Origin of the sequence: Pseudomonas sp. MM227, assembly GCF_947090715.1 — a bacterium.
Classification (GTDB): Bacteria; Pseudomonadota; Gammaproteobacteria; order Pseudomonadales; family Pseudomonadaceae; genus Aquipseudomonas; species Aquipseudomonas baltica.
Window position 1 is genome coordinate 1,153,597 of record NZ_OX352319.1, and the last position, 113,249, is coordinate 1,266,845.

The following is a 113,249-nucleotide window of genomic DNA, read 5'->3' on the forward strand; positions in this document are numbered from 1 at the left end:
TGGCTCCGTTGTGGGGTGTGCTGCGAGAAGCGTTGCGACAAGGTCATCACGGCCCGATCCGATTGTTGCACATGGCCAACGAGCACTACCTGGATGAACCGTTGCGCGCGCTTGCCCAGCTTCATCCCAACCTTGCGGTAGAGCAGTTCCCGGCAGGCGAGCCACCGCCGTTGCGCCTGCTGTCGCGCCAGACTATCGCCCTGGTGTGTGGCTCGCCGATCAGCGTGGAAGAGTTTTCCCGAAGGCTGTTCCTGGCCGGCCTGCCCAGAAGTCAGCTGTATAGCGATGTCTTCGTCGGCCGCGGCTGAGTCGTAACACGCATTCGCGGGCAGAGCCCGCTCCCACAGGGGCGACGGATGACCGCTGTGGAATCACCCCTGTGGGAGCGGGCTCTGCCCGCGAAAGGGTTTAGACGATGCATCTGACCCACCGCAGTGCACCCTTCGCGGCCACAGACCGCTCCTATAGAAATGCAAAAGGCCCCGAGGTGTTCACCCCGGGGCCTTTGGTCTTTCGACGATTACTCATCAATCGACCAGCGGATCACCCACGTGCAGGATTTTCATCCCGTTGGTGCCACCCGTTTGCGCGTAGCTATCACCCTTGGTCAGGATGACCCAATCGCCCTGTTGCACGATGCCCATCTCGAGCAGCTTGTCGATGGCAGCCTTGCTCACTTCGCTCGGCGGCAGAACGGCCGGGTCGAAGTCCACCGGGTAGACCCCGCGGAACATCGCGGCACGGGCCTGGGTGGCCCGCTGTGGCGAGAAGGCGAAGATCGGCACCGATGAGCGCAGGCGCGACATGATCAGCGAGGTATAGCCGGTTTCCGTGAGCGCGATGATTGCCTTAACGCCCGGGAAGTGGTTCGCCGTGTACATGGCAGCCAGCGCGATACTTTCGTCGCAACGCTGGAACTGCGTATACAGGCGATGGCTGGACTTCTTGCTGGTCGGATGCTTCTCCGCGCCGACGATGATCCGCGCCATGGCCTGCACGGCTTCGATCGGGTAGGAGCCGGCAGCGCTTTCGGCCGAAAGCATCACGGCGTCGGTGTAGTCGAGCACGGCGTTGGCCACGTCGGACACTTCAGCGCGGGTCGGCATGGGGTTCTGGATCATCGACTCCATCATCTGGGTCGCCACGATCACCGCCTTGTTGTTGCGGCGAGCGTGCTGGATGATCTTTTTCTGGATGCCGATCAGCTCGGCGTCGCCGATTTCCACTCCCAGGTCGCCGCGGGCCACCATGACCGCGTCACTGGCGCGGATCAGGCCGTCGAGGGTTTCGTCGTCGGCGACTGCTTCGGCGCGTTCGATCTTGGCCACCAGCCAGGCGGTACCGCCCGACTCGTCGCGCAACTGACGCGCGTATTCCATGTCCGACGCATCACGCGGGAAAGACACGGCCAGGTAGTCCAGGTCCATCTCGGCGGCAAGCTTGATGTCCGCCTTGTCTTTCTCGGTCAGGGCCGGTGCGGTCAGGCCACCACCGCGGCGGTTGATGCCCTTGTGGTCGGACAGCGGACCACCGATCAGTACCGAGCAGTGCAGCGAGTCGGCGGTGGCGGTTTCCACGCGCATGACCACGCGGCCATCGTCGAGCAACAGTTCGTCGCCCACGCCGCAATCCTTGACCAGGTCCGGGTAGTCGATACCCACGACCTCCTGGTTGCCGTCGGTGAGCGGATGGCTGGTGGAGAAGGTGAAGCGGTCGCCGACCTTCAGTTCGATGCGTTTGTTGGTGAACTTGGCGATGCGGATCTTCGGACCTTGCAGGTCGCCGAGCAGGGCGACGTGACGCCCCAGGCGCGCGGCGATCTCGCGGATCAGACGGGCGCGAGCCTTGTGCTCATCCGGTGTACCGTGGGAAAAGTTCAGGCGAGCGACATCCAGACCAGCCTTGATCAGTTGTTCGATCACTTCCGGCGAGTTGGAGGCGGGGCCCAGGGTGGCAACGATTTTGGTACGGCGAACGGTCATGCACTGACTCCTTTATTGAAGCGCTGCCAAAGGCTACTCCTCAATTGCGCTGTAGTCATCGTTCCTCTGCACAACATGTCCAGGAATTGGCCGGGAGGATTTGCACGCACCGGCATCCAATGCCTGGGTATTGAAGATTCCCGGCAATGGGTCGATAAACCCTGATAACCCCCTGCGGCAGGAGAATCCCATGCGCGCGCTTGTATTGATTGCCCTGGCCATCGCCGTGTCAGGCTGCACCCGCTGGTCGATGGACCAGCACTTGAACAGCGCCTATCGCGCCTACGACGACGGCAACTGCGAGAAAGTCGTGCTGGAACTGTCCCAGGTCGACCGCAAAAGCCGGTCGCGGCCCTATGTGCAACCGGAGGTCTCGATGCTGCGTGGCCAGTGCCTGGAGCGCCAGAAGTTGTACGTCGACGCCGCCCAGACCTACCAGTACATCATCAACCGCTATCCCTCCAGCGAGTACGCCTACCGCGCCCAGGCGCGTCTGCAGACACTCGATCAACTGGGCCACGTGCGTCCGGGTGTGCCCGCGCAGCCACGGCCGGCGGCATTCTGAGGTAAATTTCCTGTACTCTGAAACGGCCTTGAACAAGGCCTGGGCTACGCTGGACGAGTGGAGCTACGAAACGACAGAGGATGAACACGACACATATGCCGGATATCTACAGCAGGCCCATCATGTACACCGAACGTCGGATCGAGCGGCATCAACTGCCGTACTACCTCAAGGTCTACAACCGTCACACCGGTCGTGCCATGGGCTACATGGGCAACGTGTCGGATGTCGGGCTGATGCTGATCAGCGAGCTGCCGTTGCTGGTCGGGCCGGTGTTCGAACTGCAGGTGAAAATCCCTTCGGTCGAAGGCGAGCCCAAGCTCATCGACCTCTCGGCGCAGTGCCTGTGGTGCCATGAAGACGCCACGCCGGGGCACTACGATTCGGGCTTCGAGCTGCAGGGCCAGGTGCCCACCGAGTTCCTCAAGCTGGTCGACGCGCTGCGTCAGTACTTCACGTTCCATCCCCATGGCACGTCGGCCTGACGGGTCATCCAGGGTTCAGGTACGCGGCTGCCGCAGGCTTCGATAGCGCATCAGCGATTCTGCGGCGATCTCGCCAGGCCATGCGTCCACGACATTCACGCCGCCTGCGGCCAGCCGATCATGCAGGCGCTGGCGCAGCAGCAGGCGCTGCATCACTCCGCAGTAGAGCAGTGCTTCGCGGCGGGTTCGGACCGGCTGTTGACGCAGGCGCTCGAGTGCTTCATCGCGCAGGCTGGCCAGCAATACCGGCCAGCGCTGCGCGGCCCTGCTCAACGCCAGGGGCCAGGTCGATTCGATGCCGGCATGAAAGCCGGTCACCATCACCAGCAATGCGTAGTCGTGTTCGTCGCGGTGCAGGGCATCCAGGACCGTGGCGGGATCGCCGTCTATCGGGCAGGGCTCGAGCTGCGCGAGCGCTTCAACCAGGCGCTGCAACTGTTCGGCGCCGGGTTGCGGTTTCAAGTGTACGGGCGACGTGCTGGAAGACACGTGCAGGCCGACGGCGAATCCGTCAGCCAGTACCGTTTCGCCCAGTTGCAGGCAAGCGTGTACGGCGTGTTTCAGGTCGCTTGAGTGGGCACCCGGGTGACTGGACCAGGCGCCACACTCGAGCAGGATCATCACCGCCCGCTCGGCCGGAACGGCGGACGGCTCGACCGTTCCCACTGCAGCAGCGACGGGGTGGCCGATCCGGGCAGCGGCCGACATCGGCCCCAGGCTGTCCCGCAAGCATTGCAATTGCGCCACGGTGCGGGTGAACACTCGAGCGGGCATCCGCCGACCGCGCACGGGCATCAGTGCGGCACCGATGCTGCGGGTCGATTGCTGCGAGAGTTGGGCCAGCACCTGCCATTGCTCGGCCACTGCAAGCGCGTCGAAACCCGGATGGTGCAGGCAGGCACGCTGCAGCAGGTCTCGCTGCAGGGCGGCCAACACTTCTCCCGGCCCCAGCTCGCGCAGGGATCGACGTCCTTGCTCACGAATGCCCCGCAACCGACCTCGGTCCAGCAGGTTCGGCGCACGCTGTGGCCGCTGTCGCGTCCTCATCCACCACAGGCCCGGCACGGCTGCCAGAAGCAGCGCGGCAAACACCCACAGCGCGTATCGCCCAGGCGGCTCAGGCACCGGCTCGAACACCCAGGTCACTTCGCTGCCCTGATTCAGGTACCACAGCAGCCAGGCATTGTCGTAGCGCTGGATCTGCTCGTCGGTCCACAGGCGGGCATCGCTGACCAGGGTGATGAGGCCCTCGCCGTAGGCCATCTGCATCAGATGCGTGGCGCCGTTGCTGTTGGCCCAGGACTGGACCTTGCCGGTCGGGTCATCCAGATGGCGTTGCGTGTCGAAACCCATGTAGGCCGGCGCCGATTCGTCTTCCAGATAGAGCTTGGTCAGCGAAGGGTAGTCGTCGCCCGCCGCAGGCGGCAGTTGCGGCAACTGCGAGCTCGACTGCACGCGAATCTGCAGGCGATCGAGCAAAGCATCCCCACTGCTGGCGCGGGCCTCGTCCCACAAGGCGTCGGCGACCGCCAGCAGGCGTCCGCCACGCTGCACCCAGCCCAGCAGACGGTCGACTTGCTGGGCCGACAGCGGCGTTTGCCGGTGCAGCAGCATCAGGCTGTGGCCGCGTGCAGGCAGCGTGTCCAGTTCGTCCCAAGTGGTGGTCGCATGGTTGCCCAGCCCTTGTGCCTGGAGAAAGTCCCGGGCACCTCGATAGGGCGTACTCACCGACGGCTGTGAAGCGAGGATTCGCGCGATGGATTGCCGTGCAGCCTGGCTGTTCAGCGTCTGATCGAGCAGGCGCGGGCTGTCGAGATCGGCGGCGCCGGTGAGGCCGCCCCACAGCGCCAGTGCAACCAGCAAGGCCGCTGCACGCCGAGCACGCTGCCGTCGGGGTGGTCTCAACGGACCGCCACCAGGCTCAACAGCTGCCCATCGAGCCAGGCGAACTGCCCGTCGATTTCGAATCCGCTGGCGAACTGCGGTGACAGGTCGAGCAGCAGGCGCAGGCGTGCCTGCCCTTGGGCAGACCAATGCAGCACTTCGGCATGTTCGAAATAGAAGCGCTTGCCGACCAGCGGATACAGCGCCTTGAACAGGCTTTCCTTGAGGGAGAACGTCAAGGTCACCACCATGGCCACCTGGTTCGGGTCCATCCGGGCCTGCTCGTCCAGGGTCAGTATTTCCGCGCGCAGCCGTTCGGCGCGCGCCAGCGGCAGCAGGTTCTCGATATCCAGGCCCAGTCCCTGGCAGTCATCGCGGCTGGCGACCACGGCTGCGGCCCGACCGCTGCCATGGGTAATCGACCCTACGGTCTGTTCAGGCCAGATCGGCGCGCGGTCGGTGCCGATGACCGGCACCTGCGCTTCGCCGGTGAGGGCCAGCAGTGCCCCGCGTGCGCAGACACGTCCAGCCAGGTACTCGGCCTGGCGCTTGGCCACCGAGCGCTGGATCGATGCAGGCGCGACGATGCCGCACCGCGCGAAATCCTCGGTCGTGAACGCGCTGTGCTCGAAACGGTTGCTGAACAACCGTGCGCCGGGCACCGATTCAGGCAGTGGCCAGTGCTGGCGCAGATCGCTCAGGCAAGCGGGGAGGGCTGTATTCATGTGCGCATTCTGCCCAGCCTCGTCGTGCAAGGGAATGACGATCATTGCACGCGCGTTTCACCGCTGAATACCAGGGTCTGGCGGCACCGCCGGCACAGGTAGCGGCGGCCTTTGCCAACCATGCCGTGGCGCTGGGCGGAAAAGGCGAAGTCGCCGTCGGCGCAGGGGCATTTGTAGAGGTAACGGATAACCTGGCGACGTTTCACCGCATAGCTGTGGCAACGGTGGGGTGTCAGCTCGTAGACACCGCGCATGATCAGTTGCCATTCCTCGCCATGGGGCGCAATGCGGTCGCCGAACAACTGATGGGCGACCAGGTGCGCGACTTCGTGGGGCACGGTCTGCCTGAGGAAGTCCTCGGTGTTCTCGCGGTAGAGCTGTGGATTGAAGCGCAGCAGGTTTTCATGCAGGTGCGCGACACCGGCTTTCTGCCCGCGCAGCTTGGTGCTGACCACCGGGCGCCGGAAAGGCCGCTTGAAAAACAGTTCGGCCTGGCAGAAACAGGCTTCGACGCGTTGATTGAGTTGCTCGGGCATTCTTTGACACACTCCAGATGCGCCGATTATGCCGCAACGTCCAGGCATTGCCGAGCCACCCGTCGGTACCACGCGCAGGTATCGCTTGCTGCGGCGCTACACCCAATACATCAAAGCGCGTAAAATGCCCGGCTTTTGTCACACACCTCGCGGATCCTGTCGCCATGGGCACTCTTTCGGTCAACCAGAACAAATTGCAGAAACGCCTTCGCCGGCTGGCCGGTGAAGCCGTCGCCGACTACAACATGATCGAAGACGGCGATAAGGTCATGGTCTGTCTTTCGGGTGGCAAGGACAGCTACACGATGCTCGATGTGCTCCTGCACCTGCAGAAGGTGGCGCCCATCGCTTTCAGCATCGTCGCCGTGAACATGGACCAAAAGCAGCCGGGCTTCCCCGAGCAGGTGCTGCCGGCCTACCTGGAACAGCTGGGCGTGGAGTACCACATCGTCGAGAAGGACACCTATTCGGTGGTCAAGGAGCTGATCCCCGAAGGCAAGACCACCTGCTCGCTGTGCTCGCGCCTGCGTCGCGGCACCCTGTACAACTTCGCCGACCAGATCGGTGCGACCAAGATGGCCCTGGGGCACCACCGCGACGACATCGTCGAGACGTTCTTCCTCAACATGTTCTTCAATGGCTCGCTCAAGGCCATGCCGCCCAAGCTGCTTGCCGACGACGGGCGCAACGTGGTGATCCGGCCGTTGGCTTACTGCCACGAGAAGGATATCCAGGCCTACTCCAACTTCAAGCAGTTCCCGATCATTCCCTGCAACCTGTGCGGTTCCCAGGAAAACCTGCAACGCCAGGTGGTCAAGGACATGCTGGTTGACTGGGAGCGCAAGATGCCCGGCCGCACCGACAGCATCTTCCGCAGCCTGCAGAACGTGATGCCATCGCAGTTGGCCGACCGCAATCTGTTCGACTTTCACAACCTGCGCATCGACGACAGCGCCCCGGTGCGGATCGCCAATGTGGTGAACCTGTAACACCGCGGCGCCCCGTTCGCGGCCGATGGCCGCTCCTACGGGAGATCTGGATCGCCGTAGGAGCGGCCATTGGCCGCGAAAGCCTAGACCCCCTGTAGGAGCGGTCAGTGGCCGCGAAGGGCGCCCCGCTATTTCTCGCCAACCGCCCCTGCCGTGACCACCTGCACACTCAGGCGCGGCGTCGCCAGGTCCAGCCCGGCCTCGTCCATCTGCCGCTTGAGTGCCAGGTTGAAGGCGCGCGACACCTCCCACTGCTTGATCGGGCCGGTCTTGAACCGCGCCCGCAGGATCGCCGTACCCGACTCGAAGCTCTCCACGCCCTGAAACTCCAGCGGCGACCAGATATCGCGCCGATGCAACGGATCGCTGCGCATCTTCTGGCCCACTTCGCGCATCATCTTGATGGCGTCGTCGATGCCCATGCTGTAGGGCACCGCCACGCGGAAGATGGCATAGCCGAATTCCCGCGAGTAGTTCTTGATGCTCTTGATTTCGCTGAACGGAATGGTGTGCACGATGCCGTCGATATCGCGCAGGCGCACGGTACGGATGGTCAGGCCTTCCACAGTGCCCAGGTGCCCACCTACATCCACGTAGTCATCGATGGCCAGGGAATCCTCGATGATGATGAACAGCCCGGTGATCAGATCCGCCACCAGCGACTGCGCGCCAAAACCGATGGCCAGGCCGATCACACCCGCACCCGCCAGCAGTGGCGTGACGTTCATGCCCATGTTGGCCAGGGCAATGATCGCCGCAATGATGAAAATGGTCACGAACAGCACGTTGCGAATCAGCGGCATCATGGTCTGCGCGCGCGCATTGGCCATGCCCTTGCGCGAGCGCGTGAGGGCATGGTGGATACCGGTGTCAGCCAGGATCCACACCAGCCAGGCGAAGATCAGCGTGCCCACCAGGCTGGCCAGGCGCACCGAGATCTCGTGGCCATCGCCTTCGGTGAAGCCGATCAGCGACATGCCCCACACGCGCAGACCCAGATCGATGAAAACCACCCAGATCAGCAGGTGCATCAAGGTGTAGGCAAAGTGACTCAAGCGCTCTGAATACAAGGCATGACGCCGCGGGCCCTTGGGCGGGCGCAGGGCGTGACGCCGGATCAGGCCATTGATGACCATGCACAGGATCAACAGCACCGCACACATCAGCGACTGGCGCAGGGCCGTGCTGGTGTCGCCGGCCGAGAAGAACGTGGCGAACAGCGAGATGCCGACCAGCACCAGCGCCGGCAGGTACCAGAAGCTGCCGAGGATCTCGATGGTGTCGCTCAAGGCTCGCCGGGTCAGGCGTCGCGACAGCGGCTGGTTGCGGATCAGGTGGGCGATGGGCCGGCGAAAGCGCAGGATGAACAGCCCGGTCGACAGTGCCGCCAGCACATTGGCAAGGGTCGCGGCGCTGTGTGCCAGGTGCTGGCCGAGCGCAGCGACCATCCGTGGGTCGCTCAACGCCTCGCCGAAGGCGGCGAAACTGCCGATCAGCCACAGGGGGCGAAACGCACGGTGACGCAGGATGTTCAGCGCGCGGTGTCGATGGGGTCCGTCGAGCAGGGAAAACGCGATCACGCAAATCGCGGAAAACAGTGTGCCGACCACCAGCGCGTAGGCCATCACCATCGCCAGGCTCTTGCCCAATGAAGAGGGCAGGGCGTAGCCCACATAAACGGTAATGACCAGCGCCACCAGCCAGGGCCCGAGCTTGCGCAAGGCAAAGCGCAGCAGGTCGAGGGTACGCGGATGCTGCGGCAACTCTTCCGACAGGCCAAAGCGCACGCGCACGCGATGCCCGATCCAGATCAAACTGTAGGCAAGCAGGCTCCACACCAGAATGATCAACAGAAATGCGCCGATGATCGGTGGCCATTCGGCCATCGGCAGGGCCAGCGCCTCTAGCTCTTCATGGGCCAGGGCGACTTCCGCGCCCCAGCGCTGGAACGGACTGTTATCGCCGGAAAACTGCTGGTCGACGTGCGCCAGGGCACTGCCGATCATGCCCAGCACGCCCTGCTCGGCCGCGGGTTGGGCTTGCCGGGTGCTGTCCCGCAGTTTTTTCAGGTCGCTCAGCAGGCGCGTGCGCTGCTGTTCGTTTTCCAGGGTCTGGATCACCTGATCCAGGGACTGACCCAGGGGTTGGGCAGGTTGCTCGGCGGGTTTCTCCGAGCTTCCCCCCAGCAATCCAGGCAAGGCAACGGCCTGAGCGGTGATCGGCAGTAGCAACAAGACTGCAAGCGCCAGGCGCAGGAAAAGGGCCATCAGTGGAATCACCTGTAGATCGGTGTTTGCGTGGTCCGCCCTGTGCCCGCCGAGGGCCGACCACGAAGAGTGTAAGCGTGAGCGTCACCTGCGTGCCGGCCGCTCACGTGCGTGCTGCTAGGGCAGCTCGTTGCTGGCATAGAACGCGCCCAGTACCTTCACCAGATGCGCCAGGTCATGGCTGCCGGCAAGCTCGCGAATCGAATGCATGGCAAACGTCGGCAAGCCGATGTCGACGGTCCTGATGCCCAGGTGGCTGGCGGTGATCGGGCCGATGGTCGAACCGCAACCCATGTCGCTGCGTACCACGAAGCTTTGCACCGGTACTTCCACGGCCATGCACAGGTGGCGGAAGAACCCCGCCGTCTCGCTGTTGGTGGCGTAGCGCTGGTTGCTGTTGACCTTGATCACCGGCCCGGCATTGAGTTTGGGCCCGTGGTTGGCGTCGTGCTTGTCGGCGTAGTTGGGGTGAACACCGTGGGCATTGTCGGCCGACACCAGCAGCGAACGCTGGATGCTGCGTACATACTCGTCGCCCTCGGGCAGCAGGCGCTGCAGGACCTGTTCGAGCATCGGCCCGTCGGCGCCACAGGCCGAACTGGAACCGATCTCTTCATGGTCGGTACACACCAGCACGCAGCTTTCATCGCCCTGGGCATCGAGCAGGGCCTGCAGGCCGGCGTAACAGGACAGCAGATTGTCGAGCCGCGCGCCGGCGATGAAATCACCGTGCAGGCCAATCACCGCAGCACTTTGCGTGTCGTAGAAGCTGAGCTCGTAATCCAGCACCACGTCGGCATTGAGCCCGTGTTCGCGTGCCAATTGCTCGGTCAGCAGCGCACGGAAATCGACCCGCTCGTCACCGGCCACCTGAGCCAGCACGGGTGGCAGTTCGTTCTGTGCGTTGATCGCCCAGCCCAGGTTGGCCTCGCGGTTGAGATGAATGGCCAGGTTGGGCACCACGGCAATCGGCAGGCGGAAATCGATCAGCTGGCTTTCGACCTTGCCGTCACGGCGAAAGGTGACCCGCCCGGCCAGCGACAGATCGCGGTCGAACCAGGGCGCCAGCAACGCACCGCCATAGACTTCGACGCCCAGCTGGAAGAAGCCCTGGCGCTGCAACTCGGGTTGCGGCTTCACCCGCAGGCAGGGGCTGTCGGTGTGAGCGCCAACCAGGCGCAGGCCGCTCAGCAGCGGTGAATGCTTGCCCAGCCTGACGGCAATGATCGAGGAATCGTTGCGCGTTACGTAGTAGCGCCCACCGGGCACCGTGTTCCAGCTCTCGCGCTCGTCCAGCCGCTGGTAACCGGCTGCCTCGAGGCGGCGAGCCAGCGTCGCGGTGGCGTGGAATGGGGTAGGGGAGGCCTTGAGAAAATCGATCAGGCCTTGGTTCAAAGCTTCACGCATAGAAAACTCCAGACAGCAATGCCACCGAGTTTACCCGATTGCCCACCCGTGTGGCTGCTGCTCCCACACAGGACCTGGCATACCGGCAGGAGCGGTCATCGCCCGCGAAAGCCTCACCGCTGTTCAGAAGGGTGCGGCGCACTCGAATTTCATCCGCTCACCCGTCACCGGATGGGTAAACGCCAGCATGCTGGCATGCAGGCACAACCGTTCGTGTGCCTGCAACGCCTCGGGGTGGGCATACAGCCGGTCACCCAGCAGCGGATGACCGATCGACAACAGGTGCACGCGCAATTGGTGGGAACGCCCGGTGATCGGCGTCAGCTCCACGCGACACCACTCGCCGCAGCGCTCCAGCACCTTCCAGAAGGTCAGCGCATTCTTGCCGTGCTCGTGATCCACCACGTGCCGTGGCTTGGTCGGCGGATCGTAGCGCAGCGGCAGGTCGACACTGCCACTGTCCAGCGCAGGCTGGCCCCAGGCCAGGGCGGTATAGGCTTTTTCCGTCTCGCGGTCGTGGAACTGACGGGACAGCTCGCGGTGGCTGTCGGCATCGCGCGCCAGCAGAATGATGCCGCTGGTTTCCCAGTCCAGGCGATGCACGATGCGCGCCTCGGGGAAGCCGTTTTCCTGCAGGCGGGTGATCAGGCAGTCCTTGTTGTCGTCGGCGCGCCCGGGCACCGACAACAACAGGGTCGGCTTGTCGATGACCAGCACGGCGGCGTCCTGGTGGATGATGCGAATGTTCGACAACGGCATGAAAGGTCTATCTCTCAGAAACGCCAACGGCGGCGCGTCGACCCTTTTCAGCAAAGGGCCGGCGGGCCGCCGTGGAGCCGAGCGCGGGGCTCAGCGGTCGGGCAGGGTAATGTTCAATTCCAGAATCGAGCAGCTACCCTGATTCTCGAGCGCAACCTGTACCTGGTCGCTCTCGATGTTCACATACTTGCGAATCACTTCCACCAGCTCTTTCTGCAGAGCCGGCAGGTAGTCAGGGGTAGTGCGTTGGCCGCGTTCATGCGCCACGATGATCTGTAGACGCTCTTTCGCGACCGACGCGGTATTGCCTTTCTTGCGGTCACGAAAGAAGTCGAAAATATTCATTAGCGACCTCCAAACAGGCGCTCGACCCAGTTCTTCTTCTTGAAATCAAGGAAGCGGTGGGGCTTTTCCTTGCCCAGCAAACGGTCGACGGCATCGCTGTACGCCTGGCCGGCGTCGCTCTGGTCGTCGAAAATCACCGGCGTACCCGAGTTGGACGCCTTGAGCACTGCTTCGGATTCCGGAATTACGCCCAGCAGGCGGATGGCCAGGATTTCCTCGACGTCTTCCACGCCCAGCATCTCGCCGCGGCTGACGCGCTCGGGGCTGTAGCGGGTGATCAGCAGGTGTTCCTTGATCGGATCCTCGCCGTTCTCGGCGCGTCGCGACTTGCTCGCCAACAGGCCAAGCATGCGGTCCGAATCGCGTACCGAGGACACCTCGGGGTTGGTCACCACGATTGCTTCGTCGGCGAAATACATGGCCAGGTGAGCACCTTTCTCGATGCCTGCCGGGGAGTCGCACAGAATGTAGTCGTGGGTCTTGGACAGCTCGGTGATGATCTTCTCGACGCCTTCCTTGGTCAGGGCGTCCTTGTCGCGCGTCTGGCTGGCAGCCAGGATGAAGAGGTTCTCGACGCGCTTGTCCTTGATCAGGGCCTGCTGCAGGGTCGCTTCACCGTTCACCACGTTGACGAAGTCATACACTACGCGGCGTTCGCAGCCCATGATGAGGTCAAGGTTACGCAGGCCGACGTCGAAGTCGATGATGACGGTTTTGTGGCCGCGCAGTGCGAGGCCGGTGCCGATGGCGGCGCTGGTGGTGGTCTTGCCCACACCACCCTTGCCGGATGTAACCACTAGAATCTTGGCCAAGGTGTATCACCCCTACTTAAAAAGGGACTGTTAATCCCCGAGAAAACATGACTTCAAAACATCGGCGGACTGCATGTGTCTGCGGTACCGGAAGCGTACCGCTCGACAACCGCGCTATTTGAAAGTTGCGCTGAAAATGGCGGCAGTATCCGTTAAAGACGGGTGATGTTCAACACATCCCCCGATAAGCTCACCTGAACGGGCGCACCCCACAGCGGGTCGCGACGCAGGTCTTCGGAGACCTTGTACTGCCCGGCGATGGAAAGCAGTTCGGCGCCCAGTTGCTGACAGAAGATGCGGGCCTTGCGGTCGCCCTTGATGCCCGCCAGGGCGCGGCCACGCATCGGGCCGTACACATGAATGTTGCCATCGGCCAGCAGTTCGGCACCCGAGCTCACCGAGCTGATCACCACCAGGTCGCAGCCCTGAGCGTAGATCTGCTGGCCGCCACGGATCGGCGTGGTGATCACGCGAGTCGGCTGGATCAAGGGCTCTGGAGGCTTTTCCGGAGGCGTCTCGGGCTTGCGCTCTTCGACTTCCAGCGGTCGTTCGCGGGCACCCGAGGGTGGCAGCACCGGCAAGTCGATGGCGATTGCCGCCGCGATGTCTTCGATGCGGCTGGCACGCAGCGCCAGGGTCCGCAGGCCATGATGACGGCAGATGCGCATCAGGCCCGGCAGGTCGATGCTGCCCTGGTTGGCGGGGAGTTTGTCCAGCGCCAGCACCAGCGGCGTGTTGCTGAAGAAGTTCGGGGCCTGCGCGACCTTGGCCGCCAACTGGCGGTCGAGGCCGGCAAGATCGTTCTTCGCCAACTCAAGCACGGTGATGGCGAGCATGCTGCCCTTGAGTTGGAACACAGGTTCCTGGTCTAGCTGATCGGTCTGGCTCATGGTCGGCAAAACGCGCCTTGTAACTAAAAAAAGTGCCGAGACTTATAGCGAGAACCACCTTCCCCTGCAAGCCGCGACGCAGCGATGGGTGGTCAACCCATGTAGAATGCCCCGCCTTGTTGCCTGTTCGGAATCGTCAATGGACCGCCCGCGTTTTCGCCGATCTTTTCTTCATCCGCGCTTCTGGCCCCTGTGGCTGGGGCTCGGCGCGTTGTGGCTGGTCGTGCAATTGCCGTATCGCGCCTTGCTCAGGCTGGGCCGCTGGCTGGGGATGGGCATGTACCGCGTGGCCAGTGAACGTCGCCGCGTGGCGGCGCGCAACCTCGAGTTGTGCTTCCCGCAGATGCCGCCCGTCGAAAGAAAACGCCTGCTCAAGGAAAACTTCGCATCCACCGGCATCGCATTCTTCGAAATGGCCATGAGCTGGTGGTGGCCACAGGCGCGCCTGGCAAGGCTGGCGCACATCGAAGGGCTCGAACACCTGCAGGCGGCGCAACGTGAGGGCGAAGGCGCAATTCTGATGGCGCTGCATTTCACTACCCTGGAAATCGGTGCAGCGTTGCTGGGCCAGCGCCACACCATCGACGGCATGTACCGCGAGCATCGCAATGCACTGTTCGATTTCGTCCAGCGCCAGGGCCGCGAACGGCACAATCCCGATTCGCTGGCGGTAGAACGCGAGGACGTGCGCGGGATGATCAAGCTGCTGCGCAAGGGCCGCGCTATCTGGTACGCACCCGATCAGGACTATGGCGCCAAGCAGAGCATCTTCGTGCCGCTGTTCGGTATCGAGGCGGCCACGGTGACGGCTACCACGCATTTCGCCCGGCTGGGCAAGGCACGGGTCATCCCGTTCACGCAACGGCGACTGGAAGACGGCTCTGGCTATCGGCTGGTTTTGCATCCACCGCTGCAGGGGTTCCCCGGCGAGAGCGAAGCGGCCGATGCCTTGCGCATCAACCAGTGGGTGGAACAAGCCGTGACCGAATGCCCCGAGCAGTACCTGTGGGCCCATCGCCGCTTCAAGTCGCGGCCAGTCGGCGCACCGAAACTGTACGAGAAGCGCTGAGCGGGGTGGGGTGGACGAACCAGCGTCGACCCCGCTCTCACAATCGCCTGAAGCTCAGCTCTCGTAGGAGCGGTTGATACCCGCGAAGAGGCCCGTGCGCGATGCGCTTACTCGGCGATCTGCAGCTTGCGCGACTCGGTGTACACGTAACGCACCTTCTCGTACTCGAACGGCGAGTTCAGCTGACCGTAGCGGAAGCTGTTGCTGTAGCGCCGATCCACGGCACGCAACGCCCACAACTCTGGATGATTGCTGCTGACCTCGGACACATTGAGGAAATTGATCTGGTTCTCGACGGCGAAGTCGAACACCAGGCCGGTGGTGTCGCGCAGGTTGGACGGCCCCAGGATCGGCAAGACCAGGTAGGCGCCGTTCGGCACACCGTAGAAGCCCAGGGTCTGGCCGAAGTCTTCGGCCTGCTTCTGCAGGCCGAACCAGGTGGCCGGGTCCCACAGGCCCGCCACGCCCAGCGTGGTGTTCACCAACAACCGTCCAGATGTATCCAGGGCACGCTTGCCCTTGAACTGCAGCAGGCTGTTGACCAGGCTCGGCACTTCGCCCAGGTTGCTGAAGAAGTTGCTCACCCCGGTGCGCAGGAACGACGGCGTGATGTACGTATAGCCGTTGACCACCGGCAGGAATACCCACTCGTCGAAACGATAGTTGAAGTGATACAGGCGCCGGTTCAGGTTTTCCAACGGGTCGTAGACGTTCAACGCCGTGAGCGTGGAGCGCTCGAACTCGCGCTGGTCCAGGCCAGGGTTGAACTTGAGTACCTGCAACGGTTGCTTGAAGCCGTCGCTGTCGACCTTCTGGACGGTGCTGTCGTCGGCCTGGGCAACGCCTGCGCACAGCAGCGTTGCCATCAACAGGAATGTTCTAGCCACGGAAGAACTCCAGCATAGCGTCGCTGTTGACGCGGTAATTGAGGTTGCCGCAATGGCCGCCATAAGGGTAAACGGTCAGGCGATCGCCAAAGGTCTTGCGCAAAAAGCCCAGGTCGCCAGGGCCCAGGATCACATCGTCGGCGTTGTGCATGACGCTGATCTTGGTGCTGTTCTGCAGGTAGTCCTTGATGCCATACAGGCTCACCTGATCCACCAGCTGCAGCAGGCTGCCACCGTCGGTGCGGGCGCGCCACATCGGAATCACCTGCTCGGTCAGGTAGCAGTCGAAGTCGCACTGCAGCGCCCGGCGCAGGAACGGCGTGAGGCTGGTGCCTTCGCTGATCGGATACTTGGGCGGCGTGATCAGCCCACGGCGGTTGATCAGGTCGGAGGTGAAGGCAATGTCGGCAGCCGAAAACCGGAACGAGGTGCCGATCAGCATGGCCATCTGCTCGTTGGAAAGGTGCTGCTTGGACTGCTGGAAATCGTAGAGCAGCGCATCGTTGAGGTCGATATAGCCCTTCTGCTGGAAGTAGCGCGTCAGCTTGTTGAGGACCAGCTCATAGAACGTCGTGCTGTTGTTGATGCCCTTGACCTGGGTCTGCACCAACTTGTCGAGGTTGGTGATCGAGGTGTAGAGGTTGACCGGCGGGTTGAGCAGCAGCACTTTCTTGAAGTTGAAACTGCGCCGGGTCTCATCCAGCTGGCTGACGAACGCTGCGTCCAGCGCGCCCAGGCTGTACCCGGTCAGGTAGAAATCGGTGATCGGCAACTTCGGATGCTGGGCACGCACGCCCTGCATGACCCGGTACAGGTCTTCGGCATCTTCGCGGGTCACGCCCGGAGTGGCGAAGCGCGACGCGGCGCTGATGAAGTCGAAGCTGGTGGGTGAGGACAACTGCACCACGTGGTAGCCGGCCTGGTAATACAGCTTTTTCAGGTATTCGTTGAGCGAACTGCTGTAGGGCGCACCGGTGCCGGCAATGAGGAAGATCAGTGGCGCGGCATGGTCCTGCTGGGCCAGGCGATAGCGCAGCTTCTTCACGGCCCAGAAATTGTCCGGCAGGATGAACTCTCGCTCCGGGCGCACGTTGAGGCTGTAGTCGGCCTGATCGATGTCTTCGTCCAGGGGCAGCTTGGGCCGTAGCTCCGGCGGTGTCGAAGCGATCGTGGCCTCGAACGGGTTGGTGAGCGGATAGCCATAGGTGGCGGGGTCGATATCCTTCGCCAACGCGGACGCACTCATGATGAGGCCGCCAAGCAGGGCAGCGAAGCGCAATGATCGGAGCATGACGGAGTCCCTAGAGGAGAATGCTGTGTTGACGTTCGAGGCTAGGACAAGCGCACTGGTGGCAAGTTGCCAAGCCGCTGGGTTTTTAACACAACAACTCGTCCTGACCGGCGGCAAGATACACTGAATTCACCACTCGATGCGCGTGCTCCGACCTGCTGCACGCCACAGTGAGCAGTGCTACCGCCGCTGCTTGCGTCGCCGCCATTGGCGACTGACCCACCAGCGCCAGTAAAACATTGTCAGGAAGTATGCCAACGCTCCCAGTACCACGCCAGTCACCACCGAGCCGAGCAGGAACGGCTGCCACAGCGTGGACATCTGGCTCATCACCCAGTCCCAGCTGTACGAGTCGGGTAGCTGCCGCGGTGGCTGACCCAGCAGCCAGGACCCTACCTTGTACGTGCAATAGAACACCGGCGGCATGGTGATCGGGTTGGTCAGCCACACCAGGCTGACCGCGATGGGCATGTTGCCGCGCACCACGATGGCCAGGGCCGCCGCCAGGAGCATCTGCAGCGGGATGGGCATGAACGCGGCGAACAGGCCGACCGCCATCGCCCGGGCCACGGAATGACGGTTCAGGTGCCAGAGGTTGGCGTCATGCAGGAGGCGACCCAGGAATCGCAGCGACTTGTGTTCACGAATCGTCTCTGGGTCCGGCATGTAGCGCTTGAACAGGCGACGCGGCATAGCGGTCTCGCACGTATCTGTCTGGATGTGTCCGGCAGTATGCACAAGTTGCCTGAAGTCCGAGCTCAGACTTTGTGACATTTGATAAGGCGCGACGCGGCCCGTTTGCCCTTAGCCTTGCCCGGCGGTTTTTCCAGGGAGGAAGGTATGCGCACAGCGATGTTGGCGTTGGCGACCGGGATGGTGTGTCTGCGTTGGCTGCCGACGCTTCCATCATTGAGCTGGCTGGTAGGCATGGGTGCAGGTGCGATGTTGTTGCTGGCAGCGCGCCGCTGGCATTGCGCGCTCGTTCTGCTGGGCCTGTGTTGGGCCTGTCTGCACGCCCACTGGGCGACGAACGGCCAGTTGGTGGCGGCGCTGGACGGACAAACCCTGTGGCTCGAAGGAGAGGTGGTGGGCCTGCCGGCAACCAACGGCAGCACGGTGCGCTTCGAACTGGCCGAGGCCTGGTCGCGCCGTGCGCAGCTACCGTCGCGCCTGCGCCTGGCCTGGTATGGCGGCCCGCGGGTCGTCAGCGGCGAGCGTTGGCGGCTGGCCGTGAACCTCAAGCGGCCGCGGGCATTGGTCAACCCCGGAGGTTTCGACGCCCAGGCCTGGGCCCTGGCCAAGGGCATCGGCGCCACCGGCAGCGTCAAGGCCGGCCAGCGGGTGCGGGCGGCCCGTCTGGCCTGGCGCGATGGCGTGCGCCAGCGGCTGCTGGCTGTGGACAGCCAGCAGCAGGGCGGCACGCTCGCCGCCTTGCTGCTGGGCGACGGTTCGGGCGTGTCCCGCCAGCAGTGGGACGTTCTCCAGGCCACGGGGACCGTGCATCTGTTGGTCATCTCAGGCCAGCACGTCGGCCTGCTTGCGGGGTTGCTGTATGGCCTGGTTGCCCTGTTGGCAAAACTCGGTGTCTGGCCGGCGCGTTGGCCCTGGTTGCCCTGTGCCTGCGCATTGGCGTTCACCGGCGCGTTGGCGTATGGGCTGTTGGCCGGCTTCCAGGTGCCGGTACGCCGAGCCTGCATCATGATCGGCCTGGTGCTGTTGTGGCGGCTGCGCTTTCGCCACCTGGGCGTGTGGTCGCCGCTGCTGCTGGCATTCACCACGGTCTTGCTGGTCGACCCACTGGTCAGCCTGCAGCCGGGATTCTGGCTGTCGTTTTGCGCGGTGGGAGTGCTGCTGCTGACGTTTTCCGGACGTCTGGGCGGTTGGCGCTGGTGGCAGGCCTGGACGCGCGCGCAGTGCTGCGTGGCGGTCGGTTTGCTGCCGGTGATGGTGGCCCTGGCGTTGCCGGTGAGTATCAGCGGGCCGCTGGTGAATCTGCTGGCCGTGCCCTGGATCAGTCTGCTGGTGCTGCCGGTGGCCATGGCCGGTGCCGTGCTGCTGCCTGTGCCCTGGGTGGGCGAAACCCTGCTGTGGCTGGCCGGCGGCGCACTGCGCGGCCTGTTTCAATGGCTGACCTGGGCCGCCGAGTGGGGGCCTTCCTGGCTGCCGCCGGGGCTGTCGCCCGGGGTATGGCTGGTGCTGGTCATCGGCGTGCTGTTGCTGTTGCTGCCGGCCGGTACTCCATTGCGCTGGTTGGGCGTGCCGATGGTCGGGCTGCTGTTGTTCAGCCCGCGTCAGGCACCGCCCGTGGGCCAGGCCGATATCTGGGTGCTGGATGTCGGCCAGGGGCTGGGTGTGCTCGTGCGCACCGCCCACCACCAGTTGCTCTACGACACCGGTCCCGGCCTGGGCGAAATCGACGCCGGCGCCAGTGTGGTGGTGCCCAGCCTGGTAGCCCTGGGCGTGCGGCGCCTGGATGCGATGATCATCAGTCATGCGCACCTCGATCATTCCGGTGGTGCCGGCACCGTTATGCGACGCCTGCCGGTCGACCAGACGCTGGCCGGTGAGCCCGACCTTTTGCCCGCCGCGTGGCAGGCGCAGCCTTGCGAGCCTGGGCGCAGTTGGGAGTGGGACGAGGTGAAGTTCGTCTTGTGGCGCTGGCCGTCGGCCGTGCCCGGCAATCCTGCCTCGTGCGTACTCTGGGTCGAAGCCAATGGCGAGCGCCTGCTGCTCAGCGGCGACATCGACGCGGCGGCCGAAAAAGCCCTGGTCGCGAGCGGTTTGCCGGTTCAGGCACACTGGTTGCAGGTGCCGCACCACGGCAGCCGGACGTCATCGAGCAAGCCATTGCTGGATGCAGTGCGTCCACAGGCAGCGTTGATCTCCAGGGGCCATGGCAATACCTTCGGCCATCCCCATGCCTCCGTACTGGCGCGTTTTCGGGCATTGGGCATCGCCACCCACGACACCGCCGAGGACGGCGCGTTGCGTGTCCGCCTGGGTACCTTTGGCCCGGTGCAGCGGCAGCGCTCCCAGCGACGTTTCTGGCGCGAGGCACCCGACCACCCCTGAGCTTTCCAACGGTCATCGCACGCTTCGACGCGCCTCACCCCTATGGTAGAGTGGCGAACTTTTTCGAGGGGATCGTACCTGTGTGGGAATTGGTTAAGTCTGGCGGCTGGATGATGTTGCCAATCATAGTGAGCTCCATCGTCGCCCTGGCTATCATCGCCGAGCGCTTGTGGACCTTGCGTGCCAGCCGTGTTGCGCCTGCCCATCTGGTCGGCCAGGTCTGGCGCTGGAAGAAAGACAAGCAACTGAGCAAGGAAAAGCTCAAGGAGTTGCGTGCCCACTCGCCGCTTGGCGAGATCCTCGCGGCTGGCCTGGCGAATTCTCGCCATGGCCGCGAAATCATGAAGGAAAGCATCGAGGAGGCGGCCAGCCGGGTCATCCACGAGCTGGAACGCTACATCAGTACCCTGGGCACCATTGCCGCCATGGCGCCGCTGCTGGGTCTGCTCGGCACGGTGATCGGCATGATCGAGATCTTCGGCTCGTTCACCGGAGGCGCCGTCAGCGGTAACCCCGGTGTCATGGCGGGCGGTATCTCCAAAGCGCTGGTCACCACGGCTTCCGGCCTCATCGTCGCGATCCCGGCGCTGTTCTTCCATCGCCTGCTGCAACGGCGCATCGACGAGCTGGTGGTGGGCATGGAGCAGGAAGCCATCAAACTGGTGGAAGTCGTGCAGGGGGATCGCGAGGTCGACCTGGCCGAGGAAAAAGCGTGAAGTTTCGTCGTCGCAGTCGGGAAAACATCGAGCTCAACCTGATCTCGCTGATAGACGTCGTGTTCGTGCTGTTGCTGTTTTTCGTCATCACCACCACGTTCACCCGCGAAACCCAGCTGCGTGTCGAGCTGCCGGAAGCGGTGAACGGCGCGCCGGAACAGGCCAGCAACCTCAAACGCATCGACATCGCCATCAGCGCCGAAGGCGTCTATGCGGTGAACAACCAGTTGCTACCGAAAAGCGACCTGCCGACCCTGCTCGACGCCCTGCGTACCGCATCGGCCGGTGACAGCTCGCTGCCACTGTCGATCAGCGCCGACGGCAAGACGCCGCATCAAGCGGTCATCAGCGCCATGGACGCGGCCGGCAAGCTGGGTTTCAGCCAGATCAGCATGATCACCGTCGAGGCGCAGGCGAATCCCTGATGAGCTTCGCCGACCGATTGTCCGCCGCCTGGTATGCCGGCCATCGCGCGCTATGGCTGTTGCGTCCGCTGGAATGTCTGTACCGCAGTGTCGTGGCGCGCAAGCGTCGGCGATTCGAGGCCGGGCAGGGCGCAATCTACCGCGCCCCGGTGCCGGTGCTGGTGGTCGGCAACATCACCGTCGGTGGCACCGGCAAGACCCCGATGATCCTCTGGCTGATCGAGCACTGCCAGGCGCGCGGCCTGCGCGTTGGCGTGGTCAGTCGCGGCTACGGCGCCAGGCCACCGAGCCTGCCATGGCGGGTCCGCGCCGATCAGGACGCTGCCCAGGCGGGCGACGAGCCGTTGCTGATCGTGCGGCGCAGCGGGGTGCCGCTGGTGATCGACCCCGACCGTGGCCGCGCCGTACGTGCGCTGCTCGAAGCCGAGCCCGTGGACCTGGTGCTCAGCGACGATGGCTTGCAACACTACCGCCTGGCGCGCGACATCGAACTGGTGCTGATCGACGCCGCGCGCGGACTGGGCAACGGTCGCTGCCTGCCCGCCGGCCCGTTACGCGAGCCAGTCGAGCGCCTGCAGTCGGTCGACGCCGTGCTGTGCAACGGTGCCGCCGGCGATTCGGCGCAAGGCTACGGCCTGACCTTGCAAGCCCGGGCGTTGATCAACGTGCGCAGCGGCGAGCGCCGGCCATTGAGCCATTTCCCGCCAGGGCAGGCAGTGCACGCCGTGGCCGGGATCGGCAACCCACAACGTTTCTTCGACACCTTGCAGGCGCTACACTGGCAGCCTGTCGCTCACGCTTTCGCCGATCATGCCACGTTCACGCCGCAGGCCCTGTGTTTCGAGCCACCGTTGCCCGTGGTCATGACCGAGAAAGATGCCGTGAAGTGCCGCGAGTTCGCCGCTGCGGATTGGTGGTACCTGGCCGTCGACGCCCAGCCTTCGCCCCATTTCATCGGTTGGCTCGACCAGCGCCTGACCAGCCTTTTGCCCTGATCCCCTTGCCTTGAAGGATTTTTCCATGGACACCAAACTGCTCGATATCCTCGCTTGCCCGATCACCAAGGGCCCGCTCAAGCTCAGCGCCGACAAGCGCGAGCTGATCAGCAAGGGCGCCGGCCTGGCCTATCCCATTCGCGACGGCATTCCGGTGATGCTGGAAACCGAAGCGCGGACCCTGACCGACGACGAGCGCCTGGATAAATGAGCACGGCCTTCACCGTGGTGATACCTGCGCGGTACCAGTCGACTCGCCTGCCGGGCAAGCCACTGCAGATGATCGCCGGCAAACCGATGATCCAGCATGTCTGGGAACAGGCCTGCAAGAGCACGGCAGCGCGAGTCGTGGTTGCCACCGACGACGTACGCATCGAGTCCGCCTGCCGGGCGTTCGGCGCCGAGGTGGTGATGACCCGGGCTGATCATGAATCCGGTACCGACCGTTTGGCCGAGGTATGCCAGGCATTGGGTCTGGATGCCGAATCCATAGTAGTCAACGTGCAAGGCGACGAGCCGTTGATTCCGCCCGTAGTCATCGACCAGGTGGCGGCCAATCTCGCTGCCAGCCACGAGGCCGCCATGGCAACCCTGGCCGAGCCGATCACGGACGTGGAAGCGTTGTTCAACCCCAACGTGGTCAAGGTGGTCACCGACCTGAACGGCCTGGCGCTGACCTTCAGCCGAGCACCGTTGCCGTGGGCGCGTGACGATTTCGCCAATAATCGCGATGCCCTCCCGGCCCAGGTCCCCTACCGTCGTCATATCGGTATCTATGCCTACCGTGCCGGCTTCCTCCAGGATTTCGTGCAGTGGGGCCCTTGCTGGCTGGAAAACACCGAGCGCCTCGAGCAGCTGCGTGCGCTCTGGCACGGGGTACGCATCCATGTGGCCGATGCCGTGCAGGCGCCGCCCGCCGGTGTCGACACCGCGCAAGATCTGGAGCGCGTGCGGCGCCTGCTGGAGGCTTGATGGCAGCCCATGGCAATGTTCCGCCAGCTGAGTCCATGAGTCTGGACATTCGCGCCAACCAGTCGCTCAAGCCCTACAACACCTTCGGTATCGAGGTGAAGGCAGCGTTTCTGGTCGCGGTGCATGACGATGTCGAGTTGATCCAGGCGTTGGCCTGGGCCACCACGAACGGTCTGCGTGCGCTGGTGATCGGTGGTGGCAGCAACCTGTTGCTGACCGCTGACCTCTCCGACGTGTTGGTAGTGCGCATGGCCAGCCGCGGCGTGCGCGTGCTCGCAGAGGCCGGTGATCAGGTGGTGCTGGAAGCCGAAGCCGGCGAGCCGTGGCACCCTTTCGTATTGCAGACGCTTGAACAAGGTCTGGCAGGTCTGGAAAACCTCAGCCTGATTCCTGGAACCGTGGGTGCAGCGCCCATGCAGAACATCGGTGCCTACGGCGTCGAGATCAAAGACGTGTTCGCCGGCCTCACTGCGCTTGACCGGGATACGTTGCAGATACGCGACTTCAGCGCCGCCGAGTGCGCATTCGGCTATCGCGACAGCCTGTTCAAGCGCCAGCCCGGCCGTTGGGTGATCCTGCGCGTGCGCTTCACGCTTTCACGTTCCGCGCCGGTGCATCTGGACTACGGCCCGGTGCGTCAGCGGCTGGCCGAACAGGGAATCCAGCACCCGACGCCCACCGACGTCAGCGCCGCCATCTGCAGCATCCGTCGAGAAAAGCTTCCCGACCCTGCCGAGCTGGGCAATGCCGGCAGCTTCTTCAAGAACCCGGTCGTGACCGCCTCGGTGCTGGACGCCATTCGCAGCGAGCATCCCGATGTGGTTGCCTATCCCCAGGCCGATGGCCTGTACAAACTGGCGGCGGGTTGGCTGATCGAGCGCGCCGGCTGGAAGGGCCATCGCGAGGGCGACGCCGGCGTGCACCGCTTGCAGTCATTGGTGCTGGTCAATCACGGCAATGCATCGGGCAAGCAGCTGCATGCCCTGGCCCAGCGCATCCAGGACGATATCCAGTCACGCTTCGGTGTGGTGCTGGAGATGGAACCCAATCTGTATTGAGCGTCCGTACGGCGCATCGTGACTATCGGAGCTTACCCCCATGTCAGCCATCACCGCCCCCTGCGCCTTGATTCTCGCTGCAGGGCAAGGGCGCCGTTTCCAGGACGCCGCAGGGCAGGGTAGCGACAAACTGCTTGCCCGGTGCAGCGGGTTGGACGGCATCGAGCGCAGCGTCATCGAACAGGTGATGCGCAACCTCGGTGATACGCTCGAGCGGCGTGTGCTGGTCACCCGTGCGCACAAGACGCAGGTGATACAGCTGGGCGAAGCCTACGGCTGCGAGGTGGTATTGCTCGACTCCGCAGGCATGGGCGACAGCCTGCGCACGGGTGTCGAAGCCAGTCTGGATGCCGATGGCTGGCTGGTGTGCCTGGGCGACATGCCGTTCGTGACTCCCGGAACGTTCGCCAGGGTACGCCAGTGCATGGCGCCGGAGCGTATCTGCGTTGCCCATGGCGCTCAGGGTCACGGGCACCCGGTAGGCTTTGGCCGTATCTTTCGTGAGCAGTTGCTGTCGCTGCAGGGTGATCAGGGGGCTCGACGATTGTTCGCCGAGGCGCACATGAACCTGGTGGTCTGCGACGACCCAGGGATCTACCGCGATGTGGATCGGCCAGGCGACCTGGTCGGGTAACAGGTCGGCGAACAAATTGCAGGCAACAAAAAAGGCCACTTTTTCAAGTGGCCTTCTTCGTTGTTTGGTTGCGGGAGCCGGATTTGAACCGACGACCTTCGGGTTATGAGCCCGACGAGCTACCAGACTGCTCCATCCCGCGTCTGTGTGGGCTATTCTACAGCGCAGCGCCTGCTTGTCAAACCCTGATTTCAAGAAAACTCTTTTCCATCAATCGCTTAGCTTTGCCGATAGTGCTACGAGTCAGGCGGGGCGGGGCTTCCAGCGGTATTGGGGGGATTTGTCGATGGGCAAAAGAATGCGCGCCGGGCTTTGGCCATGGCGCTTATCGCTGCGAGTGAGATAATACCGTTGTTTTTGTACGATCTTTTACCAGCTTGGTACCCCGCCCAGACCATGACGCAGCGCAAGATCATCCATGTCGACTGTGACTGCTTCTATGCCGCCATCGAAATGCGTGACGACCCCCGGCTGGCCGGCAAGCCACTGGCCGTCGGCGGCTCGGCGGAGCGTCGCGGGGTGATCGCCACCTGCAACTATGAAGCCCGCGCCTATGGCGTGCGTTCAGCCATGAGCTCGCGGCACGCGCTCAAACTGTGCCCCGACCTGACCATCGTCAAACCGCGCATGGATGCCTATAAAGAAGCGTCGCGGGAGATTCAGGGGATTTTTCGCGAGTACACCGACCTGATCGAGCCGCTGTCTCTGGACGAGGCCTACCTCGACGTTTCCGACTGCCCGCATTTTTCCGGCAGCGCCACGCGAATTGCCCAGGACATCCGGCGCAAGGTATCCAAGCGCCTGCACATCACCGTTTCGGCGGGGGTGGCGCCAAACAAATTTCTGGCCAAGATCGCCAGCGACTGGCGCAAGCCGGACGGCCTGTTCGTCATCACCCCGGCACAGATCGAAGACTTCGTCGCCGCCTTGCCGGTCACCAAGCTGCATGGCGTAGGCAAGGTCACCGCCGACAAGCTGGCCCGCCTGGGGATCGACAGCTGCCTGGAACTGCGTGAATGGACCAAGCTGGCGCTGGTGCGCGAATTCGGCAGCTTTGGCGAGCGTCTCTACAGCCTGGCACGCGGCATCGACGAGCGCGTGGTGCAGAACGACAGTCGGCGCCAGTCCATCAGCGTGGAAAACACCTACGAGACGGACCTGCCGGATCTGGCCAGTTGCCTGGACAAGCTTCCAGAGCTGATGCAGACCCTGGCCGAGCGGATCGACCGGATCGACAGCAGCTATCGTCCTGGCAAGCCTTTCGTCAAAGTGAAGTTTCACGACTTTACCCAGACCACCCTGGAACAGGCAGGGGCGGGCAGGGACCTGGAAAGCTACCGGCAGCTACTGGGTCAGGCCTTCGCCCGTGGCGGCAAGCCGGTGCGCCTGTTGGGCATCGGTGTGCGCCTGCTGGACCTGCGTGGGGCCCACGAGCAGCTGGAACTGTTCAGCGACGGCTGACCGGCTGGCTCAGGTCCCGGGATCGGCGACCAGTCGGCCGGTGTCCCTGCGCAGCGACTTGAGGAAATCCTGCTGCAATTCGGGGTCGTTGCGGGTCAGCTCGATCAGGCTCTGTTCCAGTTCGCTGGCTTCGTCTTCCAGGCCCAGTTCGGCCAGGCGCTTGACCCGATACACCCACTGACCGACCTCGTCACCTTCCAGGTCGTCGAAGATCAGCGTGTGCGCTTCGGCCAGTTTGCCGCGCAGGTCCGGGCTCACCGGCAGCAGGGCGCTGGCCCGGGTCTGGCTTTCCTCGTCCACCACACTCAGTTGCAGGCGTGTGACGTGGGTCAGATCCTGTTCCGCAAACGGGTTGTCGAGCAGGTTGATGCGCAACACACCGTTGGCGTCGGTTTCCAGGTCATAGGTCTTGCGGCCGGTGCCCACTTGTACCGGCCGCTCGCTCCATGGCGTGCTGTCGTGCTCCACGCGCCTGTCGGTCTGCACCTCGTCGATACCGGCAAGGTTCTGCTCGGCACGGCCGTTGGACTGCACGTTCATGAACGGATTGAGCCCGGCGAAACCGTAGCTGACCCAGTCCTTGGTCACGCTGTCGGGCAGGCTGCCGAAGGTCGCCACGTTCACCACGTTGGCGCCGACGCCGGCTACTACGGCCACCACCCCTAGCGGAATCTCGTAGACTTCACGCCAGGGTTGATAGGGGGTGTAGCGGTCGTAGTGACGTGTGGTCTCGAACGCCGTGACCTCGAAATCCTTGAGTTCACGAATGCGCACGCGGCGTTGCGGCGTCTGCAGCACCTCGGGCTTGCCCAGGTCGATCTGCACGCTGTGTTCGAGCAGCTTGCGCTCGATGCGCTCTTCGTGTTCGTTGCGCTGCGACATCTGGTTGGCACAGCCACTGACCAGCAGGGTGCTGCACAGGGCAGCACCACCGAAGGCCAAGGTAGTTCGCTTGAACATGGTTTCTCGAATCTGTCAGCGGCGCACGCGAGCCTGGATGAAAGACAGGACGTCGTCGACAGGCAAGGCCTGTGCGGCTTCCTCGGTACGGCTCTTGTATTCCAGGTTGCCTTCGGCCAGGCCACGGTCGCTGATGACGATCCGATGGGGAATGCCGATCAGCTCCATGTCGGCGAACTTGATCCCGGGGCTGGTTTTCTTGTCGCGGTCGTCCAGCAGCACTTCGAAGCCCGCCTCGGTCAATTCCGCGTACAGCCGGTCGGTGGCTTCGCGCACTTGCTCGGTTTCGTAGCGCAACGGCACCAGGGCGACCTGGAAGGGCGCCAGGGTATCGCTCCAGATGATGCCGCCAGTATCGTTGTTCTGCTCGATGGCAGCAGCCACCACGCGCGACACACCGATGCCGTAGCAGCCCATGGCCAAGGTCACCGGCTTGCCGTTCTCACCCAGTACCTGGCACTTCATGGCTTCGCTGTACTTGGTGCCCAGCTGGAAGATGTGACCCACCTCGATACCGCGCTTGATGGTCAGGGTGCCCTGGCCATCCGGGCTGGTGTCGCCGTCGACCACGTTGCGCAGATCGGCAATCTCCGGGAGGGGCAGATCGCGCTCCCAGTTGACGCCGAAGTAATGCTTGTCGTCGATGTTGGCGCCCACGGCGAAGTCGCTCATGAAAGCTACCGAGCGATCGATGATGCAGGTCAGGGGCAGGTTCATTGGGCCCAGGGAACCTGCGCCCGCGCCGATGGCATCACGCAGTTCCGCTTCGCTGGCCATGACCAGCGGATTGGCAACCAGCGGTTGGTTGGCGGCCTTGATCTCGTTCAGCTCGTGATCGCCACGGATGATCAAGGCAATCAATTTGCCTTCTTCGGCGGCGTGGACCACCAGCGTCTTCACGGTCTTCTCGATCGGCAGGCCGAAGTTTTCCACCAGTTGGGCGATGGTCTTGGCGTTGGGCGTGTCGACCAGGCGCAGTTCCTCGAGTGCGGCGCCACGCTCGGTTTCGCGGGGGATCGCCTCGGCCTTCTCGATGTTGGCTGCGTAGTCGGACGTATCGCTGAAGACGATGTCGTCTTCGCCGGACTCTGCCAGCACATGGAATTCGTGGGAGCCGGCGCCGCCGATGGAGCCGTTGTCGGCTTCCACCGCGCGAAATTTCAGGCCCAGGCGGGTGAAGATGTTGCTGTAGGCCAGGTGCATGCGGTCATAGGTGGCCTGCAGCGAGGGCTGGTCGGCGTGGAAGGAGTACGCATCCTTCATGATGAACTCGCGACCGCGCATCAGGCCGAAGCGCGGACGGATCTCGTCACGGAACTTGGTCTGGATCTGGTAGAGATTGATGGGCAACTGCTTGTAGCTGTTGAGCTCGTTGCGCATCAGGTCGGTGATGACTTCTTCGTGGGTGGGGCCGGCGCAGAAGTCACGGTCGTGGCGGTCCTTGAGGCGCAGCAACTCGGGACCGTACTGCTCCCAGCGTCCCGACTCCTGCCACAGTTCGGCCGGCTGGATGCCGGGCATCAGCACTTCGAGAGCGCCGGCGGCGTCCATTTCCTCGCGCACGATCCGCTCAACCTTGCGCATCACTCGAAGCCCCATCGGCAGCCATGTGTACAGGCCCGAAGCGAGCTTGCGGATCATGCCGGCACGCAGCATCAGCTGATGGCTGATCACGACCGCATCGGAAGGGGTTTCTTTCTGTGTGGCGAGCAGATATTGACTGGTGCGCATGGTTGACCGTTGTCTTCGCGAAATTTTATCGAGGTCTGGCATTGTACGGGGGTGATTGGGCGACGTACAGGCGTAGGGCCGGGCTTTGCCGGGCGCCGCGATCCAGACGCAGAAAAGCCCGGCAGGGCCGGGCTTTTCGAGGTGAAGCGACCTGCTGGGCTGTTACATGATGCTCAGAGGGTACTCGACGATGAAACGCAGGTCGTTGTTCGACGGACCGTAGTCGGCATCGTAGGCGTTGTTGGCGCGGTAGATGGCGCTACGCAGGCGGAAGGACATGTCCTTGATCGGGCCTTGCTGAACCACGTACTTGGTTTCGAAGTCCCACTCGTGCTCTTTGCCTTCTTCGCCGTTGCTGGCTTCGATGTTGTCGCCAGTGATGTAGCGAGTCATGAAGCTCAGGCCGGGTACGCCGTAGGTTGCCATGTTGATGTCGTAGCGAACCTGCCACGATTTCTCTTCGGCGCCGACGAAGTCGGAGTACTGAACGGAGTTGTTCAGGAACACGGTGCCGCCGCCGTCCACGCCGTAGGCGTAGCCGGTGTCGCCGGAACTGCGCTGGTAGCCCAGGGTGAACTTGTGCGCGCCCAGGCTATAGGCAACCGCGGTGCTCCAGATCTTGTTGTCGACGTCGCCGCCCAGATCTTCGCCCTGGCTCTTGGTGCGATAGGCGTTGAAGTCGAAGTTCAGCGACTGCAGGTCGTCGATCGGCAGGGTGTAGTTCAGGTTGACGTACTGACGCTTCCAGTAATCTTCCACGTCGGACGCAGCGACCGTACCGGTGAAGTTCTTGGTGAAGGCGTAGGTGGCGCCGGCGATGTCGGCGGACTTCAGGCCCAGGGAGTCGTGACCCATGCCGGTCTGCGCGCTCATCGAGGTGAAGCGACCGATGTTCAGGGTCAGGTTGTCGATTTCGTTGCTGGTGATCGAAGTGCCGGTGGCGACTTCAGGCAACAGACGGCCGTCATCGGTCGCGAAGACCGGGCTGGCAACGATTTGCTGGCCGTATTTGAGTACGGTGTTGGAGAAGCGGAACTTGACGGCCGCGCCGCCCTTGGTCTGGCTGTGTTCCAGGTTGCCTTCGTCGTCGGCTGCGAACAGGCCGTTGCTGCGGCGACCGGTACCGCCGTCCAGGCGCACCGAACCGAAGCCCATTGCATCGACACCGGCACCGATGGTGCCTTGGGTGAAGCCCGACTCGTAGAACATCTGGGCGCCAAGGCCAGTGTCTTCACGATAGCCCTTGTCGCTGCCTGCGGTAGGGTTGCCTGCGCCGTGCTTGTAGTCACGGTTCATGTACAAGGCACGCAGCTTGAGGTTCAGGGTGCTGTCTTCCACGAAACCCTTGGACTCGTCCTGGGCGGAGGCCAAAGCCAACTGCGAGGTGCCGGCTGTTACAGCCAGTGCGATCATGCTCCACTTCATCACGCGCATCGTGATTTGCTCCTTTGGTTTTTAAGAAGAGTAACCACTGCCTCACCTGTTTTTTTATCTGAGGCAGTTCTTTCTTTTTATGACGGCGCGGAACGTATACCACGCCGGTCATGTTGGCGATACTTCAAGTCCGCTGTTGCATGTTCAGGCTTACAACCACACTTGGGTTGCGTGCCTGCACTAACGTGCGTCATTGATTCACTGTTTCCGTTTGTTCCGGTTTCGTCTTCCCACGTCCCCGGTGACCGTGCTGGGATGAATGCAACAAGCGTGCACAAACGTGCCAGCAGTTCACATATTTTTCACTTTTCTTCCAGTGGTTCGGCCAAGCCCGCGTAAAACCGGCGCATCGGGACATTCCTGCTTTCCTCGGTAACGAATACCGCTGTGCGAGTGAATCCTGTTTCGCGGCGCAAACGTTACCGCAGGGTGACAAGAGTGGGTAGATTGCGAGGCCTTCATGCACCGAGACCTTCCCTGGTGGACCTTTTTGGTGCGAAAGGTGACGTCCTGAATGGCAAGGCTAGACCACCGACAGGAATTGGCAACGCTGTGCCTGCGTAAAGAAGGACCACTTGTCAGACAGTTACAAGCGGTATCGCATAAAGCGGGTGAACTGCTGCGAAAAAGTGGTCTGTACGGTTCGGTGCTGCGGGCGATCCTGGGGCGGGCGGCACCAAAACCGTGCCTCGCCTCGGGCACGGCTCCAGGTGCGCCGCCTTCCGGCGTGTCGAGCAAATAGTGGCTCACCCGGAAAAAACCGATCAGGCACGCTATCCTTGCCGCTCGATGATTCGCGGCCATGCCTCGATCCCCCATTCCTTCCTGTGGAGAACGCCCGTGTTCAGCCTGGATGCCCGACTTGCCGGAGACGCTCATGTCATCGGTGACTTCGCACTTTGTCGCCTGCTGCTCAGTAATGACGCCAGGTATCCCTGGTTCATTCTGGTGCCGCGACGCCCGGATATCACCGAGGTCTTCGAACTCGATGACGCAGACCGTGAAGTGCTGTGGAGCGAAACCAATGCATTGGCGAAGTTGCTTCACCAGCACTATGGCGCCGACAAGATCAACATCGCGACCCTGGGCAATGTCGTGAGTCAGTTGCATATGCACGTGATCGTTCGCTACCGGGCCGACGCGGCCTGGCCTGCGCCCGTGTGGGGCAAGCTGCCGTCCATGCCTTACACCGCCGAGCAATTGGTGGCGGTTCGCCAAAGGCTGGCAGGCGTGCTGGGCACCGATTTCATTTTTACGGAGGGCAGGGCATGAGTCTGGAAGATCGCGTGATGGAACTGGAGACGCGCCTGGCTTTTCAGGATGACACCCTGTCTTCGCTCAGCGACGAACTGATCCTGCAACAGCGGGCGATCGAGCGCCTGCAGATGCAGCTGGCCGCGCTGCTCAAGCGTCAGGAAGAAATGGTCGGCGAGTTCGAAACGGCTACCCAGGAGGCGCCGCCGCCGCATTACTGAAATCTTTTTTCGGCAATGAAAAACGCGGGCAATGCCCGCGTTTTTTTATTGCTGCATTGGAGTCAGCGACGTGGCGATGCCGCAATCACGTCTTCGGCCTGCAGACCCTTGTCACGGTTCATGACCGAGAACTCGACCCGTTGGCCTTCGACCAGCACGCGATGGCCTTCGCCACGAATGGCACGAAAATGCACGAAGATGTCGTCGCCGGAATCGCGGGAAATGAAGCCGAAGCCCTTCGACGTGTTGAACCACTTCACCGTACCGGTATCGCGGTTGGTCATGTCGTACTGCACGGCGCTGGGTGCCGGTGACGCGCGGTAGAAGCTGATCGACAGGTGCGCCAGGCACGCGAGCAGTGCGCACAACAGGCCCGGCAGGATGCCGATGGCCGGCAGCGGCACCAGCAACGTCAGGGTCTGGGTGATCACCGAGGCAACCAGCAGCACACTGACCAGATTTTGCAACAGATGACGTGGGCCTTTGTTCCAGCGCGGTATCACTGGAGCCAAAAGCAGGTTGAGCAGACCGAACAGCGCCAGGTAGATTGCGTCGGGTTGTTGCAGGTAAGGCGCTACATCGGCCCGCAGGCTTGGTATGAACGACAGCAGCACGGCCGCTGCGCCCGTCAGGAGGTGGACGATTTTCAACATTTGATTGGCTCACTCTAAGATCAGGCATCAGGAAGAGCTGATACCGCAACAAGCGCAGCGTTGGGGTGACAATAATTGCCGAGCATCTGCAGGGATCAGCCTATGCGCCACGGCTTGATGAATCGCCCCGGCGGCACGCGGTCTATTTAACAGCAAAGCCCGATCCTTCTCAAATCGGCCAGAGCGCCGCCCGACGCCGTCGGGCGGATAGCCTGCGCAACTTGCCCGAGGCCGGAGCTGCGTGGGTCGATGGGTCTTGGTAAAGTGGGCATCCACCCGTGGTGGTATACATTCATCGTCATCAAGGACATCACATGGCAATCGATATCGGCATCAGCGAAGAAGATCGCAAATCGATCGTGGACGGCCTGTCCCGTCTGCTTTCCGACACCTACGTCCTGTACCTCAAGACGCACAACTTCCACTGGAACGTGACCGGCCCGGCTTTCCGTACCCTGCACCTGATGTTCGAAGAGCAATACACCGAACTGGCGCTGGCCGTGGACTCCATCGCCGAGCGTATCCGTGCCCTCGGTTTTCCCGCGCCTGGCGCCTATTCGGTCTATGCCCGCCTGTCTTCGATCAAGGAAGAGGAAGGGGTGCCCTCGGCCCAGGACATGATCAAGCAACTGGTCGAAGGCCAGGAAGCCGTTACCCGCACGGCCCGCGGTATCTTCCCGCTGCTGGACAAGGTCAGCGACGAGCCGACGGCCGACCTGCTGACCCAGCGCATGCAGGTGCACGAGAAGACTGCCTGGATGCTGCGTTCGCTGCTCGAAGGCTGATCCCTGGCGACACGGCGGCGTCTTTTGCACTGCTGCGCCCGCCGTGTCGATCCAGCTTTTCCCGCTTGCCACCGGCCTGGGTACGGGGGGTTCGCTCCTACCCAACGACGCCGCTCTTCGTACGTATGCACTTCCGTATTCCCCTGTCGTCATCGTTCGCCGATACGCTTCCATAGATCCGTCAGCACACCTCCAGGGTTGGAGGGGCGATCATCTAGGAAGCACTGATCCATGGAACGGAACATCATCGTCACCCGGGCGCGCCAGCTCGATCGATCGAGCAAGCTTGCCGTCGATCCCTACTCGGACAACTTCGACATGGGCCTGGCCAGGCCCGTCTCGCGTTCGGTTCGCTTGAACGGTTTCGCCACCTGCCTGCGCCTGGAACGGATCTACTGGGAGATTCTCGAGCGCATCGCCCTGGCCAATGAATGCACGGTGAACGCGCTGCTTTCCTACGTCGACCGCGAAGTCCACCTGCGCCATGGCGGCGTCAAGAATTTCAGCGGACTGGTGCGGGTAGTCTGTGTCACCTACTTGATGGGGCGTGATCGAACGTCGTCTGTTACCTTGGACGGCTGCGCAGCGTCGATTAACCGGATATAATCCCGCGTTTCGCCCTGGCGCCGCTTGCGCCGCGGTCATTTGGTTGCCGAGACACTACCCATGCCGATGTACGACTATCAATGTGCTTCCTGCGGTCATCAGATGGAAGTCATTCAAAAGATCAGCGCCGAGCCTTTGACCGATTGCCCTGCCTGCCAGGCGCCACAACTGAAAAAGGTGCTTTCCATGCCGGGCTTCCGCCTCAGCGGCACCGGCTGGTACGAGACCGATTTCAAGACCGGCAACAAGAAGAATCTGGCAGGCGGCGACAAGGCCGAGTGAATTGCCCGGCCCCGGCCTGCTCCTGCACTATGTCCAGGGTGCCGCGTGTCCAGCTACACGCCGTCATCGAATCATGAATTACGAGAAGTGAAACCACTACTATGATGCGCAGCCACTATTGCGGCCAACTGAACGAGACCCTGGAAGGTCAGGAAATCACCCTGTGCGGCTGGGTCCATCGCCGTCGCGACCATGGCGGGGTGATCTTCCTCGACATTCGGGATCGTGAAGGCATGGCCCAGGTGGTCTTCGACCCCGATCGCGCCGACAGCTTCGCCGCCGCCGATCGCGTGCGCAGCGAGTACGTGGTCAAGGTCACCGGCAAGGTCCGTGCGCGGCCCGCCGGCGCAGTCAATCCGAACATGGCGTCTGGCGCCATCGAAGTGCTGGGCTACGAGCTCGAAGTGCTGAACGAAGCGGAAACCCCGCCGTTTCCGCTCAACGAGTACTCCGACGTGGGTGAGGAAACGCGCCTGCGCTATCGCTTCATCGACCTGCGTCGTCCCGAAATGGCCGAGAAGCTGCGCCTGCGCTCGCGCATCACCACCAGCATTCGCCGCTACCTCGACGAAAACGGTTTCCTCGACGTCGAAACGCCGATCCTGACCCGTGCCACCCCCGAAGGCGCACGTGACTACCTGGTGCCCAGCCGTACCCACCCCGGCAGCTTCTTCGCCCTGCCGCAGTCGCCCCAGCTGTTCAAGCAGCTGCTGATGGTGGCCGGTTTCGATCGTTACTACCAGATCGCCAAGTGCTTCCGCGATGAAGACCTGCGTGCCGATCGTCAGCCCGAGTTCACTCAGATCGACATCGAGACCAGCTTCCTCGACGAGAGCGAAATCATCGGCATCACCGAAACCATGGTGCGCAAGCTGTTCAAGGAAGTGCTCGACGTCGAGTTCGGCGATTTCCCGCACATGACCTTCGAAGAAGCCATGCGCCGCTACGGCTCGGACAAGCCCGACCTGCGCAATCCGATGGAACTGGTCGACGTCGCCGATCAGCTCAAGGATGTCGAGTTCAAGGTCTTCAGCGGTCCGGCCAACGACGCCAAGTGCCGCGTTGCCGCACTGCGCGTTCCAGGCGGGGCGAGCATGCCGCGCAAGCAGATCGACGATTACACCAAGTTCGTCGGCATCTACGGCGCCAAGGGCCTGGCCTACATCAAGGTCAACGAGCGCGCCAAGGGCGTCGAGGGCCTGCAGTCGCCGATCGTCAAGAACATCCCGGAAGCCAACCTCAATGTGATCCTCGATCGCGTTGGCGCGGTCGATGGCGACATCGTGTTCTTCGGTGCCGACAAGGCCAAGATCGTCAGCGAGGCATTGGGTGCGCTGCGCATCAAGCTGGGCAACGATCTCGACCTGCTGACCTGCGAGTGGGCGCCGATGTGGGTCGTCGACTTCCCGATGTTCGAAGAGAACGACGACGGCAGCTTCAGTGCGCTGCACCATCCGTTCACCGCACCCAAGTGCACGCCTGCAGAGCTGGAGGCCAACCCGGCCACTGCCCTGTCGCGCGCCTATGACATGGTACTCAACGGCACCGAGCTGGGCGGCGGTTCCATCCGTATCCACCGCAAGGACATGCAGCAGGCCGTGTTCCGCCTGCTCGGTATCGAGGCGGCGGAACAGGAAGAGAAGTTCGGCTTCCTGCTCGACGCGCTGAAATACGGTGCACCACCCCATGGTGGCCTGGCCTTCGGCCTGGACCGTCTGGTCATGCTGATGACCGGTGCGCAGTCGATCCGTGAAGTCATCGCCTTCCCGAAAACCCAGAGCGCCGCCGACGTCATGACCCAGGCGCCTGGCGTGGTCGATGCCAAGGCGCTGCGCGAATTGCACATTCGCCTGCGCGAACAGCCCAAGGCCGAGTAACTGCTGACAGGGCGCATCTTCGGATGCGCCCTTGCGTTGGGCGGTGGAAAAACCTTGCCAGGGGCAGGGTTCGTATGGGTAACACACAGAAACTGGAGTTGCGTTATGGCTGGTCATTCCAAGTGGGCGAACATCAAGCACCGCAAAGAGCGCCAGGATGCCAAGAGGGGCAAGATCTTCACCAAGTGGATTCGTGAGCTGACCGTCGCTGCCCGCCAGGGCGGCGGCGAGCCAGGTTCCAATCCGCGTCTGCGCCTGGCGCTGGACAAAGCCCTGAGCGCCAACATGAGTCGCGACATCATCGATCGCGCGATTGCACGGGGCACCGGGGCAGCCGGCAGCGACGACGTGGTCGAGCTGAGCTACGAGGGCTACGGTCCCGGTGGCGTCGCCGTACTGGTCGAATGCATGACCGACAACCGCAATCGCACCGCTGCCGCCGTGCGTCATGCGTTCAGCAAATGCGGGGGCAATCTGGGTACCGATGGTTCGGTGGCGTATCTGTTCGAGCGCAAGGGGCAGTTGTCCTTCGCCCCGGGCGTGGACGAGGATGCGTTGATGGAGGCGGCCATGGAGGCCGATGCCGACGACATCGTGACCCATGGCGACGGCTCGATGGACGTGTTCACCTCGTTCGCCAGCTTCTACTCGGTGGGCAATGCGCTGCAGGCGGCCGGTTTCAATGCCGATGAAGCCGAGATCGTCATGGCGCCGACGACCAGTGCCGAACTTGATGCGGAAGGTGCCGAGAAGGTGCTGAAGCTGATCGACATGCTCGAAGATCTGGATGATGTGCAAAACGTCTATTCCAACGCCGAGATATCCGACGCCGTGATGGAGCAGCTTGGCTGATCGGCCCGTGTGTTTCATCTAAGCCATGCTTTACCAGTGCCGGCTTCTTGGCCGGTAGATGGCTCGCCGCCCGCGGCGCTCCCACATGCTATGCACACCCATGTGGGAGCGGGTTCTACCCGCGAAGGCATCAGCCGTGTTCCTCACTACTGCAGGCTTTATGACTTTAATTCTTGGAATCGACCCAGGCTCGCGCATCACCGGGTTTGGCGTCGTGCGTGAAACCGGACGCGGTTGCGAATACGTGGCTTCGGGCTGTATTCGTACCGGCGGCGGACTGCTGCATGATCGTCTGCAGATCGTTTTTCGTGGGGTGCGTGAGGTGATCCAGACCTACGGTCCGGTGACCATGGGCATCGAGCGGGTGTTCATGGCCCGCAACGCCGATTCGGCCCTGAAGCTGGGCCAGGCGCGCGGCGCTGCCATCGTCGCAGCGGTGGAGGAGGGGCTGGAGATCGCCGAGTACAGTGCCACCCAGGTCAAGCAGGCCATCGTCGGCACCGGTGCCGCCAACAAGGAGCAGGTACAGATGATGGTCATGCACCTGCTCAAACTGACCCAGAAACCCCAGATCGATGCCTCCGATGCCCTGGCCATCGCACTCACCCACGCGCACACCCGGTCCAGCCTCATGCCCCACGGCCTGAGCGCGGCCCGCAGTCGCGGTGGGCGCCTGCGCCTGTAGCGGCTTACATCGTTTCAAACTTTTTTGCTTGCAGCTCACCTCAGTCCTGTAATGATGGCCCTTGAACTGGCCCGCATGAACAGGGCGTGACTGCGCCTTCCGACAAAGGATTCATACGTGATTGGACGCCTGCGCGGTACCTTGGCTGAAAAGCAGCCGCCGCACCTGATTCTCGACGTCAACGGGCTGGGCTATGAGCTCGAAGTGCCGATGACCACGCTCTATCGGCTGCCGCCGGTCGGCGAAAGCGTGACCCTGCACACCCACCTGGTTGTGCGTGAAGACGCTCAGTTACTCTATGGCTTCTATGAAAAGCGCGAGCGCGAGCTGTTCCGTGAGCTGATCCGCCTCAACGGCGTCGGCCCCAAGCTGGCACTGGCGCTGATGTCGGGGTTGGACGTCGACGAACTCGTGCGCTGCGTGCAGGCTCAGGACACCTCGGCGCTGGTGAAGATACCCGGCGTGGGCAAGAAGACCGCCGAGCGGCTTCTGGTCGAACTCAAGGATCGCTTCAAGGCCTGGCAGACCACGCCGAGCATGTTCGAGCTGGTGCCCAGCGGGCCGCAGGGGCCGGCGCCGGTCAACAGCGCCGAAGCCGATGCCGTCAGTGCGCTCATCTCCCTGGGCTACAAGCCCCAGGAGGCCAGTCGCGCCGTGGCGGCCATCGACGCCAAGGGGTTGAGCAGCGAAGAATTGATCCGCCGCTCGTTGAAGGGAATGATCTAAGTGATCGAAGCCGACCGTCTGATCGCCGCCACCGGCCGCGATCGGGAAGAAGTACAGGATCGGGCCATCCGCCCGCTCAGCCTGGCCGACTACATTGGCCAGCCCACCGTGCGCGAGCAGATGGAGCTGTTCATCCAGGCTGCGCGCGGGCGCAGTGAATCCCTGGATCACACCTTGATCTTCGGCCCGCCCGGGTTGGGCAAGACGACCTTGGCCAATATCATCGCCCAGGAAATGGGCGTGTCGATCAAGAGCACGTCGGGGCCGGTACTGGAACGGCCGGGCGACCTGGCTGCCCTGCTCACCAACCTGGAACCCCACGATGTGCTGTTCATCGACGAGATCCACCGGCTGTCGCCCATCGTCGAGGAAGTCCTGTATCCGGCCATGGAGGACTTCCAGCTCGACATCATGATTGGTGAGGGTCCCGCGGCACGTTCCATCAAGCTCGATCTGCCGCCGTTCACCCTGGTCGGGGCCACCACCAGGGCGGGCATGCTGACCAATCCGCTGCGTGACCGCTTCGGTATCGTCCAGCGCCTGGAGTTCTACAGCACTGCGGACCTTGCAACCATCGTCAGTCGATCGGGCAATATCCTCAACCTGGAGATCGAGGACGAAGGTGCCTTCGAGATCGCCCGCCGCGCCCGCGGTACGCCGCGAATCGCCAATCGCCTGCTACGCCGCGTGCGCGACTTCGCCCAGGTGCGTGGCAAGGGGCACATCACCAAGCCCATCGCCGACCTGGCGCTGAACATGCTCGACGTCGACGAGCGCGGCTTCGACCACCAGGATCGCCGGCTGCTGCTGACCATGATCGAGAAGTTCGACGGTGGGCCGGTGGGTGTCGACAGTCTCGCCGCAGCCATCAGCGAAGAGCGCCACACCATCGAGGACGTCCTGGAGCCTTACCTCATTCAGCAGGGCTACATCATGCGCACCCCGCGCGGCCGGGTCGTGACGCGCCACGCCTACCTGCATTTCGGTCTGAACATTCCCAACCGGCTGGGCGACATGCCGGGCAGCGATGCCATGTCCGAAGAAATCGACGCATGAAAGGCCCCTCGCACAGCGACCTAATTCGGCTTTCCGTGGTCCTAGGGGCTGACACGGCTTTTGCATGGCCCTTGCCTGCACACGCGACGAAAAAACAGTTGCCCGGGCGGATTGGCAACCTGAGGAGTAAGCACTAGAGTATGCGCGCGCAAAACGGGGTTCAGGCGTTCGCCCATCAGTGTCGGGTCTATTACGAAGACACCGACGCCGGCGGCGTCGTCTATTACGTCAACTACCTCAAATTCATGGAGCGGGCTCGTACCGAGCGCTTGCGTGCGCTGGGTTTCGTCCAGTCGCAGCTGGCAGGTGAGAACCTGCTGTTCGTCGTGCATTCGGCAGAGGCGCGCTACCATGCGCCGGCGCGGTTGGACGACGAGCTCGCGGTGACCGCCGAAATAACCGAATTGAATCGCGCCAGCCTGCGTTTCAAACAGCAGGTATGGCGGGTGAAAGATACAACGCTGCTCTGCGAAGGGCAGTTCATGGTGGCCTGTGTGCGCGCCGATAACTTCAGACCCCGGGCCATTCCCCCAGCCTTGCGTACGGCCTTTGCCGACGCAGGCGGCCTGGGCAAACAATCCAGTGCAGGAGATTAAGCGTGGAAGCTAACGTCGTCGACCATACCTCCATGTGGAGTTTGGTCAGCAATGCCAGTGTCGTGGTGCAGTTGGTAATGCTTATTCTGGTGGCCGCCTCGGTCACCTCGTGGGTCATGATCTTTCAGCGCAGTTCGATGCTGCGCGCCGGTCGTCGTGCCCTGGACAGCTTCGAGGAACGCTTCTGGTCGGGCATCGACCTGTCCAAGCTGTACCGTCAGGCTGGCAGCAATCCCGACCCTGATTCGGGTGTCGAGCAGATTTTCCGTGCTGGCTTCAAGGAGTTTTCCCGCCTGCGCCAGCAGCAGGGCGTCGATCCCGATGCCGTGATGGAAGGCGTGGGCCGTGCCATGCGCGTGGCGATTTCCCGTGAGGAAGAGAAGCTCGAACAGGGTCTGCCATTCCTGGCAACCGTCGGTTCCACCAGCCCCTACGTGGGTCTGTTCGGTACCGTATGGGGCATCATGAACTCGTTCCGCGGCCTGGCCTCGGCGCAGCAGGCGACTCTGGCCACCGTTGCGCCAGGTATTGCCGAAGCACTGATTGCCACGGCCATCGGTCTGTTCGCAGCGATTCCGGCCGTCATCGCCTACAACCGTTTCGCTGCTCGCAGCGAAACCCTGATCAACCGCTACTACACGTTCGCTGACGAGTTCCAGGCCATCCTGCACCGTAAAGTGCACACCAGCGAAGAGTGAGCAGGGATAACCCAATGACTCGAGGTCGTCGCCCAAAACGCAAGCCGGTCGCCGAGATGAACGTGGTGCCCTACATCGACGTGATGTTGGTACTGCTGGTCATCTTCATGGTCACCGCTCCGATGATCAACCAAGGTGTGAAGGTCGATCTGCCCAAGGTTTCCAGCGAAGCGTTGCCGCAGGACAACAACACTCAGGTGCTCACCATTTCCATCAAGGCCGACAAGACCTACTACTGGAACGTCGGCAAGGAAGTAGACACTGAAAAGCAGCAGGACAAGGCCATGACGCTGGCGCAGATGACCCAGGCCGCCACCGCGATCATCAACCAGGGCAATGCCAGCGGCAAGAAGACCCAGGTCTTCATTCGCGGTGACAAGACCGTGGATTACGGGGCTGTCATGGGCGCCATGGGTGGTTTGCAGCAGGCAGGTGTCGGTAACGTTGGCTTGATTACCGAGGCCCCCTGATGCGAAAGCGAGAGCATTCAGCCTCGGAAAGCTTCTTCTGGCCCACGGTCTGGGCGGTAGCCCTGCACGTGCTGATCTTCGGGATGCTGTTCGTCAGTTTCGCCATGACGCCCGAACTGCCTGAAGCGCGACCCATCGTGCAGGCTACGCTCTATCAGCTCAAGTCCAAGAGCCAGGCCACCACCCAGACCAACCAGAAACTGGCGGGCGAGGCGAAGAAGTCTGCTGCGCGGCAGACCGAAGTCGAGCAGATGGAGACCAAGAAGCTGGAGCAGGAAGCCATCAAGGCCGCGGAACAAAAGAAAGAGGAAACCGCTCAAAAGGCCGAAGCGGCGAAGAAGGCCGACGAAGCCAAGAAGTCCGATGCTGCCGCCAAGGCGGAAGCCGCCTCTGCAGCAGCGGCCAAGGCTGAGGCGGCCAAGGCCGAAGCCGCTGAAAAAGCGGCCGAAGCCAAGAAGAGCGAGCTGGCCGATATCGCCAAGAAGAAGGCCGAGCAGGAAGAGGCGAAGAAGGAGGCAGCCGAGGACGCGAAGAAGAAGGCTGCCGAGGACGCCAAGAAAAAGGCCGCCGAAGACGCGAAGAAGAAAGCCGAAGACGACGCCAAGAAGGCCACCGCGGCCGAGGAAGCGAAGAAGAAGGCCGCCGAGGACGCGAAGAAGAAGGCTGCGGCCGATGCCGCGAAGAAGAAGGCTCAGGACGCAGCTCGCAAGGCAGCGGAGGACAAGAAGGCGCAGGCATTGGCCGATCTGCTTTCCGACAAGCCTGAACGCCAGCAGGCGCTCGCCGACGAGCAGGGTGATGAGGTCGCGGGCAACTTCGACGATCTGATCCGCTCGCGAGCAGCCGAAGGGTGGGCGCGTCCGCCTTCGGCACGCAAGAACATGACCGTGGTATTGCAGATCAACATGTTGCCCGATGGTACCGTCACCAATGTCAGCGTCTCACGCTCCAGTGGCGATGGTCCCTTCGACAGTTCGGCGGTTGCTGCGGTCAAGAACATTGGCCGTTTAACGGAAATGCAGGGTTTGAAACCAGCTGACTTCAACCCCTATCGTTCCTTCAAGATGACATTTACACCTGAGGATCTTGCCTTGTGATTACCCTTCTTCGAGGACTGCTCGTCGTCCTTTGCTGCGCAGCCGGCATGGCCTCTGCGGACGAAAAGAACATTCTGGTCACCAGCGGTGCCGACCGTGCCACGCCGATTGCCGTCGTGCCGTTCGGTTTCCAGGGCGGCAGCGTGTTGCCTGACAACATTGCCGAGATCGTCGGCAACGACCTGCGCAACTCGGGCTACTACGCACCCATTCCACCGCAGAACATGATCAGCCAGCCTTCCCAGGCCAGCGAAGTCATCTACCGCGACTGGCAGGCGCTGGGTGCCCAGTACGTCATGGTCGGCAGCATCACGCCGGCCGGCGGCCGCTTGCAGGTGCAATACGCGCTGCTTAACGTCAATACCCAGCAACAGGTGTTGACCGGCAGCGTCTCGGGCACCACCGACCAGCTGCGTGACATGGCCCACTTCATCTCCGATCAGTCGTTCGAGAAGCTGACCGGGATCAAGGGTGCGTTCTCCACGCGCATGCTCTACGTGACCGCCGAACGGGCCGGCACCAATGCCACCCGTTACACCCTGCAGCGTTCGGACTACGACGGCGCCCGTGCGGTGACCCTGTTGCAGTCGCGCGAGCCGATCCTGTCGCCACGCTACTCGCCCAACGGCCGCAACATTGCCTATGTATCGTTCGAACAGCGCCGTCCGCGGATCTTCCTGCAGAACGTCGACACCGGCCGCCGCGAGCAGTTGACCAACTTCGAAGGCCTCAACGGTGCACCGGCGTTCTCGCCGGACGGCAATCGCCTGGCGCTGGTGCTGTCCAAGGACGGCAACCCGGAGATCTACGTGATGAACCTGGCGTCGCGCGCGCTGACCCGCGTGACCAACAGCCCGGCCATCGACACCGAACCCTTCTGGGGCAAGGATGGTTCGACCCTGTACTTCACGTCGGACCGTGGCGGCAAGCCACAGATCTACAAGACCAGCACATCCGGTGGCGCCAATGCCGAGCGTGTGACGTTCGTGGGCAACTACAATGCCAACCCGAAACTTTCGGCTGACGAAAAGACCCTTGTAATGATCCATCGGCAAGATGGTTTCACCAATTTCAAGGTGGCGGCGCAGGACCTGGAGCGCGGAAGCGTAAAGATCCTCACAGATTCAACTCTTGATGAGTCACCTACTGTTGCGCCCAACGGCACCATGGTAATCTACGCCACCCGCCAGCAGGGCCGGGGAGTCTTGATGCTCGTGTCGCTAAACGGCCGCGTGAGGCTCCCGCTTCCTACCGCTCAAGGCGAAGTCAGAGAACCGTCCTGGTCCCCTTACCTGAACTGACGCGGCGTAATACGTTGTACTTAACACATTGGGGTTCATTAGGAGTTTCACGATGGAAATGCTGAAGTTTGGTAAGTTCGCTGCGCTGGCCCTGGCCTTGTCCGTAGCTGTAGGTTGCTCGTCCAAAGGCGGCGAAGATGCCGGTCAAGGCGGCGCTGCTGTCGACCCTAACGCTGGTTACGGCGCAAACACCGGTGCCGTTGACGGTTCCCTGAGCGAAGAAGCTGCTCTGCGCGCTATCACCACGTTCTACTTCGAATACGACAGCTCGGACCTGAAGCCAGAAGCCATGCGCGCTCTGGACGTTCACGCCAAGGACTTGAAAGCCAACGGCGCTCGCGTCGTCCTGGAAGGTAACACCGACGAGCGCGGTACTCGCGAGTACAACCTGGCACTGGGCGAGCGTCGTGCCAAGGCCGTTCAGCGTTACCTGGTACTGCAAGGCGTTTCGCCAGCCCAGCTGGAACTGGTTTCCTACGGTGAAGAGCGTCCAGTGGCTACTGGCAACGACGAGCAGTCGTGGGCTCAGAACCGTCGCGTCGAACTGCGTAAGTAATTCGTCATGCGAACGTGCCGTCGTGCTGTAACTGTTCTGGCTTTCGCCCTGCCTGTGATGGCTTGGGGCGCGGTGCCTGTGGTCGATAGCAACAACAATGGAGGCTACGGTAACAGTGGCGCCGTTGGTGGCAGCTATCCGCCCTCAGGTTACGGTACGAACGGCGCCTCGGCCGGGACAGTCGCGCAAGCGCCTGTCTCGGCTCAGGGCGAGCTGTTCATGCAACTGCAGCAAATGCAGGAAGACATCGCACGTCTGCGAGGTCAGGTCGAAGTCCAGCAGAACGATATCCAGCGCCTGAAACAGGAAGGGCTCGAGCGGTATCAGGAACTCGATCGTCGGATTGGCTCGGGGGTTGCACCTGCACCCAGTGCCCAACCGGATAATTCTTCAGCCAGCGGCGCGTCCAGCGGCGCTGGTGCTTCATCGGCTGCCGGCCAGTCGTCCGCAGGCGCAGAGCCTGGCGATCCGGCCAAGGAGAAGCTGTATTACGATGCAGCCTTCGACCTGATCAAGGCCAAGGATTTCGACAAGGCCAGCCAGGCCTTCGCCGCGTTCCTGCGCAAATACCCGAACAGCCAGTATGCGGGCAATGCCCAATACTGGCTGGGCGAGGTCAACCTTGCCAAGGGTGACCTGCAGGGCGCAGGCCAGGCTTTCGCCAAGGTCAGCCAGCTCTATCCCAAGCACAACAAGGTGCCGGATTCGCTCTACAAGCTGGCCGACGTCGAGCGCCGCTTGGGCCATACCGACCGAGTCAAAGGCATTCTGCAGCAGGTTGTGACCCAATATCCGGGCACGTCCGCTGCGCAGTTGGCGCAGAAAGACCTGCAAAGATTGTGAAGCCTGCCATGTGATTCGAAGAAACCCGCGCCTGTCGCGGGTTTTTTCGTTAGAATTTGCCGCCATTTTATGAACACGCTTCCTTAGGCCGCGCGATCGCGGGCCGCCTGAAGTGCCCAACGGAGGCGGTCAGCCTGTTTCGCTGTCACGCCCGTGGACCCTATGCAAGACACACTACGTATTACCGAAGTCTTCTACTCGTTGCAGGGTGAGACGCGGACCGCCGGCTTGCCCACGGTTTTCGTACGCCTGACCGGTTGCCCTTTGCGCTGCCAATATTGCGACAGCGCCTACGCGTTCAGTGGGGGAACCCAGCGCACGCTCGACTCGCTCATGGAGCAGGTGGCCAGCTACAAGCCCCGTTATGTGTGCGTCACCGGAGGCGAGCCGTTGGCTCAGCCCAATGCCATCCCGTTGATGCAGCGGCTTTGCGATGCCGGCTATGAAGTTTCCGTGGAAACCAGCGGCGCACTCGACATCAGCGCGGTCGACACCCGCGTCAGTCGCGTGCTCGACTTGAAGACACCGGGTTCTCTCGAAGTCCATCGCAACCGTTACGAGAACATCGAGCTGCTGACCCGCAACGACCAGGTCAAGTTCGTCCTGTGCTCGCGCGAAGACTATGACTGGGCCGTGTCCAAGCTGATTCAGTACGGGCTGGACGGTCGTGCCGGCGAAGTGCTGTTCTCGCCGAGCAAGGATCAACTGCGCGCTACCGATCTGGCTGACTGGATCGTGGCCGACAACCTGCCGGTGCGCCTGCAGATGCAGCTGCACAAACTTCTTTGGAACGACGAGCCGGGGCGCTGAGATGAACCATACCCAACACGAGAAAAAGGCAGTCATTCTGCTTTCCGGCGGCCTGGATTCCGCCACTGTCGTGGCGATGGCCAAGGCCCAGGGCTATGCCTGCTATACCATGAGCTTCGACTATGGCCAGCGCCATCGGGCCGAGCTCGATGCCGCGGCACGTGTGGCGCGGGACCTGGGCGTGATACAGCACAAGGTCATCGGGCTCGACCTGGATGGCATGGGCGGCTCGGCACTGACCGACACCTCGATCGACGTCCCGGAAACCTTGGGTGAGGGCATTCCGGTCACCTACGTTCCAGCTCGCAACACGGTGTTTCTGTCATTGGCCCTGGGTTGGGCCGAAGTGCTCGAAGCGCGCGACATCTTCATCGGCGTCAATGCGGTGGACTATTCGGGCTATCCGGATTGTCGACCCGAGTTCATCGAGGCTTTCGAGCGTCTGGCCAACCTGGCCACCAAGGCGGGAGTGGAAGGCAATGGCTTCACCATACAGGCACCGCTGCAGAACATGAGCAAGGCTGACATCGTCAAGGCAGGCGTGGCGCTGGGTGTGGACTATGGCCTGACAGTGTCGTGCTACCAGGCCGATGATCAGGGCCAGGCCTGTGGCAAGTGCGACAGCTGCCGCCTGCGTGCCGAGGGCTTCGCTGCGGCAGGTGTGAGCGATCCGACACGCTATTTTTGATTTATTTTCTGTAGGGTGTTGAATTACCGAAAGAATTCGGTATTATACGCCCCACGAAACGGGTCGTTAGCTCAGTTGGTAGAGCAGTTGGCTTTTAACCAATTGGTCGTAGGTTCGAATCCCACACGACCCACCATTTCGAAACCCGCAGCTTGCAAAGGCTGCGGGTTTTTTTATGCCCGTGATTCGGCGCTGGTGCCTGCCACGTCTATAAGGCTTTGCTAACGGCTGGTTTCTCTGTAGCCTGCGCCAGCCCTCAAAAGCCTCACGAAAGCCAGGGCATATACTCCCAGGCCTTGTCGGCCCGGCCTATACTCGACTCTCGCGCATCAGCGCCCGCAGGTCTTGCCCCATGACGCAGATATCCGAACGCCTTCTGGTCCAGGCTCACCTGGATGCCAAGCAGCCCCGGCCTCTGACACCGGAACAGGAAGCCGACTATCGTGCTGCCATCGCCGCCGAGCTCAAGGCTCAGGATGCGGTTCTGGTTGCCCACTACTACTGCGATCCCGTGATCCAGGCATTGGCCGAGGAAACCGGTGGCTGCGTCTCCGACTCGCTGGAGATGGCGCGCTTTGGCAATCAGCATCCGGCCCGAACGGTGCTGGTGGCAGGTGTCAGGTTCATGGGCGAAACGGCGAAGATTCTCAATCCGGAAAAGCGTGTGCTGATGCCTACCCTGGAGGCGACCTGTTCGCTGGACCTGGGTTGCCCAGTGGACGCGTTCTCGGCCTTCTGCGACCAGCATCCCGAACGCACCGTGGTGGTTTACGCCAATACTTCGGCTGCGGTGAAAGCCCGTGCCGATTGGGTCGTGACGTCGAGTTGCGCGCTGGAGATTGTCGAGAGCCTGATGGACAACGGCGAGAAGATCATCTGGGCGCCCGACAAGCACTTGGGCAACTATATCCAGACCCACACCGGCGCGGACATGTTGATGTGGGACGGTGCCTGCATCGTCCACGAGGAGTTCAAGGCGCGGCAGTTGGCCGACATGCGGGCGCTGTACCCCGACGCCGCGATTCTGGTGCATCCCGAGTCGCCGGCCGAAGTGATCGCTCTGGCGGACGCCGTGGGTTCGACCAGCCAATTGATTGCCGCGGCCCGCACACTGCCGCAGCAGACCCTGATCGTGGCCACCGACCGCGGTATCTTCTACAAGATGCAGCAGGCAGTTCCCGGCAAGACCTTGATCGAGGCCCCTACGGCCGGCAACGGTGCCGCCTGTCGCAGTTGTGCGCATTGCCCGTGGATGGCCATGAACACCCTGCAGCGCACGCTGGAATGCCTGCGCGCGGGCAGCAACGAAATCACCGTGGACGCGGCGCTGATTCCCCAGGCCATTCGGCCGCTCAAGCGCATGCTGGACTTTACCCAGGCCGCGCGCCTGAAGCTGGCCGGTAACGCCTGATCAGAGGCTTTTGCCCAGCGCGACCACAGGCCGTTCGGACTTCGCCAGATCTAGCTTCGGCAACTCTGGCCGCGGACGGCCCAGTCGTTTGTTCAGTTCCAGCCATTCGGCCAGGGCCAGCATCAGGCCCGCGCCCACCAGCGCACTTGCGATCTGCATCGTTAGCTGGTCGTCGGCCAGGGCATTGGCCATGTCGGCCAACGGTGCCAGCACCACGCTGAGGCAGAAGACCTCGAGCGAATAACGTCCCATCAGCGCAACCTTGCGTGCCAGCAGATGATTCACCCACTCGCCCTGGGGTATCAGCTTGGCCACGCAGTAGGCAAGGGCCACGAAGTGCAAAAGCCGTGACGGCGAGAGGTTGGTCTTGTCGATGGGGTAGAGCAGTTCGCCAAACCAGCCGGGCACCAGCGCCTCGTGCAGCACCGGCCAGCGCCAGCCCAGGGCGACCAGCGCGCTGAATGTCACCAGTGTGGCGCACGCGAGAAACAGCGGCTGGCGGCCCAACGGGCGTGCCACCGCGACTGACGCGCGTGCCGCATGCAGCGCCGTGGCGCCACCCAGTACGAACAGCACTTGCCAGGCCAAGGGGTTGAAATACCACAGGCCGTTGTCGTGCGCCGGGATGTTCCAGCCCAGCCATTGCACTGCCAGGTACAACACCAGCGACAAGCCGATGGCCTGCGCTGGCCGCTTGATCAGCAGTGGCAGGACGATCGGCAGGCCGAGCAGCAACACGATGTACAGCGGCAAAGGGTCCATCAGGTTGGGTTTGAAGCGCAGCAGCAGTTCGTCGACCATGGCCTGTTGCGGGTTGGAGACGAAATAGGTGAGGTTCATTTCCTGGATCATGTCGCGCGTTTCGACGTGATTGTTGGCAACGAAAATGATGCCCATCAGCACCGCCAGGAGGAAGATGTGCACCACGTACAACACCCAGGCGCGGCGCAGTATGCGCACCGTGGCGACCAGGTAGCCGTCGCGCAGGGCGATCTTGCCGTAGGCCAGCACGGCTGCGTAGCCGGCGAGAAACACGAACACCTCCGCCGCATCGCTGAAGCCGAAGTTGCGCAGCGTGAAGCTGGCCAGTGGGTTTTGCGGTATGTGATCCCAGAAAATGAAGATCAACGCCAAACCTCGATAGAAATCGATCCGATGGTCTCGATCGTTAGTCATGGCGACAGGCTCTTGCGAATAGGAAGGATGTAGTAGGGATTGGGCACCGGGCATTACGGTTCCGTATCGGCGGCCATTATCGATCAGCGGCGCGGAGGTTGGCCGGTTTCGCAACGAATTGCAAAAGTTTGGCTATTACGGAATGTCACAAGGCTGAGTTGACGCAGCCCTTGTGGTCGCGGCGCAAGCTGTGTCCGGCCTCACCGCTTTCAGGCTCACCGTGCGCACCCATGACGCGGCTTGCGCCGCTGCTACAGGGATGGCTGGATCAGTTGTCGGCGCACTTCCGTGGTCTCTTCGCTCCAGTACACCGGTTTGCCTGCAATCAACGCCGCCACGGGCAGCCCGTCGCGGTACAGCACGCGGTTGCCCGGCAGCGCCGGCACACTTTTCTGGATCTGCAGGGGGTCGGCTCCGGGCAGTGGCAGCAGGGTACCGACCAGGTTCAACGGGTCGCTGGCCGTGATCGATACCAGGGTGCCATCGACCGGTCGCTTGCGCACCTCGCGCAGGGCTGGGATGGCCTCGGGCAGTGCGAACTGCTCACCGGACAAACCATCGATGAAACGCCCCCCGCGGATCTGCCCGCGTGCCTCCAGGCGCTGCAGCGCGCGCAACAGGTCGCGCCAGCTGGGCAGCCAGTCGGCTTCGCGTTGCAGCAGACGCCAGAACACCACGCCGTAGCGGCGCAGCAGCACCAGCGCGACCTGTTCCACGGCTTCATCGGGCGCGCAACCGGGCGCCTGCAGCAGAGCCCAGCGGCCGGCATCGTCCATGCCACCGATGAACGCGCCACGACCGCGGCGACTGCTGCGCGCCTGGCGTTTGCCGGCCGGGGTGATCAGCGCGCGCAGGCCGGCGAAGCTGTCGGCGTTCACGCGACCTGCAGCGACCAGCTCCTGCAAGGCGTTCTCGGCTTCGGTGCGCAGCAGGCGTGTCTGGTGGACCAAGTCGTCGAAAAACATGGCGCCTTGCGCGGCCAGGGTCTGCTCGAGCTTCTGCGCACGCATGGACAGTTCCTGCGGCTGGACTGCCGCAGCCAGGCTGCGCCACAAAGGCAGGCGCGCGCGCGGCAGCAGCACGATCGGCGTGTTGCGCAGGGTCGCACCCTTGCCACTGCTGGCCAGCCGCGCCCAGACCGTTTTGCCGCTGCGGCTGGCGCGGTCCAGCCACGACGGATCGTATCCGCGCAGTCGAGCCGGCAGCAGGTCGTTCTCCCAGGCGCTGGCCGGCGCGCTGTAGCCTTCGAGCTGGTCGAGCAATCGGCTCATTGCCGCTTCGCCTTGCAGGCGCGTACCGGGCGCAAGGCACTGCCAGTCGAGGAGGAAGCGCATGAACACTTGCAGGCTGACCGGTTCGATCTCGCGGCGCAGACGCTTCACCGTGTAGCGGTGGATGCGCGCCAGCAGGTGCCGTTCGCACCACTGGGTTTCCTCGAGGTGTGCGATAAACCGGCCACGCATGACGTAGCCCTGGTTTTCCAACACCAGCAGGGCTTGTTCGACGAGCGCGGGATGCAGGTTCAGCGGGGCGGCGATTTCACCCAGTCGCTGCGGGCCGAACCCGCTCAAGCGGGCGCGGATCAGTTCCAGTGTCGCTTCCTGCTTCGTCCACGTCTGCGCCAAGTGCGCGGGCATCCGCAATGCTGGCGACAGCTCGATACCCCCATAGATGGCCTGCAGGCAGGCCACCCGTTCCAGGGCCAGCCACAGGTGGCTGCCGTCGCCCAGGGTCAGGCGTGCCGCGCGACCTGTACCGGCCAGGGCCTTCAACAGCGGTAGCTCGCTGGCCCCAACCTCGCGTTCGGCCAATGCGCCCAGGCTCATCAACGCCTCGTGCATCTCGTCGTTGCTGACAGGGGAGGGCCATGCTTCGGCGGCCACTGCCGCGATGGCATCCTTGTCCAGTTCGCCCATGTCGTCCGCTGTGCGCGGTTCGTCCCAGCGCCGGTTGAGCACCGCCTGGGTACGTCGCTCTTCCAGCGGAGCGTCGTCGAGAAACGCATACGGCCTGGCATTGAGGATCGCTGCCGCCAGTGGCGAAGGGCGGGGCAGATCACGCTGGATGAGGCTGATCTGACCGGTTTCGATGCGCCGCAGCAGGGCCAGCCAGCCCTCGCTGTCCATGGCTTCGTGCAGGCAGTCGTCGAGGGTTTGCGCGACCAGCGGGTGGTCGGGAATCTTCCGTTCGCCGACGATGTTCTCCAGGCAGGCGATCTGGTCGGGGAATACCGTGGCGATCAGGTCCTCGCTTTTCATTCGCTGCAGCTGCGGGGCCACCTTGCGTCCGCCACTGTAGCGGGGCAGGGCCAGGGCCGTTGCGGCGTTCCAGCGCCAGCGCACGCCGAACAGCGGAGCGTCGAGCAGCGCCTGGGTCAATATCGATTCGGCGCTGTTGCTGTGCAGGTAGTGCCAGACCTCCTCCAAGGCGAAGCTGTGGCTGGTTGACAGGGATAGCACGATGGCATCTTCGCTGGCTGCCGCTTGCAGCTCGAAATTGAACGTGCGACAGAACCGCTTGCGCAGGGCCAGGCCCCAGGCCCGGTTGATGCGGCTGCCGAATGGCGTGTGGATGACCAGCTGCGTGGCACCCGAGGCATCGAAGAAACGCTCCATGATCAGCGTGTCCTGGGACGGCAGCGCGCCAAGCGCTTCGCGCGTACGGGAGAGATAATCGAGCAATTGCCCAGCGCTGTCCTGGGCCAGGTCGAGCGCGTCCTGCAGCCACGGCAGCACGGGCTCGGGTAGCCCGTCACTGAGCGCCAGGCGTTGGTCTATCAAGGCCTGCAGGCGCGCCACGCCCGCCGACAGCTCGGCGCTGCGTCCGGGCATTTCGCCGAGCCAGAAGGGAATGTTCGGCGCCTGACCGTGGGCATCTTCGACCCGTACCTTGCCGCCTTCGATGCGCAGGATGCGGTAGGAGCGATTGCCCAGCTGGAAGATGTCGCCAGCGAGGCTTTCCACGGCAAAATCCTCGTTGACGCTGCCGATGCTCAACGCCTGCGGCTCCAGCAGCACCGCATAGTCGGCGTTGTCGGCTATGGCGCCCCCGCTGGTGACCGCAGTCAACTTGCTGCCGCGCCGGCCGCGCAGGCTCTGGGTGACTGCATCACGGTGCAGATAGGCGGCGCGCACGCCCTGACGCCCGCTGTAACCTTCGGCCAACATGCGCAGCAACGCTTCATAGCGCGTATCGTCCAAGGCCGCATAGGGCGTTGCCTGGCGGAACATCTGCAGCAACGCCTGCTCTGGCCATTCCTGGCAGCTGACCTCGGCGATGATCTGCTGGGCCAGTACGTCCAGCGGCGCCTGGGGAATGCGCAGGATATCCAGTTCGCCGCGCCGCACGCAGTCCAGCAACGCTACGCATTCGATCAGGTCATCCCGAGAAATTGCAAACAGGCGGCCCTTGGGAATACCGCCGACGTGGTGGCCGGAACGGCCCACCCGTTGTAGAAACGCTGAAATGGAGCCGGGCGAGCCGATCTGGCAGACCAGGTCGACGTCACCGATGTCGATGCCCAGCTCCAGCGAGGCCGTGGCGACCAGCACCTGCAGGTCGCCACGCTTGAGCCGTTGTTCGGCATCCAGACGCTGCTCCTTCGCCAGGCTGCCATGGTGCGCCGCCACCTGCTCGCGCCCGAGCCGCTCGCTCAGATGGCGCGCCAGACGCTCGGCCAGACGCCGGGTATTGACGAACACCAGGGTGGTCCGGTGCGCCTGGGCAAGCTCGGCCAGGCGGTTGTAGACCAACTCCCAGACGTCATTGGGCATGACCGCCGCCAGCGGCACTGCGGGCACTTCGATGGCCAGGTCGCGGGGGCGGGCGTGACCGATGTCGACGATCGAACACATCCGCTGCGCACCGACCAGGAACTGCGCCACCTGAGCGATCGGCTTTTGCGTGGCGGACAGGCCGATACGTCGCAGCGGCTTGCTGCACAGTGCCTGCAGACGCTCCAGGCTCAAGGCCAGATGGCTGCCACGCTTGCTGCCGGCCACTGCATGGATCTCATCGACGATCACCGTGCCGACATCCGCGAGCATGCGGCGGCCGGAGTCGGATCCGAGCAGCACATAGAGCGATTCGGGCGTGGTAACCAGGATGTGCGGAGGGTGCCGGCGCATGGCGGCCCGCTCTTTCTGCGGCGTATCGCCGGTACGTACCCCGGCGATGAGGGTCAGCGCAGGCAGGTCCATGCCGGCCAATTGCGCGGCAATACCCTGCAGTGGACGTTGCAGGTTTAGCTGGATGTCGTTGGACAAGGCCTTGAGCGGTGAGACGTACAGCACCAGGGTGCGTCGCGGCAGCTCGCCTCCTTGCGCGAGGCCCAGTTGCACCAGCTCGTCGAGAACGGCCAGGAAGGCCGTCAGGGTCTTGCCCGAGCCGGTGGGTGCGGCGATCAGGGTCGAGTGGCCCTGCTGGATCAACGGCCAGGCCTGGGCCTGGGCGGGAGTGACGGCAGCAAATTGCCGGCGGAACCAGGCGCTTACTGCCGGATGGAAGTTGGCCAGTGCCGAATCGTGTTGTGCAGGTAGGTTCATGATCTATTGATGGGGAACGCGCAGCGAAGTTGCAACCGGCAGGGGGCCGCAGGTGCATTGCCGCAACCCACAAAAAAGGGCGACTCGCGTCGCCCTCGATCAAGCCCGTTGCATTCAACCGCGACGGCGCAGCGCTTCGATACGGTCTTCCAGTGGCGGGTGGGTCATGAGCAGGCCGGCCAGGCCATGCTTGAGTCCACCGTTGATGCCGAAGGCGTTCAGCGAGTCGGGCATCTGCACGGGAACGCCCTGCTCGGAGCGCAGGCGCTGCAGCGCACCGATCATCGCGTTGGTGCCGGCCAGCCGGGCACCGGCTTCGTCGGCGCGGAACTCACGGCGACGCGAGAACCACATGACGATGACGCTGGCCAGGATACCCAGTACCAGTTCGGCGACGATGGTCGCGATGTAGTAGGCGATGCCCTGGCCTTGCTCGTTCTTGAAGATCACCTTGTCGACGAAATTGCCGATGATTCGAGCGAAGAACATCACGAAGGTGTTCACCACGCCCTGCACCAGCGCCAGGGTGACCATGTCGCCGTTGGCCACGTGGCCGATCTCGTGGGCCAGCACCGCCTTGACTTCGTCGGGGGAGAAACGCTCGAGCAGGCCCTGGCTGACGGCCACCAGGGCGTCGTTCTTGTTCCAGCCGGTGGCGAAGGCGTTGGCCTCGTAGGCCGGGAAGATGCCGACTTCGGGCATCTTGATGCCTGCCTCGCGCGACAGCTCCTCGACGGTCTGCAGCAGCCATTGTTCGTGACGGGTGCGCGGTTGGGTGATGATCTGCGTGCCGGTGCTCATCTTCGCCATCCACTTGGAGATGAACAGCGAGAACAGCGAACCGGCGAAGCCGAACACGGCGCAGAAGATCAGCAGCTGATTGAGGTTCAGATCCACCCCGTTGGCCGCCATGAACCCATTGAAGCCAAACAGGCTCAGGGTAATGCTGGCAATCAGCACAACCGCAAGGTTAGTGGCCAGAAACAGCAAGATGCGCATCATGGTTGTAACGTTCTCCTGACGGATAGAAGTGTTGCGTATGCGCTATATAAGGCCCGAGCCCGGTCGATTCAACCGGGGGACTATTTCAAACTGTGTATATGCGCACGGACACTTGAATACGTTCGGTTTTTACTGGCGATAATTCTTCAGGAAGCGGCCGATGCGACCGATGGCCTGCTCGAGGTCGTCGACCCGCGGCAGCGTCACTACCCGGAAATGGTCCGGGTTGGGCCAGTTGAACGCCGTGCCCTGGACCACCAGCAGCTTTTCCGACAACAGCAGGTCGAGCACGAACTTCTCGTCGTTGAGGATCGGGCAGACCTTGGGATCGATGCGCGGGAAGGCGTAAAGCGCACCCATGGGCTTGACGCAGCTGACGCCGGGAATGTCGTTGAGCAGCTCCCAGGTGCGGTTGCGCTGTTCCAGCAGGCGACCGTTGGGCAGCACCAGGTCGTTGATGCTCTGGTAGCCGCCCAGCGCGGTCTGGATCGCGTGCTGGCTCGGCACGTTGGCGCACAGGCGCATGTTGGCGAGGATGTCGATGCCTTCGATGTAGCTCTGGGCGTTGTGCTTGGGCCCCGAAATGGCGATCCAGCCGGAACGGAAACCGGCCACGCGGTAGGATTTGGACAGGCCGTTGAAGGTCAGGCACAACAGGTCCGGGGCCAGCGAGGCGGTGCAGATGTGTACGGCATCGTCGTAGAGGATCTTGTCGTAGATCTCGTCGGAAAACACCACGAGGTTGTGCTGGCGAGCGATTTCCAGCATGCCCAGCAGCACTTCCCTGGAATACACGGCGCCGGTGGGGTTGTTCGGATTGATGATCACCATGGCCTTGGTGTTGGGGGTGATCTTGGCCTTGATATCGTCCAGGTCTGGCCACCAGTTGGCCTGCTCGTCGCAGAGGTAGTGCACGGCATGGCCGCCGGCCAGGCTGACCGAGGCTGTCCACAGCGGGTAGTCGGGCGCCGGGATCAGCACTTCGTCGCCATTGTTGAGCAAGGCCTGCAGCGACATGACGATCAGCTCGGAGACGCCGTTGCCCAGGTAGATGTCCTCGATGCCGACCCCTTCCACCTGCTTCTGCTGGTAGTACTGCATGACCGCCTTGCGCGCACTGAACAGGCCCTTGGAGTCGCTGTAGCCCTGGGCGGTGGGCAGGTTGCGGATGACATCCTGAAGAATTTCCACGGGTGCCTCGAAACCGAACGGCGCCGGGTTGCCGATGTTCAGCTTGAGGATGCGGTGGCCTTCCTCTTCCAGGCGCTTGGCGTGCTTGAGCACCGGCCCGCGGATGTCATAGCAGACGTTGGCGAGCTTGTTCGATTTGCTGAACTGCATGGTGAGGTCCCGAAAGATGGCAAGGCCCGCGCCGGCCCTGATGATGAAAAAAACGATTCGCTGCAACGCGGGTGACAGATTGCTGTCCAAAGGCGCAATCATACGTGCCGCCTGATCGTTGCAAAAGACACAGATCGGGCTTTTTGAACTGCCGAGGTGTACCGATGGGCAAGCTCACGCGAAGCGAAGAAGAATGGAAGAAAATGCTCGATCCCGAGCAGTACAATGTCTGTCGCCTGAGCGCGACCGAGCGGCCTTTCACGGGCAAGTACAACGACTTCAAGGGTGACGGCATCTTCACCTGCGTCGGCTGCGAAGAGCCGTTGTTCGACTCGCGCAGCAAATTCGATTCCGGCTGCGGCTGGCCGAGTTTCTCCGCACCGATCGGCGAGCAGGCGATGGTCGAGATCCGCGATACCACCCACGGCATGGTCCGTACCGAGGTCAAATGCGCTACGTGCGACTCGCACCTGGGTCACGTGTTTCCCGACGGCCCGGCCCCGACCGGCCTGCGCTACTGCATCAACTCGGTGTGCCTGGACTTCCAGCCGCGGGCCGACCAGCCGGCATGACCTCTGACAAGAAAGCGACCATGAGCAAAGATCTTCTTTCCATCCCGTGCATCACTCTGGACGGCCAGCACAAGACCATCGGCGATTTTGCCGGCAAGGTCCTGCTGGTGGTCAACACGGCCAGCCAGTGTGGCTTTACGCCACAGTACAAGGGGTTGGAGGAGCTGTGGCAGACGTATCGCAAGCAGGGCCTGGTGGTGCTGGGATTCCCCTGCAACCAGTTCGGCAATCAGGAGCCCGGCGATACCCTGGACATCGTGCAGTTCTGCGAGAAGAACTTCGGCGTGAGCTTCCCGATGTTTCGCAAGATCGACGTCAATGGCGACCTGACCCATCCGCTGTTCGTGCAGCTGAAGAGGCGCGCACCGGGGCTGTTCGGGTCTGAGAAGGTGAAATGGAATTTCACCAAGTTTCTGGTGGCGGCCGACGGCAGTGTCAAACGCTTCGCACCGCTGACCAAACCCGCCGCGCTGGCCCACGAGATCGAAATGGCGCTGCGCTGAACCTGGAAATAGCGCTGCGCTGAACCTGATTGCTATTCAGGTACCCACTGGTCGATCAGCATGACCAGTTCCTCTCGGCGGAACGGCTTGGCCAGATAGTCGCTCATGCCCGCCGCGCGGCAGCGCTCGCGTTCTTCGGGCATGGCATTGGCCGTCAGCGCCACGATCGGCAGCTGCGGCCAGCGCCCGCTTCGACGAATCTGCCGGCTGGCTTCGTAGCCATCCATGACCGGCATGTTGCAGTCCATCAGCACCAGGTCGAACTCGTGCTTCTCCAGCTCGCTGAGTGCCTCGCCACCGTGCGCGGCCACGGTGACCTCGCACCCCAGCTTGCTCAGCATGCCTTTGGCCACCAGCTGATTCACCGGGTTGTCCTCCACCAGCAGGATGCGTGCCCGCCGTTGCGCGCTGCGCCGGTTGGCCAGGTGGTCGAGCGCGGTGGGTTCGTCACCCACCAGGCTGCGGCGCAACGCCTGATACAGTGCATTGCGTGCCAGCGGCCGGGCTTGTTGCTGCAACGGCATCAGCGCGTTGGCCTGCTCGGTGGGCAGGAAGTTGCCGTAGGCGGTCACCAGCAGAATCGGTGCCTGGATACCGGGACGCAGGCCGAACAGGCAGTCCAGGCTGTCGGTGACGACCAGGTCTGGAGTGATATTGGTAAGGTCCGCGCCCAGGTCGTAGCGCTGGTAATCGATGCCCCATAGCGGCAGCAGATCGTGCAACAGTTCTGCCAGGCCGCTGCCGGCGTGCCCGACCAGCAACACCTGGCCACGCAGCAACGGCGGAACGTAGGCCGGACTGTGCGCCATGAGCGGCAGGTCGGCATAGAACTGGCTGCCGAAACCGGCTTCCGAGCTGATGCTCAAGCGCCCCTGCATGGCCTCGCAAAGGTTGTTGGTCAGGGCCAGGCCCAGGCCCGTGCCGCCGAACTGCCGGGTGATGCCGGCGCCGGCCTGGGTGAAGGGCTGGAAAATCTTGACCTGCGCTTCCTGGGCGATCCCGATCCCGGTGTCACTGACTTCGATGCGCACGCCTCCCGGGCGGGTGTAGAGGCGCACGTCGACACGGCCGAAGCGGGTGAACTTCAGCGCATTGGACAACAGGTTGCTGACGATCTGCCGTACCCGGGTCGGGTCGCCCAGGACCAGCGCGGGAAAATGCGGATCGATCAGGCAGGTCAGCTCGACGCTGGGCGCCGCGTTCTGCGACAGCAGGTTGGCGGTGTCTTCGATCAGTGCGCCGAGGTCGAAGGGGATGCGCTCCAGCTCCAACTGCCCGGCGTCGAACTTGGACAGGTCGAGGATATCGTTGAGCAACTCGACCAGCACCTTGCCCGAATCGTGCGCGATGGACAGCTGCTGACGCTGCTCGGCGTTGAGCGGGCTGTCCAGCGACAGGGCAATCATGCCCAGCAGGCCGTTGAGCGGGGTACGAATCTCATGACTCATGTTGGCCAGGAACGAGGCGCGCGCCTGGGCCATGTCCAGCGCCGTGCGACGGGCCTTTTCCAATTCTTCGTTGGACATGCTCAGGCGCGTATTGCTGGCCTTGAGCTCGGTGGTCCGCGCCGACACGATGTTTTCCAGCTCACCCAGGTACTCGGTCAAGCGATTCTCGGCACTGCGCCGCTGCTGGATCTCTGTGGCCATGCTGATGAACTGCTGGTTGGCGACCTTCACCAGCACGCCGATCTCGTCGTGCTCGTGGCCCGGCGGGTAGTCCAGGCGCGCGGGCTTGGGCTGGTGCGGATCGCTGCTGCTCAAGGCGCGGATGACCCGGTTGAGGGGCTTGGTCAGCATCAGGTAGAAAAAGCCAAGCAGCATGCCGGTGAGCAGCGCCGTGCGCAGGAAGCCGCTGGCCAGGGTGATTTCGGCGCGGCGCAGGAAACGGTTGCCGATGGCGAAGGTGTCGACGCTCAGTTGCAGGGTGCCCAGGCGGTCGTTGGGCATGTGCGACAGAAACAGGGAGTCTTCGTACTGGCGCTGGGCGTCGAAGAGTATGTCGCTGAGGAAGCGGTAGCTGCTTTCCAGGCGCGGTCGCTGCACGCTGGCGAGCACGTTGCCGTTGTTGTCCGTCAGCCGCGCGCCGGTGATCGACTCCGACTGCAGCAGGCCCAGGGTGAGTTCCTTGGCGAGTTCGGCATCGATGTTGTAGGCGATGCGCGAGGCCGGGTTGTGACTGATTTCAAGCAGCGAGCGCATCTGCCGATCGATGGCTTCGTTGACATTGGAATAATCGATGCCGATCTGGATAACACTGAGCAAAGCCCCCAGAATGAAGCCGACCAGTACCGTCAGGCGTGCTTGTTTATAGGACAGCCGCTGGGTGAATTTTATATCCATGGGTACTGGGCCAATTTCCATTCCGTGCGCAGGGCCAAAGCATGGACCATGTGTGTGCGCCGCAGCGTGCGACGGCATGTCCGCCTTGCCGAACCTTTTACACGCAACTTGCCTTGAGGAAAAGTCGTGGACTCTCGTTTGAATGCCTTTCTTGAGCGCGCCGAATCCGTGCTGGCGCGGCTCGAGCCGTTGCTGCCCGCGCTTCGCGGCGAAATCGACTGGAATCATTGCCTGGCCGCGCGCTGGCAGCGCGAAGGCCGCAGCGGCTACCTGTTGCCGCTGGAGGTCAGCCTGGACATGCGTCTGAGCGACCTCATCGGTGTCGACCAGCAGCGCCAGCAGCTGGCGCGCAACACCCAGCAGTTTCTCGATGGCCACCCAGCCAACCATGCGTTGCTGTGGGGATCGCGCGGCACCGGCAAGTCATCGCTGGTGCGCGCGCTGCTTGCCGAACACGCGGGCGCAGGGCTGCGCCTGATCGAGATCGAGCGCGATCATCTGGCCGACCTGCCGCGGGTGGTCGAGCAGTTGCAGAAACTGCCCCAGCGTTTCGTGCTGTTTTGCGACGACCTTTCGTTCGAAGCGGGCGAGGGCGACTACCGGGTGCTCAAGAGCGTGCTCGACGGCTCCCTCGAGCAGGCGCCTGACAATGTGCTGCTGTATGCAACCTCCAACCGTCGCCATCTGGTCCCCGAGCATCAGAGCGACAACGAGAACTGGTCCCGGGTCGACGGTGAGTTGCACCCCAGCGAAGCGGTCGAAGACAAGATCGCTCTGTCCGACCGGTTTGGCCTGTGGCTGTCGTTCTATCCGTTCACCCAGGAGCACTTCCTGCGTGTGGTGGAACACTGGATCGGCGAACTCGCTCGCGACAGCGGCCTGCAATGGTCGCGTGACGAGCAACTGGATATCCTTGCCGTGCGCTGGGCGACCGGACGGGGCAACCGCAACGGCCGCTGCGCCTATCAATTTGCCCGTTACTGGGTAGGCCTCAAACTGCTGGAGCAACAAGCATGATCGATTTGCACGCCGCAGGCGCGGGGCTGGAAGGCTACCGCATGCTGTGCGCCCAACTGCAATCGCTGTTGGCCGACGAGCGTGATTTCGTCGCCAATGCGGCGCAATTCTCGGCGTTTCTGTTCAACCAGGTCGACGACCTGAACTGGGCGGGCTTCTACCTCAACCGCAACGAGGAGCTGGTACTGGGGCCCTTCCAGGGGCAGGTGGCGTGCGTGCGCATTGCGTTTGGCCGTGGCGTCTGCGGGGCCGCTGCGGCGACCCGGCAGACCCAGCGGGTCGAGGACGTGCATGCGTTCCCCGGGCACATCGCCTGCGACAGCGCATCGAACAGCGAACTGGTGATTCCGCTGGTCAAGGACGGCGTGCTGATCGGCGTACTGGATCTGGACAGCCCACGTACTGCCCGCTTCAGCGAAGCGGACCAGCAGGGCCTGGAACAGCTGGCGGCGATCTTCCTCGAAGCGACCGACTGCAGCCGCTACTGAAGCGCCAGCCTGTTCAGTCGTAGTTGGTCTTCTTCTGGAATGGGTCTTCCTTCTCGTCGGCCTTCAAGCCGTCGGTGAGTTCGTTGACTTCGTTCCCGGTCGGCTCCATCTGGCTGAGCACTATGGCATTGGTGCGCTTGAGCATCTTCTGCAAGTACTCCAGCTGCTCTTGGTAGAGCGCAGCGTCGGGCTGACCCTTGAGGTATTGCACGCCCCGCTCGAATGCCAGCCGCGCGCGGCCCGGCTGGCCCTCTCCCAGCAGTTGCTGGCCCAGGTTGTTGAAGAATTCGATGTGCAGCAGGACCAGAATGCTGCGGATCTCCCGCGCCCAGTGCTTGGTCTCGGCCGCGTTGAGAAAGCCCTCCTGGGCGGCACGCGTGACCTGCGCATGCAAAGCTTCGAGCAGAAAGCGGACTTCCTTGGCCTGGTCTTCGGTCAAGATCGGGAAGGGCGGATTGCCGATTGCAATGTCATCGCCCTTGGCGATCTCACCTTGCAACTCTTCAAGGCGAGTCTTGAGCGGCGCGTTCTGCCTGTCGAGCAGCAACAGGCGCTGGCTGATATTCAGTTCGAGCCGGGTGAGCAGTTGCTTGAGGGCAGGGGTCATCAGTTGACCAGGGAACGTCTCGCCAATGCGGCCGCAGCGGCGCAGGCGGTCGGTGAGCTCGAGCTTGTCGCGCGCCTTGGCCAGCTTGTTGCTCTCGACCATATTGTTGAGCAGGCCGATGACGATAAGGATGGCGATCCCCGTTACGATGAACAGGGTGATCATGAGTGGAGTCACCGGGGAGCTCTCGAGGTTGAGTGAGGTTGAGTGAGGTTGAAGTGTAGGGCCGGTCTGCCGACACCGATAGCACAACACGCTGCAACGCATTTATAGAGGTACCAGCGCTGTCCGTCGCAACTATGGCTTTGTGCTATTACTGCTGTCAAAAGCTTATTCATGTCCACGTGTCTCGCTGCTTCATCAGCACGCCCGGCTGGCCCGCAAAGCACGGTGAAGTCATTGATTTAAATAAATTTATAACAGGGGGTTGACGACCCTCGAAAGCATCCATAGAATGCGCGCCACTTGCAGCGTAAAGCACACAGCGAAGCGCGGCAGGAAGTGAAGTTGTAGCGTGTCCCCTTCGTCTAGTGGCCTAGGACACCGCCCTTTCACGGCGGTAACAGGGGTTCGAGTCCCCTAGGGGACGCCATTGCGGGAATAGCTCAGTTGGTAGAGCACGACCTTGCCAAGGTCGGGGTCGCGAGTTCGAGTCTCGTTTCCCGCTCCAGTTTAAGCAGTGTGGCCTTAGGGCGGCACTGAGTGAAACCAGCATCCAGTCTTCGGACATGGGTCTGGGCGCCGGAATACACACCATGTGTTCCGGTCAGCGTGTCCCCTTCGTCTAGTGGCCTAGGACACCGCCCTTTCACGGCGGTAACAGGGGTTCGAGTCCCCTAGGGGACGCCATTTGCGGGAATAGCTCAGTTGGTAGAGCACGACCTTGCCAAGGTCGGGGTCGCGAGTTCGAGTCTCGTTTCCCGCTCCAAATTCAATGAAAACGCCGCTCAGAGATGAGCGGCGTTTTTGTTCGTGTGTGGTTTATGAGTCATGCACCGTGGCGTGCCTTTCGCGGCCGATGACCGCTCCTGCGCAGTAGCGCGCCGACCGTAGGAGCGGTCATCGGCCGCGAAGGGTTCACTGCGGGCTGTCAGGCTGAACCCGGCGCCGATGGGGGATGTCGTCGTCGGCAATCAATACCCGTTCCATTGCCCGCGGGAAATCACCGTAGTTGTACACCGGGTAATGCAATGCCCCACGGTTGTCCCAGAACGCTACATCTCCGGCTTGCCACTTGAAACGCACCTGGTACTCCGGGTTGCTCACTTCCTTGAGCAACAGGCCGACGATCTCGCGGCTTTCTTCCAGTGACAGACCCAGAATTTGCGGTGACATCGAAAAGTTGATGAACAACGCATCTTCGCCCGTCTCCGGATGCGTACGCACCAGCGGGTGCGCGAGGATCGGGTAGTTGTAGCCGACCTTGTCCAGCGCGGGTTTGAAGTTGTGGGTGACGAAGGCATTGTCGATGCGCTCGCGCAGGGCCGCCGGCAGGCTACGGTAGACCAGGCCGGTGTCGGCCCAGAGCGTGTCGCCGCCGGTTTCGGGCAGCGACACCGCTCGCAGCACGGCGCCGAAGGTCGGCTTGAGCATCCAGCTGGTATCGGTATGCCAGCGCCCCTTGCGCGCATCGCCATAACGGTCACGGGCTTCACTTCCCAGAATCAGGTGGGCGTTGGGACGCTCGTGGTCTTGCTTCTGGGTGGTCGGATGGTGGTACAGCTCGCCGAACTGACGGGCGAACGCCAATTGCTGGGCGGTATCGATGTGCTGGTCACGGAAGAACAACACTTTGTGCTTGAGCAGCAAGGCACGTATTTCATCACGGGCGTGCGCGTCGAGTGGGCGTCGCAGATCCACGCCCTCGATCTGCGCGCCGATGGTCGGCTCCAGCGCAGTGGCGCGGATCGCCGTGGCAGGGCGCGGTATTTTTTCGGCAAACATGGCAGATGTCCTTTGCAATCGAGTGCCGGAGCCCACGGCCACGGCGGGTGGGGAAAGGGAATTCAGGCCACTTCTTCGTTGCGGCGCGCGGTTGCGTTGCGATTGGCCGGCACCTCGAGGCCGAGGTTGTCGCGCAAAGTCAGGCCGGGGTACTCGGTGCGCAACAGGCCGCGTTGCTGAAGGATCGGCACCACGTAGCGGGTGAAGTATTCAAGGCCGTTGGGCAACAGCGAGTTGATGATGAAGCCATCGGCGGCGTGACCCTCGAACCAGGCTTGCACCGCGTCGGCGACTTCTTCTGGCAGGCCGACGAAATCCCGGTCGGGCTTGGCGAAGCGCAGCGCCACTTGGCGCAAGGTCAGGTTCTCTTCACGGGCAACGAGCTTGATACGCTCGGACGTGCCCTTGTGGCTGTTGGCGCCCAGGTCGCCCAGATCGGGGAAGGCCGCGTCCAGGTCGTGCCCGTTGAAGTTGTAGTCATTGAACGGGCGGCCGAGGGCGACGATGGCGTCTTCGATGCCCACCAGGTCTGCAGCTTCCTGATAGCGGCGCTCGACCTCGTCGCGGTCCCGGCCCACGATCGGGCTGATGCCGGGCAGGATGAACAGTTTGTCCGGGTTGCGACCGGCCTTCGCCGCACGTTGCTTGAGGTCCTGGTAATAGGCGTGCGACTCGGTGAACGACTCGTGCCGGCAGAAGATCGCATCGGCATTCTGCGCGGCGAAGTTGCGGCCGTCCTCGGAAACGCCGGCCTGGAAAATCACCGGTTGACCCTGGCGCGAGCGGGCGATGTTCAGCGGTCCCTTGACCTGGAAGAATTCGCCCTGATGGTTCAGCGCGTGCAGCTTGCTGCGGTCGAAAAACTCGCCGGTGGCCTTGTTGCGGGTAAAGGCGTCGTCTTCCCAGGAATCCCACAGCCCCTTGACCACATCCACGTGCTCCCGGGCGATGCGGTAGCGAACGGCATGGGGCGGGTGCTCGGCCTTGCTGAAGTTGTCGGCGGTGCCGGACAGCCAGGAGGTGACCACGTTCCAGCCGGCTCGCCCGCCACTGATGTGGTCGAGCGAAGCCAATTGCCGCGCCACCTGGTAGGGCTCGGTGTAGCTGACCGTGATGGTAGCCACCAGGCCGATGTGCTCGGTAGTGGCGGCCAGCGCCGAGAGCAGGGTCAGGGGCTCGAAGCGATTGAGGTAATGCGGGCTCGAGCGTTCGTGGATATGCAGGCTGTCGGCGATGAAGGCGAAGTCGAAGCGCGCCGCTTCGGCCAGCCGCGCCTGCTGTTGGTAGTAGCGCAAGTTGGTGCTGGCGTCGGCCAACGCCTGCGGATGGCGCCACTCGCCCCAGCCGTGCCCCACACCGTGGATCATGGCGCCCAGTTTCAGTTGTCGTGTGCTCATGGGAATCTCCTGTTATGGCGCGCTGGCCAGTGGGGTTTGGGTGGGTGCACGGTAGGCGTTGAAATGCTTGTCGAAACCTTGGGCAACCTTGACCGGCTGGGCCAGCACGCCTTCCTCCAGATAGATGTCGGCGGTTTGCTGCAGGTCGGCGATCACCGCGTCGGTGATCTCGGCGCGGGTGTAGCGGGTCTCGTTGACCGAGGCCAGGTGCACCGCCAGGGGCAGGCGGGTGACCTGGGCCTGGGCTGCGGCGAACTCGTCGTGGTGGGTGTTGGCCCATTGGTAGGCACGCTCCAGGCGCACGACGAAGTCCTCGACCTGCGCGCGCTTGGTCTTGGTGGCTTGCTCGGTGGCGACCAGGTAGGTGTTGTTGGTCAGCAGGTCGGTGCCCTTGCGCAGGATGCGGGCGTTGCCTTGGTTCAGCGCAATGGTGGTGTAGGGGTCCCAGGTCGACCAGGCGTCGGCGTCGCCGGACTGCAGGGCGCCTTGGGCATCGCTGGGCAGCAGGTTGACGAAGGTGATGTCGGACGTCTTCAGGCCTGCGTCGCGCAGCGCCTTGATCACAAGGAAGTGCCCGATGGAGCCACGGTTGGTGACGACGCGCTTGCCCTTGAGGTCGGCGACCGATTGCAGGGGCGAGTCTTTGGGGACCAGAATGGACGTGGTGTAGCGGCCTTCGAAATGGGTGATGCTGACGGCCTTGAGCGGAGCACCGGAACCCAGCGCGAAGACGTAAGGCGCATCGCCCAGATAACCCACGTCCACCGCGCCGGCGTTCAACGCTTCGCCCAGCGGCGCGGCGGCCGCGAATTCCGAGAACTCGATGGGGTAGGGAACGTTCTTGAGCTCTCCGGCCGCGGTAAGCAGCAGCTTCAGGGTGGATTTCTGATTGGCAACGCGCAATGGTTCGAGCTTGTCGGCCCAGGCCAGGGGGCCGGTGGCCAGCAGCCCGACGGCCAGGACGAAAGTAAGGACACGGGAACGGGTCATGGACAGCGACTCCTGAAGAGGGATTGAGTTACCTCCACCAGGCGAGGGGTCGGTCTGCATTCAAGCTAAAGCTCTAACGAGGCGCTGTGAAATGACATTTAGTTCTAAGTTAATTATTCTTTTTATGAATTCTTAGGTTATGGCAATATGCGTAGCTAGCATATTTTTGTATGGGTCTGTCTCGTAGGAGCGGTCTGTGGCCGCGAAGGGGCGCTCCGGTCGTTCAGGCGTACCGCGGTGCTTTCTTCGCGGCCGATGACCGCTCCTACGGGGATTGCGCGGAGTATTGTAGGAGCGGTCCGTGGCCGCGAATGGGCGCTGGGATGACGTGGCTCAGGCCAGGGCGCGTTGGCGCTTGCCGGGGACGGCGTCCAGCAGGGCCTGGGTGTAGGCATTCCCCGGATGGTTGAACAGCTGCGCAGTGGGGCCCTGGTCGACGATGCGGCCCTGGCGCATGACCAGCACCTCATCGGCGACGTTGGCAATCACTGCCAGGTCATGAGAGACGATGACGTAGGCGATGCCCAGCTCGCGTTGCAGCTCGTCGAGCAGATCCAGGATCTGCCGCTGCACCGAAACGTCCAGGGCCGACACCGGCTCGTCCAGCAACAGAAGGTCGGGCTGCAGTGCCAGGGCCCGGGCGATGGCCACACGCTGGCGCTGGCCGCCGGACAGCTCCCTGGGCAAGCGGTCGAGGAAGTGGGCCGGCAGATGCACCCGTTCGATCAATTCACGCGCAGCCCGATCGAGCTCCGCCCCTCGGGCCAGGCCGAACGAGACGAGAGGTTCGACGATGCTGTCGAAGATCGACAAGCGCGGGTCCAGCGCTGCGAACGGGTTCTGCTGCACCAGTTGCATGCGCCGACGCAGCGGCCGGAATTGTCGCCAGCCGAAATCGGTCACGTCCTGCTCGGCAAACTCGATGCGGCCGCTGTCGGCTTTCTCCAGCCCCAGGGCAATGCGCAACGCCGTACTTTTGCCCGACCCGGATTCGCCGACGATGCCCAGGGTCTGCCCGGCGCAGACCTTGAAGCTGACATCGGCCAGCGCCTGGAAGCGGTCGGCCTGGCCACGGACCCGTGGCAGCCGGTAATGCTTGTTCACCGCAGTCAGCGCCAGCAGCGGCGGTTGCCCTGGCGCAGCCGCAGCGCGCGGTGCGCGGGGCTCGGCGAAGGCTGGCGCGGCGGCGATCAAGGCGCGGGTGTAAGGCTGGGTCGGCTTGGCCAGTACCTGCTGCGGCGTGCCGTGCTCGACCAGCGTCCCGGACTTCATCACCAGCACCCGGTCAGCGCGGTCGGCGGCCACGCCCAGGTCGTGGGTGATGATCAGCAACGAGATGCCACGCTCGCGCACCAGCCCCTCGAGATGATCGAGAATCCGCTGCTGCACGGTCACATCCAGCGCACTGGTCGGCTCATCGGCGATGATCAAGCGCGGGTTGCCGGCCAGCGCGATGGCGATCAGCACGCGTTGACGCATGCCGCCGGAGAGCTCGTGAGGGTACTGCCGGGCGCGCAGCGTCGGGTTGTCCAGGCCGACCTGGGCGAGCAGCTCGCCGACATCGTTGTCCACCCCGCGGTAGCGCCCACCTCTGGCCAGCACCAGAGCCTCGGCGATCTGCACGCCGATGCGCTGGGTGGGGTTGAGGCTGACCATCGGGTCTTGAGGCACCAGGCCGATGGTGCGGCCGCGCAGTTGGCGCTTGACGCGTTCGCTGGCCTGGCTCAGGTCCTGCCCGGCCACCACCAGCCGACCGGCGGTCAGCACGGCGCTGTAAGGCAGCAAGCCGAGGATAGCGTTGGCCACAGTGGTCTTGCCCGAGCCCGATTCTCCGACGATGGCCAGGGTCTCGCCCTGGGCCAGGCTGAACGATACATCCGTCACCGCCTGGGTGTGCTGCGCGCCCTGGCGGTAGGCGATGCCCAGGTTGTGTACTTCAATGAGCGCGTTCATCGCTTGATCTCTTCAAGGGTGCGGGCCAGGTGATTGAGGCTGAACACCACCGCCACGACAAAGGCGCCGGGCAACAGCGCCACCCATGGCGCGGTGATCAGAAAATGCCGTCCGGTGGCGATCAGCGTGCCCCATTCCGGCGCCGGTGGCGCGGCGCCGAAACCCAGGAAGCTGAGGCCTGCGGTGGCCAGAATGGCGGCGCCGAAGTCCAGGGTGGCGAGCACGGCGACCGGCCCCCAGGCGTTGGGCAGGATGTGACGCCACAACGTCTGCAACCAGCTCGCGCCACCCAAGCGGGCGGCCTCCACGTAGGGCAGGGTCTTCACCCGCAACACCTCGGCGCGGGTGGTGCGGGCAAAACCGGGAATGATCCCTACACCCACGGCGAGGGCTACCGGCAAGGTGCCGAAGCCGATGGCGGTGACGATGGCCAGGGCCAGCAGCAAGCCAGGCAGGGCCAGCAGCACGTCGATCACGCGCATGATCAGCGCATCCACGCGGCCCCCGGCGAACCCCGACAGCACGCCCAGGCTCAAGCCGCCGAGCAGGGCCAGGCCAACCGCCAGCAGCGCTGCCTGAATCGACAGGCTGGCGCCGTGGATCACGCGGGTATACAGGTCGCGGCCCAGCTCGTCGGTGCCGAACCAGTGGGTGGCGTTGGGCGCGGTGAGCTTGGCCAGCGGCGCCGTGGCATTGGGGTCGAAGCCGCTCAGCACGCCCGGTGCCAGCGCAGCCAGCAAAGCAAAGGCGACTACCAGCGCGGCCAGCATGAAGCCGGGCCGGCGCAACAGGGGACGTGAAGCGCTGAGCAGGCGTGACCAGCGATTGCGCCGTCGCCATGGCGTGGTGGCCTCCACTGGCAATGGCGGGGATGGCGTCGTAGCCGGCAAGCGTTGTATCGACGGCGAGCCGAACCGACGGTCGAGGTTGTGCACGGCGTTGGATGAAGGCATGAGCGGAATCCTTGGCAGGCCTAGGCCGCACTGGGCGCACGGGGCGCGTGGGTGATACGGGGGTCGAACATCGGGTAGAGCAGGTCCACCAACAGGTTCACCACCACGAAAGCGGCCGCGGAGATGGCGACGATCGCCAGCACCACCGGAATGTCCTGGCGCAGTACCGCTTCCTGGGCCAGGCGCCCGACACCGTTGCGGCTGAAGATGGTTTCCACCAGCACCGCACCCGACACGGTGTTGCCGACCTGCAGGCCGAACAGCGTGAGAATCGGCAGCGCCGCGTTCTTCAGGCCGTGGCGATACTGCACCTGGGCGCGGCTCAGACCCTTGGCGTAGGCCGTGGTGATGTAGGGCTCGCGCCACACGTGCTGAAATCCGCGTTGCAGCACCTGGGCATACACCGCCGCGCTGGGGATCGCCAGGGTGATGGCCGGCAGCACCAGGCTGTCCAGGCCCTGACTGCCGGTGGCGGGGAACCAGCCCAGGCCGAAGGCAAACACCTGGATCAGTAGCAGGCCCAGCCAGAATACCGGCACCGAGAACCCCAGCGACGGCAGGCGCGCCAGGGCCGATTGCAGGGGTTGCCAGCGCACGTAGGCGGTCAGGTAGGCCAGGCCTATGCCGCCGATCAACGACAGCACGATGGCCGACCCGGCCAGGGTCAGGGTTTGTGGCAGGCGCTCGGCCAGCAGCGCAGTCACGGGCCGGTTGAGCGACAGCGACTGACCGAAGTCACCGTGCAGGGCCCGCCAGAGCAGATGCCCGTACTGCTCGAACAGGCCGCGATCCAGTCCGTAGTAGGCACGTGCCTTGGCCAGGTCCGCCGGCGACAGCGCATCGACTTCCAGGCCCGAGGCGCTGAGCATGATCGACAGCGTATCGCCGGGCAGCAGGTAGAGGATGAAGTAGGTGATGGTGTAGGCGCCCCACAGCACCAGCAGCGCCTGGCCGACACGCCCCAGCAGGTAACGGTTCATGGCGTGCCGACCTCGATGTCACCGAGGAAGGCGAAGCCTTCTGCGGTCCAGTGGAAGTTCTTCACCCGAGCCGCCGTGGCTGCCTGCCAGACACGCTCGTAGATCGGGATGGCCGAGGCCTCGTCCACCAGCAGGTCCTGCAGATCGCCGTAGGCCTTGGCGCGTTGCTCGGCTCGAGTGGCAGTGATGCCAGCGTCGAACAGCGCGGTGGCCCGGTTCAGGGTCGCCGGTTCGTAGATATTGGTGGCCAGGGTCGAGCTGTTGGCGCTGCGCGGATCGAGAATGGTCTGCAGAATGATCGGATCGGCGCGGGTCATGTAGGTGGACGTCAGGTCGTAGTTGCCCTGGGCATTGGCGGCGGTCCATTCGGCGCGGGTCACCACATTGAGTTTCAGGTCGATACCCACCTTGCGCAGTTGATCCTGCACCAGCACATCGCCGGCCGTTTCACTGCCGTTGATGTTGTAGGCCAGGCTCAGGCGCTTGCCGTCCTTGTGTCGATAGCCATCGGCAGCCGGTGCCCAGCCTGCCTCGTCCAGCAAGCGTGCGGCGCCGACAGCGTCGTAGCCAAGCTTGGCGCCCTGGGCCTTGAAGTACGGCGTGGTGCTGTCGTACACACCGTCGACGACGGGGAAATCGGCGTTGTACACGGTGCTGGCGTAGCTCTTGCGGTCGATGGCCTTTAGCAGTGCCTGGCGCACTTTCCTGTCGGCCAGTACACGGCCGTTGCGGGTGTTGGGGTAGAGGTTCAACGCGGGGCCGGGCAAGGCGCGGCTCTGAATGGTAGCGCCCTTGCTCTGGTACAGCTTGAGGTCGACTTCCGAGAACGGGTTGCGCGGCCACAGCACATCGACCTTGCCCTGCAGGAACAATCCGTTGCGTACGCTTTCCTCGGCGATGTAGCTGATTTCCACGGTATCCAGATGGGCGTCGGCCTTGTTCTTCATGTTCGCCGACGCCCAGTGGTAGCCCGGTCGACGGGTCAGTCGGGCGCCGCTCTCCGGCGTGTAGTGCTCGAGCGCGAACGGCCCGGTGCCGATGATCTGGCCGAGCGAGCGCTGCTTGGCGGTCAACTGGTAGGAGGCCGGTGCAAGAATTGCCAGGTTGGTGGTGGACGTGGCCTGGAGGAAGCCGGCGTTGGGTCGTGACAGCACCAGTTTGACGGTGAAGTCGTCGAGCACTTCGGCATGGTCGTAGCCGGCCAGGTAGGTTGCGCCGAAGGTCGCCGGCAGCTCCTGGGCGAATGCCTTGTCGCTGTCGAACGCGGCCTTGACGGCGTGGGCGTCGAAGCGCTCGCCGTTGCTGAAGGTGACGTCTTCACGCAGTTGGAAGGTGTAGCTCAAGGCATCGTCGCTGATGTCCCAGCTCTTGGCCAGCCAGGGAATGATCTTGCCGGTGTCCGGGTCCTGGTCGGTCAGTGATTCGGCGACGTTGCGCAGCAGCACGCGATGTTCCAGCCAATAGACCTGGAACGGGTCGACGCTGACCAGGGTGGTGTTGTCGCCGAAGAAGGCGATCTTGAGGGTCTTGTCGGCGTGTTCGGGGGCCGAGGGCGAGCAGCCCGCCAGTGCTGCGAGCAGTATGCCCAGTGCCAGCAGGCGGGGGCGTTGGGGCAGGTTCGAAGCCGATGGGTGGGTTGGGTGGGGCATGGGTGACTGTCCTTTGTAGTGCTGTGATCGGCTTGGGTTTGGGGTGCGGGCCTTCGCGGGCAGAGCCCCGCTCCCACAGAGGTTGGTGGTGCCTGTGGGAACGGGGCGGGCGGCAAGTTCTCTGTGGGAGCGGGGCTCTGCCCGCGAATGGCCCCACTTCGATTCAGGTAGCGAGCGCTCGTGGTCTGTTGGCTTGCGGCAAGGGTCCATCGGCCACCTGAGGCGGGCCGGCTTCCACGCCCAGCAGCCCCAACAGGCGTCGGCGAATGGCATTGAAGGCCGGTGTGCCTTTTTCCCGAGGGCGATCCAGGCCAATGGGCAGCGCTTCGGCAATGCGCCCGTTCTTGAGCACGATGATGCGATCGGCCAGCAGGATCGCTTCCTCGACATCGTGGGTGACCAGCAGCACTGCAGGCCCGTGGGCACGCCACAGGTCGATGATCAACTGATGCATGCGAATGCGGGTCAGCGCATCGAGAGCGGCGAACGGTTCGTCCAGCAGCAGCAGGCGAGGCTCGCGCACCAGGCTGCGGGCCAATGCCACGCGCTGGGCTTCACCCCCGGACAAGGTGGCGGGAAAGGCATCGAGCCGATGCGCCAAACCCACTTCGGTCAGGGCCTTGACCGCACGCTCGCGGGCCTGGGGGGTGCGCACGCCCAAGGTCACGTTCTTCCACACGCGCTTCCACGGCATCAGCCGCGGTTCCTGGAACACCGCCGAGCGGGCCGCGGGCACCAGCAGCCGGCCACCTTCGATCGGGTCGAGCCCGGCCAGCGAGCGCAGCAGGGTGGTCTTGCCCGAGCCGCTGGCGCCCAGCAGGGCAACGAACTCGCCGGGCGCGATGTCCAGGTTCAAGCCGTCGATGACGCGGTTGGCGCCGAACTGACGCACCACGTTCTGCAGGCTGACGGCGGGTTGTGGGTGCAACGGGCGGGTGACGTTGTGTGCGGTCATGGGATCAGCTCTTCACGAAGGAGGGGCGCCAGGCCAGGGCATAGTGCTCCAGGGCGCGGATGATGCCGTCGATCAGCAGCCCCAGCAGGCTGTACACCAGCAGGCAGATGACGATGATGTCGGTGCGCATGAAGTCGCGCGCGTCGCTGGCCAGGAAGCCGATGCCGGAGGTGGCGTTGATCTGCTCGACGAACACCAGCGCCAGCCAGGAGATCGCCAGCGAATAGCGCAGGCCGACGAAGAACGACGGCAGCGCGCCGGGCAATATCACGTGCCAGACCAGTTCGCGACGGTTCAGCCCCAGGGTGTTGCCGGCTTCGATCAGCTTGGGGTCGATGCTGCGGATGCCGGCGAACAGGTTCAGGTACACCGGAAAGGTGGTGCCCATGACGATCAGCGCGACCTTGGTGAATTCGCCGATGCCGAACCACAGAATGAACAGTGGCACCAGCGCCAGTGAGGGTACGGTGCGCAGCATCTGCATGGGTGAGTCGAGCAGCACTTCGCCACGCCGCGAAAGGCCGGTGAGCAGGGCCGCGACGGTGCCGATGAACACACCAATGGCCAGGCCCGACACCGCGCGCTGCAGGGATATCAGCAGATGCGCCGGGAGCTCGCCGCTGATGGTCAGCGCCCAGAACGTCACACCGATGCTCGACGGCGCGGCGATGATACGCGGCGGGATCAGCCCGACCCGCGAGGCCAGCTCCCAGAGCACCAGGATCGCCAGCGGGCTCAGCAGCCTGAGCACGAAGCCTGGCACGCGCACGCCGCGGCGGGGTGCGCTGGGGGTGACTTCGAGCATGTGGATGGGCGCTCTGGCGATCGGCGCAGAGGCGATTTCAGGTGGCATAGTCTTGGCCCTCGCGGTCCAGTTGACGGATCAAGGCGTCCCAGTGCAGTTGGATCTTGGGGTTGTCGCCGCTGGCTGCACTGGCGGACTGCTGGTGCACCTTGTCGATGGCCGCCTGCGGTGCCAGCAGCAGCTCGGCATTGCCGCCGGCCTGGGCGGCGATCTGGATGTTGCAGGCGCGCTCCAGACCATGCAGTTCGCGGAAGGCGTGCTCGACACTGACGCCTCCGGTCAACAGGCCGTGGTTGCGCAGGATGAGGATGTTGCTGTTGCCCAGGTTGCGGACCAGGCGCGTCTGTTCGTCCAGATCCAGCGCGATGCCTTCATAACCGTGGTAGGCCACGCGGCTGTAGTAGAGCAGCGCGTGCTGGGACAGCGGCAGCAAGCCGTTGCGCTGGGCCGACACTGCCGCACCATCGCGGGTATGGGTGTGCAGCACCGCTTTGAGGTCGGGACGTGCGCGGTGGATGGCGCTGTGGATCACGTAGCCTGCGTGGTTGATGCCCAGACCCAGCGGATCGTCGATCAGCTCACCGTCGATATCCACCTTGACCAGATTGGACGCGGTGATTTCATCGAATAGCAGGCCGAAGGCGTTTATCAGGAAGTGTTCCTGATCACCCGGCACGCGGGCCGAGAAATGCGTATAGATATGATCGGTCCAGCGCAACTGCGCGGCGATGCGATAGGCAGCCGCAAGCTTGACGCGCACCTCCCATTCCTGCGGCGTGACACGCTGGCGCAGCGTGGGCGTGGAATCGTGCAGAACGGACAACGAAGTCATCGGGTCTCTCCTGAAAAACGTGCGTGCCGGCGGCGACGGCACATGAGTGCGATCGCCGCTCGGTCCGGTTTCATCAGGTCCCGAGCAGCCAGTGATGTAGGGGCGTTGCGGTGTCAGATCACCTTGAAGCCGTGGGTGCCGTCCCTGGCCAGTTGCTCGACCAGGCCGAACTCCCAATCCAGGTAGCCTTGCATGGCTTGGCGAGGGTTGTCGGTGCCCTCGTAGGGGCGCCGGTAGCGGTCGCTGCGGGGCACGGCCAGATGGCGTTCGCCGGCTTCCACCGGCAGGCCCTGGGCCACCCAGGCGGCGTTGCCACCTTCGAGGAGGAACACCGGTTTGCCGGTCAACGCCTGCAGATCGGCCACCGCGAAGCGTGCCAGCAGGCCGCTGCCGCAGGTCACCACGTAGCGTTCGGCCACGGGTACGTTCTCCAGGGCCTGGGGCAATTGCGCGCGCAGTGCCCAATGGGCACCGGCGATATGACGTTGCACGTGGTTGGCGCTGCTGGTGAAGTCGAACACCTGGGTGTTGCCCTCGCGTTGCCACCGAGCGAGCGTTGCCGGGCTGATCGTCTCGGCTTCCGGCAGGGTCGGCAGGGGCGTCTGCCAGGCGCCGTCGGCCGTGAAATCGCTGGACTGTGCATCGTCCAGCACGAACACGTCCCAACCCATCTGGGCCAGCCACGACGCGCTCATGTTGGCGCGTACGCCGTCGTCGTCCACCAGCACCAGCCGCGCACCGCGCACGCTGGCGAAATGATCGGTTTCCTGCACCAACTGGCCGCCCGGGGTGGAGCGCGCCGCAGGCAGGTGCCCGGCCGCGTATTCTTCCGGGGTGCGCACGTCGAACACATAGGTGGTGCGGCCCTGTTCGGTTTGCCAGCGGGCCAGCGCTGCAAGCGTCGCGCGTTGCACACCGGCCCTGTCCGCGACAGCGCGTGCCGACTGCGCCGCTGCCGCGCGGGTGTGCTCGGCGACTTCGCCGAAGCGACGTTGCTGGCCATGTTCCAGTGCCTGACCGGCGAGTGTCCAGCCAATGGTGCCGTTGCGCAGCGCCGACACCGGGTTGGGAATGCCCGCATTGACCAGCGACTGCGTGCCGATGATGCTGCGGGTGCGACCGGCGCAGTTGACGATCACTCGGGTCTGCGGATCGGGCGCCAGTTCGCGGATGCGCAGCACCAGTTCGGCGCCCGGCACACTGATGCCGCCCGGAATGCTCATGGTCTGGTATTCGTCGAAGCGTCGTGCGTCGACCACCACCACGTCGGCCCGGCTGTCGAGCAGGGCCTGCACGTCCTCGGCCGCCAGTGAAGGCGTATGCAGCAGGCTTTCGACCAGCTCGCCGAAGGCCTTGCTCGGTACGTTGACGTCGCGAAACAGCTCGCCGCCTGCATCGTGCCAGCCGGCAAGCCCGCCTTGCAGCAGCGCCACATCGGTATAACCGAGCGCTTGCAAGCGTTGCGCGGCCACGGCGGCAAGGCCTTCGCCTTCGTCATAGACGGTGATGGCCGTATCGCGGCGCGGTACCCGGGCGTAGATGTCCAGTTCCAGCCGGGACAGGGGGATATTGGCGGCGAACAGCGGGTGAGCCTCGGCGAAAGGCGCCTCTTCGCGGACATCGATCAATGCCACTTCCTGGCCGTCCAGCAGTGCCTGGCGCAAGGTGGAGTAGGGGCGTACGGCAATCTGGCTCATGCAGGTGAACTCTCTTTTGGCTGGCGCTCTTTGGACAAGTCCCAGAAATTGGGGATACCGGCATTGGAATAACCGGAAATGAATGGCTTTTCTTCGCCGCTTTCGCTGTACACAGCGCGCGCTACCGCGCCGATATTGGCGCCGTAGACATGGATGCTGATGGACACCCGATCGTGGAAGGCATTGCTGACTTGATGGATGTCGCCGATGCTGGGTGATACCGCTTCGACCTGGCCCGGCCCGAGGCGGATCGGCGCGCCGTCGGGCACCAGGCGCCCATCGGCTTCGCGGCTGAAGCCTTGGGAAAACTCGGCACCGCGCAACATGCCGATCAGGCCCCAGACGCGATGGTCATGGATCGGTGTGCTCTGCCCAGGGCCCCAGATGAAGCTCACCACGGAAAAGCGCTGGCGGGCGTCGGCGTGCAGCAGGAATTGCTGGTAGCGTTGCGGATCGGGCTGGGCAGCGATGGCCGGCAGCCAGTCGTCGTGGCTGACCAGCCGCTGCAGCAGCACTGCGCCTTGTTCCAGCACCGCCGGCTCGCTGGGTTCGCGATCCAGCAACTCGGCCAGGTCGCCGACGAACTGGCGAAAGCGGTCATAGCGCAGTGGATGAGTCATTTCAGTAGCCCTCGAACAGATTCGTTATTACCCTAGCAAAGGGATTAAGCTTCCCGAAATTCAATTTGTTCATAAGCTAATATGCGAAAAGCGAATGAAGATAGATGACATCCAAGCGTTCCTGGCAGTCGTGCGCCTGCAGTCCCTGAGCGTGGCCGCCGAATCCCTGCAGCTGACTCAGTCCGCCGTCACCCGGCGCCTGCAAAGTCTCGAAGAGTCGCTGGGCGCAATTCTGCTCGACCGGCACACCAAGCCGATGAAACCCACGGCCATCGGCCTGCGCGTGTATGAACGCTGCCAGGGCGTGATGCGCGAGGTCGATTCGCTGCACGAGCTGGTGGCCGAAGACGCAGCGCCCTCCGGCAATCTGCGCCTCGGCGTGCCGCAGACGGTCGGTGACGCCGTGCTGCTCGATGCCCTGCAAGCCTTGAAGCAGCGCTTCGTCGATTTGCACGTGCAGGTTGCCCACGGCTGGGGTGGACAGCTGGTCCAGCGTATCCAGCACCGTGAGCTGGATGCGGCTGCGGCGCTGTTCCCGGCAGGCAAGGTGTTTCCCGACGGCGTGGTGGGTCACTCGCTGGCACGCATGCCGCTTCTGGTGGTTGGAGCCAAGGGCCTGGATTTCGGCAAACGCTGCAAGCTGGCCGACTGCCAAGGCGAAGGTTGGGTGCTGAACCCCGACGGCTGTGGCTTTCGCGCTGGTCTCTCGCACGCCCTGGCCGAGCAGGGCCTGAGCCTGAAACTGAACCTGGAGACCTTCGGCACCGACCTGCAATTGGGCCTGGCGGCCAGCGGCATGGGCCTGGGTCTGGTCCCGGCACCGCTGTTGCAGCACAGTCGCCACCGCGAACAACTGCAGGTTCTGCAGGTGGCGGATTTCAAACCCATGGTCGACCTGTGGCTGGTGCATGCAGCGTTCGTCGGCAACCTGCAAGGCGCGATCAGGCTGTTCGGGGAAAGCGTCGCGTACGGGATGAATACGGACTGATGTGGCGAGATGTGTGCGAGTTTCGCATATTAAGATATGCCTAAAATGAGCTTTACTCATGTAATGGGGATTAGGTAGATTGGCCCAAATCAATCTGCCGTGCGGTGAGTCGCGCCGTCGCCGGCCTGCCGTTATCGAACGGCACGACGGAGTTTTCCCATGACCGCACTCGACCCCATCGCCCTTGCCGCGCTCACCGAACGAATGGCACTGCACGCCGAGCGCTACGACCGCAGTGGCGAGTTCCCCCATGACAACATCGACCACCTGCACAGCCTCGGCCTGCTCGCGCTGACCGTGCCCACGGCCTATGGCGGCGGCGGGGCCGACCTGCCCACGGCGCAGAAAGTGGTGGCGGCAGTCGCCAAGGGCGAGCCGGCGACGGCGTTGATCCTGGTCATGCAGTACCTGCAGCAGGCCCGCCTGCACCAGAGCGAGCGTTGGTCTCAGGCATGGAAGCAGCGCCTGGCGCTGGACGCCGTGGAAAGCGGGGCGCTGATCAACTCGCTACGGGTCGAGCCCGAACTGGGCACGCCGGCCCGCGGCGGCCTGCCCAACACCGTAGCGCGACGTACCGCCGAGGGCTGGCGACTGGACGGCCGCAAGATCTATTCCACCGGCAGCCACGGCCTGACCTGGCTGCTGGTGTGGGCGCGCAGCGATGATGACGATCCGTTGGTGGGTTCCTGGCTGGTGCACCGAGACACCCCCGGAATCACCATCGAAGACACCTGGGACCACTTGGGCATGCGTGCCACGTGCAGCCACGATGTGGTCTTCGACGACGTGCTGGTGCCGTTCGACCAGGCCGTCAGCGTGAGTCCGGCCAGCACGCCGCAGCCGGAACTGGACGGCGAAGGCCTGCTGTGGATGGCGGTGCTGATGTCCAGTGTCTACGACGGCGTGGCCCAGGCCGCACGTGATTCGTTCATCGATTGGCTGCAGCACCGCGTACCGGCCAATCTCGGTGCCGCCCTGGCGACGCTGCCGCGCTTCCAGGAACGGGTCGGCGAGATCGACAGCCTGCTGCTGGCCAACCAGGCCCTGTTGCAATCGGCCGCCGAAGGCCGCCTGCCCGCCGAGCGCTGGCCCGCCATCAAGTACCTGGTGTGCAACCAGGCCATACGCGCCGTGACCCTGGCCATCGAAGCCGGCGGCAACCCGGCGCTGGACCGTCGCAACGCGCTGGAAAGGCACTACCGCAACGTGCTCTGCGCGCGCATTCACACGCCTCAGGATGACAGCGCCCTGGTTGCAATAGGGCGTCAGGCGCTGGCGCTCTGACACCCATCAACGGGCTCACGAAATTTTCATGTGCCGCTGATTACAGTGGCGTCCCTTGTTGGGGAGTAGCCTGCTCTGGACCTCGGTCCAGCGCGTTCGTGTCAACATTCTCGGCTGCCTGCCGTGGCACGAACACCTTGTGGTTGGTGAGACCAACGATGCATCCATGCCTAAAGCCGGGCGTGTGGTCGCGTCGTTGACTCATAGCCCGGCTGGATCTTCGACCGTGAACCCCATTTCCATCATCTTCGTCGCCCTGGCGATGTCCACCGACGCCTTCGCCGCCGCCATCGGCAAAGGCGCGACACTGCACAAACCGCGATTCACGGAAGCACTTCGTACGGGTGTCATCTTCGGTGCTATAGAGACCATCACCCCCTTGATAGGGTGGTTCATAGGCCAGGCGGCGACTGAGTACGTTCAAGACTTCGACCACTGGATCGCCTTCGTGCTATTGGTGGGACTTGGGCTGCACATGATTTACAACGGCGTCAAGGATGAAGCCCCTGAAGAAGACAAGCCGCAACAGCATTCCTTTGCCATTCTGGCCGTCACCGCCTTTGCCACCAGCATCGATGCTCTTGCGGTTGGCGTAGGCCTGGCCTTCGTCGACGTGAACATCTGGATTGCAGCCGCCGCCATCGGCGTGGCGACCACGGTCATGGTCACGATCGGCGTGATGCTGGGTCGGGTACTGGGCGTCGTGGTGGGCAAGCGCGCGGAAATCGTGGGCGGCATCGTGTTGATGCTGGTCGGTGCGGTGATTCTCTACGAGCATTTGTCTGCGGCGTAATCGGAGCAGTGGACTGCTCATGGGCTGCGTTTTCCGGCCCGGTTGGCGGCGGCAGGTGAGGGGCCGCCGCACAGATCCTGGGAGTGCGTCGTTGGATTACTCGCCCGGCGCCCACACCTCCACGTTCACCGCATCGATCCGCTTGGGAATCAGCTTCTCGTCGTGAAAGGCATCGGCGATCTTCTGCTGCTCGGCCAATCCTTCGCGGGTGACGGGCTGCACATCGTAGCTGCGGCGGGCGTTCGCCTGCTGCACCACTGCCGGGTCAAGATTGCCCCAGAGCGGACCCAGAATCGCGGCGGCGTCGGCCGGGTTCGCCTTGACCCATTTGCCAGTTTCGGCCAAGTCGTCGAACACCGTTTTCAGGATCGCCGGGTTGGCCTTCGCATAAGGCGTGCCTGCCAGATAGTAGCGCTTGTACGAGGCCAGGTTTTCGCTGCCCGCCAGTACGCGGGTAGGTTGGTGCTGCTGCGCGGCACTGAGGAACGGTTCCCACGCCACCCAGGCATCCACCTTCTGGTTTTCGAAAGCGGCGCGGCCGTCGGCGATGGTCAGGTAGGCCGGCTTGATGTCAGTGAACGTCAGATCACCCTTGCGCAAGGCCGCCAGCAGCAGGTAGTGAGCCCCTGCCGCCTTGGTGACTGCTACGGTATGGCCACGCAGGTCTGCCAGCGATTTGAGCGGCGAGTCCTGCCGCACCAGAATCGCCTGGGCCTGCGGTGAAGCCGATTCGGACGCGTAGTAGGTGAGCTTGCCGCCGGCAGCTTGAGCGAACACCGGCACCGTGTCGGCAACGTCTGCCGACAGGTCGACGTTGCCGACGTTAAGCGCTTCGAGCAGCGGCTGGCCACTGGCAAATTCGTGCCAGCTGACGCGCACGCCTTTGTCTGCCAGTTGCTTCTCCAGCGTACCTTGCTGCTTGAGCAGCACCATCAGCGTCGAGGACTTCTGGTAACCGATGCGCAGCTGGGTTTCTGCCGCTGCCGAAAAGCTGAAGGCAACGCCGAGCGCAACGCTGAGGCTGGCGGCAAGCAGGTGCCGCGGGGTGAAGAGGGTGGACATGGTTTCAAGTCTCGTCTCCGACGCATCCGCGGGGCGCGGTCGGCTCGAAGAGAACGGGGAAGGGCATGCCGGTGATCCGGTGAAGCGACTATAGAAGAACAGTTCAACGCACGGTAATGGCGTTTAGTTATCAGCTTATGCAGCCTCACCGGCCAAACTGATTCGCACTGCACTTCACCCGCCGGTTCTTTATCGATGCGAAAGGTTCTCAGTAGGCGCCTGTCATCTTCGCATATACAAATTTCTCTTTTAAAAACATACACGTACCTATCACTTCTGTCAGGCGACGTCCAAGGAAACATTACCTAGTGTGGCGGCTTCACTGCGCAGCCCGTTCGCGGGCCTGCGCCGAACAGCCAAGGTAGATAGCCATGAAAGATGAAACGCCGGCGGAACGTACCCTATCCGCACATTTGAAGAATATCGCCGTCAATGCCGAACAGCACCAGACCCTGTCCAAGGTTCAAGGCTGCACGGCAATGGAGATCGCTCAAGGCAGCGTCGACGACCTGATCAAGCTCGGCAAGGGTTTTGACGTAGATCAAGCGCAAGCCTTGCATCAGCGCGCCAGCTCGGTGGCCGTGCTCGCAGCGCGACAGATGCGCGAACAACGCCTCAAGGCCAGCGAGCCGGCTTCGGCGGCCATGGCCCGCAGCGGCGTCCGTGCGCTGGTCGACGGCCCCAGCTTCGAAAGCCAGTTCACCCCCAGTTGGTCGAGCAACTGCATGCCCGGCGCTATCGAGGCAACCTCCTCGCCTGCGGCTTATCTGACCAGTCTTTACCGTCTTGCCACCCAGACCATCGAGCCTCTGGCAATCGAAGGTGAAGCCATCACGCTGGCCAAGCGTCGTCCCGATCTGGTTGACCTGACCTTGGACCCTGTGAGCCTGGAGCGCGTCGAGCCGACTGTAGTGATCGTCAATGAGATTCTCGAGCGCGCCGCGCGCGAGTTTCTGGACGGCCGCAACCGCAGCGAAGAAGCGGTAGACGATGTACTGCTGGCCACCCGTTATCCTTTCCAGTTGCCGTATGAGCGGTATCAGGCGCAGATCAACCATGTGCTGCAGCGCAAGCGCTACCAACTGGGTGACGTGGTTCGACAACTCGATCCCAAGTTCCCCTATTTCAAGGAGCAAGGGTTGCATTCGGCGGCCTCCGACGATGCCCTGCAACTGGACGCCGCGTTTGGCCCCGAGCAGCGCGCGCTGCTGCTGGAAGCGCCTTATTTTCCGCTGACGAACCTGGCCCGCAAGGCCCCAGGCCTCCAGCGCCAGGCAGCCATGGCCGTGGCTCAGGCCAGCTTCTACAACCGTCACTACGGTGTTGCCAACGCCGAGCCGCTGGTGGATATCCCTACCTTCTGCAAGCGCACGGGCATCAACCAGGCGCAACTGGAAGACCTACTGTCCATTGAAACGCGCGCACCGGTGGCTTCGCCCAATGTGGCCGGGTTGGCGCCGGCATCGCCTGCCGTGGTCGGTTCCAGCTACATCAACGCGGGTACCGCGCCGACCTTGGGCGTGGTCAGTGAGGGTGGGGCGATGCACCGTTTCATCGGCCACACCGATGGCCATTTCGACCGCCTGCAACGCATCATTCGTCTGTCGCGCTGGATGGAGCTGAGCTTCGCCGACATCGATCTGCTGCTATCGGCAGCCTTCAAGACCGAGCACGGCAAGACCCCGCACGCTTTTCAGATCACCGAAAACACCCTGCGCATGCTGGGTCTGTTTCGCCAACTGCAGCGCGATTTCAAGGTAACCGCTGAAGACTTTTCGGCGCTCGTTCATGGCGTAGGCCTGTATGCGTGCGGCAGTGACACGCCGCAGTTCGATCGCATTTTCAATGCCAGCGGCCTGTTTGAAACGCCGTTGTGTCTGGACGACAGCGTATTTCCAATCGTCCCGGCGACGGAGAATCAGTACCGCAAGGTCGATCATCTGTGCAGCGCGCTGGGCATCAGTTTCGAAACCTACGTCTATATCGCTCGCTACATCGCTCAGGGGCTCCACAGTCAGGGCAACGAAAGCATGGCTGACTTCGATATCAACAGCTTGCGGTGGTCCCACGCTGTAGTCTCGGCGTTCTACCGCCTGGTGAAGCTGCCACGCTATCTGGGCATTTCGAGTATCGAGGCGATTGCCTTGCTGCAATTGATCAACCAGAGCGCCAACCAGTACATCAACCGCCTGGCGCAGCCCCGGCTTGCCGTGCATCAGCACTCGGAAACGACTGACACCCTGAGTGTGATCCAGTCCTTGGCCGATGTGATCAAGTGGTGCAACACGCATCAGTTGTCGGTCAACTGGTTGTATCAGCAGGTCATGCCACTGACTCCCGTTGCGGCAGCGACCGAGCACGAGATCGATCTGCTCAAGCAGATTCAATCACGTATGGGAGCGGTATTGGTCAGCCAGGCGACCTTCGTCGAAGCAGGTGCACCGCAGTATTCAGCGGGTGATGCGCCAACTGCGATTGACTGGCTGGCTGAATTCGAAGCGCTCGTTTCCGGTGACGGCCTGATCATTGATCGCAGCATCATGGCCCCCGAGTACGAGGACGAAGCCTACTATACCGAGCGGCTGCTGGAGCTGATCGATCGCGTGATGAGCCGCCATGGCGTCACAGCGATCTCCGACCTGCGCATCAAACTGTTCAGTGTGGTGATGGACGCCCGTGCCGCTCAGCAGAGCCTGGTTTGGGAATGCCTGGCCAGCACCTTGAAGGTGACTGCCGAGCAGTGCCGCGAGCTGCTGCTGTGGGCGCGTGGCACGACCTATCAGTTGCTTGCCGAAGTACTGCGGGTGTTCGCCATCGAGGGGGGCGCCGGTGTCGCGGTGCCCGTGGGCGATGAAGTGCTGACCATCCTGGCACGTCTGGCCCGCCGGGCAGCGATCGCGCAACAGCTGAACGTCAGCGCCATGGCCTTGCGCAGTTTTGTGCGTAACCCTGAGTGGTTCGGCCGCCCGGCGCAAGTTCGCCGAACCAGATCCGCCACCTGGTCGATCGACGACATCGGCTTTGCAGACCTCTACAGCCTGGTGCAGTACCAGCGAGTGGTGAAATTCAGCCGTCGCGGTGAGCAGGAGTTGCTCGACTACCTACAGCTGGTGAACAGCCTGCCCCAAGAGCTCAGCGATGCCGATGCCGAACTTGTGCGCGAAGATGCTGCGGGCAAGATCGCCGGATTTATCGGCTTCGGCACTCGCGACATTCTGCAAACAGCCGCGCTGTTGGCTGACAACGGGATTCTGCTGACGGTGCTGGAACTGGATCACCTGATCCGTATTCGCGAGTTCTGTAACGAGCTGCAATTGGGCACCACGGCAGTGGTCGACCTGAGTCGGCTGCGCAGCGACAGTTCGCGCAACGACTACCGGGCCGCTGGCGAGGGTGCCTTGGCCAGCTTGACCGCCAGCCTGTCAGGTGAAGGCAAACAAGTGGAAGGTGAACTGGGGCAAAGCGAGTCTTCATGGATCATTGTCGACCGTGAGCTGTTGGTGGCCAGGACCGACGAGGTCGCACGCTTCACCATTACCGTCAGAAACTTCCTGGGCCAGCCGATGGGTGGTATTCGAGTCGCCTGGCGTACCAGCCTGGGCGAACTGCAATTACCCGCGATGACGGAAACCGACGCCAATGGCGAAATGACCGCGACCCTGATGGCTGGCGATGAGATGGGCACCGCTCAGGTCACCGCCACCTACGGCCTGGACCGGCAGATCCAGGCGCCGCTGGTGCGGATCGATTGCGATGAAAGCACCCTTGACTTCATCGAGGTGCCCCATTACCCGAATCCTGCCGAGGCGCTGGCGGGTGACCGTGAAGAAATCGAGTTTGCGGTGGAACTCGTGGATATGCATGGCAACGTGGGTCGCGATCGTGTGGTGCGGTGGGAGACGGACCTGGGTCAATTCCTGCGTCCGCAGACGCGCACCGATAGCGAAGGCCTGGCGTATGCGACGTTGCACAGCCAGCCGTCGGGTCCGGCCAGCGTGGTAGCGGTGTTCGAGTTCAACGGTAACGAGCACGCGTTTCAACCCGTCAGGTTCCTGGAACAGCCTTACTTTCAATACATACGCTTCGCGAGCGCCATCGCGGCGACCCAGCCAGTAGAGGTCACTTGCCGCATTATCAACCTGGATGAAACGCCTGTAACCGGCGCCACAGTGACTTGGGGTTGCACCGTCGGCGGCTTTGATCAGCAAGCTACGAGCATCACCGATGGGCAGGGTATTGCCCGCATCAATTTCACCGCAGCCCAGGCAGGGTCCGTGATAGTGAGCGTTGATGCCACTGTGTCGGACACCCAATTGCGCCCCCTCGCCAGTGCTGCGACGCCTATCTTCGAGCTGCCAAGACTGGTCGAACATGCACCATTGGAGCAGATTTTCGGCATCGGCCAGTCACGCCCAGCGCAGTTCCGTGTACGCCTGGAGCCAGCATTGAGCCGCTACCCCGTGACGTGGCACCAAGGCAGTAGGGAGCTCGGAACCAGCTACACCGATAGTCAAGGTTGGACCGCATTCGAATATCGCTTCGCGGCGGGTGATCACGGCCAGAAAGTGGTGACAGCGCGAACCATTGGGGTAAACAACGCGGCTGATTTCGCAGTCGCAGTCATGCACGCTCACGAATCTTTACAAGTGTCGTCGCTGGGTGAAACGGGTGATCTGTTGAATCATTCTGATGGCAGCTCGTTCGTCATGGGGCGTGGTGGGCAGGGAGCATTGAGCGTACGTGCTGTCCGTGGGGATATCGGCGATGATCGTGCATGGGTGCAATGGAGCTTGGTTGGCGGCGCTGCCGACATGCAAGGAATTGTCATTTCACCTGCAGCGGGCGAGAAAGCCTATGCCGATGAGCAAGGGCACATGCATTTTGATTTCAATGGGGAGTACGCCGATTTCAAAGAAGGTGGTGCAGCGGATAACGTGCTTGTCTTGAGATTCGAGAGCAATTTGGGTGTCATTGAAACCCGAGAAGTGCATGTGAAGGAGATCGTGACACTTGGCATCTTTCAAGCTTGGAGGCAGCATGACTACCTAAATACCCACGGGCTCAGTGTCCAGCTGAACTCGCAAAGTGGACGTCCGCTGATAGGCGGCACGGTGCACTTCAGGCAAACGGATGGAAACCCCCGGAAAGACCTCTATTACCAAACAGTGCTGGGGGCTGTGCTTACAGAGGAATCTATACCAGTAATAACCGCTGGGATAACACGCTTACTGTACGCCCGGATACCTGCGCGGTGTTCAGGGACGGAATGAACACTGTTGATCATGTGAACTTTGTTATCCCCGAAGACCGGCGAAATCTGCCGGCGGCGTTCAGAACTGTGGCCAGTAGCAGTGATTCACGCGTACGGTTCGAAGGAAACATTGCTTATGTTCCCAAACGCGCCGAAGTGCCGATGACGGTCAGGGTTCTGTACGGTAACGAACCCGTGCTGGCTATAACTCCTGCTGGCTATAGGGTCGTCTCGACACCTGGAACCTGCGGCCCGGATGGCTACATGGAATTGATGCTGTCCGAGACTCAAACCAGTCCGTACAGCGTGATGGACAATTTCGTAGGCTACGAAATCATGAAGATCATTCCGGAATAAAAGTGTCTGGTTGATCAATTGTATTGCCCTTATTATCGAGATATTATCGTGACCGAGTTCACTGCTGCTCTATTTTCCGCACACCGCGACGCACTGGTCGCCTATTACCTAGGCCAAATAGTTCCGGAACACCCCGTGCCCGGCGCTCGCCGTCTGGAAACCCCTGAGGACTTGTACGAATACCTGCTCATCGACAACCAGGTCAATGCCCCTGTCGATACCAGCCGTATCGCCATGGGCATGGCCAGTCTTCAGCAATACATTCATGCCATCTACAATGGGATGGAGCCTGGCTATCGTGGAATTTTCGACAAGCAGGCGCAGCAACACTGGCGCGAAAGCAAGAGTGAATACGCTATCTGGGCGGGTAATCAGATGTTGCAGGATTACCCCGAGAACTACATCGAACCCACACTACGTCTCAATCAGACGCAGGCATTCACGGAATTAACCAACGACATCAATCAGAGTCGTCCGTCCAAAGATTCCGTGCAGCACGCATTGCGGCACTACTTGAACAAGTTCGAACACTTGAGCAATCTGAACGTGGTGGCCGGCTATATTGATGGCGTGGACTTTCGTAATGCCGATTACTACTTTCTGGGGCGGCAGAACGTCGAGCCCTATCAGTATTTCTGGCGCAAGGCCCAGGTACGTTTTGGCGAGGCCACCGGCCAGGCCGAAGGTGACGATTACCTGAGCCCCACTGCCTGGAGCGAGTGGTTGCCGGTAAACATCCCTTCGGGAAGCGAGATCCTGCACATCAGGCCGCTACTACTGGACGGTCGTTTGTATGTCGCGTGGATCAGCCAGCAAGAAAAGATGCGCGAACGCCCCGACGGCGACGACGTGGTAGGTACCCACGAGTCCGTGCCAAGTTACAGTCTGAACGTTGCCTACCAAATGATTGATGGCAGTTGGTCGCCAGCCATGGTCACGGTGCTCATGGATAAGCGTAAATACGATCCAGACGCCGACTATTTCGTGGCCTTTGTCAGCGAGGCCGATCCAGACGACAAGAAAATTGTCTTTGCATATGGCGTGACCGATGCAGACCAGCCTGATTATGAAGGATTGATTTTCGATGCGCGGTTCAATGTGCTGTTTCACGATGTCGTGAACCACACTGGCGTCAGCGGTTATCTGGGAAAAATGCTCAATGCCTTGCAGCATTTCTCCAACGCAGATAATTCGTTGCAACATCCGCTGGCCAGCGACCGCTGGACCCACCCTGCAGTGACTCAAGGCTATGAAGAGGCTTATCATAAAGTTGGCGCTTTGAGTGGGTGGATGCGGTTGGTGACGTGGTTCTGCATCGATAAAGAAGGGCGCTACTGCCTGCGCGTTCGTGGTCAAGTCACTAAAGCCTTCATCAACGCCACGACAGAACGCCCGCATAACGCCCATTTAATTTTGAGCTGTTATGTCAGCGGGGTGCAAAAGGCGGGGGCAGAGTTCCGCGACATCGCCCTGAACGGCAATGCCTGGACGCCGGATGTCATGTTTGTTTTTGGCGCACAACCTGGGGACATTCCGTCCACGATCGACATCAGCTTTGGCGACGTGGCGAGCACACCTTCGCGGGATCATTATGTGGTCACGCTCAATGCCTTGCCCGAGGCTCGTCCCAAACTGCGTCACGAGGCGACTGGAGGGCAGTTTCTCGACTTGACCGCGCTGCGGCTGACTGGACTGCAATACGTCCGCCTCAATACGCTGTTTGCCCGAGACCTGGTTGCCAAGGCAAACGTGTCGGTAGATGCCGTACTCAACTGGTCCACCCAGCATATGCAGGAACCGCCGCTTCCGGGTAGCACTGCGGTGAGCTACATGGACTTCCATGGCGCCAACGGACGATATTTCTGGGAGCTGTTTTTCCATGTGCCCCATGCGGTCGCCCAACGTCTGCACAACGAGTTCGATTTCTTCGGTGCCGAAGAGTGGCTCCACTACATCTTCAACCCGCAAGCCAAGATCAAGCCCACCCAGCCGCCCAGCCCCTTGTACTGGTCGGTGCGCCCTCTAGAGGAGGCCAGCAGTGGTGACTATGAAGTGGTCGGTATCACCGATCCCGACGCGATCTGCTATTCACATCCAGAGCACTACCGCAAGGCGATCTTTACCTTGTATGTGCGCAACCTCATGGCCTATGGCGATTCCCTGTACCGTCGCCTGACCCGCGACAGTTTGAACGAGGCGAAGCTGATGTGCGTGCGTGCGCTCTCGTTGATGGGTAACAAACCGGACAACCGGATGGTCGGTCGCTGGGAACCTGTCAGCCTGGGCGTGGCTGCTGAAATGAACGGGCAAACGTTCGCACGCTACGAACATCCACTGAGCGCACGCTCGCTACCCGCCATACAGGGCGAGGATCGGCCGTGGTTCGAACTGCTCGACTCCGAACGTTTCCGCCTGCCGGTCAACACCCAGCTGCTGGATATCTGGGACGACATTGCGCGGCGACTCGAGAACCTGCGCAACAATCTGACCATCGACGGCAAGCCGCTGCTGTTGCCGCTCTATGCTCCGCCGGTGGACCCGAAAATGCTGCTGCGCGCGCAGAACAGCGCCAGTGGGCTGGTACAGCGCAGTGTCGGTGGCATGGCGCCGATTCCGCCGTATCGCTTCCGCGCGCTGCTGCCGCGGGTGCAGAATGCGGTGGAGACCCTGATTCGTTTCGGCGAGCAGGTACGCACTTACCGTGAGCTCAAGGATCGTGCCGAGCAGGAAGAACTGCAACAGTCCCACGTCCTGGAGCTGTCGCAGTTTGGGATCAAGCTGCAGGAATTGGCGATCGACCAAGCTGACGCAGGTCTGGTGGCATTGACCAGCAGTCGCCAGGTCATCAAGCAGCGCTTCGACTACTACTCAAAGCTGGCCGAAGAGAACGTTTCGTCGGCAGAGGAGCGGGCCAAGGACCTGAACTTGAAGTCCGCCATCGCCAGCGCAGGCACTCAGGCCCTGGAACGTGTCGCCGGCGCGGTGAATATGGGCTCGGTGATCGTAACGGCTGTGGGCGGTGGACACACCCGTGCCGGTTCGGCCGTCCAGGCTGTGGCCGTGGTTGCCGGAATGGCAGCCGATTCCATGCGTATCAATGGCGAGATGCTTTCCATCAACGAGCAATACCGGCGTCGCCTGGTCGAGTGGGAGTTTCAGCGCGACCAGGCGTCGGCCGAGCTGTCGGCGGTGGACAAGCAGATCAATGCCCAGAAGCTGCAGATAGAATCCGCTCGTGAGCAACTGGCCCATGCCGTACGCAGCGAACAGCAGTCGCAGGACTACTATGCATTTCTGAAAACCCGCAGCACCAATGCCGGCCTGTACCAATGGCTGCTCAGTCAGCTGTCGACCTTTTACTTCCAAGCGTACGATGCGGTTGTCGCGTTGAGCCTGAATCTGGAAGCCTGCTGGCAGTATGAGCTGGGTGATTTCCAGACTCGATTCATCCAGCCCAACGTGTGGTTCGAAAACTACTTCGGCCTCACCGCCGGCGACGCGCTGAAGCTGCAACTGCTGCGCATGGAGGCGGCCTACCTGAAACGCAATGAACGGCGTCTGGAGCTGACCAAGACCGTTTCCCTCAAGTCTCTGTTCGAGAAGATAGGCAGCGAAGAGCGCTGGGAGATGGCGCTGACCCAGCTCAAGGAGCGCGGGGAACTGACGTTCGACCTTCACTGCTCGTTGTTCGACGGCGATTACCCGGGGCATTACCTGCGGCAGTTGGTCAGCGTCTCGGTATCACTGCCGGTTGTGGTCGGGCCCTATCAGCAGATCCATGGCGTGTTGACCCAAGTGTCCAGCAAAACCGTGACCAAGGCCGACCTGCGGGCGATGAATTCGCTATACGGCCTGCCGGATGCGAACACCCAGCATATCCTGTTCAACCCCCGTGCCAGCCAAAGCATCGCCCTGTCCTCTGGCATGGACGATCACGGCCTGTTCATGCTCGACTTCAACGACGAGCGCTACCTGCCGTTCGAGGGAACTGGCGCGGTTTCCAGCTGGCAACTGAAATTCCCTCGCCACGATCGTGCGCCTCAAAGCGCAATGCTCGATACCTTGACTGATATCATCGTCAACCTGCGCTACACCGCAGTGGATGGTGGGCCAGGGTTCGCCAGTCAAGTGGAGGGTCTGCTGGATCACATGTGATCTGATCCCACCTGGCTGAAACGACAAAGGGGTCGCTCGATGAGCGACCCCTTTGTCGTTATGCATCCGGCGTCCAGTCAGTGGCGAGCTTCCTGCCCCGACATCGCCATCAATTGCTTCTCCTGATTCCAGTCGAACGGTTCGTCGTTCTCCTCGGCTTCGAAACGGCGCTCTTCCAGCGCCTGGTACAGCGCGATTTCTTCGTCGGGCATGTAGTGCAGGCAGTCGCCGGCAAAGAACCACAGCAGGTCGCGCGGCACCAGGTGGGCAATCTGCGGGTAACGGGTGATCACCTGGCACATGATGTCCTGGCCCAGGTACTGGCTTTCCACCGGGTCGACCGGCAGTTGCGCGCGCAGCTCATCGAAGCGCTCGAGAAACAGCGCGTGGCTTTCCTCAGGGACCTGCTCCGCCTCGCCCAGAGCCACGAGGATGCTGCGCAGATGGTCCAGCAGGACAAGGTGGTGTTCGAGATGGTTAATGGCCATGGTGGGGTCCTCTTGAGCGAAACGGGCGCGGGAGTATAAAGCTCCACGCGCCCGCTGTCTTTTCGCAGATACTCAGCGGACCTTGTCCGCAGTGGGCAGCAGCTCTTCCTTGCTGAAGTCGTCGACGTCGATCACCTTGCGCCGCGCAGCTTCTGCCTGGTGCAGGGTCTGCGCCTCGGCGGGTTGCAGCACGCCGGCGTGCAGGGCTGCATCGATCAGCGACTGGCCGGGTGTAGCGCTGAATTGCCGCGCCTTGTAGGCCTGTTGCAGTTTCCTGTGCAGCGGCTGGCTGTCGCGCAGCAGGTCGAACGCCACTTGCAGCGCGCCGACCGGATCGTCCGCGCCCTGTGGGCGGTAGCAGCCAGCGAGCAGCTCTTCCAGCGCCGGGTCACCCTTGTGGCGACCCGTGATGGCAGCCACTTCGGCTTCCAGCTTGTCGCAAGGCCCAGTGTGTCGACGACCGAACGGGAAGACTACGCCACGCAACAGATACCCGAGTGCCTTGCTGGGGAAATTCTTCAGGATGCCATCCAGCGCGTGCTCGGCCTGGCCCAGGCTTTCTTCCATGGCCCAGCGCAGCAGGGGCCGCAGGTGCTCGGGCGAGTTCTGGTCGTGATAGCGCTTGAGCGCGGCAGAACTCAGGTACAGGTAACTGAGCACATCGCCCAGACGCGCCGACAGCCGCTCGCGACGCTTCAGCTCGCCACCGAGCAGCATCATGCTCAGGTCCGCCAGCAGGGCGAAGGCAGCTGCCTGCCGGTTCAGGGCGCGGAAATAGCCTTGGGCAAGACGGTCACCCGGCGCTTGTTCGAAGTGGCCCAGGCCCAGGTTCAAGACGAAGGTACTGGCCGCGTTACCGACGGCGAAGCCGATGTGCTTGAGCAGCAGCGCATCGAACTCCAGCAGTGCCTGAGCCTGGTCTTCGCGGCCAGCCAGGGCCATTTCCTTGAGCACGAACGGATGGCAGCGGATGGCACCTTGGCCGAAGATCATCAGGTTGCGCGACAGAATGTTCGCGCCCTCCACGGTGATGAAGATCGGTGCGCCTTGCCAGTTGCGACCCAGGTAGTTGTTGGGGCCCATGATGATGCCCTTGCCACCGTGGACATCCATGGCGTGGGTGATGCAATCGCGCCCGCGCTCGGTCAGGTGGTACTTGAGAATGGCCGAAAGCACCGAGGGTTTCTCCCCCAGGTCCACCGCATTGGCGGTCAGCATGCGGGCGCTGTCCATCAGCCAGGCGTTGCCACCAATCCTGGCCAGGGATTCCTGAATACCTTCGAAGGCCGCCAGCGGGACGTTGAACTGCTCGCGAATCTGCGCGTATTGGCCTGTGACCAGGCTGGTGTACTTGGCGGCACCGGTGCCGACTGCCGGCAAGGAGATCGAACGACCCACCGACAGGCAATTCATCAGCATCATCCAGCCCTTGCCCAGCATCGGCTGGCCGCCGATGAGGTAGTCGAGGGGGATGAACACGTCCTTGCCCGAATTCGGCCCGTTCATGAACGCAGCGCCGAGTGGCAAGTGGCGACGACCGATTTCCACACCCGGTGTGTCGGTCGGAATCAGCGCCAGGCTGATGCCCAGGTTTTCCTTGTCGCCCAGCAAGTGCTCGGGGTCGTGGGCCTTGAAGGCCAGGCCAAGCAGGGTGGCGATCGGACCCAGGGTGATGTAGCGCTTTTCCCAGGTCAGGCGGATGCCGATGACTTCCTCACCTTGCCACTGGCCTTTGCAGATGACACCGACGTCGGGCATCGCGCCCGCATCCGAGCCTGCCAGGGGGCCGGTCAGCGCGAAGCAGGGGATGTCGTCGCCCCGTGCCAGGCGAGGCAGGTAGTGATTGCGCTGCTCGTCGGTGCCGTAGTGCAGCAGCAGTTCAGCGGGGCCGAGCGAGTTCGGCACCATGACGGTAGACGCGAGGTCGCCGCTGCGGGTTGCCAGCTTCATCGCCACCTGGGAGTGGGCGTAGGCCGAAAAGCCCTTGCCGCCATATTCCTTTGGAATGATCAGGGCGAAAAAGCCATGCTCTTTGATGTGGGTCCAGGCGGCCGGCGGCAGGTCCATGTCCTGACCGATCTGCCAGTCGCTGACCATGGCGCAGAGCTCCTCGGTCGGGCCGTCGATGAATGCTTGCTCTTCTGCGCTCAACTGCACCTTGGGGTAGGCCAGCAAGGTGTTCCAGTCGGGCCGGCCGCTGAACAGTTCGCCATCCCACCAGACCGTGCCGGCGTCGATGGCATCGCGCTCAGTGTCGGACATCGGCGGCAGGGTCTTCTTGAACCAGCGAAACAAGGGCGCGCTGAAATGCTTGCGGCGCAGCTCTGGCAGCAGCAATGGCAGCGCGCTGGCAATCAGCAACAGCCAGAGCAGCGTCAGCAACCATCCAGGCGCGTGACTGGCCGCGCCCATGATCACCAGAAACACGGCGACGATACCCATGGCGGGCAGGGCGGCAATGCGCCGATGAGCCAGCCAGGCGATGCCGACCACGAGGGCGACGATCCACAACAACAACATAGTGTTTTCTCCGTGTAAGCCAGGCGGGACGAACCACCTGCAGTTGCCGTCGACACGGGGCGGCAGACGGGAAAACGGTGGCCAGGCACGTAAGCTTCGGTGTGGGACAGATCCGGTACTTGCCTGGATAGTGACCGTTGCAGGGTAGGGGAGTTCGCGGCGCAGAAGGCCGCAGGCAGTTGCCCGGAACGTTCGCTGGCCGCTGTGGCCCTATCTGCATGGGCGCTCGCGGCACGCGTGGGACTGATGTGCACTATCGACAACAGTCACTTTACGGGGGCGGTCACCGCGCCCATCATGGAGTCAGCTGTTACACATCTGGTTGCAAATCATCGCAGTCGCCCTTACTTCATCACCACTCTCAACACGGCGTATAGACCCCTTATGAGTTCTGCTCTGTCCATTCGACAGTTGACCAAGACCTACGGCAACGGGTTTCAGGCCCTCAGCGGCATCGACCTCGACGTAGCGGAAGGCGACTTCTTCGCACTGCTGGGCCCCAACGGCGCAGGCAAATCGACCACCATCGGTATTCTTTCCACCCTGGTCAACAAGACCAGCGGCACGGTCAACATCTTCGGCAACGACCTGGACCGCCAGCCGGCAGCGCTCAAGCGCAGCATTGGCGTGGTGCCTCAGGAGTTCAACTTCAACCAGTTCGAAAAGACCTTCGACATCGTTGTGACCCAGGCCGGCTACTACGGGATTCCGGCCAAGGTCGCCAAGCAGCGTGCCGAACAGTACCTGACCCAGCTGGGGCTGTGGGACAAGCGCGATACGCCGTCGCGCTCGCTGTCGGGCGGTATGAAGCGGCGCTTGATGATCGCACGGGCGCTGATCCACGAGCCGCGCCTGCTGATTCTCGATGAGCCCACCGCCGGCGTCGACATCGAACTGCGGCGTTCGATGTGGGGCTTCCTCACCGAGCTGAACGAAAAAGGCATCACCATCATCCTCACCACCCATTACCTGGAAGAGGCCGAGCAGCTGTGCCGCAACATCGGCATCATCGACCACGGCACCATCGTCCAGAACACCAGCATGCGTGAACTGCTCGGCACCCTGCACGTGGAGACCTTTCTGCTCGATCTGGGCCAGCCGCTGAACGCGGCGCCGCAGCTGCAAGGCTACCCCTGCACGCTGGTCAACCCGCAGACGCTGGAAGTGCAGGTCGACAAGGAGATCGGCATCACCTCGCTGTTCGGCCAGTTGGCGCTGTTGAACATTCCGGTGTTGAGCCTGCGCAACAAGACCAATCGCCTGGAGGAGTTGTTCGTGTCTCTGGTGGAGAAGAATCTGAGGAAGGTTGCGGTATGAGTTCCGAATTCCAGGCCAATGTGGTCGCTCTCAACACCATCGTCTACCGCGAAGTGCGGCGCTTCACGCGGATCTGGCCGCAGACCCTGCTGCCGCCAGCCATCACCATGGTGCTGTACTTCGTCATCTTCGGTAACCTGATCGGCAAGCAGATCGGTGGCATGGGTGGCTTCAGCTACATGGAGTACATCGTGCCGGGGCTGATCATGATGTCGGTGATCACCAACTCCTACGGCAACGTGGTCTCGAGTTTCTTCGGCGCCAAGTTCCAGCGCTCCATCGAAGAGCTGATGGTTTCGCCACTGTCGCCGCACACCATTCTGATCGGCTATGTCGCGGGTGGGGTGTTGCGCGGCTTGATGGTCGGGATCATCGTCACCGCACTGTCGTTGTTCTTCACCGATCTGCAGGTGCATCACCTGGGCATCACGGTGCTGGTGGTGCTGCTGACCGCCACGATCTTTTCCATGCTGGGCTTCGTCAACGCGGTGTTCGCGCGCAACTTCGACGACATCTCCATCGTGCCGACCTTCGTCCTCACACCCTTGACCTACCTGGGTGGGGTGTTCTATTCGATCAGCCTGCTGCCGCCTTTCTGGCAGACCGTGTCCCTGGCCAATCCGGTGCTGCACATGGTCAATGCCTTCCGCTACGGCATCCTCGGCGTGTCGGATATCAGTATCGGCGTGGCGGTGGCATTCATGCTGGTGGCCACGGTGGTGCTGTACTTCGCCTGCGTGAAGTTGCTGGTCAGTGGTCGCGGCATGCGCAGCTGAGTTCCCCCGGCCGGACCGCAAGGCCCGGCCATGTCGTTTCTCGACGGTTCAAGGTCGTAGGTGGAGCATGATCATCGGCGCGCGAAGTCGATGATCAGGACGCCAACATATGCCGTGCGGCATTCGTCGCGCGCAGCCTTATCGGGGAAGCAGAATGAACATGAAGAAAGTTCTCGGAGCCAGTGCTGCTCTGGTTCTGGCCATGGGATGTAGCTGGGCCAGCGCTGCCGCCAAGGAAGTCACCATCGGCTACGTCGACGGATGGTCGGACAGCGTCGCCACCACCCATGTCGCCGCCGAAGTCATCAAGCAGAAACTGGGCTATGACGTGAAGCTGCAGGCAGTGGCCACCGGGATCATGTGGCAAGGTGTGGCCACCGGCAAACTCGATGCGATGCTTTCTGCCTGGTTGCCGGTGACCCACGGCGAGTATTGGGCCAAGAACAACGACAAGGTGGTCGACTACGGTCCCAACTTCAAGGACGCCAAGATCGGCCTGATCGTGCCTGAATACGTCAAGGCCAAGACCATCGACGACCTCAAGACCGACGACACCTTCAAGAACCGCATCGTGGGCATCGACGCGGGTTCGGGCGTGATGCTCAAGACCGAACAGGCGATCAAGGACTACGGGCTGTCGAACTACAAACTGCAGGCCAGTTCCGGTGCCGGCATGATCGCGGAACTGACCCGGGCCGAAAACGCCCAGCAATCCATTGCCGTGACCGGGTGGGTGCCGCACTGGATGTTCGCCAAGTGGAAACTGCGCTTCCTGGAAGACCCGAAAGGTGTGTACGGCGCGGCCGAAACCGTCAACAGCATCGGCAGCAAGGGCCTGGACAAGAAGGCGCCTGAAGTGGCTGCCTTCCTGAAGAAGTTCCAGTGGTCGTCCAAGGACGAGATCGGCGAAGTCATGCTGGCCATCCAGGACGGTGCCAAGCCTGATGCCGCCGCCAAGGCCTGGGTCGACAAGCACCCTGACCGTGTGGCCGAGTGGACCGCCAAGTAACCAAGTAACCCCCAAAAGGGCCGCCTGTAGGAGCGGTCATCGGCCGCGAACCAGGCGCTGCGGAGCACCAGATACAGCACTGCACCATTCGCGGCCACGGACCGCGCCTACGTCGAATTGTGAAAAGGTCGCCCATGGGCGACCTTTTTTCGTTTCCAGGCCCCGATCTACTACTAAGGTCGTCTGGAGTGCGCTCCAGAGCAGCCTAAAGTGGAATACGTTCTATCCATCTATGCTGCGAGGACAAAAACAATGAACGACAGCATTTACCTCTCGATTCAAAACAGCCCACGCTTCAAGGAGCTGGTGAGAAAAAGAGAGAAGTTCGCCTGGATACTTTCAGCAATCATGCTTGGACTGTATTCGGCCTTCATCCTCTTGATTGCCTACGGCCCGCACATCCTGGGCGCCAAGATCAGTCCTGAATCGTCGATCACCTGGGGCATTCCCATCGGTGTCGGCCTCATTCTTTCCGCCTTCGTGTTGACCGGTATCTACGTCAAGCGCGCCAATGGCGAGTTCGATGACCTGAATCGCCTGATCCTGCAGGAGGCCAAGCAATGATGCGGCGTCTATTGGCAACAATGGGCGCATTCGCCCTGGCTCCAAGCGTGATGGCGGCCGATGCACTGACCGGCGCGGTGCAGAAGCAGCCGCTCAACGTGGCGGCGATCATCATGTTCGTGCTGTTCGTCGGTGCCACCCTGTGCATCACCTACTGGGCCTCCAAGCGCAACAAGTCAGCCGCGGACTACTACGCCGCCGGCGGCAAGATCACCGGTTTCCAGAACGGCCTGGCAATTGCCGGCGACTACATGTCGGCGGCGTCCTTCCTGGGGATTTCCGCGCTGGTGTTCACCTCCGGCTACGATGGCCTGATCTACTCCATCGGCTTCCTGGTGGGCTGGCCGATCATTCTGTTCCTGATCGCCGAGCGTCTGCGCAACCTGGGCAAGTACACTTTTGCCGACGTGGCGTCCTATCGCCTGAAGCAGAAAGAAATCCGTACCCTGTCGGCCTGTGGTTCGCTGGTGGTTGTGGCGTTCTACCTGATCGCGCAGATGGTAGGTGCCGGCAAGCTGATCCAGCTGCTGTTCGGCCTCGACTACGCCGTGGCCGTGGTTCTGGTGGGTATCCTGATGTGCCTCTACGTGCTGTTCGGCGGCATGCTGGCGACCACCTGGGTACAGATCATCAAGGCGGTATTGCTGCTGTCCGGTGCGTCCTTCATGGCTCTGATGGTGATGAAACACGTCAACTTCGACTTCAACGTGCTGTTCTCCGAAGCCATCAAGGTGCACGCCAAGGGTGAAGCCATCATGAGCCCCGGTGGGCTGGTGAAAGATCCAATCTCGGCCTTCTCGCTGGGCCTGGCGCTGATGTTCGGTACGGCTGGCCTGCCGCACATCCTGATGCGCTTCTTCACTGTTTCCGATGCCAAGGAAGCCCGCAAGTCGGTGCTCTACGCAACGGGCTTCATCGGCTACTTCTACATCCTGACCTTCATCATCGGCTTCGGCGCGATTCTGCTGGTCAGCACCAATCCGGCGTTTAAGGACGCTGCCGGTGCCTTGCTCGGTGGTAACAACATGGCCGCAGTGCACCTTGCCGATGCGGTCGGCGGCAGCATCTTCCTCGGCTTCATCTCGGCCGTGGCCTTCGCCACCATCCTGGCTGTGGTGGCCGGCCTGACCCTGGCCGGTGCTTCGGCGGTGTCCCACGACCTGTACGCCAGCGTCATCAAGAAAGGCAAGACCAACGACAAGGACGAGATCCGCGTTTCCAAGATCACCACCGTCTGCCTCGGTGTCCTGGCGATCGGCCTGGGTATCGCGTTCGAAAGCCAGAACATCGCCTTCATGGTGGGCCTGGCGTTCTCGATCGCGGCCAGCTGCAACTTCCCGGTCCTGCTGCTCTCGATGTACTGGAAGAACCTGACCACTCGCGGCGCCATGATCGGTGGCTGGATGGGCTTGATCAGCGCCGTGACGCTGATGATCCTCGGCCCGACCATCTGGGTGCAGATTCTGCATCACGACAAACCGATCTATCCCTACGAGTACCCAGCACTGTTCTCGATGGCCATCGCCTTCATCGGTATCTGGTTCTTCTCGATCACCGACAAGTCGGCAGCCGCTGACGAAGAGCGTGCGCTGTTCTACCCGCAGTTCGTGCGTTCGCAAACCGGTCTGGGTTCCAGCGGGGCAGTCTCCCACTGATACCTGCACCACGCTGCAAGCAAAAAAATCCGATGCCCGCGAGGGCATCGGATTTTTTCATTTCTACTATGCGGCCCGGTGCAGGCTGCACATCGGCAAGACTATATCTTGCCGAGCAATACCAGGATCAGCAGGATGACCAGTACAGTACCGATGATACCCGACGGGCCATAACCCCAACTTCTGGAGTGCGGGAATACTGGCAATCCGCCAATCAACAGCAGAATCAGAACGATGATCAGTATGGTGCCCATGGCGATTTCCTTATTTGGACAATGAGATGATTCGTCAGCGAGCCAGTAGCACTCGTCCGCCTAATAGCTCGGACTGTGACCTGCCGTAAAAAGTCCCAAAGATTTAAAAATGTTTCGGAGCTGGGTCTGGGCTGGCGTATTCTCGCGGGCTGATATTGGCTCTGGAGAGTTCGAGTGCTCAATTATGTGTGGTTTTTGCTGGCCGCCCTTTTCGAGATCGCCGGCTGCTATGCCTTCTACCTCTGGCTGCGGATGGGCAAGAGCGCGCTGTGGGCATTGGCAGGCGTGCTGAGCCTGACCTGTTTCGCGCTGCTGCTCACGCGCGTGGAAGCCGCCTATGCCGGCCGTGCGTATGCAGCCTACGGTGGCATCTACATCGTCGCTTCGCTGGGGTGGCTGGCGGTGGTCGAGAAAGTTCGGCCGCAGACCTTCGACTGGCTCGGCGCAACGTTGTGCGTGCTGGGGGCGAGCATCATCCTGTGGGGGCCGAAGCTGCAACAGGGCTAGGAGTGGCGAGTGTGGCCAAGATTGTAAATATCCATACAAAGAAAGCCTGAAGTGTATGGATCGGTACAACTAAGTGACGGCTTGCCTGCTGCAAGTGCGAAATATCTGACAGGGAATTTACTAACTTTCGTAGGCTTAAACTGTATTGCTCTGCTTGCCTTGTGATGGTCGAAAACAGGGTCCACCCTCAAGAAGCATTCATTTGAGGGAACAAAGCCATGCTGGTATTGACGCGACATGTAGGCGAGCTGATCTCGATCGGCGATGACGTCTGGATCAAGGTGCTGGACGTGCGGGGCAACACCGTGCGCTTCGGCATCCAGGCGCCCAGGGACGTGGAAGTGCACCGTGCCGAGGTCTATCGGCGAATCCAGGAGAAGCACGGCAAGCATGCCAAGGAGGTGCCGGTGGTGTGACGCTCAGTCGAACAGCTCGGGCGCTATGTCGTGCTTGAGCATCAGCGTGCACTGCTGGCTCTCCGGATCGAAAACGATGAACGCCTGTTTCTTGGCCAGTGCATGACGCACGCGTTCGACCCGGGTGGGCAAGGGTGTCTCATCGCCGTTGTCGGTTCCGTCGCGGGTCACGAAATCTTCGATCAGGCGGGTCAGGGTGTCGGCTTCGAGGTGGTCGTAGGGAATCAGCATGTTCGGCGCTCACAGGGTAGGCCGGCATTGTAACAGTGCCGCGCCTGCCCGAGGCCCCAAGCCAGGCAGCGGCAAGGGGCAGGGCGGCGGTGGTCCGGTTGGATCGGGCCGATCAATGGCTGGATTTCTGCCCCAGCACGTCTTCGACCGCAGGTACGCGGGTGTCCGATTCCATCTGCGCGTCATGCTCCAACTGATGACTGAAACGCTCGAGCGAGCCGTTGTTCGGCTTCGCATCGCTGGCGAACACCGGTGGGCTCAGCATGTAGGCGGTAAGAATGCGGCTCAGCGCGCTGAGGCTGTCGATGTGCGTGCGTTCATAGCCATGGGTTGCGTCGCAGCCGAACGCCAGCAGCGCGGTGCGAATATCGTGGCCCGCCGTGACGGCCGAATGAGCGTCGCTGAAGTAATAGCGAAACAGGTCGCGCCGCACCGGCAGTTCGTTCTCGTCGGCGAGCCGCAACAGATGCCGCGACAGGTGATAGTCGTAGGGGCCACCGGAGTCCATCATGGCCACGCTCACGGCGTGCTCGCTCGAATGCTGGCCGGGTGCGACAGGTGCGATGTCGATGCCGACGAACTCACTGACGTCCCACGGCAGAGCCGCCGCTGCGCCAGAGCCGGTTTCCTCGGTGATGGTGAACAATGGATGGCAATCGATCAGAGGCTCGTAGTCGCTCTCGACGATGGCCTTGAGCGATGCCAGCAGCGCGGCAACACCTGCCTTGTCGTCCAGATGGCGGGCACTGATGTGGCCGCTGTCGGTGAACTCGGGCAGTGGATCGAACGCCACATAGTCGCCGATGTTCACCCCCAGCGATTCGCAGTCGGCACGCGTCGCGCAGTAGGCATCCAGGCGCAACTCGACATGGTCCCAGGTCACCGGCATCTGGTCGACGGCGGTGTTGAACGCATGCCCGGAGGCCATCAGGGGCAGCACGCTGCCGCGGATCACGCCGCTGTCGGTGAAAACGCTCACACGGCTGCCTTCGGCAAAGCGGCTCGACCAGCAGCCCACCGGCGCCAGTGACAGGCGACCGTTGTCCTGCACCGCCCGTACGCTGGCGCCAATGGTATCCAGATGCGCAGACACAGCGCGGTCCGGTGAATTCTGCTTGCCCTTGAGAGTCGCGCGAATGGTACCGCGGCGTGTCATTTCAAAGGGAATGCCCAGCTCTTCGAGACGTTCGGCGACGTAGCGCACGATGGTATCGGTGAACCCGGTAGGGCTGGGAATGGCGAGCATTTCCAGCAGCACTTTCTGCAAGTACTGGATATCCGGTTCGGGAATTTTGGCTGTCATGGAAACTCCTGAGGTGGATAGGGTTATGGGGACCGCTTCGTCACGATCCCGGTAGCGTTTCAGCGCGGAGCCTGCGCAGGTCACCCCGGCAGGCTCCATGCGGGCTTTTACCTGGGGCCGCTGTGCGGGAACAGCAGATCGACGAAACGCTCTGCCGTCGGTTGCGGTTCGTGGTTGGCCAGGCCCACGCGCTCGTTGGCTTCGATGAACACGTACTCCGGCTGGTCGGCGGCCGGAACCAACAGGTCCAGACCCACCACCGGGATGTCCAGCGCGCGAGCGGCACGTACCGCTGCGTCGGCCAGTACCGGGTGGAGAATCTGCGTGACGTCCTCCAGATGCCCGCCAGTGTGCAGGTTGGCCGCTCTGCGCACTGTCAGCGTCTGGCCGCTGGGCAGAATGCTGTGCATATCGAAACCGGCGGCCTGCACGGTGCGCAGGGTTTCCTGGTCCAGCGGAATCCGGCTCTCGCCGCCAGTGGCCGCCTGGCGACGGCGGCTCTGCACATCGATCAGCGTGCCAATGTCGGTGTGCCCGTCTCCAATGATCTGCGCCGGCCGGCGGATGGCTGCCGCAACCACTTCGTAGCCGATGACCACGATGCGCAGGTCAACCCCTTCATGGAAGCTTTCAAGCAGGACCCGGCTATCGAACTGGCGAGCATGCTCGATGGCCTGCTGCACCTCGTCAAGTGTGCTCAGGTCCACGGCCACACCGTTGCCTTGCTCACCGTCGAGCGGCTTGACCACCACCCGGCCATGTTCGTCGAGGAAGTCCTGGTTGTCGTCGGCACTGCCCGCCAGCTGCTGCGCCGGCAAGCTCAGGCCAGCGGCCCGGAGCACCTTGTGGGTCAGGCTCTTGTCCTGGCACAGGGTCATGCTCACCGAGCTGGTCAGGTCGCACAATGATTCGCGGCAACGGATGCGCCGGCCACCGTGCGCCAGCGTGAACAGACCAGCCTCGGCGTCGTCCACCTGCACATCGATGCCCCTGCGAAACGCCTCGTCGACGATGATCCGCGCGTAGGGATTGAAATCGGCCTGCGGACCGGGGCCCAGGAACAGTTTCTGGTTGATGCCGTTCTTGCGCTTGATGGCGAAGGTGGGCAGGTTGCGAAAGCCCAGCTTGGCGTAGAGGTTCTTGGCCAGGCGGTTGTCGTGCATCACCGACAGATCGAGGTAGGCCAGGCCGCGGCTCATGAAGTGCTCGACCAGATGCCGCACCAGCACTTCGCCCACACCTGGGCGTGTGCAACGTGGGTCGACGGCCAGGCACCACAGGCTGCTGCCTTTTTCCGGATCTCGAAAGGCTTTGGCATGGTTGAGGCCCATGACACTGCCGATCACATGCCCGGTGTCTTCATCTTCGGCCAGCCAGTACACCGGCCCGCCCTGATGTCGTGGGGTCAGCAGGCTCTGGTCGATGGGCAGCATCTTGCGCTTGAGATAAAGCTGGTTGATGGCCTGCCAATCGCCATCGCTCTGCGCCCGACGAATACGGAACCCACGAAACACCCGCTGCGCGGGTCGATAATCGCTGAACCACAGGCGCAGGGTATCGGACGGATCGAGGAACAGTTGTTGAGGCGCCTTGGCCAACACCTGCTGCGGCGCGGCAACGTACAGAGCGATGTCCCGCTCACCCGGTTGTTCGTTGAGCAGCTCGGCAGCCAGGGCGTCCGCGTCGGGGTAGGTATGCCCGATCAGCACGCGGCCCCAGCCGCAGTGCAACGGTCGTTGTTGCAGGTCGTCGCTATGGCCTTCTTCGGCCAGCCGCGCCTGCAAGCGCTCGTAGGACGGCGACTGGCCGCGCTGCAAGCGCTGGTTGAATGCCGTGGCATGAGCTTTCATCAATCAGAGTCCTTGTTCGCTGAGCCACAGGTTCAACGCCGCCAGCTGCCACAGCTTGGAGCCGCGCAGCGGCGTGAGCTGGCCTTGCGGATCGGTCAGCAGACGGTCGAGCATGGTCGGGTTGAACAGGCCGCGGTCCTGGCTGGGGTCCAACAGCAGGTCGCGCACCCAGTTGAGTGTGTCGCCTTCGAGATGCTTGAGGCCAGGCACCGGGAAATAGCCTTTCTTGCGGTCGATGACTTCGCTCGGAATCACCAGCCGCGCCGCTTCCTTGAGCACCTGCTTGCCACCATCGGGCAGCTTGAACTTGCCCGGAACCCGAGCGGAAAGTTCGACCAGTCGATAGTCCAGGAACGGCGTGCGCGCTTCCAGGCCCCAGGCCATGGTCATGTTGTCGACGCGTTTGACCGGGTCGTCGACCAGCATCACTGTGCTGTCCAGGCGCAAGGCCTTGTCCACCGCTGCATCGGCGTCGGGCATGGCGAAGTGCTCGCGCACGAAGTCACCGGCAGCATCGTTGGCGGTCAGCCATTTGGGTGCCACGGTTGCCGCGTAGTCGTCGTAGCTGCGGTCGAAGAACGCATCGCGATAGGCCTGGTACGGATCGCTGGCGCCGTCCACTTGTGGGTACCAGTGGTAGCCTGCGAACAGTTCGTCGGCGCCCTGGCCGCTCTGTACGACCTTGCAATGCTTGGCAACTTCCCGCGAGAGCAGGTAGAAGGCGATGCAGTCGTGGCTGACCATCGGCTCGCTCATCGCGCGGAATGCGGCGGGCAGCTGCTCGATGATCTCTCGCTCCTCGATGCGCAGCTGGTGGTGCTGAGTACCGTAGTGTTTGGCGATCAGGTCGGAATACTGGAACTCGTCGCCACGTTCGCCGCCGGCATCTTGAAAGCCGATGGAGAAGGTCGACAGATCCTTCACGCCCACTTCGCGCAACAGACCTACCAGCATGCTCGAATCGACGCCGCCGGACAGCAGCACGCCCACATCCACGGCGGCCCGCTGGCGAATGGCAACCGCTTCGCGGGTGCTTTCCAGCACACGGTCGCGCCAGTCTTCCAGGGTCAGGTTGGCTTCGTCGGCATGGGGCCCATAGGGCAAGGTCCACCACGTTTGCTGTTCGGTCTTGCCGTTGGCATCGATGCGCATCCACGTCGCTGGCGGCAGTTTTTCGATGCCCGCGATCAACGTCCGTGGCGCAGGCACTACGGCGTGGAAGTTCAGGTAGTGGTTCAACGCCACCGGGTCGAGAATCGGGCTGATGTCGCCACCCTTGAGCAACGCCGGCAGGGCCGAAGCGAAGCGCAGGCGCTTGTCGGTGCGCGACAGGTACAACGGCTTGACGCCCAGACGGTCGCGGGCAATGAACAGACGTTGCGTGTCGCGCTCCCAGATGGCAAAGGCGAACATGCCGTTGAGCTTGGGCAGCAGTTTTTCGCCCCAGGCATGATAGCCCTTGAGCAACACCTCGGTGTCGCCGCCCGAATAGAAGCTGTAGCCCAGCGCTTCCAGCTCGCTACGCAATTCGGGAAAGTTGTAGATGGCACCGTTGAACGCCAGGCTCAGGCCCAGCTGGGCGTCGGTCATCGGCTGCGCGGAGCCGTCCGACAGGTCCATGATCTTCAGGCGGCGATGGCCCAGGGCAATCGGCCCTTGCGCCTGAAAACCCCAGGCGTCCGGCCCGCGTGGGGCCAGTTCATGGGTAATGCATTCCACGGCCGCAAGGTCCGCAGGTTGAAAGTCGAAGCGCAACTCACCAGCTAATCCGCACATGTTGCTTAAACCCTAGGTATTCCGGCGCGTTTGTCGCTATTGGCTTTGTGCACGTACCAAATCCGTACCACTTTCGAATCTGTCCAGCTTCTCAAGCTCTGCCCAGTCGCTCGGCGAGCTGATCCACTTGGCGTATGTCGAAAGCAGCACCTGCACGCTGTGCCCAAGCTGCGAAGCAATGAAAGCCGGGTTCATGCCGGCCATCAGGCACATCGTCGCGTACGTGTGTCGCGTGTCGTACATTCTGCGGCGCCGAATCCCTAGTTTCCGCAGCACGCTGAGCCAATAGCGTTTTGGACCTGTTTCAGATCGGACGAAGAGCTCACTTCTATCCCCCGATCCTTCTGGCGCGAACACGTAATCAGAACGCGCCTCGGTCAATGATCTGGCTTTTTCGAGTGCCTTCATTGCCCGATCGTTCAACAGAACCTCCCGAATGATCTTCGTCTTGGTCCGCTCCTGGATCTTTCCGTGAATGCGAATGCGGCACACACGGGCCGTTCGCTTGCGCTTGTCAATCTCGCTCCAGCGCAGTGCCAGCGCCTCTCCCGGCCGCATCCCGGTGTAGAAAGAGAACTCGAAAAACACTGCATAGATCTGCTGCAGTCCGCTGGTGATTTCGTACAGTTTGGTGATGATCAGGTCAGCCTCTGCGCGCGTGAAGGGATCGAGCTCGCGCTTGGGTACCCGACTGGGCGGGATGGACAGAGCAGGGTTCCTGGTTATCAGCTCGTCACGAACTGCCTGGGTGAAAATCGTCTTCACAAGCCTCACCGCATCCTTTCGCCGCACAGGAGAGGTCCAGGTGATGTCGTTGACGATTTTGCGCATCAGCGATGGCGTGATCGCATCCAGTGGCCGGTCAGCCAGGTAGGGGACCCAGTAGTTCTGTAGGGTCGACCGGTAGTTTTTCCGGGTGGTGTCTACGATCTGCAGGCTGTCCAACCAGTCCTGGGCGTAATCGAAAAAGATGGGCGCGGCCTGCGCGGAAAAGTTGCGAGACGATGGAAACAGCTCGGCGTACTTCTGTGGGGTAAGTGCGCCGAGCTTGTCCAGCTGTTTTACTTGAGCACGAAGGCCCGCTGCGGCAGCGATCCCTTTCGGGGTCTGAGGGAAGGCGAGCGTCTCGCAGCACCGCTTTTTGTTCCAAGAGAAGCGAATTCGGATGGATTGCCCGACAAGCTCAACCCCTGTTGGGAGGTCCACAGGCTTTCTACCCATTCGTCGTATCTCCGTTTGCTGTAAATGATTCGTCCATCAATTTTCGTCCAAACCCCTTCGGGAATGACGTTCCTCTCGCGCTTGCGCTGCAGAGCCTTGGCCGTGGTGCCGATGAGCTCCGCCATCTTCTGTTCGGTCACCTTGTCGTGACCCGTGTCTTCCGCCAGGTTCTGTATTGCTGCCATCTTCAATCCTCCTGACGTTTTAAGTCGGCGGCGCCGGCCGGTGCGCTGTTCTGTACCTCGATCATGTCGGTCATGGCGTCACCACACGGCGAGCCCACCAGCACACCGGGCCGTCATCGGTATCGTGGATGGCCAGGCAGAACCAGCCCTCTCCATCAGGCCTGTCTGGCTCCCAATAGCTGCAGTCGGGGTCACCTGCTTCGAAGTAGCGTTCAGATATCGCTTCGTCGCTGTGGTATTCCAGGCTGACCATTTCCACCTGCAGGCCCTGCTCGGCGATCCAGGCTTTACAGCGCTCGCCATCGCCCTCATCAAAGTCGGGCAAATCAGAGTGCTGGAAAAATCCGTTCTCATCGCGGGTCACAGGCGCCGGTTGTACCCGTGCATTTTCTTCAGGCATGACTTCGTCCTCACCGCTACAGCGGCTGACTTTGAATTGAAGGGGAAGGGGTTACTTGGCGATGACGTCGGCGCTTTTGATGAAGCGGCCGAGGGGGCTTGCGATGATGCAGCCGAAGGCGAACCACATCGCCAGGACAAGGAGGACGATCAGGGCGGTCACGATTGCTGCTCCCCATCCGCGCAGCTGGTGCAGGTCTTGTGCGTGAAACCGCATACGGTGCTTATCAGGATCTTTCTGCTCCCTCGACACTGAGCGCAGCTGGGGCTGGCAAGGTAATCGCGCACTTTCGCGCGCACGGGCCTGATGGACTTGAAAGCCGTGGCGCCCTGTTCCAATGCTGGCAGCGACTCTTGCATCAGTGCCTTCGCTTCGGCCAGGCGCTGCTGGAGGGCGTCATTCCGCGCGCGGCCTTCGGTGCGTCGCGCCCGTTCTGCCTGATAGGCGCTGGTCATTCGGGCCACATCCTTCTGTAACTCCGCCTCCCGCGCCCACCCTTCATCGCGCTGCGCGGCGAGGGCGTTGTAGTCGCCAGCATGAACCCATAAGCCCGGGCGCGGATCGTCAGCTATGGCCTCCCGCCGCAGTCTTTTCACCGTTGAGATCAACTTACGCATTTCCCTTCCTCGCTTGTGCATACCGCTGCTGGCGCTTCTTGGAGCAGGAGCGGTGGTTTCCGCGGGCGCGGTATTGGCCGCATTCGTCGCACACCCCATTGAGTTCGAGGCAGGGCGTGGGCATGGCGCTGGGTGTGGTGGTGCGGCGCAGGGCGGTCATGCTGCTACCGCGCCGCGCTCTGTGATGCTTCTGGCGGTGGCGACCCTGATACCCAGCTCACCAGCGAGCTTGGTTTCTATTCGGGCTCCCCTAGAGTTGCTCCAACCAGGAAGCCATACCAGCAAGTCGCAGGTCATCAGCTGTGCGATATCGCGCCTCATGCACTCTTGCCATGTTCCGCCGTTGGGATTGATCTCGGCAGGGCTGACGACCTCATAGCCCAGAGCGCGCAGCCGGGCCGTCTCAGCGGCGAAGGCGGGGTAGTTGAATTCTGGTAGGCCCGTCATAGGTCCGCACACGTAAATACGTGCGAATGAGCTTTCTGTAGGCATAGAATCGTCCGTCGTCTAATCTCAGATTTTTGGAATGGAGGCTTGAAATGAGTGAGAAGAAAGTGGTGAGCGAAGTGGATTTGGAGAATCTGGACACCAAGCTGTTTCACGAAGTATTGCTTGTACAGTCGCCTTCAGATCAGGCCGGTATTGCTGTGTACCAAACGCCACGAATAGCGCAGTTCGTATCACCTAATGTCGAATCAAAGGTCACTCAGACCAACTACTTGCTGGTCGTGGTTCCTGATCCTGATGACTTGGAAACCCAGAAGCGGATTCTCTCGAAAGTGCTAGCTGCTCGGGCCAACTAGGCCGAGCGACTGGACTCACTTGTACGGCTCCTTGTCAAGGATCTTTCGCCCAGGCCGGTGCCGCCATTAGCGAGATATCACTGCACGAGAAATACGCTACGATCTCGTCGTCTGGCGGATCAAAGCGAAGGCTGTATTGGGTTTTGAGGCCCCGTGGCTGTTTATTTTGATGAGTAGGCATAGGCAGCCTTTTCAGGTGGCGACCTACGTTGAAATGAGGTATTTGTAGTGCATCTGGCACAAAGCCAGGATAAGGAGTGAAAATGCCAGCTGGGACTTGTAAACTGTGTAAAAGTGATGCGGATATCAAACTTAGTCACTTCATACCGAAATTTGTAGGTAAGTGGGTAAAAGAGACATCCGCGACAGGCTATATTCGATCGAATAACAAGATAAATAAGCGCGCTCAAGACATTATCAAGGATTACTGGCTTTGCGAAAGTTGTGAACAGCTTTTTTCTGGTTGGGAACGTGAGTTTGCAAATAAGATATTCTATCCTTTTGTCAGTAAAGGGGAGTCCGAGGCAAGGTATGGAAGTTGGCTCTCTAAGTTTTGTGCATCGCTGTCGTGGAGAACGATGACATATGTGAGGAGTCAGAATGTAGTTCGATCTGATCGGGTTTCTCAGACTCTTGATGAGGCTGAGCGGGCGTTGTCGTCATATCTGTTGGGCAAAAGTACAAATTTAGGTAAATATGAACAGCATCTTTACCCGCTGGAAGGGATTTCCGAAACTAGTTTTGCCGGTGCCCCACCAAACTTAAACAGGTATCTCTTGAGGACTATGCAAATGGATCTTCTCGAGACAGACAAGAACTCAATGGTTTATACCAAGCTTCCAGGCTTTATGCTTCTGGGCCTCACAGGGCACGAAGAATCAAGCCGTATGAGGTCAAGTCGCGTAGCCCTAGCTGAAGGTCGATTGTCTCCGCGGGCTTATTTCTGGCCGACTGGCTTTGCCGGATACCTTTTTGATAAGGTTAGAAGTATCGAGGAGACTTATTCGGGTATGGATAAAATGCAGAAAGATAAAATAACACAATCTATCTTGGATAATCCGGAGCGATTTATGGCGTCGAAAACTTTCGAGGCATTTCAGTATGACTTTGATATGTTTGGCAGCAAGGCATTTTCCAAGCCGAAAGGCTCTTGAGGTAGATTTTTCCTGATGCCGGTTGCGCCTTGCATATATTAAAATGATGGTAAGTTTGTCTAAAGATACTTTCTTAAAGACAGACATGAGAGTGAATTAGGCGAGTGCTCACCTATGGATATCTATATTCCATAGTAGTGTATTGTAAATTTTTCCGGGCTGGCACTTAGGATTTGTTCATGCCAGTCCCCATTGCAGGACCCGTATAGGCGTATTCCGGCGAATGCGAAAATTATAGGTTGCGGTATTAGAAACTATCAATTCCGAAGATGAGAAAAAATGAGTAAGCAAGCGAAGTCCAATGATGAAATTGCAAAGGTGCTAGGGTCGCCTGTAGGTTTCGACATATCCGAAACGGCATCGAAGCTGCGCCGCAATTTGCTACTAGTCTCTGTCGTGGTGATAGCGCTAATAGTAGGCGATGTTCAGCCAGGTTCGGAGGTTTCGGTGTTTGGTATAAAGCTTACAGGGTTAACATCTTATAAGATAATGGTCGGCCTTTGGGTGCTTCTGGCATATAACCTGATTCATTATTTGTGGTATTGCTATGAGTTGTACTCGGAGTGGGCATTGCGCATCACAGGTACCAGGCTGGCGTTCGTGACCGGTGGTAAATATGGGAAATTAGGTGCTGACTATCCTGATGATCCTAGGCAGTCTACCCTGTACACTTGGTGGCTTCAGCAGTCAACATCTATGGTCTCATACAACGAGTTATTGTATCGCGTAGACAACTCTATACAAAACTTTAGTAAGCATACTGATCGGCTGCAGGCATTAGATATGACTACCGCGGGGACAGTAAGTACATCCATCCAAGGGATGAGGGACACGCTCGAACAGGCAAGGAATTGTCTAGCTTCCGTAGAGGCGGTTCTAACAGATGCTCGAGTACCTGAATCACTCCAACGCTTCGACAACCGCTTTAAGATGCTTCTGAAGTCGCAAAATCTGCGGTTGGTTCTCGTTGAGGTAGCAATGCCCATCGGACTCGCTTTGATAGCAGCCTTCTATCTGTTTAGATTTTTTATGGCTGACTAGAAAAAAGCGTATCGTCCGCAGGTGATTTTTATTCAGATGATAAACGCAGAGATCAACGATTTTCTTCAGACGAAGGCGTCTCAACACTGCCTGCGGGCGTGCTACGCGCGTTCGGCAATCTAGACTGGGCGGATGCTTCGAGCAACCCCCGGCGTCTTTGTAATAAGCTTCAGCTTCACCAGTGCACCAAGGCGCTCGGCGACGCAGTTCGGCGTGACGCCTGCAGTAGCAGCAAGTTCGGCAATGGTAGGGGAGTACTGGTGAGTCTCGATATACTCTTTGATGTGTTTGAGGGTTTCGAGTTGAACTTCACTGGGCTTCTTGCTGGCTGGCATTGATTGCCTCCTTCGATTGCAGGGTGGGCGGGCCCGCTACAGGCCCGCGCATTTTTAACGTGGATCGAACGAGCCCAGTGCAAGGCTCGCCGCTTCGCCAATCTTGTCCTCGAGGACCGCTTTGAATTCCTGGGCGATGTCCTCGCGCTGGACCTCTTCACCGATCCAGCGCAACTTCAGCACCGGCTGTTGGCCGCTGGTGATGACCGAGAGGCGGAATTTGATCTGCTGCTCAGTCAGGCCCTCGAACGGGATGACATTGAACAGCAGTGCCACCGGCAAGATTTCCTTGCTGCGCGCCTCGATCTGGTCCATGGCGCTGCGGCTGGCGCTGGTATCCCCGACCGTTGTTTCCGATTCGCTGGTGGCCTTCACCGTGATGGTGCGCACCGCGGCGATAGCCTTGGCGATCGCGATGGCAGTTTCGTTCTCGTCGACCGGGGTCAGGTACTGGTGCCAGTCCTCGATCCAGTCGCTCATATCCTTCTGGGTCATCGCTTTGCCGTTGACCAACTGAGCGGCCTTGTAGCCTGCAGATGGCTTCAGCTTGAGCAAGGCACGGTCATCAGCGTGGCCCGGGCTGATCTCGTCACCGATGTTGAAGAAAAGAGAGCAGGACATCTCGTCCTGGTCGATAAAGCCCTTGGCGCCGGGCATGTTGCGCTTGATCACATGGCCAACGAAGTCAGCCAGCGAATGGGTAGAGAAGGTGCCGCGGAAGCGGCTACGTCCGGCCATGTAGCGCTCAAGGTCGGCTACGCTCACGGCGTCTGGTATCAGCGCGACAGGCGTGTTGGTGGGCAGCATCTTTCCGGCGGCCGAAAGTGCGGTCTCGGTAATCTGCTGGATTGCATCTTTGGTCAGGGACATTCTTCTATTCCTGGTGGTGGGGTTCGAGATCAGGTGCGGGGTTTGATCGGGGCGTCTTCACGACTGAACAACTGGTCGTGCTTCTCTTGGAAGAGGCTGATGCGCCCGCCGGAGCCAACGTGCATCGGCGTATCCAAGCTGGTGTTCTCACTGCGCGTGCCCCGCTTGGTGGGCACCTTGTAGTCCAGCTTGTGCTTGATCTTCACCTGGTGGGATTCGCCGATCTGGCTGAAGTCCAGGGTGATGACCAGTTTCCCGGCCTTGCCGTGGTCGACGACGCCCGAGGCGACTTCGGACAGGGCGTGGCCGATCTGGCTGGCGAAAGCGCCGCCGTTCAATTCTTCGAGGAACTCGGCGGTATCCGTGGGTGTAGGCATTACGTATCTCCAGGCGATGTAGTTCAGCTAGCCCAGCGGGTGCGGTACTTCACGATGTCGCGAGCAGTGGAAACGCCGCACCCATACTTGGCCGCCAGGTATTCGTAGCCGCCAACGCCCTCTTCATACTCGGCGCGCATGGCGGATACTTGTTCAGTAGTGAGCTTTGCCCGCTGGTGGCTGGCGCCGCAGCGATGGTTTGTGTGGTTTCGAGTGATCTTTTGCATAGAGTTCGCTCGCGGGTATATCTAGCCAAGCCAGACGGCGACGCTGGTGAACGCGGCGGTTGATCGTTCGCTTCAAAGCCGATGCCCGATCGCAATACCGTTCTCACTGGCCATCAGCCGGATCCGCTTTTCGCAGGTGCCCATGGCTTCTGCGGCTTCCTTCACGCTGTAACCCTGATCGGCCAGGTAGCGCAGGGTAGGCGCGTGCTTGTCTCGCTCGGTGCGCAGCTTGGCGTGGTGATTGGCCATGGTCTGGCCACCGATACGCTCGCCTGAAACACCGATGGGCACGACCTCAATCGCCTTGCCGGCAGCGAAGAACTGGTCGATCTGGCTCGACAGGCGCTCGATGCTGAGCTGCCGAGGATCCTGCTGCGGCCCGATCACTGCACACCTGCCGTGGCCGCCTTGGCGTCGGCACGCGCTTCCAGTTCCTGGGCGAAGTTCACCGCGGCTTTGTAGGCGAAGCGGAAGCCCCGCACGCGGCCGGTGGCCAGCTCAACAATGTGGTAGGCCTTCTCGCCCTTGGTGACCACCTGGTAGCGGATCTTCTGCACAGGTGCCTCCTGCCCGATCATGGCGTACATCTGCTCGGTGGCGATGGTCATGCGAGCTCGCAGGGCCTGAAGGCCTTCGTTGCGCGCCTGGATACGTGGGTGCATGTCTTTCTCCTTGTCTGAAGGCATTGGTCAGGACCCTGGTGCAGGGTGCTGGCTCATATCGACGGCCAAAGAAAAGCCCGGACATGCCGGGCTTTGCGCTCAAGTGGTACCACCCTACGAGAGCGGTGCGTGCTGCCCTGGGCGGGCGCTGGTTTATGGCTTCATGGGTCAGCCCTCCATCCGTACGCCGCTGTGGATAGGCAGCGGCACCTCTCAAGCGCTGTACTCGAACGACTCGGCCTTGCGAATCACCCGGGCCTCTGCCACGCGGCGATCAGGTGCGCCGTGGTTGTGTCCGAAGGCTGCGAAGCAATTGGCGAGCGTGGTCGTGGGCGTGAGCCGCCGACTCCAAGCTTTGATCCGCATACTTGCGGTCACCTAGTGCTCGAAATCTTCTGGCAGTTGCAAGATGGTTGTGAGCCAATTGAAAGCAGTCTTGAACCGCAGATAGAGGCCAGGTTTCTCCCAATCGTCGGCCGGGCTGGCGTTCTATTCGTCTGGCCATGATGGCGTCCTCGGTTGTGCAACCGCATTGGTCGGATGCCAGGCAACAGGGACCAAGCTGGGCGTGAATAGCCAGCCTGGCACCCGCCGATGCGGTCGTAAGGTTTGGGGG

The 113,249-nt window shown here is 62.1% G+C and carries 106 protein-coding genes, 6 tRNA genes and 1 pseudogene (1 of these 113 running past the window's edge); 59 read left to right on the forward strand and 54 right to left on the reverse strand.

Annotated elements, in window-relative coordinates:
- Positions 1–308, forward strand: the final stretch of a protein-coding gene (locus ONG87_RS05150; RefSeq protein ID WP_264382336.1) for an iron-sulfur-binding ferredoxin reductase. Its footprint begins 622 nt before the window's first position; the window shows 308 of its 930 coding nt (coding positions 623–930); its start codon lies beyond the left edge, outside the window; the stop codon is at positions 306–308.
- Positions 309–527: 219 nt separating this feature from the next.
- On the opposite strand, the gene pyk is transcribed toward ONG87_RS05150, so the two are convergent.
- Positions 528–1,982, reverse strand: coding sequence for a pyruvate kinase (pyk, locus tag ONG87_RS05155; protein ID WP_122479344.1), 1,455 nt, complete (start codon positions 1,980–1,982; stop codon positions 528–530).
- A gap of 190 nt (positions 1,983–2,172) precedes the next feature.
- On the opposite strand from pyk, the gene ONG87_RS05160 reads away from it, so the two are divergent.
- Together ONG87_RS05160 and ONG87_RS05165 are read left to right on the forward strand one after the other, a co-directional pair.
- Positions 2,173–2,547 (forward strand): tol-pal system YbgF family protein, encoded by a 375-nt coding sequence (locus tag ONG87_RS05160; protein WP_056843377.1) that lies wholly within the window; start codon positions 2,173–2,175, stop codon positions 2,545–2,547.
- Positions 2,548–2,669: 122 nt separating this feature from the next.
- On the forward strand, positions 2,670–3,032 hold the full coding sequence (locus tag ONG87_RS05165) for a PilZ domain-containing protein (protein ID WP_122479721.1): 363 nt from the start codon (positions 2,670–2,672) through the stop codon (positions 3,030–3,032).
- 15 nt (positions 3,033–3,047) lie between these two features.
- On the opposite strand, the gene ONG87_RS05170 is transcribed toward ONG87_RS05165, so the two are convergent.
- From ONG87_RS05170 to ONG87_RS05180, 3 genes are read right to left on the reverse strand one after another with little or no spacing between them, the layout of a single operon-like run.
- A complete protein-coding gene (locus ONG87_RS05170; RefSeq protein ID WP_264382337.1) occupies positions 3,048–4,937 on the reverse strand; it encodes a DUF4350 domain-containing protein in 1,890 nt (629 codons plus the stop codon).
- Positions 4,934–5,641: a 4'-phosphopantetheinyl transferase gene (locus ONG87_RS05175; protein ID WP_264382338.1), complete on the reverse strand. Its 708-nt coding sequence runs from the start codon at positions 5,639–5,641 to the stop codon at positions 4,934–4,936. The genes ONG87_RS05170 and ONG87_RS05175 overlap by 4 nt, the downstream gene beginning before the upstream one ends.
- Positions 5,642–5,682: 41 nt before the next feature.
- Entirely contained in the window at positions 5,683–6,177 is a 495-nt protein-coding gene (locus ONG87_RS05180) for a SprT family zinc-dependent metalloprotease (RefSeq protein WP_122479342.1), read from the reverse strand.
- A gap of 164 nt (positions 6,178–6,341) precedes the next feature.
- Here ONG87_RS05180 and ttcA point away from each other — a divergent pair, with 164 nt between their 5' ends.
- A complete protein-coding gene (gene ttcA, locus ONG87_RS05185) occupies positions 6,342–7,166 on the forward strand; it encodes a tRNA 2-thiocytidine(32) synthetase TtcA (RefSeq protein ID WP_264382339.1) in 825 nt (274 codons plus the stop codon).
- A 128-nt stretch (positions 7,167–7,294) separates the two neighbouring features.
- Here ttcA and ONG87_RS05190 read toward each other — a convergent pair whose 3' ends face one another.
- The 6 genes from ONG87_RS05190 to minC all read right to left on the reverse strand — a co-directional run bounded on the left by ONG87_RS05190 (position 7,295) and on the right by minC (position 13,646).
- Positions 7,295–9,433 carry a mechanosensitive ion channel family protein gene (locus ONG87_RS05190; RefSeq protein WP_264382340.1) on the reverse strand — a complete coding sequence of 713 codons (2,139 nt, stop codon included), beginning with the start codon at positions 9,431–9,433 and terminating at the stop codon, positions 7,295–7,297.
- A gap of 117 nt (positions 9,434–9,550) precedes the next feature.
- The gene (locus ONG87_RS05195; protein WP_122479339.1) at positions 9,551–10,840 is read right to left on the reverse strand and encodes a M18 family aminopeptidase; all 1,290 of its coding nucleotides are present in this window, start codon (positions 10,838–10,840) and stop codon (positions 9,551–9,553) included.
- Positions 10,841–10,963: 123 nt separating this feature from the next.
- The gene (locus ONG87_RS05200; protein ID WP_264382341.1) at positions 10,964–11,599 is read right to left on the reverse strand and encodes an RluA family pseudouridine synthase; all 636 of its coding nucleotides are present in this window, start codon (positions 11,597–11,599) and stop codon (positions 10,964–10,966) included.
- Between the two features lie 90 nt (positions 11,600–11,689).
- Complete coding sequence (minE, locus tag ONG87_RS05205; protein ID WP_122479337.1) at positions 11,690–11,944, reverse strand: cell division topological specificity factor MinE; 255 nt, start codon at positions 11,942–11,944, stop codon at positions 11,690–11,692.
- Positions 11,944–12,756, reverse strand: coding sequence for a septum site-determining protein MinD (minD, locus tag ONG87_RS05210; protein WP_122479336.1), 813 nt, complete (start codon positions 12,754–12,756; stop codon positions 11,944–11,946). The genes minE and minD overlap by 1 nt, the downstream gene beginning before the upstream one ends.
- 152 nt (positions 12,757–12,908) lie before the next feature.
- Positions 12,909–13,646, reverse strand: coding sequence for a septum site-determining protein MinC (gene minC / locus ONG87_RS05215; protein ID WP_264382342.1), 738 nt, complete (start codon positions 13,644–13,646; stop codon positions 12,909–12,911).
- Between the two features lie 139 nt (positions 13,647–13,785).
- Between minC and ONG87_RS05220 the strand changes: the two genes are divergently transcribed.
- Complete coding sequence (locus ONG87_RS05220; RefSeq protein WP_122479334.1) at positions 13,786–14,715, forward strand: lipid A biosynthesis lauroyl acyltransferase; 930 nt, start codon at positions 13,786–13,788, stop codon at positions 14,713–14,715.
- A gap of 107 nt (positions 14,716–14,822) precedes the next feature.
- On the opposite strand, the gene ONG87_RS05225 is transcribed toward ONG87_RS05220, so the two are convergent.
- The 3 genes from ONG87_RS05225 to ONG87_RS05235 all read right to left on the reverse strand — a co-directional run bounded on the left by ONG87_RS05225 (position 14,823) and on the right by ONG87_RS05235 (position 17,586).
- The gene (locus ONG87_RS05225; RefSeq protein WP_122479333.1) at positions 14,823–15,602 is read right to left on the reverse strand and encodes a VacJ family lipoprotein; all 780 of its coding nucleotides are present in this window, start codon (positions 15,600–15,602) and stop codon (positions 14,823–14,825) included.
- Positions 15,595–16,893: a serine/threonine protein kinase gene (locus ONG87_RS05230; protein WP_122479332.1), complete on the reverse strand. Its 1,299-nt coding sequence runs from the start codon at positions 16,891–16,893 to the stop codon at positions 15,595–15,597. Before ONG87_RS05230 ends, ONG87_RS05225 begins: the two co-directional genes overlap by 8 nt.
- Before the next feature lie 180 nt (positions 16,894–17,073).
- Positions 17,074–17,586: a DUF2062 domain-containing protein gene (locus ONG87_RS05235; protein WP_264382343.1), complete on the reverse strand. Its 513-nt coding sequence runs from the start codon at positions 17,584–17,586 to the stop codon at positions 17,074–17,076.
- Between the two features lie 147 nt (positions 17,587–17,733).
- On the opposite strand from ONG87_RS05235, the gene ONG87_RS05240 reads away from it, so the two are divergent.
- The 8 genes from ONG87_RS05240 to ONG87_RS05275 all read left to right on the forward strand — a co-directional run bounded on the left by ONG87_RS05240 (position 17,734) and on the right by ONG87_RS05275 (position 24,765).
- A complete protein-coding gene (locus ONG87_RS05240) occupies positions 17,734–19,965 on the forward strand; it encodes a DNA internalization-related competence protein ComEC/Rec2 (RefSeq protein ID WP_264382344.1) in 2,232 nt (743 codons plus the stop codon).
- Positions 19,966–20,045: 80 nt separating this feature from the next.
- The gene (locus ONG87_RS05245) at positions 20,046–20,681 is read left to right on the forward strand and encodes a MotA/TolQ/ExbB proton channel family protein (RefSeq protein WP_163007608.1); all 636 of its coding nucleotides are present in this window, start codon (positions 20,046–20,048) and stop codon (positions 20,679–20,681) included.
- The gene (locus ONG87_RS05250; protein WP_122479328.1) at positions 20,678–21,106 is read left to right on the forward strand and encodes a biopolymer transporter ExbD; all 429 of its coding nucleotides are present in this window, start codon (positions 20,678–20,680) and stop codon (positions 21,104–21,106) included. The genes ONG87_RS05245 and ONG87_RS05250 overlap by 4 nt, the downstream gene beginning before the upstream one ends.
- On the forward strand, positions 21,106–22,101 hold the full coding sequence (gene lpxK, locus ONG87_RS05255) for a tetraacyldisaccharide 4'-kinase (protein WP_264382345.1): 996 nt from the start codon (positions 21,106–21,108) through the stop codon (positions 22,099–22,101). The genes ONG87_RS05250 and lpxK overlap by 1 nt, the downstream gene beginning before the upstream one ends.
- A gap of 25 nt (positions 22,102–22,126) precedes the next feature.
- Positions 22,127–22,312, forward strand: a complete 186-nt coding sequence (locus ONG87_RS05260; RefSeq protein ID WP_122479326.1) for a Trm112 family protein — start codon at positions 22,127–22,129, stop codon at positions 22,310–22,312.
- Positions 22,309–23,073, forward strand: a complete 765-nt coding sequence (gene kdsB / locus ONG87_RS05265; protein WP_264382346.1) for a 3-deoxy-manno-octulosonate cytidylyltransferase — start codon at positions 22,309–22,311, stop codon at positions 23,071–23,073. Before ONG87_RS05260 ends, kdsB begins: the two co-directional genes overlap by 4 nt.
- 35 nt (positions 23,074–23,108) lie before the next feature.
- Positions 23,109–24,131: a UDP-N-acetylmuramate dehydrogenase gene (murB, locus tag ONG87_RS05270; protein ID WP_264382347.1), complete on the forward strand. Its 1,023-nt coding sequence runs from the start codon at positions 23,109–23,111 to the stop codon at positions 24,129–24,131.
- 40 nt (positions 24,132–24,171) lie between these two features.
- Positions 24,172–24,765 carry a nucleotidyltransferase family protein gene (locus ONG87_RS05275; protein WP_264382348.1) on the forward strand — a complete coding sequence of 198 codons (594 nt, stop codon included), beginning with the start codon at positions 24,172–24,174 and terminating at the stop codon, positions 24,763–24,765.
- A gap of 65 nt (positions 24,766–24,830) precedes the next feature.
- On the opposite strand, the gene ONG87_RS05280 is transcribed toward ONG87_RS05275, so the two are convergent.
- Positions 24,831–24,907: transfer RNA gene (locus ONG87_RS05280), tRNA-Met, on the reverse strand.
- Between the two features lie 254 nt (positions 24,908–25,161).
- Between ONG87_RS05280 and dinB the strand changes: the two genes are divergently transcribed.
- Complete coding sequence (gene dinB / locus ONG87_RS05285; RefSeq protein WP_122479323.1) at positions 25,162–26,226, forward strand: DNA polymerase IV; 1,065 nt, start codon at positions 25,162–25,164, stop codon at positions 26,224–26,226.
- Positions 26,227–26,235: 9 nt separating this feature from the next.
- Here dinB and ONG87_RS05290 read toward each other — a convergent pair whose 3' ends face one another.
- From ONG87_RS05290 to ONG87_RS05300, 3 genes are all read right to left on the reverse strand, one after another.
- Positions 26,236–27,186 (reverse strand): hypothetical protein, encoded by a 951-nt coding sequence (locus ONG87_RS05290; RefSeq protein WP_122479322.1) that lies wholly within the window; start codon positions 27,184–27,186, stop codon positions 26,236–26,238.
- A gap of 15 nt (positions 27,187–27,201) precedes the next feature.
- Positions 27,202–28,917 carry a proline--tRNA ligase gene (locus tag ONG87_RS05295; protein WP_264382349.1) on the reverse strand — a complete coding sequence of 572 codons (1,716 nt, stop codon included), beginning with the start codon at positions 28,915–28,917 and terminating at the stop codon, positions 27,202–27,204.
- A gap of 162 nt (positions 28,918–29,079) precedes the next feature.
- Entirely contained in the window at positions 29,080–30,351 is a 1,272-nt protein-coding gene (locus ONG87_RS05300) for an OprD family porin (protein WP_122479320.1), read from the reverse strand.
- 840 nt (positions 30,352–31,191) lie between these two features.
- On the opposite strand from ONG87_RS05300, the gene ONG87_RS05305 reads away from it, so the two are divergent.
- Positions 31,192–31,623 carry an HIT domain-containing protein gene (locus ONG87_RS05305; protein ID WP_185794199.1) on the forward strand — a complete coding sequence of 144 codons (432 nt, stop codon included), beginning with the start codon at positions 31,192–31,194 and terminating at the stop codon, positions 31,621–31,623.
- Positions 31,620–31,826 carry a SlyX family protein gene (locus tag ONG87_RS05310; protein WP_264382350.1) on the forward strand — a complete coding sequence of 69 codons (207 nt, stop codon included), beginning with the start codon at positions 31,620–31,622 and terminating at the stop codon, positions 31,824–31,826. Before ONG87_RS05305 ends, ONG87_RS05310 begins: the two co-directional genes overlap by 4 nt.
- Before the next feature lie 62 nt (positions 31,827–31,888).
- Here the strand turns inward: ONG87_RS05310 and ONG87_RS21105 are convergent, their stop codons facing one another.
- On the reverse strand, positions 31,889–32,479 hold the full coding sequence (locus ONG87_RS21105; RefSeq protein ID WP_049861522.1) for a cold-shock protein: 591 nt from the start codon (positions 32,477–32,479) through the stop codon (positions 31,889–31,891).
- A gap of 314 nt (positions 32,480–32,793) precedes the next feature.
- Between ONG87_RS21105 and ONG87_RS05320 the strand changes: the two genes are divergently transcribed.
- The 19 genes from ONG87_RS05320 (at position 32,794) to nadA (ending at position 47,818) form a co-directional block, all read left to right on the forward strand.
- Positions 32,794–33,264, forward strand: coding sequence for a Dps family protein (locus ONG87_RS05320; RefSeq protein ID WP_090356750.1), 471 nt, complete (start codon positions 32,794–32,796; stop codon positions 33,262–33,264).
- Between the two features lie 231 nt (positions 33,265–33,495).
- Positions 33,496–33,870 (forward strand): ribbon-helix-helix domain-containing protein, encoded by a 375-nt coding sequence (locus tag ONG87_RS05325; protein WP_240998810.1) that lies wholly within the window; start codon positions 33,496–33,498, stop codon positions 33,868–33,870.
- A gap of 60 nt (positions 33,871–33,930) precedes the next feature.
- Positions 33,931–34,152, forward strand: coding sequence for an FmdB family zinc ribbon protein (locus tag ONG87_RS05330; protein WP_122479318.1), 222 nt, complete (start codon positions 33,931–33,933; stop codon positions 34,150–34,152).
- Positions 34,153–34,253: 101 nt separating this feature from the next.
- Positions 34,254–36,029 carry an aspartate--tRNA ligase gene (gene aspS / locus ONG87_RS05335; RefSeq protein ID WP_192049881.1) on the forward strand — a complete coding sequence of 592 codons (1,776 nt, stop codon included), beginning with the start codon at positions 34,254–34,256 and terminating at the stop codon, positions 36,027–36,029.
- Between the two features lie 105 nt (positions 36,030–36,134).
- Complete coding sequence (locus ONG87_RS05340; protein WP_122479316.1) at positions 36,135–36,881, forward strand: YebC/PmpR family DNA-binding transcriptional regulator; 747 nt, start codon at positions 36,135–36,137, stop codon at positions 36,879–36,881.
- A 160-nt stretch (positions 36,882–37,041) separates the two neighbouring features.
- Positions 37,042–37,566, forward strand: a complete 525-nt coding sequence (gene ruvC / locus ONG87_RS05345; RefSeq protein WP_264382351.1) for a crossover junction endodeoxyribonuclease RuvC — start codon at positions 37,042–37,044, stop codon at positions 37,564–37,566.
- 117 nt (positions 37,567–37,683) lie between these two features.
- Positions 37,684–38,292, forward strand: a complete 609-nt coding sequence (ruvA, locus tag ONG87_RS05350; RefSeq protein WP_122479314.1) for a Holliday junction branch migration protein RuvA — start codon at positions 37,684–37,686, stop codon at positions 38,290–38,292.
- Positions 38,293–39,348: a Holliday junction branch migration DNA helicase RuvB gene (ruvB, locus tag ONG87_RS05355; RefSeq protein WP_122479313.1), complete on the forward strand. Its 1,056-nt coding sequence runs from the start codon at positions 38,293–38,295 to the stop codon at positions 39,346–39,348.
- 140 nt (positions 39,349–39,488) lie between these two features.
- Positions 39,489–39,944, forward strand: a complete 456-nt coding sequence (ybgC, locus tag ONG87_RS05360) for a tol-pal system-associated acyl-CoA thioesterase (protein WP_192057584.1) — start codon at positions 39,489–39,491, stop codon at positions 39,942–39,944.
- 2 nt (positions 39,945–39,946) lie between these two features.
- A complete protein-coding gene (gene tolQ, locus ONG87_RS05365) occupies positions 39,947–40,642 on the forward strand; it encodes a protein TolQ (protein WP_122479311.1) in 696 nt (231 codons plus the stop codon).
- Positions 40,643–40,656: 14 nt separating this feature from the next.
- Positions 40,657–41,112: a protein TolR gene (gene tolR / locus ONG87_RS05370; RefSeq protein WP_122479310.1), complete on the forward strand. Its 456-nt coding sequence runs from the start codon at positions 40,657–40,659 to the stop codon at positions 41,110–41,112.
- Positions 41,109–42,209 carry a cell envelope integrity protein TolA gene (tolA, locus tag ONG87_RS05375; RefSeq protein ID WP_122479309.1) on the forward strand — a complete coding sequence of 367 codons (1,101 nt, stop codon included), beginning with the start codon at positions 41,109–41,111 and terminating at the stop codon, positions 42,207–42,209. Before tolR ends, tolA begins: the two co-directional genes overlap by 4 nt.
- 47 nt (positions 42,210–42,256) lie before the next feature.
- Entirely contained in the window at positions 42,257–43,510 is a 1,254-nt protein-coding gene (gene tolB, locus ONG87_RS05380; RefSeq protein ID WP_197975749.1) for a Tol-Pal system beta propeller repeat protein TolB, read from the forward strand.
- Between the two features lie 52 nt (positions 43,511–43,562).
- Positions 43,563–44,066, forward strand: a complete 504-nt coding sequence (gene pal, locus ONG87_RS05385; protein ID WP_043187198.1) for a peptidoglycan-associated lipoprotein Pal — start codon at positions 43,563–43,565, stop codon at positions 44,064–44,066.
- A 6-nt stretch (positions 44,067–44,072) separates the two neighbouring features.
- On the forward strand, positions 44,073–44,909 hold the full coding sequence (ybgF, locus tag ONG87_RS05390) for a tol-pal system protein YbgF (protein ID WP_185793943.1): 837 nt from the start codon (positions 44,073–44,075) through the stop codon (positions 44,907–44,909).
- Between the two features lie 162 nt (positions 44,910–45,071).
- Positions 45,072–45,719, forward strand: a complete 648-nt coding sequence (gene queE / locus ONG87_RS05395; RefSeq protein WP_122479306.1) for a 7-carboxy-7-deazaguanine synthase QueE — start codon at positions 45,072–45,074, stop codon at positions 45,717–45,719.
- A gap of 1 nt (position 45,720) precedes the next feature.
- Positions 45,721–46,407 (forward strand): 7-cyano-7-deazaguanine synthase QueC, encoded by a 687-nt coding sequence (gene queC, locus ONG87_RS05400; RefSeq protein ID WP_185793942.1) that lies wholly within the window; start codon positions 45,721–45,723, stop codon positions 46,405–46,407.
- Positions 46,408–46,467: 60 nt separating this feature from the next.
- Positions 46,468–46,543: transfer RNA gene (locus ONG87_RS05405), tRNA-Lys, on the forward strand.
- Between the two features lie 216 nt (positions 46,544–46,759).
- Positions 46,760–47,818, forward strand: a complete 1,059-nt coding sequence (gene nadA, locus ONG87_RS05410; protein ID WP_192053723.1) for a quinolinate synthase NadA — start codon at positions 46,760–46,762, stop codon at positions 47,816–47,818.
- Here the strand turns inward: nadA and ONG87_RS05415 are convergent, their stop codons facing one another.
- The 4 genes from ONG87_RS05415 to ONG87_RS05430 form a co-directional block, all read right to left on the reverse strand.
- Positions 47,819–48,994: an OpgC family protein gene (locus ONG87_RS05415; protein ID WP_264382352.1), complete on the reverse strand. Its 1,176-nt coding sequence runs from the start codon at positions 48,992–48,994 to the stop codon at positions 47,819–47,821.
- A 251-nt stretch (positions 48,995–49,245) separates the two neighbouring features.
- Entirely contained in the window at positions 49,246–53,538 is a 4,293-nt protein-coding gene (locus ONG87_RS05420; protein ID WP_264382353.1) for a DEAD/DEAH box helicase, read from the reverse strand.
- 114 nt (positions 53,539–53,652) lie between these two features.
- Complete coding sequence (htpX, locus tag ONG87_RS05425) at positions 53,653–54,540, reverse strand: protease HtpX (RefSeq protein ID WP_043187206.1); 888 nt, start codon at positions 54,538–54,540, stop codon at positions 53,653–53,655.
- Positions 54,541–54,669: 129 nt separating this feature from the next.
- Positions 54,670–55,881, reverse strand: coding sequence for a pyridoxal phosphate-dependent aminotransferase (locus tag ONG87_RS05430; protein WP_122479716.1), 1,212 nt, complete (start codon positions 55,879–55,881; stop codon positions 54,670–54,672).
- A gap of 164 nt (positions 55,882–56,045) precedes the next feature.
- Here ONG87_RS05430 and msrB point away from each other — a divergent pair, with 164 nt between their 5' ends.
- Positions 56,046–56,453, forward strand: a complete 408-nt coding sequence (gene msrB / locus ONG87_RS05435; protein ID WP_122479301.1) for a peptide-methionine (R)-S-oxide reductase MsrB — start codon at positions 56,046–56,048, stop codon at positions 56,451–56,453.
- A gap of 20 nt (positions 56,454–56,473) precedes the next feature.
- Positions 56,474–56,956 carry a glutathione peroxidase gene (locus tag ONG87_RS05440; protein WP_264382354.1) on the forward strand — a complete coding sequence of 161 codons (483 nt, stop codon included), beginning with the start codon at positions 56,474–56,476 and terminating at the stop codon, positions 56,954–56,956.
- Positions 56,957–56,988: 32 nt separating this feature from the next.
- Here the strand turns inward: ONG87_RS05440 and ONG87_RS05445 are convergent, their stop codons facing one another.
- A complete protein-coding gene (locus ONG87_RS05445; protein ID WP_264382355.1) occupies positions 56,989–59,298 on the reverse strand; it encodes a response regulator in 2,310 nt (769 codons plus the stop codon).
- Positions 59,299–59,424: 126 nt separating this feature from the next.
- On the opposite strand from ONG87_RS05445, the gene ONG87_RS05450 reads away from it, so the two are divergent.
- Both ONG87_RS05450 and ONG87_RS05455 read left to right on the forward strand, forming a co-directional pair.
- Positions 59,425–60,315 (forward strand): ATP-binding protein, encoded by an 891-nt coding sequence (locus tag ONG87_RS05450; protein ID WP_264382356.1) that lies wholly within the window; start codon positions 59,425–59,427, stop codon positions 60,313–60,315.
- Positions 60,312–60,803, forward strand: a complete 492-nt coding sequence (locus ONG87_RS05455) for a GAF domain-containing protein (RefSeq protein ID WP_122479297.1) — start codon at positions 60,312–60,314, stop codon at positions 60,801–60,803. The genes ONG87_RS05450 and ONG87_RS05455 overlap by 4 nt, the downstream gene beginning before the upstream one ends.
- 13 nt (positions 60,804–60,816) lie before the next feature.
- Here the strand turns inward: ONG87_RS05455 and ONG87_RS05460 are convergent, their stop codons facing one another.
- Positions 60,817–61,587 (reverse strand): hypothetical protein, encoded by a 771-nt coding sequence (locus ONG87_RS05460; protein WP_264382357.1) that lies wholly within the window; start codon positions 61,585–61,587, stop codon positions 60,817–60,819.
- A 339-nt stretch (positions 61,588–61,926) separates the two neighbouring features.
- Between ONG87_RS05460 and ONG87_RS05465 the strand changes: the two genes are divergently transcribed.
- From ONG87_RS05465 to ONG87_RS05480, 4 genes are all read left to right on the forward strand, one after another.
- Positions 61,927–62,002: transfer RNA gene (locus ONG87_RS05465), tRNA-Glu, on the forward strand.
- 2 nt (positions 62,003–62,004) lie between these two features.
- Positions 62,005–62,080: transfer RNA gene (locus ONG87_RS05470), tRNA-Gly, on the forward strand.
- Between the two features lie 103 nt (positions 62,081–62,183).
- Positions 62,184–62,259: transfer RNA gene (locus ONG87_RS05475), tRNA-Glu, on the forward strand.
- 3 nt (positions 62,260–62,262) lie between these two features.
- Positions 62,263–62,338, forward strand: a tRNA-Gly gene (locus ONG87_RS05480).
- A gap of 149 nt (positions 62,339–62,487) precedes the next feature.
- Here ONG87_RS05480 and ONG87_RS05485 read toward each other — a convergent pair.
- From ONG87_RS05485 to ONG87_RS05540, 12 genes and pseudogenes are all read right to left on the reverse strand, one after another.
- Positions 62,488–63,354: a TauD/TfdA family dioxygenase gene (locus tag ONG87_RS05485; RefSeq protein ID WP_264382358.1), complete on the reverse strand. Its 867-nt coding sequence runs from the start codon at positions 63,352–63,354 to the stop codon at positions 62,488–62,490.
- 62 nt (positions 63,355–63,416) lie between these two features.
- On the reverse strand, positions 63,417–64,751 hold the full coding sequence (locus ONG87_RS05490; RefSeq protein ID WP_264382359.1) for an LLM class flavin-dependent oxidoreductase: 1,335 nt from the start codon (positions 64,749–64,751) through the stop codon (positions 63,417–63,419).
- Between the two features lie 12 nt (positions 64,752–64,763).
- On the reverse strand, positions 64,764–65,741 hold the full coding sequence (locus ONG87_RS05495; RefSeq protein WP_264382360.1) for an ABC transporter substrate-binding protein: 978 nt from the start codon (positions 65,739–65,741) through the stop codon (positions 64,764–64,766).
- A gap of 333 nt (positions 65,742–66,074) precedes the next feature.
- Positions 66,075–67,694: an ABC transporter ATP-binding protein gene (locus ONG87_RS05500; RefSeq protein WP_264382361.1), complete on the reverse strand. Its 1,620-nt coding sequence runs from the start codon at positions 67,692–67,694 to the stop codon at positions 66,075–66,077.
- Complete coding sequence (locus ONG87_RS05505; RefSeq protein WP_192175625.1) at positions 67,691–68,647, reverse strand: ABC transporter permease; 957 nt, start codon at positions 68,645–68,647, stop codon at positions 67,691–67,693. The genes ONG87_RS05500 and ONG87_RS05505 overlap by 4 nt, the downstream gene beginning before the upstream one ends.
- Before the next feature lie 20 nt (positions 68,648–68,667).
- Complete coding sequence (locus ONG87_RS05510; protein WP_192175626.1) at positions 68,668–69,627, reverse strand: ABC transporter permease; 960 nt, start codon at positions 69,625–69,627, stop codon at positions 68,668–68,670.
- A complete protein-coding gene (locus ONG87_RS05515) occupies positions 69,624–71,276 on the reverse strand; it encodes an ABC transporter substrate-binding protein (RefSeq protein ID WP_264382362.1) in 1,653 nt (550 codons plus the stop codon). The genes ONG87_RS05510 and ONG87_RS05515 overlap by 4 nt, the downstream gene beginning before the upstream one ends.
- Before the next feature lie 163 nt (positions 71,277–71,439).
- Positions 71,440–72,231, reverse strand: coding sequence for an ABC transporter ATP-binding protein (locus ONG87_RS05520; RefSeq protein ID WP_192053751.1), 792 nt, complete (start codon positions 72,229–72,231; stop codon positions 71,440–71,442).
- Between the two features lie 4 nt (positions 72,232–72,235).
- A pseudogene (locus ONG87_RS05525) lies at positions 72,236–72,997 on the reverse strand (ABC transporter permease); the annotation flags it as partial.
- A 76-nt stretch (positions 72,998–73,073) separates the two neighbouring features.
- A complete protein-coding gene (locus tag ONG87_RS05530; protein ID WP_192049845.1) occupies positions 73,074–73,868 on the reverse strand; it encodes a class II aldolase/adducin family protein in 795 nt (264 codons plus the stop codon).
- Between the two features lie 113 nt (positions 73,869–73,981).
- Positions 73,982–75,565 carry a rhodanese homology domain-containing protein gene (locus ONG87_RS05535; protein ID WP_122479285.1) on the reverse strand — a complete coding sequence of 528 codons (1,584 nt, stop codon included), beginning with the start codon at positions 75,563–75,565 and terminating at the stop codon, positions 73,982–73,984.
- Entirely contained in the window at positions 75,562–76,185 is a 624-nt protein-coding gene (locus tag ONG87_RS05540) for a cysteine dioxygenase (RefSeq protein ID WP_122479284.1), read from the reverse strand. The genes ONG87_RS05535 and ONG87_RS05540 overlap by 4 nt, the downstream gene beginning before the upstream one ends.
- 94 nt (positions 76,186–76,279) lie before the next feature.
- Here ONG87_RS05540 and ONG87_RS05545 point away from each other — a divergent pair, with 94 nt between their 5' ends.
- From ONG87_RS05545 to mntP, 3 genes are all read left to right on the forward strand, one after another.
- Positions 76,280–77,173, forward strand: a complete 894-nt coding sequence (locus tag ONG87_RS05545) for a LysR family transcriptional regulator (protein WP_264382363.1) — start codon at positions 76,280–76,282, stop codon at positions 77,171–77,173.
- Positions 77,174–77,332: 159 nt separating this feature from the next.
- Positions 77,333–78,457, forward strand: coding sequence for an acyl-CoA dehydrogenase family protein (locus ONG87_RS05550; protein WP_264382364.1), 1,125 nt, complete (start codon positions 77,333–77,335; stop codon positions 78,455–78,457).
- 226 nt (positions 78,458–78,683) lie between these two features.
- On the forward strand, positions 78,684–79,250 hold the full coding sequence (gene mntP / locus ONG87_RS05555; RefSeq protein WP_192057570.1) for a manganese efflux pump MntP: 567 nt from the start codon (positions 78,684–78,686) through the stop codon (positions 79,248–79,250).
- A 96-nt stretch (positions 79,251–79,346) separates the two neighbouring features.
- Here the strand turns inward: mntP and ONG87_RS05560 are convergent, their stop codons facing one another.
- Positions 79,347–80,312 (reverse strand): aliphatic sulfonate ABC transporter substrate-binding protein, encoded by a 966-nt coding sequence (locus ONG87_RS05560; protein WP_122479280.1) that lies wholly within the window; start codon positions 80,310–80,312, stop codon positions 79,347–79,349.
- Positions 80,313–80,683: 371 nt separating this feature from the next.
- Between ONG87_RS05560 and ONG87_RS05565 the strand changes: the two genes are divergently transcribed.
- The 3 genes from ONG87_RS05565 to ONG87_RS05575 are packed head-to-tail and all read left to right on the forward strand — an operon-like array spanning position 80,684 to position 90,075.
- Complete coding sequence (locus ONG87_RS05565) at positions 80,684–85,582, forward strand: Tc toxin subunit A (protein WP_264382365.1); 4,899 nt, start codon at positions 80,684–80,686, stop codon at positions 85,580–85,582.
- Positions 85,579–85,920 (forward strand): hypothetical protein, encoded by a 342-nt coding sequence (locus ONG87_RS05570; RefSeq protein ID WP_264382366.1) that lies wholly within the window; start codon positions 85,579–85,581, stop codon positions 85,918–85,920. Before ONG87_RS05565 ends, ONG87_RS05570 begins: the two co-directional genes overlap by 4 nt.
- Positions 85,921–85,968: 48 nt before the next feature.
- Complete coding sequence (locus tag ONG87_RS05575; protein WP_367400457.1) at positions 85,969–90,075, forward strand: neuraminidase-like domain-containing protein; 4,107 nt, start codon at positions 85,969–85,971, stop codon at positions 90,073–90,075.
- Between the two features lie 77 nt (positions 90,076–90,152).
- On the opposite strand, the gene ONG87_RS05580 is transcribed toward ONG87_RS05575, so the two are convergent.
- Both ONG87_RS05580 and ONG87_RS05585 read right to left on the reverse strand, forming a co-directional pair.
- The gene (locus ONG87_RS05580; RefSeq protein ID WP_122479277.1) at positions 90,153–90,563 is read right to left on the reverse strand and encodes a PA2817 family protein; all 411 of its coding nucleotides are present in this window, start codon (positions 90,561–90,563) and stop codon (positions 90,153–90,155) included.
- 72 nt (positions 90,564–90,635) lie between these two features.
- Positions 90,636–93,083, reverse strand: coding sequence for an acyl-CoA dehydrogenase (locus ONG87_RS05585; RefSeq protein WP_264382368.1), 2,448 nt, complete (start codon positions 93,081–93,083; stop codon positions 90,636–90,638).
- 384 nt (positions 93,084–93,467) lie between these two features.
- Between ONG87_RS05585 and ONG87_RS05590 the strand changes: the two genes are divergently transcribed.
- The 5 genes from ONG87_RS05590 to ONG87_RS05610 all read left to right on the forward strand — a co-directional run bounded on the left by ONG87_RS05590 (position 93,468) and on the right by ONG87_RS05610 (position 98,404).
- A complete protein-coding gene (locus tag ONG87_RS05590; RefSeq protein WP_122479275.1) occupies positions 93,468–94,400 on the forward strand; it encodes an ABC transporter ATP-binding protein in 933 nt (310 codons plus the stop codon).
- Complete coding sequence (locus tag ONG87_RS05595; RefSeq protein WP_122479274.1) at positions 94,397–95,176, forward strand: ABC transporter permease; 780 nt, start codon at positions 94,397–94,399, stop codon at positions 95,174–95,176. Before ONG87_RS05590 ends, ONG87_RS05595 begins: the two co-directional genes overlap by 4 nt.
- 154 nt (positions 95,177–95,330) lie before the next feature.
- Positions 95,331–96,185: a glycine betaine ABC transporter substrate-binding protein gene (locus ONG87_RS05600; RefSeq protein WP_264382369.1), complete on the forward strand. Its 855-nt coding sequence runs from the start codon at positions 95,331–95,333 to the stop codon at positions 96,183–96,185.
- 252 nt (positions 96,186–96,437) lie between these two features.
- The gene (locus tag ONG87_RS05605; protein WP_122479272.1) at positions 96,438–96,749 is read left to right on the forward strand and encodes a DUF485 domain-containing protein; all 312 of its coding nucleotides are present in this window, start codon (positions 96,438–96,440) and stop codon (positions 96,747–96,749) included.
- Positions 96,746–98,404 (forward strand): cation acetate symporter, encoded by a 1,659-nt coding sequence (locus ONG87_RS05610; RefSeq protein WP_185793918.1) that lies wholly within the window; start codon positions 96,746–96,748, stop codon positions 98,402–98,404. Before ONG87_RS05605 ends, ONG87_RS05610 begins: the two co-directional genes overlap by 4 nt.
- A gap of 101 nt (positions 98,405–98,505) precedes the next feature.
- Here the strand turns inward: ONG87_RS05610 and ONG87_RS05615 are convergent, their stop codons facing one another.
- Complete coding sequence (locus ONG87_RS05615; protein ID WP_122479270.1) at positions 98,506–98,664, reverse strand: DUF3309 family protein; 159 nt, start codon at positions 98,662–98,664, stop codon at positions 98,506–98,508.
- 168 nt (positions 98,665–98,832) lie between these two features.
- Between ONG87_RS05615 and ONG87_RS05620 the strand changes: the two genes are divergently transcribed.
- Both ONG87_RS05620 and csrA read left to right on the forward strand, forming a co-directional pair.
- Positions 98,833–99,165, forward strand: a complete 333-nt coding sequence (locus tag ONG87_RS05620) for a YnfA family protein (protein ID WP_185793917.1) — start codon at positions 98,833–98,835, stop codon at positions 99,163–99,165.
- A gap of 218 nt (positions 99,166–99,383) precedes the next feature.
- Entirely contained in the window at positions 99,384–99,581 is a 198-nt protein-coding gene (gene csrA / locus ONG87_RS05625; RefSeq protein ID WP_192104083.1) for a carbon storage regulator CsrA, read from the forward strand.
- 3 nt (positions 99,582–99,584) lie between these two features.
- On the opposite strand, the gene ONG87_RS05630 is transcribed toward csrA, so the two are convergent.
- From ONG87_RS05630 to ONG87_RS05665, 8 genes are all read right to left on the reverse strand, one after another.
- Complete coding sequence (locus tag ONG87_RS05630; protein ID WP_192053776.1) at positions 99,585–99,812, reverse strand: YheU family protein; 228 nt, start codon at positions 99,810–99,812, stop codon at positions 99,585–99,587.
- Between the two features lie 112 nt (positions 99,813–99,924).
- Entirely contained in the window at positions 99,925–101,115 is a 1,191-nt protein-coding gene (locus tag ONG87_RS05635) for an osmoprotectant NAGGN system M42 family peptidase (RefSeq protein ID WP_122479267.1), read from the reverse strand.
- A 107-nt stretch (positions 101,116–101,222) separates the two neighbouring features.
- Complete coding sequence (gene ngg / locus ONG87_RS05640; RefSeq protein ID WP_264382370.1) at positions 101,223–102,965, reverse strand: N-acetylglutaminylglutamine synthetase; 1,743 nt, start codon at positions 102,963–102,965, stop codon at positions 101,223–101,225.
- A gap of 3 nt (positions 102,966–102,968) precedes the next feature.
- Entirely contained in the window at positions 102,969–104,741 is a 1,773-nt protein-coding gene (locus ONG87_RS05645) for an N-acetylglutaminylglutamine amidotransferase (RefSeq protein ID WP_264382371.1), read from the reverse strand.
- A 36-nt stretch (positions 104,742–104,777) separates the two neighbouring features.
- Positions 104,778–105,962 (reverse strand): site-specific integrase, encoded by a 1,185-nt coding sequence (locus tag ONG87_RS05650; RefSeq protein ID WP_264382372.1) that lies wholly within the window; start codon positions 105,960–105,962, stop codon positions 104,778–104,780.
- Positions 105,963–106,217: 255 nt separating this feature from the next.
- Complete coding sequence (locus ONG87_RS05655) at positions 106,218–106,547, reverse strand: hypothetical protein (protein ID WP_264382373.1); 330 nt, start codon at positions 106,545–106,547, stop codon at positions 106,218–106,220.
- A gap of 158 nt (positions 106,548–106,705) precedes the next feature.
- Entirely contained in the window at positions 106,706–107,164 is a 459-nt protein-coding gene (locus ONG87_RS05660) for a hypothetical protein (protein WP_264382374.1), read from the reverse strand.
- Positions 107,165–107,320: 156 nt separating this feature from the next.
- Positions 107,321–107,656, reverse strand: coding sequence for a DUF4406 domain-containing protein (locus ONG87_RS05665; RefSeq protein WP_367400458.1), 336 nt, complete (start codon positions 107,654–107,656; stop codon positions 107,321–107,323).
- Positions 107,657–107,703: 47 nt separating this feature from the next.
- Between ONG87_RS05665 and ONG87_RS05670 the strand changes: the two genes are divergently transcribed.
- From ONG87_RS05670 to ONG87_RS05680, 3 genes are all read left to right on the forward strand, one after another.
- Positions 107,704–107,967, forward strand: coding sequence for a hypothetical protein (locus tag ONG87_RS05670; RefSeq protein WP_264382375.1), 264 nt, complete (start codon positions 107,704–107,706; stop codon positions 107,965–107,967).
- A 263-nt stretch (positions 107,968–108,230) separates the two neighbouring features.
- Complete coding sequence (locus ONG87_RS05675) at positions 108,231–109,121, forward strand: hypothetical protein (RefSeq protein ID WP_264382376.1); 891 nt, start codon at positions 108,231–108,233, stop codon at positions 109,119–109,121.
- Between the two features lie 279 nt (positions 109,122–109,400).
- A complete protein-coding gene (locus ONG87_RS05680) occupies positions 109,401–110,162 on the forward strand; it encodes a hypothetical protein (RefSeq protein WP_264382377.1) in 762 nt (253 codons plus the stop codon).
- A gap of 119 nt (positions 110,163–110,281) precedes the next feature.
- Here ONG87_RS05680 and ONG87_RS05685 read toward each other — a convergent pair whose 3' ends face one another.
- The 6 genes from ONG87_RS05685 to ONG87_RS05710 form a co-directional block, all read right to left on the reverse strand.
- Positions 110,282–110,497 (reverse strand): LexA family transcriptional regulator, encoded by a 216-nt coding sequence (locus ONG87_RS05685; RefSeq protein WP_264382378.1) that lies wholly within the window; start codon positions 110,495–110,497, stop codon positions 110,282–110,284.
- A 54-nt stretch (positions 110,498–110,551) separates the two neighbouring features.
- Complete coding sequence (locus ONG87_RS05690) at positions 110,552–111,367, reverse strand: YfdQ family protein (protein WP_264382379.1); 816 nt, start codon at positions 111,365–111,367, stop codon at positions 110,552–110,554.
- 29 nt (positions 111,368–111,396) lie between these two features.
- On the reverse strand, positions 111,397–111,744 hold the full coding sequence (locus ONG87_RS05695; protein WP_122715706.1) for a hypothetical protein: 348 nt from the start codon (positions 111,742–111,744) through the stop codon (positions 111,397–111,399).
- A 23-nt stretch (positions 111,745–111,767) separates the two neighbouring features.
- A complete protein-coding gene (locus tag ONG87_RS05700; protein WP_264382380.1) occupies positions 111,768–111,971 on the reverse strand; it encodes a hypothetical protein in 204 nt (67 codons plus the stop codon).
- A gap of 72 nt (positions 111,972–112,043) precedes the next feature.
- A complete protein-coding gene (locus ONG87_RS05705) occupies positions 112,044–112,358 on the reverse strand; it encodes a hypothetical protein (RefSeq protein WP_264382381.1) in 315 nt (104 codons plus the stop codon).
- Positions 112,355–112,633 carry a hypothetical protein gene (locus ONG87_RS05710; protein ID WP_264382382.1) on the reverse strand — a complete coding sequence of 93 codons (279 nt, stop codon included), beginning with the start codon at positions 112,631–112,633 and terminating at the stop codon, positions 112,355–112,357. The genes ONG87_RS05705 and ONG87_RS05710 overlap by 4 nt, the downstream gene beginning before the upstream one ends.
- Positions 112,634–113,249: the final 616 nt, after the last annotated feature.

Bases quoted from the DNA above. Each gene is read 5' to 3' on its own strand.
- queE (WP_122479306.1), top strand. From the start codon at position 45,072: ATGCAAGACACACTACGTATTACCGAAGTCTTCTACTCGTTGCAGGGT.
- ONG87_RS05325 (WP_240998810.1), top strand. From the start codon at position 33,496: ATGGAACGGAACATCATCGTCACCCGGGCGCGCCAGCTCGATCGATCG.
- ONG87_RS05190 (WP_264382340.1), bottom strand. From the start codon at position 9,433: ATGGCCCTTTTCCTGCGCCTGGCGCTTGCAGTCTTGTTGCTACTGCCG.
- ONG87_RS05550 (WP_264382364.1), top strand. From the start codon at position 77,333: ATGACCGCACTCGACCCCATCGCCCTTGCCGCGCTCACCGAACGAATG.
- ybgC (WP_192057584.1), top strand. From the start codon at position 39,489: ATGCGCGCGCAAAACGGGGTTCAGGCGTTCGCCCATCAGTGTCGGGTC.
- aspS (WP_192049881.1), top strand. From the start codon at position 34,254: ATGATGCGCAGCCACTATTGCGGCCAACTGAACGAGACCCTGGAAGGT.
- ONG87_RS05660 (WP_264382374.1), bottom strand. From the start codon at position 107,164: ATGCGTAAGTTGATCTCAACGGTGAAAAGACTGCGGCGGGAGGCCATA.
- ngg (WP_264382370.1), bottom strand. From the start codon at position 102,965: ATGAAAGCTCATGCCACGGCATTCAACCAGCGCTTGCAGCGCGGCCAG.
- ONG87_RS05290 (WP_122479322.1), bottom strand. From the start codon at position 27,186: ATGTTCAAGCGAACTACCTTGGCCTTCGGTGGTGCTGCCCTGTGCAGC.
- ONG87_RS05610 (WP_185793918.1), top strand. From the start codon at position 96,746: ATGATGCGGCGTCTATTGGCAACAATGGGCGCATTCGCCCTGGCTCCA.
- ONG87_RS05300 (WP_122479320.1), bottom strand. From the start codon at position 30,351: ATGCGCGTGATGAAGTGGAGCATGATCGCACTGGCTGTAACAGCCGGC.
- ONG87_RS05560 (WP_122479280.1), bottom strand. From the start codon at position 80,312: ATGTCCACCCTCTTCACCCCGCGGCACCTGCTTGCCGCCAGCCTCAGC.
- ONG87_RS05645 (WP_264382371.1), bottom strand. From the start codon at position 104,741: ATGTGCGGATTAGCTGGTGAGTTGCGCTTCGACTTTCAACCTGCGGAC.
- ONG87_RS05230 (WP_122479332.1), bottom strand. From the start codon at position 16,893: ATGCTCCGATCATTGCGCTTCGCTGCCCTGCTTGGCGGCCTCATCATG.
- ONG87_RS05670 (WP_264382375.1), top strand. From the start codon at position 107,704: ATGAGTGAGAAGAAAGTGGTGAGCGAAGTGGATTTGGAGAATCTGGAC.
- ONG87_RS05260 (WP_122479326.1), top strand. From the start codon at position 22,127: ATGGACACCAAACTGCTCGATATCCTCGCTTGCCCGATCACCAAGGGC.
- ONG87_RS05700 (WP_264382380.1), bottom strand. From the start codon at position 111,971: ATGCAAAAGATCACTCGAAACCACACAAACCATCGCTGCGGCGCCAGC.
- ONG87_RS05545 (WP_264382363.1), top strand. From the start codon at position 76,280: ATGAAGATAGATGACATCCAAGCGTTCCTGGCAGTCGTGCGCCTGCAG.
- ONG87_RS05665 (WP_367400458.1), bottom strand. From the start codon at position 107,656: ATGCCTACAGAAAGCTCATTCGCACGTATTTACGTGTGCGGACCTATG.
- nadA (WP_192053723.1), top strand. From the start codon at position 46,760: ATGACGCAGATATCCGAACGCCTTCTGGTCCAGGCTCACCTGGATGCC.
- ruvC (WP_264382351.1), top strand. From the start codon at position 37,042: ATGACTTTAATTCTTGGAATCGACCCAGGCTCGCGCATCACCGGGTTT.
- ONG87_RS05675 (WP_264382376.1), top strand. From the start codon at position 108,231: ATGCCAGCTGGGACTTGTAAACTGTGTAAAAGTGATGCGGATATCAAA.
- ONG87_RS05330 (WP_122479318.1), top strand. From the start codon at position 33,931: ATGCCGATGTACGACTATCAATGTGCTTCCTGCGGTCATCAGATGGAA.
- ONG87_RS05310 (WP_264382350.1), top strand. From the start codon at position 31,620: ATGAGTCTGGAAGATCGCGTGATGGAACTGGAGACGCGCCTGGCTTTT.
- ONG87_RS05240 (WP_264382344.1), top strand. From the start codon at position 17,734: ATGCGCACAGCGATGTTGGCGTTGGCGACCGGGATGGTGTGTCTGCGT.
- ONG87_RS05500 (WP_264382361.1), bottom strand. From the start codon at position 67,694: ATGAACGCGCTCATTGAAGTACACAACCTGGGCATCGCCTACCGCCAG.
- lpxK (WP_264382345.1), top strand. From the start codon at position 21,106: ATGAGCTTCGCCGACCGATTGTCCGCCGCCTGGTATGCCGGCCATCGC.
- ONG87_RS05420 (WP_264382353.1), bottom strand. From the start codon at position 53,538: ATGAACCTACCTGCACAACACGATTCGGCACTGGCCAACTTCCATCCG.
- ONG87_RS05200 (WP_264382341.1), bottom strand. From the start codon at position 11,599: ATGCCGTTGTCGAACATTCGCATCATCCACCAGGACGCCGCCGTGCTG.
- csrA (WP_192104083.1), top strand. From the start codon at position 99,384: ATGCTGGTATTGACGCGACATGTAGGCGAGCTGATCTCGATCGGCGAT.
- ONG87_RS05650 (WP_264382372.1), bottom strand. From the start codon at position 105,962: ATGGGTAGAAAGCCTGTGGACCTCCCAACAGGGGTTGAGCTTGTCGGG.
- dinB (WP_122479323.1), top strand. From the start codon at position 25,162: ATGACGCAGCGCAAGATCATCCATGTCGACTGTGACTGCTTCTATGCC.
- ONG87_RS05600 (WP_264382369.1), top strand. From the start codon at position 95,331: ATGAACATGAAGAAAGTTCTCGGAGCCAGTGCTGCTCTGGTTCTGGCC.
- ONG87_RS05440 (WP_264382354.1), top strand. From the start codon at position 56,474: ATGAGCAAAGATCTTCTTTCCATCCCGTGCATCACTCTGGACGGCCAG.
- ONG87_RS05445 (WP_264382355.1), bottom strand. From the start codon at position 59,298: ATGGATATAAAATTCACCCAGCGGCTGTCCTATAAACAAGCACGCCTG.
- ONG87_RS05520 (WP_192053751.1), bottom strand. From the start codon at position 72,231: ATGACCGCACACAACGTCACCCGCCCGTTGCACCCACAACCCGCCGTC.
- ONG87_RS05565 (WP_264382365.1), top strand. From the start codon at position 80,684: ATGAAAGATGAAACGCCGGCGGAACGTACCCTATCCGCACATTTGAAG.
- ONG87_RS05530 (WP_192049845.1), bottom strand. From the start codon at position 73,868: ATGACTTCGTTGTCCGTTCTGCACGATTCCACGCCCACGCTGCGCCAG.
- ONG87_RS05165 (WP_122479721.1), top strand. From the start codon at position 2,670: ATGTACACCGAACGTCGGATCGAGCGGCATCAACTGCCGTACTACCTC.
- ONG87_RS05570 (WP_264382366.1), top strand. From the start codon at position 85,579: ATGAACACTGTTGATCATGTGAACTTTGTTATCCCCGAAGACCGGCGA.
- ONG87_RS05485 (WP_264382358.1), bottom strand. From the start codon at position 63,354: ATGTTTGCCGAAAAAATACCGCGCCCTGCCACGGCGATCCGCGCCACT.
- ONG87_RS05590 (WP_122479275.1), top strand. From the start codon at position 93,468: ATGAGTTCTGCTCTGTCCATTCGACAGTTGACCAAGACCTACGGCAAC.
- ONG87_RS05605 (WP_122479272.1), top strand. From the start codon at position 96,438: ATGAACGACAGCATTTACCTCTCGATTCAAAACAGCCCACGCTTCAAG.
- queC (WP_185793942.1), top strand. From the start codon at position 45,721: ATGAACCATACCCAACACGAGAAAAAGGCAGTCATTCTGCTTTCCGGC.
- ONG87_RS05505 (WP_192175625.1), bottom strand. From the start codon at position 68,647: ATGCCTTCATCCAACGCCGTGCACAACCTCGACCGTCGGTTCGGCTCG.
- htpX (WP_043187206.1), bottom strand. From the start codon at position 54,540: ATGATGCGCATCTTGCTGTTTCTGGCCACTAACCTTGCGGTTGTGCTG.
- kdsB (WP_264382346.1), top strand. From the start codon at position 22,309: ATGAGCACGGCCTTCACCGTGGTGATACCTGCGCGGTACCAGTCGACT.
- ONG87_RS05175 (WP_264382338.1), bottom strand. From the start codon at position 5,641: ATGAATACAGCCCTCCCCGCTTGCCTGAGCGATCTGCGCCAGCACTGG.
- ONG87_RS05685 (WP_264382378.1), bottom strand. From the start codon at position 110,497: ATGCCAGCCAGCAAGAAGCCCAGTGAAGTTCAACTCGAAACCCTCAAA.
- ONG87_RS05320 (WP_090356750.1), top strand. From the start codon at position 32,794: ATGGCAATCGATATCGGCATCAGCGAAGAAGATCGCAAATCGATCGTG.
- ONG87_RS05180 (WP_122479342.1), bottom strand. From the start codon at position 6,177: ATGCCCGAGCAACTCAATCAACGCGTCGAAGCCTGTTTCTGCCAGGCC.
- ONG87_RS05430 (WP_122479716.1), bottom strand. From the start codon at position 55,881: ATGCAGTTCAGCAAATCGAACAAGCTCGCCAACGTCTGCTATGACATC.
- ttcA (WP_264382339.1), top strand. From the start codon at position 6,342: ATGGGCACTCTTTCGGTCAACCAGAACAAATTGCAGAAACGCCTTCGC.
- pyk (WP_122479344.1), bottom strand. From the start codon at position 1,982: ATGACCGTTCGCCGTACCAAAATCGTTGCCACCCTGGGCCCCGCCTCC.
- ONG87_RS05535 (WP_122479285.1), bottom strand. From the start codon at position 75,565: ATGAGCCAGATTGCCGTACGCCCCTACTCCACCTTGCGCCAGGCACTG.
- ONG87_RS05275 (WP_264382348.1), top strand. From the start codon at position 24,172: ATGTCAGCCATCACCGCCCCCTGCGCCTTGATTCTCGCTGCAGGGCAA.
- ONG87_RS05695 (WP_122715706.1), bottom strand. From the start codon at position 111,744: ATGCCTACACCCACGGATACCGCCGAGTTCCTCGAAGAATTGAACGGC.
- ONG87_RS05495 (WP_264382360.1), bottom strand. From the start codon at position 65,741: ATGACCCGTTCCCGTGTCCTTACTTTCGTCCTGGCCGTCGGGCTGCTG.
- ONG87_RS05680 (WP_264382377.1), top strand. From the start codon at position 109,401: ATGAGTAAGCAAGCGAAGTCCAATGATGAAATTGCAAAGGTGCTAGGG.
- murB (WP_264382347.1), top strand. From the start codon at position 23,109: ATGAGTCTGGACATTCGCGCCAACCAGTCGCTCAAGCCCTACAACACC.
- tolR (WP_122479310.1), top strand. From the start codon at position 40,657: ATGACTCGAGGTCGTCGCCCAAAACGCAAGCCGGTCGCCGAGATGAAC.
- ONG87_RS21105 (WP_049861522.1), bottom strand. From the start codon at position 32,479: ATGTTGAAAATCGTCCACCTCCTGACGGGCGCAGCGGCCGTGCTGCTG.
- ONG87_RS05635 (WP_122479267.1), bottom strand. From the start codon at position 101,115: ATGACAGCCAAAATTCCCGAACCGGATATCCAGTACTTGCAGAAAGTG.
- ONG87_RS05510 (WP_192175626.1), bottom strand. From the start codon at position 69,627: ATGAACCGTTACCTGCTGGGGCGTGTCGGCCAGGCGCTGCTGGTGCTG.
- pal (WP_043187198.1), top strand. From the start codon at position 43,563: ATGGAAATGCTGAAGTTTGGTAAGTTCGCTGCGCTGGCCCTGGCCTTG.
- ONG87_RS05160 (WP_056843377.1), top strand. From the start codon at position 2,173: ATGCGCGCGCTTGTATTGATTGCCCTGGCCATCGCCGTGTCAGGCTGC.
- ONG87_RS05235 (WP_264382343.1), bottom strand. From the start codon at position 17,586: ATGCCGCGTCGCCTGTTCAAGCGCTACATGCCGGACCCAGAGACGATT.
- ybgF (WP_185793943.1), top strand. From the start codon at position 44,073: ATGCGAACGTGCCGTCGTGCTGTAACTGTTCTGGCTTTCGCCCTGCCT.
- minE (WP_122479337.1), bottom strand. From the start codon at position 11,944: ATGAATATTTTCGACTTCTTTCGTGACCGCAAGAAAGGCAATACCGCG.
- tolB (WP_197975749.1), top strand. From the start codon at position 42,257: ATGGCCTCTGCGGACGAAAAGAACATTCTGGTCACCAGCGGTGCCGAC.
- ONG87_RS05630 (WP_192053776.1), bottom strand. From the start codon at position 99,812: ATGCTGATTCCCTACGACCACCTCGAAGCCGACACCCTGACCCGCCTG.
- minC (WP_264382342.1), bottom strand. From the start codon at position 13,646: ATGAGCCAGACCGATCAGCTAGACCAGGAACCTGTGTTCCAACTCAAG.
- ONG87_RS05710 (WP_264382382.1), bottom strand. From the start codon at position 112,633: ATGCACCCACGTATCCAGGCGCGCAACGAAGGCCTTCAGGCCCTGCGA.
- ONG87_RS05515 (WP_264382362.1), bottom strand. From the start codon at position 71,276: ATGCCCCACCCAACCCACCCATCGGCTTCGAACCTGCCCCAACGCCCC.
- ONG87_RS05455 (WP_122479297.1), top strand. From the start codon at position 60,312: ATGATCGATTTGCACGCCGCAGGCGCGGGGCTGGAAGGCTACCGCATG.
- ONG87_RS05195 (WP_122479339.1), bottom strand. From the start codon at position 10,840: ATGCGTGAAGCTTTGAACCAAGGCCTGATCGATTTTCTCAAGGCCTCC.
- ONG87_RS05540 (WP_122479284.1), bottom strand. From the start codon at position 76,185: ATGACTCATCCACTGCGCTATGACCGCTTTCGCCAGTTCGTCGGCGAC.
- ONG87_RS05655 (WP_264382373.1), bottom strand. From the start codon at position 106,547: ATGCCTGAAGAAAATGCACGGGTACAACCGGCGCCTGTGACCCGCGAT.
- ONG87_RS05295 (WP_264382349.1), bottom strand. From the start codon at position 28,917: ATGCGCACCAGTCAATATCTGCTCGCCACACAGAAAGAAACCCCTTCC.
- msrB (WP_122479301.1), top strand. From the start codon at position 56,046: ATGGGCAAGCTCACGCGAAGCGAAGAAGAATGGAAGAAAATGCTCGAT.
- ONG87_RS05490 (WP_264382359.1), bottom strand. From the start codon at position 64,751: ATGAGCACACGACAACTGAAACTGGGCGCCATGATCCACGGTGTGGGG.
- ONG87_RS05415 (WP_264382352.1), bottom strand. From the start codon at position 48,994: ATGACTAACGATCGAGACCATCGGATCGATTTCTATCGAGGTTTGGCG.
- ONG87_RS05580 (WP_122479277.1), bottom strand. From the start codon at position 90,563: ATGGCCATTAACCATCTCGAACACCACCTTGTCCTGCTGGACCATCTG.
- ONG87_RS05220 (WP_122479334.1), top strand. From the start codon at position 13,786: ATGGACCGCCCGCGTTTTCGCCGATCTTTTCTTCATCCGCGCTTCTGG.
- ONG87_RS05595 (WP_122479274.1), top strand. From the start codon at position 94,397: ATGAGTTCCGAATTCCAGGCCAATGTGGTCGCTCTCAACACCATCGTC.
- ONG87_RS05690 (WP_264382379.1), bottom strand. From the start codon at position 111,367: ATGTCCCTGACCAAAGATGCAATCCAGCAGATTACCGAGACCGCACTT.
- ONG87_RS05340 (WP_122479316.1), top strand. From the start codon at position 36,135: ATGGCTGGTCATTCCAAGTGGGCGAACATCAAGCACCGCAAAGAGCGC.
- ONG87_RS05585 (WP_264382368.1), bottom strand. From the start codon at position 93,083: ATGTTGTTGTTGTGGATCGTCGCCCTCGTGGTCGGCATCGCCTGGCTG.